The organism is Corynebacterium sp., from assembly GCF_030532965.1.
Classification (GTDB): domain Bacteria; phylum Actinomycetota; class Actinomycetes; order Mycobacteriales; family Mycobacteriaceae; genus Corynebacterium.
This window is the reverse complement of record NZ_JAUNKC010000008.1, coordinates 1-108,157: the sequence shown is the minus strand read 5'-3', so window position 1 is coordinate 108,157 and position 108,157 is coordinate 1. Positions and strand designations below refer to the sequence as shown.

The following is a 108,157-nucleotide window of genomic DNA, read 5'->3' as shown; positions in this document are numbered from 1 at the left end:
GCGCTGATGGTACTGCAAACGGAAGTTTGTGGGAGAGTAAGACACCGCCGACCAAAAACTTAACAGTGAACGAGAAAGCGTGATGTATTGATAACCCTTATGAAGCAGGATACCAATACATCACGCTTTTTCTTTTTGTAGGAAACAGGAGATCATGGTAGATCACAACAAGAGTCGGACTTCCCACTCACGAAACAATCATGGTTCAGATCGCCATGGAGGGTCTTCTCGATCCGGTGATTTTAAGAAGCGAAACCAACAGCGTTCATTTAGTAATGATCGCGACCGACGGGAGGAAAGCTTCGGAGGGGATTCCCGGCATCGAAGCGAAAAGCCTCGGCCCCGTCGCCACGGTCAGGACGACCGTCGGCATTCTAATCGCGGAGGTTCAAAGCAGAATAAATCTGTGATCCATGCGCAACGCCCTGGCTACCGAGAAGAACGTATTAATAAGCGAGTCAACGAACCAGATTTGCCGTCAGACCTTGATATCCGCGATTTGGACCCGTTAGTCTTACAAGACTTGAAAGTGCTTTCCAAGGAGAATAGCACCGCTGTAGCAAAGCACATGCTCATGGCTGCTTTACTCATGGAAGATGATCCGCAATTAGCACTACGACATGCTCGTACTGCAAAGGACCGTGCTGGCCGAGTTTCTGTCGTGCGAGAAACTTGTGGTATCGCAGCCTACCATGCCGGTGAGTGGAAGGAAGCGTTGTCTGAACTACGTGCTGCTAGGCGAATGAGTGGCGGACCAGGTTTGGTCGCTGTCATGGCAGACTGTGAACGGGGATTAGGCCGACCAGAAAAAGCCATTGAACTTGCAAAGACAGAGGATTTGACCTCCCTCTCGGTTGCAGATCGCATTGAATTGGGCATCGTTGTGTCCGGAGCTCGGCAGGACTTAGGCCAGGTAGATTCTGCAGTGATGACTTTGGAAGACCTTCATCCTGATCCGTCAAAGATCGAGCATTCGTGGGCTCGGTTGTCCTACGCGTACGCAGATGCATTGCTCGCAGCAGGTCGGGTAGCGGAAGCACGCACATGGTTTGAACACGCAGCTTCCCAAGACCCTGATGAATATCTCGATGCCCGGGAACGAATTGCTGAGCTTTCTTAGTGGTTTGTTCTTGTAGGATGTTGGTTATGAATTCAACAGTGCTTGATCGCTATGACAGTTTGCTCTTCGATTTGGACGGTACGGTTTGGGAAGGTGGCAGACTATTACCGCACGCGGAATCTCTGTTGAATTCCTCGCCGGTCCCGGTGATGTATATAACCAATAATGCCTCCAGGGGGCCAGAAATCGTAGCTGAAATGCTGAATTCGATGGGTGTTGCAGCTACTGCTTCTCAAGTTCTAACCTCCGCTCAGGCTGCTATCGACTTGGCGCTTCAGCATCTTGAGCCCGGTGCCTCCGTTTATGTTCTAGGCGCGGAGTCATTTAAGGCATTGGCCGCAGAAGCAGGGTTTCGCGTTGTCGACACCGCTGACGAATATCCAGCGGCAGTCCTGCACGGACATAATCCGGAAACAGGTTGGCCCCAGCTTTCGGAAGCCGCACTAAGCATTCAGCGTGGCGCACTGTATTTTGCTTCAAACCTGGATACGACATTGCCGATGGAACGTGGGTTGATGGTCGGAAACGGTTCCATGGTCGCTGCGGTAGTCTCTGCGACTGGTGTTCATCCAACATCTGCCGGTAAACCGGAGCCTGCAATGTTTCATTCGGCAGCGCAGCGGCTTTCCTCAGAGAAACCCTTGGCCGTAGGGGATCGACTAAACACAGATATCGCAGGTGGGGTTGCCGCTGGAATGGATACGTTTCATGTGCTCACTGGCGTATCGAAGCACTGGTCATTGGTGTACGCGCCTGTCACGGAGCGTCCTACGTACGTAGCTAAGGACCTCTCAGAGTTGTCTTTGTCTCCGGAACTTCTGACGCCCGGCATCCAAGGTGATTATCGAGTAACACTCGAAGGTAAAGATATCCGAATCACCGACGGTAGCGGTAATCCAGAAGCCGCGCTTCGGAGTGCGCTAACGCTGGCGTGGCGTGACGGTTTTACGTTTGACGGAAAGATCATCGCCGATGGTGAAAAAGCTGAACAAGCTTTGCAACTTTGGGGGTCGTAGATGTCTGATTCAAAGCCTACGCCGTTAACGATGGCCCAGGGGTCCCCGTCGCCGACGGAGATCGTCGAAAAGCTACACGCGATCCTTGAGCAACCAGTCGATTCGTTGTCGGAAGAAGTACAGCAATTATCGACAGCCCATGACGTGCTCCAGCAAGCATTGCAATAAGAAGGAATTCGATTAATGGCCACACTTAAACGCTTAGATGCTGAATTGGTGCGTCGTAAAATCGTACGGTCGAGAGAGCACGCGCAGAATCTCATTAAAGAGAATCGTGTTTTTGTTCAGGGAATATTGGCGACCAAACCCGCAACCCAAGTTTCGATGGAAGCATCAATTCGGGTCGAGGGGGAAGTTAGTGAAGACTGGGCTTCACGGGGTGCACATAAGTTATTGGGCGCACTCAGTGATTTTGAGCCTTTGGGGCTTTCCATCGAAGGCAAAAAGGTCATTGACGCTGGTGCTTCTACGGGTGGTTTCACTGACGTTTTGCTACGGCGCGGAGCACAGGAAGTCGTGGCAGTTGACGTGGGATATGGTCAGTTAATTTGGCGGCTCGCTAACGATCCGAAGGTGACCGTAGTCGATCGTACAAATATCCGGAATCTGACCGAGGAAACATGCGGCGGGCTTTGTGACATGATGGTTGGTGACTTGTCTTTTATTTCTTTGAAGCTAGTGCTACCAGCAATCGCAAATTGCTTAAAAGACGGTGCCGATCTACTACCAATGGTTAAACCACAATTTGAGGTAGGTAAAGAACGGCTGGGAACCGGTGGCGTGGTTCGTAGCCCTGCCTTACGCGCAGAAGTAACCGCCGAAGTCGCTGCATTCGCACAAGATCTCGGGCTATCCTTAAAAGGCGTAGTTGCTTCGCCGCTACCTGGACCTAGCGGTAATGTGGAGTACTTTCTGTGGCTGGTCAAGGACGGCGGCGCTACCACTTTAGATCCCGGGCAAGTTCAAGAAATGGTTGCGGCGGCTGTGGCGGAAGGACCCCAATAATGGTCGAAGATTCGAGCACTCCTCGTAAAGTTTTGCTGGTTCCGCACTCAGGTCGCCGCTCTAACGTGGCTACTGCGGCGCTTGCGGCAGAATTGCTTTACGACGCCAACATTGCGGTTCGCATTTTGGTCCATGAAAAAGACGAAATCATTCCAACCCATCCGATTCTGAGCCTTTTCGAGAAAACCACACACTGCCCTGAAGCCGTTGATGGGGTCGACTTTGTTTTGGTCATGGGGGGTGACGGCACCTTCTTACGTGCCGCCGATTTAGCGCATCATGCCGATCTTCCAGTTTTGGGTATAAATTTGGGGCATATTGGTTTTCTGGCTGAGTGGGAGCGGGACTCCCTAGACGAAGCCGTCAAGCGGGTCATTAGTGGCGAATTTCGCATAGAAGAACGAATGACGATCGATGTTGAGGTTCACAATGCGGAAGGTGAATTAATCGGCACTGGCTGGGCACTTAATGAAATAAGCGTAGAAAACCAAAATCGTAGTGGCGTTTTGGACGCCATTCTGGAAATCGATGGCCGCCCAGTCAATGCATTCGGCTGTGATGGAATTCTGGTTTCGACGCCAACCGGTTCAACAGCCTATGCGTTTTCAGCTGGTGGCCCCGTCTTGTGGCCGGAATTAGATGCGATTTTAGTAGTGCCAAATAACGCGCATGCGCTATTTACTAAGCCGCTCGTGGTTAGTCCACAATCGGTTGTCGCCATCGAATCACGGTCTGAGTCTTTCCCCGCGGTCGTGGTCATGGATGGGTTCCGCAGAATTGATATGCCCGCTGGTTCTCGGGTGGAAGTTGTACGCGGTAAGCGGAGTATCAAATGGGTCAGATTAGACGATCGGCCGTTTACAGATCGCTTGGTTTCCAAACTTCGGTTACCAGTTGATGGTTGGCGTGGTCCTGCGAAGAAGCGAAACACGCGCTAAGACTTAGTACAAATGTTCGCAGTAGGTGTCAAGCTGCGGTACCATGTGGACATGCTCGCTGATATCGCGATTGAAAACCTAGGTGTTATTCCTAGCGAACGTGTAGAACTTAGTAGTGGCCTCACTGTCCTGACGGGTGAAACAGGTGCCGGTAAGACGATGTTTGTCACCGGACTCCGTCTCCTCATTGGAGGCAGGGCCGACGCGAGCCGGGTTCGCACGGGTGCTGAACATGCTGTCGTTGAGGGACGGTTTATGCTTTCAGGTACCCAAGACGCAACCGTGGAGAATGCGGCGGCAATTGTCGCCGAAGCAGGCGGGCAACCAGATGAAAATGGTGAATTTATCGCATCACGAATCGTGAGTTCCGCAGGTCGATCCCGCGCACATCTCGGTGGGCGGGCAGTACCTGCCTCGGTTCTTGGCGATTTTACTAGCGAACTGTTAACGATTCATGGTCAAAACGACCAATTGCGATTGCTTTCTCCCGATCGTCAGTTGGCCGCACTGGATCGGGTCGACCCAAAAATCCTTCCGATACTGGAGAAATACAAAAAGGCATTTCGGCTTTGGCGAAAACTCGATCGTGACTTGGCAAGTCGGTTGGAATCCCGGCGCGAATTGGCTCAAGAAGTGGATCGGTTGCAGTTCGCAATCACCGAAATTAGTGATATCAATCCACAACCTGGTGAAGACGAGCAGCTGGTTTCCGATATTCGGCGTCTGCAAGATGTCGACGAATTAAGGGAACAAGCCGTCAATGCATTAGGCGCGATCGACGGACCCGGAGGGCTTTCTGATTTCGGATTTTCCGGTGGTTCAGAAGCTGAAGGCGCATCTGACCTTCTCGGCCAAGCGAGCAGCTTTTTACGTAACAGTTCTGATCCTGCGTTAAAGGAGCTACAGCTGCGTCTCGATGCAATAACCGCTGAGTTGTCGCAGATAGCTGCAGAACTAGGCGGATTCTTATCCGAGTTGCCCGCCGATCCGGAAGCCTTGGAATCGCTGCTGTTTCGGCAACAAGAGCTGAAAAATTTAACCCGCAAATACGCTCCAAGCATTGATGAAGTCTTAGAATGGGCGGAAAAGGCTCAAGCGAAACTTCATTCGATAGATACGTCACCTGAAGCCTTGAACCAATTGACCCTCGAAGTGACAGCTGCCGAAGAAAATATGAAAAAAGCAGCAGCTACGTTAACAAAAGCACGCAAGAAGGCGGCCAAATTTCTAGAAACGAAAGTTACTGAAGAGCTCCGTGGGTTAGCCATGCCCAAAGCCGTTTTCTCAGTTGCGCTTCACAGCGTCGCTTTTGGCGACGATGGAGCTGATCACATCGAGTTTTTGTTGGCTCCGAATGCCAGTGCAGATCCTAAACCATTGGCTACGTCCGCCTCTGGTGGTGAGCTGTCGCGCGTCATGTTAGCCCTTGAAGTGATCTTGTCGGCTGGTAATCACGGATCGACCTTGGTGTTCGATGAAGTTGACGCTGGCGTCGGCGGACGTGCGGCGGTTGAAATTGGTCGTCGGCTAGCGCGGCTTGCTCAAAATAATCAGGTGATAGTGGTGACCCATTTACCGCAAGTTGCTGCCTACGCGGATAGTCATCTCCATGTCTCTAAAGATGTCAGCGAAGAATCCGTCAGTTCTGGCATTGAACTTCTAACTGAAAACCGGCGAGTAGAGGAACTGGCGCGGATGTTGGCTGGGCTGGACGATACGGATACCGGTCGGGCTCATGCGCGGGAGTTGCTAGATAAAGCCCAGCAAGAGGTTGCGGAATTCCGTACTCGCGGGTGATTTTAGATCGTTTTCTGCGTGGCTACCACATTTTTGGTGGCTAAGCCGCAACAATAGTGCCCATGAGTCTGTTCTCCCGTTCTTCTGATCTACCTGGCGTACAAGGCGCGACTCGTGATCTTTCCGCGAATGGAAAAGGGTTTAAACGTTTAGCTCCAGGTGATTTTGCCATTATTGACGCACCAGATATTTCCCGAGCAATGGCGCAACGCCTAATCGATGCTCGTCCTGCCGCGGTGATTAACGCCGCGAAGTTTAGCACCGGTTCCTTGCCTAATTTTGGTCCACAGATGCTGCTAGAAGCAGGAATTACGTTGGTTGAAGCGGTTGGTGCTGAAGTTTGGCTACCGCTTAAAGATGGTAAAAAAGCCCGGCTGACTGACGATGGCCAATTGTTTTACGGTGAGAAGCTGATAGCGACTGGGCATGTAGTTTCCCAGGGAGAAGCAGAATCAACATTTGTGGAAGCCCAGCAACATTTGGTCGACTACATGGAGGCTTTCTTCGGAAACACCATCCAATTCATCCACTCTGAGGCGCCATTGCTTATCGACGGTTTAGGAGTGCCGGAAGTAGGGGAGGCATTACGCGAACGGAAAGTGGTGGTTGTTAGTCCCGGCGCAGGTTATCAGAACCAGTTAAAAGAGCTGCGCAATTTTATTCGGGAATTTGAGCCTGCAATCATTGGCGTTGATAGCGCGGCCGACACGTTGGTGGAAATGGGGTACAAGCCCGACTTCATTGTCGGCGATCCGTCGAATATTGGCGCAGAAGCTTTGCGAAGTGGTGCCAGGGTCGTCCTACCCGCAGATCCAGACGGTCATGCTCCTGGTTTGGAGCGCATTCAAGACTTAGGTATTGGTGCAATGACGTTTCCGTCTGCTGTTGAGAACTCAACAGATCTGGCATTACTGCTTGCGGATTATCACGAGGCACAGATCGTCGTGAATATCGGTGCTCCGATCACGCTCGACCAGTTATTCGCGCAGGCAGAAAACGCAAGTCCGTCGGCGCTTTTGTCTAGGACTAAGCTCGGACCACGTCTTGTTGATGCTTCTGCTATTTCCAATCTGTATATGATTCGTAGCTCTGGAAACATCGGTTGGCTGTGGGCGCTGTTAGGGATTTTGGTTGCAGTCGCCACGATTGTTGCTATTGCTGGCAGCTCTGGTGATGGGTCATTTAGCGAGAATTTGGTTGATACGTGGAATAACATCGCAGTCTGGTTCCAAGGGCTTTTTAGTTCTGGAAAGGCAGAATAGATCATGAAAAAAGGAAGAGGCAGTATTCTTGTTACGGGTCTTGCGCTTGGTATCGCGGGCGGAGTGGCATTCAGCACGTTTGTTTTATCTCCGAACCTTGCCGGTGGCTTTAACCAATCATTGAATTTCCTTTCGACGGAGCGTGACCTAGCTCAGGAGTCTGCACGTGTCGCGGAAGCACAAGCCAATAGCGCAGATTCTTTTATCCACGCGGTTGCTGAACCTGCTGTTAAAGACAGCCTTGCGGGCAAAACAATAGTGGTTCTTCGTGCAGCGGATGCCGATGATGAGGACGTGAAAAAGCTTGAAGGATTGCTTAAATCGGCGGGAGTGGACAACGTTAGCACCATCACGTTGAAAGAGACCTTTTTCAGCCAGCAGGGTGCTGATGGGATAAAAAACGTTGTGTCGAATACTCTCCCAGCGGGAGCGAAATTGTCTGAGGATAAACTCGATCCAGGCACACATTCAGGTGAGTCTTTAGGCTCAACTTTGATGCTTAATCCAGAAACCGGACAGGCTCAAGCGACCGCAGAGGAACGGGAACTTGGTCTGACCGCACTGCAAGATGCTGGATTTATCGAATACGAAAAAGGATCAGTGCAACCAGCCGACGCCGCAATTTTGGTTATCGGTGATGGTAGTGGTTCTTCTGGTGATGGTTTCACAGAAACCAGTCAAGCGGCGTTTGCGGAAGCATTCGATCAACGCGGTGGGGGCATGGTTGTTGCGGGCCGGATCCATAGCGCTCGCGATACCGGCACAATAGGCAAGATTCGTGCCAATCAACCCGTCCGCGACAACGTATCGACTGTCGATTCTATAAACCGCAGTCTAGGACACATAGCTGCCGTGCTTGCGACAGCAGAACAACTTGGCGGAACTGCAGGCGCCTACGGCTCCGCAGCGAGTGCAGACGCAGCTGCCCCCGCACCGAAGATCCTCGCAGAATAAATAAGGAAGGTTGAACCGCATCATGGCATTCGAATATGAGGTAATCGATTCAAAGATCATTGCCGAGAATTCAATTCTGGCACTTCGAAGTGATGAGGTCACGATGCCAGATGGGTCAACGAGTCATCGAGAAATAGTGGAACACTTTGGAGCCGTTGCGATCGTTGCCTTCGATGGATCAAAGATTGCGATGGTACGGCAGTATCGGCATGCTGTCAATGCTCGGTTGTGGGAACTGCCAGCAGGTCTACTCGACATTGCCAACGAAGACCCGTTGGTGTGCGCACAGCGAGAATTACAAGAAGAGGCAGGCATTGGTGCACGAAACTGGGCCGTTTTGGTTGATGGTATAACAAGCCCTGGTTTTTGTGATGAAGCGGTTCGGATCTATTTAGCGACGGATCTATTTGATGTTAAGCGGCCGAACCGCCAGCACGAAGAGCTGGATATGGAAAACGAATGGGTACCACTTGCGACAGCGGTCGACATGGTGATGAGCGGGCAGATTCATAACCTTATCGCTGTTGCAGGAATAATGTGTGCAGATAACGTAATCAGCCGCGATGCTAAGCCCCAAGAATATGACTCTGATTTCGTGTTGCGGCCAACCGCCCTAGCTGCTCGTCGACAAGCACAAGGACTTTTAGGCGATATGAAACAGGTCGTTCGTGACTAATCCGAATGACCTTGCCACAGAATGGCTCATGCACCTAAACGTCGAAAAAGGGGCGAGTGTAAATACTTTAAGCAATTATCGACGTGATCTCGATCGATACACGAAATGGCTAGACTCCATTGGTATAAATGACCTGAAGTCTGTGACCTCTAGCCATATCGAAAGCTATGTTGCGGATCTTCGCAGAGGTGACGAATCCGAGGGCAGAAAACCGTTGGCAGCAAGTTCGGTTGCTCGGGCATTGATAGTAGTGCGGGGTTTGCATAAGTTCGGGCTAACTGAGGGGAAGTTATCCATCGATGTGGCTTCAGAAGTTTCGCCACCAAGTACTGGGCGTCATTTGCCAGACACGCTGAGTATTGATGAAGTAACCAAACTCATTGAGACTATCCCGCAGGGAGAGCATGCCAGCGCCACTGACTTACGTGACAGAGCATTGGTTGAATTGCTCTATGGAAGCGGGGCCCGTATCGGCGAGGTGATGGGGCTTTCGGTTGACGACTTCAATTTTGCCGAAGAGTTTCTTCGCATAACAGGTAAAGGCAATAAACAACGGTTGGTTCCGGTTGGTTCGTTAGCGCGTGCCGCAATCGACCAGTATCTAGTACGTGGTCGTCCCGCCCTTGCGACAGGCTCGTCGCATGGCTTATTCCTCAATAAACGCGGTGGGGCATTGTCCCGCCAAAGTGCATGGGCAATCATTAAAACCGCTGCGGAACGTGCAGGAATAACGAAGGACATATCACCACACACCCTTCGACACAGCTTTGCGACGCACATGTTGGAAGGTGGTGCAGATGTCCGTGTAGTACAGGAACTGTTGGGGCATTCATCGGTGACAACCACCCAAATCTACACGCATGTGACGGCTGAAAACTTACGGTCAGTGTGGGCAACTGCGCATCCGCGCGCGTGAAATGTTAAAGAAATATTTTAATTGATTAAATTTAAAATAGGTTTTCCTGCACGGTTTTAGCGGGTTTGCAAGAAGGGGTTCGCGCGAAGTTGAGAAGTGCCCGATTGTTGAAAGTAACATGATTACTGCATGTATATGGGGGTAATTCCGTCCGGTTGAATATATAGACGGCTCTTGTGCGGGCGCAGGTTATGTGCTAGTTGGCGGGTGCGGTGTACTTTTTATCGGCACCCCCGGAGGCGAAAAAGCTGCGAAGCTTAATGAACTATATAAAAATACTGTGTCGTAACCTTGGGATCGTCCTGAGGGTTCTTTAAGGAGATTCGTATGTCCACCAAGCGTCGCCAACTTATGGCTATTGCACTTTCCGCTGCTGTCGCAACGTCGTCAAGCGTCGTAGTTGTACAAGCCCAAGAAGCTGTAGCACCTGGTGCTCAGGTTCAGTGCCTTCCAAATCGCCAGCCTGCCGAGCCAATCGACAACACCAACGCAACGTTCTTCGTTGTTGGAAAAGATCGGGTTCAGGCTACCGATACTGGTGTAACCATCAACCTCGGTGTTCGGGACCTTGCTTCCTTGGTCACCGGACTTGGCGTGAAGTCGGTCGACGGAATCGCCCGAATTCTCGATGGTCTTGAGTTCCGTGTCATTGACGTTGATGGCAACTTGATTGAAAACGCGGAATTTAAGCTGAATGAGTCCGAGCGTAAAATCTCGGTGGATTTCAAAGCTAAGCCAGACAACCCGTTCTACATTGAAATCATCGGTACCGAAGATGCGCCGGAAGTACAGCCAGACGCACCGAAAGCGCCTGCCGAAGAGGCTGGTGACAAGGCTGGTAGCGAAGCTGAAGGTTCCCAGAAGGATGGCGAAGCCGCTGGTGCCGATGGCGCAGCATCTGCAGCAACGCATTCCGATGCAGCACCTGCTGCAGCTGGATCGGATGTAGCTGCAGCTCCTGCAACTGATTCCGACTCCGGTAAGCAGGATGCAGCTGCTAAGGCGAAGAAGGTTGTCAAGGTATTCATTCGGGTAACCCACTCCGATTCCTTCACTGGCTGCAAGAACAAGGAAGGTCGCGACCCAGAGCGGGAAAAGGGCCACACTGCAGTTGGCCTGGGCAACCTGTCGTCCATTGCGAAGAACGGATCTTCGACCCTTGCCGGAATTGGCAAAGAGCAGCTTTCCTCCGACAACAGTAAACTGCCTAAGCAAGCACGCACTGGCATTATTGCAGGTATTGCTGCTATCGCGGTGATCGTTGTTGGCGCATTGCTTGCAACCATTGGCGGTTTCGCTCACTTTGTTAACAAGTTCATTCGTCGCTAAAACTTCCGCGACAGTACTCTGTAAACCAGGCCCCCAGCGTATTTGACTTGATAGTTAAAGGCTGGGGGCTTGACCATATGGCGACTGCCATTTCTCCGACGTATTCGCGCTAAACTTTCACACGAGTTGACCTGAAGAATTACAACCGTGTCATTCAATCCACTAGACGTCGGTATGTCAACATGGTTGTAGGAACGTCGAAAAGCTACAATAACCAACAAGCAGCGATCTTAGTCAAGGAAGAGGGATTGTCATGAAAAACTCGGGCAAAAAGGAAACCCCCGAGCAGGAGATCGGCTTAACCGGTCGCCCGTTACGTGAATTCCCAGAGCCACGACCTCTCGACCACCATGGCCCAGCGAAGATAATCAGCATGTGTAACCAAAAGGGCGGCGTTGGCAAAACCACTTCGACGATTAACCTTGGTGCCTGTTTGGCGGAAGCAGGCCGTAAAGTCCTATTGGTGGATTTAGATCCACAAGGCGCGCTCTCGGCTGGTTTGGGGGTTGCTTACAACGAATTGGACTTGACTGTCTATAACTTGCTGGTAGATCCGAGTACATCGATCCATAACGCGATTCACAAAACCGGTGTACCTGGTCTCGATTTGGTACCCGCAAATATTGATCTGTCTGCCGCGGAAATCCAATTGGTTAACGAGGTTGGGCGCGAGCAGACCCTTGCCCGGGCGTTGCGGCCAGTCATGAAAGACTACGACTTCATTATCTTGGACTGTCAGCCATCCTTAGGTCTATTGACAGTCAATGCGCTGGCCTGCTCCCATGGCGTGCTCATTCCTATGGAATGTGAATACTTCTCTCTCCGGGGATTGGCGCTACTAACAGACACAGTCGAAAAAGTACGTGATCGACTCAACTTCAATCTCGAAATTGTCGGTATCTTGGTGACGATGTTTGATCGCCGAACCTCTCATGCCCGTGAGGTTATGTCCCGCGTTGTCGAAGTCTTCAATGAATTGGTTTTTGACACGGTTATCACTCGTACCGTTCGTTTTCCGGAAACATCGGTGGCTGGCGAACCCATCATTATGTGGGCGCCTTCATCACCTGGCGCGCAACAGTATCGCCAACTTGCTCGGGAAGTATTAGAACGGACGGACGGATAGGGGATCCGAAAGCCACATAGGATTATGGATTTAGGTGCAGGAAATTTTTCCGATGAAGGTATCGATGTTACTGATTCGGTTTTTCGTGATACGTCGGATTCTGCCCCTGAACAGCCGGAAATAACAGGCTTTCGGATAGTTCTCAATAACTTCGAAGGGCCATTTGACCTGTTGCTGCAACTGATTTCTGCCAAAAAGTTGGACATTACTGACGTGGCGTTGGCTCAGGTTACTGACGATTTTGTGGCCTACACTAAGGCGCTTGGCGAATCTGCTGATTTAGATGAAGTAACGGAATTCCTTGTTGTTGCGGCGACGCTATTAGATTTGAAAGCTGCTCGGTTGGTTCCGCGGGGCGAAGTAGACAGTGAAGAGGATTTAGCGCTGTTGGAAACGCGTGATCTTCTCTTTGCTCGCTTGCTCCAATACAAAGCGTATAAACAGGTCGCGGATCTGTTTGCTAGGTGGCAGACTCAGGCTCAGGCTCGGTATCCGCGGGCAGTTGGTATGGAAGAGCAATTTGTTGATTTGCTTCCGCCTATCACTATCGGCCATAACCCGGCTAGTTTTGCGCATGTAGCGGCTGGGGTTTTTCGACCGAAGCCGCCCGAGGTTGTCGGGGTTGACCATATCCACAACGTCCCAGTTTCGGTGCCGGAACAGGCGGGTAAAATCCTTGATCTGTTGCGGCTGATGGGGCCGCATAACTGGTTAAATTTCAACGCATTAACGAGGGACTGCACGGCCTCGATGCAGGTTGTCGGGCGGTTTCTTGCTCTGCTGGAGTTATACAAGGCACAAGCTATCGGCATTGAACAGGAAGAGTCCTTGGGGGAGCTTCGGGTGAAATGGACGGGGCTTGAAGTCGATCCAGCAGTTGTTGCGGCTAGCAATTGGGAATAGGTTGGGTGCGATTCTCGTATTCGCCTGCGGTAATTATAAGATTGAAAGTGACAATAGCCCGGTTCAAGCTGATGAATGTCAATGGTGTGGCTTGGTTGATAGTGCGGAGCGATTCATGGGGATAATTGTGGTGTCTGGTTTGGCATCAGGGGTTGGAAAGACTACCGCAGCTGCAGCAATCGTTCGGGTTTTGCAGGATCGGGGTCGAAATGTCATTCCAGTCAAGGTAGCGCGCTTGCAGAAACCGCATGCGCAACTGGATATCGGAACGATCAGAAAACTGACGGGTATTTCTGGTGCAGATTTTTCGGATGACCCAGATCCGCTTGGACGTGTCAATGAGCTAGTTCAAGCAGGGCGAACTGTTGTCGTTGAAGGCTCTGGAGGGTTAAGCGTGCCGCTACGCGGCGCGGATACGATAGCCCATATTGCGCATCATCTGGATGCACCTCTCGTGGTGGTATCTGGCATGGATCCAGGGGCGGTGGATCTCGCTGTCGCTGCTGTGGAGTTCGCACATTCATGCGGTGCACGAGTGGAAGGATTATTGGGTGGCAAATTACCAGCGGGCGCTGATCTGCGCACTCGATTGACCCTGATGGAGGTGTCAAAAGCAACTGGAGTACCATTTTTGGGAAGTCTCAACGATGGGGTTGGTTCGCTCGGTGCGGAAGCGTTTGCGCAGGCTACTCGGACGATTTTTCTCCCTGAGCATTGGTAGTGCTCGTCTCACGACGGTTTACGGATGCAAAACCGCGCTACATGAACTTTCGTAGCTACACTTAAAACCGCTTATATAACGTGATGTATTTTTAGCCGATGGCATTAAGGAACTAACACGATGGAAATAATGGTAGGTCTGATTGGGCTGCTATTTGCCACAGTAATAATGGTTGCTATTGGTGACCGGTGGGGACTTCCTTGGCCCGTTTTGCTGACTATCCTCGCAGCAGGTGCCATTTTTATTCCGGGTATACCGCAGGTCCACATAGATAGTGAGTTGATGCTGCCGGTGTTTATTCCTCCGTTGTTGTGGGCGCTGGCGCGCCGAACGTCGTGGGCTCAAATTCGGCACCATTGGCGCTCGATAATGTTGTTGTCGGTGTTGTTGGTGCTGGTGACGGCATTCGCAGTAGGCGTCACTGCATATCTTTTGGTTCCGGCGTTGTCGTTGGCTGGAGCAATTGTTATCGGGGCTGCGGTTTCCCCACCTGACCCAGTTGCGGTGGATGCCGTTGCCGAGCCAGCAGGTGTTCCCCGTCGGTTGACAAATACATTACAAACTGAGGGTCTGTTCAATGACGCGGCGTCAATTCTTGTATTTAACCTGGGCCTGAGTGTATTGGTTCAAGGGAATTCGGTGACGTGGTGGCAGGCGATTTTGACCTTCATATACTCCACAGGGGTTGCGATCTTGATCGGCTGGCTGATTGGCATTTCGGCGGCATGGCTTACCGGCTGGATGACGTCTTCGGTTGCACGTAATGCATTCACGTGGGTTATTCCGTTTGCGACTTTTCTTGCCGCTGAGGCATTCCATGCATCTGGTGTGGTAGCTATCGTCATCGCTGCGATTGAGTTTAATTCCCGGGTGGATGTTGAGGCTGAGGACCGGTTGTCTGGTACGGCCTTTTGGGAAATAGTCGAAATGCTGTTCACCGGTGTGGCCTTTGGCTTGATTGGGATCATGGTGCGAGATGCCATTGTCGAAGTGGGTTCCGATTTGTGGAATGCCGTGTGGCTTGGTCTCGTACTTTCGTTGGTAGCGATTGCGGTTCGTGGCTTGTGGTTCTTGGCGATTTACCGCGTAAATAAACATTTCAATCGCCGGTGCGGTGCTCCACTCCGATTGCAGGAAGTGTTGTTACTAACATGGGCTGGCATGCGGGGGTTGGTGACCTTAGCGTTGGTTTTATCTATCCCGGTTACCTCGGGTTTCGGTCTGTATCACGAACTACCAGTCATCGCTTTAGTCGTCGTTTTTATCACCATGGTCCTTCCTGGGCTAACGCTGCCGTGGTTGATGAAACGTCTGTCGTTGGATGCCGGGCCAGATGCGTTTGGCGATCTTGCGCGGGAAGAACTGGTAAATCGCGCCCGCCGGGTTGCGTATGAGCATATCCTTTCCCGCGCGGATGAAATCGGGCAAGGTCGTGCCCAGGCGATGATGACTCGCTTTGATGAGCTTTCTCACCTTGAGGATTTCGAGGATGAACGGCTATCACCAGAAAAGCGGCGTGAGCGCCTACTGCAGATCCGATCGATCATGCAGGAAACGCAGTTGGAAGCCTTGGAAGCTGCCCAAAAGGAACTACTCTCGGCTCGCCGTGAGCGTAACGTTGATCCGGCGATCTTAGATGAGGTGCTTTTCGACGTCGACAGGCAGATCATTGGTGCTAAGGCGAAGCGAGCTCACTACCAAAATATTGATGTCAATCGTAGTAGCTAATCTGTTGGCGATAAGCTGACGGTTGAAGTAAACCCGAAGAAACGTGTTTTTATGTCTACAGAATCAGTAAAGCCGATGATTTCTCCCTTACGCTCTCAACTCGAGTCCATCCTGTTAGTAATCGATAATCCGGCAACGGTTTCAGCGCTGGCAACTGCTACGGAAAGCCAGCCGGAAACTGTACTGAACCAACTTCGCAGCATTCAGAAGGAACTCGATGATCGGGGGAGCGGGATGGATCTGCGGGAAACCTCCGAAGGGTGGCGTCTTTATACCCGGCAATCAAATGCGCCAGTAGTTGAGAAGTTTTTACTTGATGGCACTCAATCGAAACTTTCCCGTGCGGCATTAGAAACTCTCGCAGTCGTTGCCTATCGCCAACCTGCAACACGGGCTCAAGTATCTGCTGTTCGAGGCGTCAACGTTGACGGAGTGATGCGGACGCTTGCGTTACGAGGGTTAATCCGTGAGGTCGATACGGAACCGATTTCAGGTGCGCACCGATACGAAACGACAGAGCTATTTTTAGAACTACTAGGCATAGATTCGCTTGAGCGGCTGCCGGATCTGGCACCTCTGCTTCCAGAAATCGATTCCATAGACGAGTTTGAGCTGCCGTAGTTGTTACTGGCATCGTCTATAACTCCAACAACTGCGGCTCGGGTCCGCTAGTGGCTTTAGCTTTTCTGCGTCACGTAGACTAAAGTAATCGTGTTTATAACCGCATATTTCATTTGATAGGAAGCATAGTGACTCCACCCGCTCGCCGTGATGGCACACCGGAAGGCAACCGTAGCCGCAAAACTCAAGGCAAAAACGCCCGAAAAAAGCAAGGGGCTAGTAAGCCCGCCAAGCAGAAAAAACAACGTTCGACGGACATCCTCATTTCAAACGCTCGTCCGGCACGAAAACAGTATGTTTCTGAGCGCCGCGCGCCTGAATCCGACAGTTTTCCTGGGCATTCCGAGAAATCCGAGGGGATTCGGCTGCAGAAGGTATTAGCGCAAGCCGGTGTCGCATCTCGTCGTCACGCGGAAATCCTCATCGATGCCGGTCGCGTGGAAGTAAATGGGAAAAAGATCCGGCAGCAGGGAGTACGGGTTGATCCAAGTACCGATGTCATTCGTGTCGATGGTGTGCGGGTCAATGTCAACGAAAACTTCCAGTATTTCGTGTTGAATAAGCCACGCGGAATTCATTCGACGATGAACGATGAGCTGGGGCGGCCATGTATCGGCGATTTGGTCTCCGAACGAGTAATCGCAGGACAACGGTTGTTCCATGTGGGACGATTGGATGCTGACACCGAAGGCTTAATTCTTCTGACCAATGACGGCGAATTAGCAAACAGATTGATGCATCCTAAATACGAGGTTTCCAAGACATACTTGGCTACCGTATTGGGCGAAGTTGATAAAAACATCGTTCGCCAATTGCGGGACGGCATTGAATTGGACGACGGAATTGCCAAGGCTGATTACGTCCAGCTTATTGACATTCATCAGGGAAAGTCCTTAGTTCGGGTTGAACTGCATGAGGGCCGCAAGCATATTGTGCGGCGGATGCTCAAGGCAGCTGGTTATCCCGTTCAGCGTTTGGTTCGTACGAAACTACACACGGTCCAACTTGGGGAGCAGAAACCCGGCACCATTCGAGCGCTCAACGACAGCGAATTAACAAGCCTGTATAAGGTGGTGGAGATGTAATGACAACAATCACAAACTCTTCTGCAAGGGCCTTGGAAAACACCGATGGTGGCCTCATCGTTGCTGTAGACGGCCCATCCGGTGCTGGAAAATCGACTGTTTGCCGTGCCGTTGCCAAGCACTTCGGCGCTAAGTACCTCGACACGGGAGCGATGTATCGAGTTGCCACTCTCCATGTACTGGATTCCGACATCAATCCGCATGACGCAGCGGCGGTCGCTGAAGCAACGAAAAACCTTCCGGTTTCTGTAGCGGATGATCCTGATTCCAAGGCGGTGTTGCTAGGTGGGGCGGATGTGTCGGTGGAGATACGAGATGAAGACGTGACTCGCTTCGTTTCCGCCGTGTCAGCTGTGCCTGAGGTTCGGGAAAACCTCGTAGCATTACAGCGTTCACTTGTTGCCGATGCTGGTCGGTGCATCGTCGACGGGCGGGATATCGGAACGAACGTGCTTGTCGACGCGCCCCTGAAGATCTACCTCACCGCATCCGCAGAAGTTCGAGCACGGCGCCGGTTCGAACAGGATCGTGCGGCTGGCCGCGATGTAATCTATGAATCTGTCCTTGCTGATGTGGTTCGGCGCGACGCCTTGGATTCCTCCCGGCCATTGAACCCGCTACGGCCCGCGGAAGACGCCGTTGTAATCGATACATCGGATTTAAGTCTTGAAGAGGTATTGGACGTACTTATCGAGTTAGTAGAACAATCGGCGGAAGGGAAAACAGATAAATGAGCGATGACATACACTCAGCTGCATCTTCGCACGATGAATCTGACTATTCAATGGATGAAAACCACTCCAACATCATTGATGATGGCAACATGGAAGATGACTATGATGTTGAGGTTTTCGACGATGGTTCGTTTGACAAATCGGAGTTTTCCGACCCCGATTTCGGCGAAGATTACTCCGAGGAAGACTGGAAACAGCTTGAAGAAGCATTCGGAATAGGCCCCGATACGCACGTTGAGGAAAATCTGTGCACCGTGGCCATTGTGGGTCGGCCGAACGTCGGAAAATCCACTTTGGTCAACCGCTTTATCGGTCGCCGCGAAGCGGTTGTAGAGGATTTTCCAGGGGTTACCCGAGATCGCATTTCCTATATTGCTGACTGGGGTGGTCAACGTTTCTGGGTTCAAGACACCGGCGGTTGGGATCCCAACGTAAAAGGCATTCACGCCGCGATTGCGAGGCAAGCGGAAAACGCAATGGAGTCTGCCGACGTCATTGTCATGGTTGTTGACACCAAAGTTGGTATTACCGAAACTGACTCGGTCATGGCTAAGAAACTGCAACGGTCAGATGTTCCAGTGATTTTGGTGGCAAACAAGTTCGATTCGGATAGCCAGTATGCGGACATGGCGGAGTTTTATGCCCTAGGCTTAGGCGATCCATGGCCAGTGTCTGCCCAACACGGGCGCGGCGGTGCGGATGTACTGGACGAAATTCTCCGCCTGTTCCCGGAAGAACCTCGATCCGCATCGATTACGGAGGGGCCGCGTCGCGTTGCTTTAGTGGGCAAACCGAATGTCGGAAAATCTTCGTTGCTGAATAAGATCGCGGGCGAGGAACGATCGGTTGTCGACAACGTTGCAGGGACGACCGTTGATCCAGTTGACTCCATAGTTAAACTGGATAAGCACTTATGGAAGTTTGTTGATACTGCTGGCCTGCGTAAAAAGGTAAAGAATGCCCAAGGACACGAATACTACGCGTCCCTACGGACCCGAAATGCCATTGATGCGGCCGAGATTTGCATCTTTATGATCGATTGCTCTGATCCGGTTTCGGAGCAGGATCAGCGCGTCTTGAATATGATCCTTGAATCCGGCAAGGCGTTGGTCTTGGTCTTTAATAAATGGGATCTTATGGATGACGACCGGCGTTGGGAGCTTGAGCGAGAAATTGAGCAGCAATTAGCCCACATCCCGTGGGTCAAACGGATCAATATCTCCGCCAAAACCGGTCGAGCGTTACAGCGGCTTGAACCTTACATGCTGGAGGCATTGGAGAGTTGGGATAAGCGTATAAGCACCGGTCAGCTCAATAACTGGCTGCGCGCAACGGTTGCGCAAAATCCACCTCCGATGAAGGGCGGCCGGGTTCCGCGCGTATTGTTTGCTACCCAGGCTTCGACCAGGCCACCAGTTGTAGTGTTATTCACCACTGGATTCCTGGACGCCGGGTATCGGCGTTATCTGGAACGTAAGTTCCGGGAATCATTCGGCTTTGAAGGCTCTCCGGTTCGGATCGCAGTCCGAGTACGCGAGCGCCGGTCAAAGAAGTAGGGAAGTAGGGTCAGGGACTTTCAATTTCCTAGAACAGTTTATACTTCCTGACAAGGTTGAGCTCGCCTGCTATGCAGTAGCGGTGGGCTCAACCTTTTCCAAATTTAGATTCACTTTCAGTTATTTTCGATAATTTCTATAGAAAGTGACGAATCTAGCGTTTCTATCTTTTTCGTCTATTTCTGTTTTCTGTAGAGGAACGCATCGCATCGGTAGGGAAGCAATATCTCTTGATCTGGGTGAAAACCGAGGTGCTCGTCCAAATACCAGTGCAAGTTAGCGGTCATCTTATCCCGCACTGACTCGGTTGATCGCAGCCAATACGACCGAGTATGCATTAATCGATGCAATAATTGCGTGGTGACTGGTTGTTCCCACCGCAACCGCAGTTCATCGCAAAGCTGCCACGGCGCATACACTGTTGGCAGGAACCCTTCGGCCAATGTGTCTCCCGAATGCATGATCCTACTTAGTCTATGCACCCACGGAATGTTTACATCCAGCGTGTTCCATACGAGCAGCAATTGGGCCTCGGCGGTGCTGATGCGATCGCATTCAACGCTCGCTGCACGGGAATCCACCCAGTGCCATGTCTGCGCGCAAGTAACCACGTCGAAAACCTCGTTTCGGGCAGCTGACACTTCAGCGGTTGCCTGCCATGCGGAAATGCCGTGGTTCTTTAAGGTTTTTAGCATTTCCAGACTGGGGTCTAACGCAAAAACTTCAGCTCGTTCACCAAAAGCAGCGCCTAAAACCGACGTCAGCTTTCCGGTGCCAGCACCCACATCCAGGATTCGATAGCTGTGATTATGTTCGATTGCTAGCAAACCCATTACCTCGGTTGGGTAGCTTGGCCGCACATCTTGATAAAGCTCGGCTCCACTCCGGAAAGCGCGGGCTTGCTCATTGCGATGCGTATCAGAAACGAATTTCGGCATGTTTTTACGGGAAATCGGAGGTACAGGGCGAATCGGTTGCGACGCATCTTTGGCTGGATCGGAGCTCATAATGTCAAGAATTGTACTGTGGTTTCACGGTGATAGGGGTGAACGAGTAATGGAAGTTTTATTCATTATTAACTGATATAGTGGGCACTGATCGTAACGGCAACGTGTATTTGTAAAGTTCGCTCTAAAGGAAGGAATATGACATGGGCTTCATGGACAAAGCAAAGGACATGCTGAACACCGATAAGGCAGAAGAAGTTTCTGACCAGATTTTGGATAAGGCCTCAGAAATGGCGAAAGGCGCACTTGGCGAGGACAAGGCCGCAAAAATCGACGAAGTTCGCGACACCATTGATAAAAAGATCGGTACGGACGGCGTTTAGTCGACAAAAGTGCTAACTTTTCGACGCCCCAACGGCTTTGAACGAATACGTTGTTCGTATTCTTCGGTGCTTTTTGCGGGCGTCGAAAAGCGTTAGTGCGAATGGCCCGAATGATCGTGGATGTCGTTGAGAAAACTGTGTTCATGATCGTGCTCAGTTTCCGCTGAACTGCTGTGATGTGCGTGAGGATGTGAATGGCTGTGCGTATGTTCATGACAATGAACCACATCTCCATGCGAATGCACATGAGTATGCGTGTGCGAATGCAGATGTTCGTGCTGCAACTGGACTGAATCTTTGACCATCAGATATGTAGCGCACACCATGATCAATAGTGCCACCCAAAACTGCAATTTGGGGAGTTCCCCTAAGAAGATCATGCTGAAAGCCACACCTAGGAATGGCGCAATGGCATAGTACGCCGAAGTTTTTGCGGCCCCTAGGTTACGTTGCGCAAAAATATAAAACGTAATGCTTAAGCCGTAACCAATAAAACCAACGATCATTGCGGCGGCACTGATCCCGATTGTCGGGATTTCTTCCGCCAGCATTCGCGCCACGATGAAGCAACCGAGTCCAGAAAACACTCCTTTAATAACCACGATCTGCTGCGGTGATTTGGTCGCCAACCGTGTTGTGCAGTTGTTTTCTATTCCCCAACACACGCACGCTGCCAAGACAAAGGCAGCACCGTAATTCAGACTAAAGCTAGCGTCTCCTTCGACGCTTAAGATGATGCTCGAAACGGTGACTAACGCGATGGCTATCCACAACTGTCGAGAAACCGTTTCTTTGAAGGCTGCGAACGCCACTACAGACGTTGCGACGATTTCGAAATTATTAAGAAGCGAAACCGTTGCGGAAGTGGTGAGTGAGATACCAAACATGAGCAAGATCGGTGCCACGATATCAAGCCCGATCATCGCAAGGACATAGGGTAGATCTTGTCTGTTCAGGGGACTATGCTCGGCTGCGGTATCCGCTTTGGCGTGAGTTTTTTCGCTGGAATCTTTTCCCATTACGTGAGGTAAAAGGATCGTGAGAAGCATCCCCACGCCCGCTCCAAGGTAAAGAAAAGCTGCCAACATCGCTGGCTGGATATTCACGATGAGCAACTTTGACATCGGTACTGAAATCGCATAAAACGCTGCAGCAAACACCGCGCATACTGTTGCTTTAGTTTTCGTGCTGCTCAAGGCGTAGCTCTTCATAGCGCCTAAGGATAAATCAATATCTGGAAGATTGGAATAGCAACTGGGAGTTTTTCTTGTGTAACCCGGTGTATCAAATGTTCCGGTTAGTGGTCTTTCTACATCGTGAGGTCAAAACGTTTTCTATAGCCTAAGTATTGGGGTAAGTCTTACAATGGGATGTGTTTGGTTATAACCTTTCAACCACCCTGGTATGGATTTTCCAGGAGAAGGAGCAATACAGTGGCTACCTCCACATCATCGGCATTCAATGCGGAGTCTTTTCAGTCTGCGTGGAATCAGTTTGAGACCGAGCACTTTGACCTAGTTATTATCGGTGGTGGTTCTGTCGGTGCTGGTGCAGCTTTAGACGCAGCTACCAGGGGGTTGAAAGTAGCGGTCATTGAGGCTCGAGATTTTGCAGCAGGCACCTCTTCTCGATCATCAAAGATGTTCCACGGCGGGTTGCGGTACCTGGCTATGCTCGATTTTCGGCTGGTTGCGGAGTCGCTGCGGGAACGCGAACTTTCGATGTCCACTTTGGCGCCGCACCTTGTTAAACCATTGCGATTCATTTTCCCGCTTACCCACAGGGTTTGGGAACGCCCTTACATGGCATCCGGGTTCATGCTGTATGACCTCATGGGTGGGGCAAAGAGTGTTCCGATGCAGAAACACTTAAGCCACAAGGCAACGATGAAGATGGCTCCCGGGCTAAAAGACGACGCGTTAGTCGGCGGCGTGCGATATTACGACACGCTTGTCGACGACGCCCGGCACACCATGACGGTACTGCGCACCGCGGCAGAATTCGGTGCAATCGTACGCCCATCGACACAGGTCGTAGGGTTTGAAAAGTCTGGTGAGACAATAACGGGTGTTGTGGTTCGGGATACCGACAGTGGTGCTGAGACAACGATACATTGTGATGTGTGTATCAATGCCACTGGTGTATGGAATGACGAGCTGCAAAAACTTGCTGGCGTTCCCGGCAAGTTTAGCGTCCACACGTCAAAAGGCGTCCACATTGTCGTGCCGAAATCTTGCCTTGATGCCGATGCCGCTTTATGCTTCGTTACCGAAAAGTCTGTTTTGTTTGTTATCCCATGGGGCGAATACTGGATCATTGGAACGACCGATACCGATTGGGATAAAAACCTAGCCAATCCAGCGGCTACCAGGGCCGATATTGACTATATTCTTGATCACGTCAACGCGAAGGTTCGACGGCAAATCCGACATGAAGACATCGTTGGAGTTTATTCAGGTTTGCGCCCGCTGTTGAGTGGTAAGTCGGACTCGACCACCAATTTATCCCGCAATCACGCTGTGGCTCGGGTCGCCCCCGGAATGGTTTCTGTCGCTGGTGGGAAATACACAACATATCGCGTCATCGGAAAAGACGCCGTGGATAAGGCGGCCGAAGATATTTCCAAGAACGTGCCTCGTTCTGTCACGGAAAACACCCCGCTCCTAGGCGCAGACGGATACCACGCGTTAGCAAACCAAGCTCCGTCTCTAGCGCTGAGGTTGGGTATCTCAGAAACTCAAGTTGAACATCTCCTGGGAAGGTATGGCTCGTTGATTTTCGAGGTGCTTTCACCAGCACAAGAGGATCCAACGTTAGTGGAACCGATTCCAGGTGCAGAGCAGTATCTTAAGGCTGAAGCGGTCTATGCAGTGACGCACGAGGGCGCAATGCACCTAGAAGATATTCTTCATCGTCGGTTGCGGGTATCCATGGAGTACGCGGATCGAGGCGTTGCATCAGCAGAAACCGTGGCGCGCATTGTCAGCTCTTACCTCGATTGGGATGAGAAGCGCATCGTAGCTGAAGTCGAACAGTTCAAAGCTGCTACCGAGGCAACCCTAGCCGCAGAAAAGGAGCTGACCGATGATGCTGCGAATAAGGTAGCTACCCAAGCGAACGACGCACGCCCGCTAATCGATACAGTGCAGGATCATTAAATGAGTGACCACCGGTATGTAGCTGCAATTGACCAGGGAACAACTTCCACCCGGTGCGTTGTTTTTGACGAAGACGCCAACATGGTTGGCGTCGGGCAATTTGAACACAGGCAGATCTTCCCGCAAAAGGGCTGGGTGGAACATGATCCATTGGAGATTTGGGATAACACCCGCCGGGCAGTGGCCGCTGCACTGGCTGAAGCGAATGTTCCGCGAGAAGATATTGCTGCCGTAGGGATAACTAATCAGCGGGAAACGACCGTCGTGTGGAATAAACACACAGGTCTGCCTGTCTACAACGCTATAGTGTGGCAAGACACTCGTACGAGTGCGTTATGCGAAGAATTAGCTGCTGAAGAAGGTGTTGATCGATGGCGGGATACCACCGGTTTGCGGCTAAACTCCTACCCGGCGGGCCCGAAGATTCGGTGGATCTTGGATAACGTAGCCGGTGCGCGGGAGCAAGCCGAGAACGGTGACCTGCTTTTTGGCACGATAGACACCTGGTTGTTGTGGAACTTAACCGGTGGTCCCGAAGGCGACAATGGAGCTGAAGCGGTACACGCAACCGATGTGACAAATGCCTCGCGGACTCTCCTGATGGATTTGGCAACGCTTCAATGGGATGAGTCGATCTGTGCCGAGATGAAAATTCCGATGGCGATGCTGCCGGAGATCAAGCCAAGTGTTACCACATTCGGGCATGTGCGCGGGCGGGGGACATTGGCTGGCGTGGCAATCACCGGAATCTTGGGTGATCAACAATCGGCGATGTTCGGTCAAGCCTGTTTTGAACCTGGTGATGCTAAGAATACTTATGGAACCGGCCTATTCTTGCTTCTAAATACCGGTCAGACGCCGAAAAAGAGCGAACACGGGCTCATTACTACTGTGTGTTACCAAATAGACAATGAAAAGCCGGTTTACGCACTCGAGGGGTCAGTGGCCATGGGTGGTGCCCTCGTACAGTGGTTGCGTGATAATTTAGGGCTGGTAGCTAATGCGCAAGAGATTGAGGAATCTGCAGCTCAAGTGCCGGATAACGGTGGTGTTTATATTGTTCCCGCCTTTTCTGGGTTGTTTGCGCCTAGGTGGCGTCCAGATGCACGTGGCGTGATCGTGGGGTTGACACGATTCGCCAATAAGCACCATTTGGCTCGCGCAGTGATTGAGGCTACCGCTTATCAAACCCGTGAAGTAGTCGACGCGATGGCTGCGGATTCCGGCGTTGAGATTTCCCAGCTCAAGGTTGACGGGGGAATGGTGCGAAACGAGCTGCTTATGCAATTCCAATCCGATATTTTGCGGAAGGAAGTATTACGGCCACGAATCATCGAGACAACTGCGTTGGGCGCTGCCTTCGCCGCTGGTTTGGGTGTCGGATTTTTTGAGGATCTAGACCAGCTCAAAGAGCAGTGCGCAGTGGAACAAACCTGGACTCCGTCGATGCCAGAAGACGCTGCGGAACAGCTTTTCAAGGAATGGAATAGGGCAGTGGAAAGAACGTTTGATTGGGAAGAATAACGTTAAAGGGCCAAGAGCGATCTTGGCCCTTTAACAAATTTGTCGGACTGACAGGATTTGAACCTGCGACCCCTTAACCCCCAGTCAAGTGCGCTACCAAACTGCGCCACAGTCCGTTTGTTGCTTGGGTAAGCAGCTCCCACAGATTACAGCATTGTGATCCCAAAGCGCCAATTTTGCCCATGAGCTGGGGATTATGCAGTTACTATGCCTGATTCATAAACCCACCGGCGTTCCCAACGCGAAAACTGAGATATTTCGGTGTGGGTTCCGGCAACACCGTTGCATTGAAAGTGCGCGGTGAATGTTACGGAGCCAACGCTATCGAAAGGACCGCCACCGCTTGTGTGGGAAATGGACAGCCCGACCCACGTCAGATTGCGGTCCAAATCCAGCGATGTTGGCGCTGTGGTCGGATGCCAGGAGTAGCGCAAGTAGTCGGCGTCGAAAAGCACAAAGGCGCTGTAGCGAGACCGCATGAGGGCCTCAGCTGTCGGGGCGGGACGCGTTTTGTTGTGCAACGGAAAGCAACAATCGCCGTAACACAATCCCGATTGACACGGACAGGCGCTTAATGGCGGAAAACTACTCACTGAAAAATATCCTCAATAACGACTGCGTCATTGAGCAACGCCGATATCTCGGAATTCTGGGCAGCAGACATCAAGACCTTGCGGTCGTCGTCGGTGAGGCTGTCGCCGGTAATGAGTATCGATCGTTGCAGGTGAAGGGCTCCCGCATCCGAAGGGTTCGGGGTGATCGTAACTTCGACGTTTGCTAGCGGCTTCATACGTGCGGACTGCGCCGCTGTTTGGATAGCCTGCTTGGTTGAAGAAGCCAGCGCAGCGATCAATAACGAAGTCGGCGTCACACCAAGGTTCTTGCCGCCGTGAGCTTTGTCTTTGTCTGTCGCAATCGGCTGTGAACCAATGTGGACCAAGCCCGAGAATTTTCCGGCCTTTGTGGAATGAGACAGAACTGTATTGGCAGCAATATCAGGTGAAGCGGAAGCCTCAGGAACAAGGTGCTGTTCGACCCAGCTACGGATAATGTGGGCTGCGAGCTGTGCGGCACCTGTTTTAGTGCATAGATGATCGACTTTATGCAGAGACACCAAAGACTTGGGATACCGGGTTTTCAGGAAAATATTTTGAGCGTTGTCGATACCAACGGTTTGATCAATGGGCGAATGCAAAATAAGCAGTGGTTTACGAAGCGTGGGCAGATATGCTTCAGGATTGGTCTCAGCAAGATCTTCCAAAAACTCACGGGAAATCGTGATGTCTCTACCTCCCAACGTGAGCGTGACAGCACCAGTTTCGTCTACTTCGCCAATACGGTCAGCGAAGTGCAGCACTGCGTGCGCTGGGTCAAATGGCGCACCGATGGTCGCCACGGCCTTGAGAGTGGAAATCATAGTCGCGGCTTTCAGCGCGGCAGCGCCACCCAAGGAATGCCCAATTAGTAGTTGGGGAGCAGTGTAATTGTCCGCTAGCCATTGGTTGGCGGCGATGATGTCATTGACATTTTCGGAGAAACTGGTTTTGTGGAAATCTCCCTCAGACTGACCGAGCCCTGGGAAGTCGAAGCGCAGACATGCGATTCCCATTTCGGCGAGAGTTTTACAGACCCGGGCGGCGGCTGGGGTGAATCGCGATCCAGTAAAACAATGCGCGAACATGGCATACGCAAGCGATGGGGTATCAGGCATGTCAAGGGTTCCGGCCATCATGTAACCGTTGGAACTTGGTAATTTAACGCTAATGGAATGCACAAAAGTCTCCCGGCGGGTCAGCGGATCTAACTAAGGCACGGCACCGGAAAACACCTGGAAACAAGCCAGATGACGATGCCCGTATCATTTCTTAAAAGCTTAAGACACCTTGCCTAAAACTACTGCACGCAATCGATGTCATATTGGTTAACCAGGTACTGAAATGCAATCTAAGTCACGTTGAGGATTAATGGTGATTGACCCCAAAACTAGCCTTGCGGCTAACTAGGGGAATGCATGCGGAGCCTGTAGCGTTAAGATTTAAAACGTTAGATTAAAACTTACAAACAACAACGGAGGCTCACGTGGCTGGTTTCGATTGGTTTTGGAAAGCAATGGGCGGCAAACAGGGCCGTAATCAAAAACGTAGCCTTGCTATCGTAGACCAAGCGGAAACGAAGAAGCTTGAGTTTGAAACGTTAACGGATTCTGAACTCGTCGAACGTGCAGTTGCAGCTACCAAAAATGGGGACCTTAATGATCCGGCAGAATTCCTTGCCGTGTTGGCGATCGCCTCCGAACGGACACTTGGATTAACACCGTTTCCGGTGCAATCTCAGGCGGTGTTGCGGCTTTTGGAAGGTGACGTTATCCAAATGGCTACTGGCGAGGGTAAGACGTTGGTGGGCGCTATGGCGAGCACCGGCTTCGGTCTGATGGGCAAACGGGTACACACTATTACGGTGAATGATTATCTAGCAGCTCGTGATGCTGAATGGATGGGGCCATTGGTTCGGTTCTTCGGACTGACTGTAGCTGCGATAACTGAAGAAATGACCAGCGATGAACGTCGAAAAGCGTATACCGCGAATATTGTTTATACACCAGTCAATGAATTGGGCTTCGATGTCTTACGCGATCAATTGATAACGGCACGCGCACAAGCTGTACAACACGGCGCGGATGTTGCGATCGTCGACGAAGCTGATTCCGTTCTGGTGGATGAGGCGTTGGTGCCATTAGTTCTGGCAGGCAACGAACCCGGCCGTGCCCCAGGAGGCCGAATCACGGAAATCGTGCGTCGGCTGCGCGAAGCCGAGGACTACACCGTTGATGATGACCGGCGTAATGTTTTTCTCACGGAATCGGGTGCCCGAAAGCTTGAATCCGCACTCGGCATTGAATCGCTTTACGACGATGACAATGTCGGCACCACACTGGTTCAGGTTAACCTTGCACTCCACGCACAGGCATTATTGATCCGCGATGTTCACTACATAGTTCGGGATGGGAAAGTTGCTCTTATCGACGCATCCAAGGGTCGGGTGGCAGATTTGCAGCGATGGCCTGATGGTGTACAAGCAGCAGTGGAAGCAAAAGAAGGATTAGCGGTTACCGAAGGTGGTCGGATTCTCGACACGATCACATTGCAAGCGCTCATGCGGCGGTATCCCATGGTTTGCGGCATGACCGGCACAGCAGTGGAAGCAACTGACCAACTGCGAAGCTTCTATGACCTGCGGGTGAGCGTTATCGAGCGGAATAAGCCGTTGGCGCGGTTCGATGAACAGGATCGCGTTTATGCGACTATCGCGGACAAGAATGCTGCGATTATTGAGGAAATTCGACGGATTCATTCCACTGGCCAACCGGTTTTGGTTGGTACTCAAGACGTGGCCGAATCTGAAGCTTTGGCGGAAGCCCTCCGGGAATTCGATATTGAAGTCAACGTGCTCAACGCGAAAAATGACGCTGAGGAAGCACGGATTATCGCCGAGGCTGGAGATATCGGTCGAGTGACGGTTTCCACACAAATGGCAGGGCGCGGAACCGATATCAAATTGGGTGGCGCCGATGAAAAAGATCATAGCCAAGTTGTTTCTCTTGGGGGATTGGCGGTTATTGGAACGGCACGGCATCGTACTGCGCGCCTTGATAATCAATTGCGAGGCAGGGCAGGGCGTCAAGGTGATCCCGGGTTATCCCTATTTTTCGTATCGCTGGAAGATGATATGGTCGCGGTAGGCGGAGCGGGCGAAAATGTAACCGTGCGGCCCGAAGCTGACGGAAGCATCGAATCGAAGCGCGTGCGGGATTGGATCGAGCATTGTCAACGGGTAACGGAAGGCCAACTGCTCGAAATCCATTCGCAGACCTGGAAATACAATAAATTGCTAGCCGACCAGCGCGACATTATTGACGAACGACGCGCAACATTGCTTGATACTGATCAAGCATGGACCGAGATCGAAGCTCGATCTGAAAAGGCGAAGGATTTGGCCCAAACCTTGGAGCGTCAGGTTCTCGTTCAAGCTGCCCGTGAAATCATGTTGTACCACCTGGATTTTGGGTGGAGTAATCACTTAGCACACATGGACGACGTACGTGAATCAATTCACCTGCGAGCGATCGCTAGAGAGACACCAATCGATGAATTCCACCGAATTGCAGTTCGTGAATTCAAAACTCTAGCGCAAAAGGCCGTTGACGATGCGGTTGCGACATTCAATTCTGTCCGCATTGATTCCACAGGTGCGCATTTAGAGGATCATGGCTTGGCTCGACCGTCGGCAACATGGACGTATATGGTTTCTGATAACCCATTGGCGGGATCAGGCAATTCCGTTATCCAGGGGATAGGAAATATCTTCCGTTAAGCTGGCATCGATGATTTTCGTTAAGCGGAATATAAAGAAATTACAGTAATGTGATTTGCTTGAACCCTGGTAAATCAAGGCTATAGGCTGGATCTTTGGGAGAAAGACGCCTTGGGCGTAACAAACCGCTATCATGAAAGCATTGGCTGGAACACGGGGGCAATTGCTCTTTGGTGTGTTTCAGTGACCACATTAGCGGCTATTGCAAGCCAGATCTTCTTACATGGAGGGTTTCACGATGAGTGAGAACAACGGTACTCAAGACGTTCAGGTCGAGACCACTTCGGTGTTTCGTGCTGACCTACTGAAGGAAATGGAAAATGGTGCGGGAGCTAGTTCCAGCACAAGTGCCGATGTTGCTCCTCCTGCTGGAGCTGGAATGCTCATTGTAAAACGCGGACCGAATGCCGGTGCTCGATTCTTGCTGGATCAGGCCACGACAACCGCTGGTCGCCATCCGGACTCCGATATTTTCCTTGATGACGTCACGGTTTCGCGGCGGCACGCCGAATTTCGGTTAACCGATGGCTCTTTCGAAGTTGTTGATGTGGGTTCCTTAAATGGCACCTACGTCAACCGTGAACCACGGAATTCCGAAGTCTTGTCTTCCGGTGACGAGATTCAGATCGGTAAATTCCGGTTGGTTTTTCTTGCGGGATCGGCCAACTAAAGAACGTTCGGTATAAAATCGCAATCCTTTATTTGTTAACCCCAGGTTTCAACGGCAAAAGTCAAGGAAATATTACTGACAAAAGGTGCTATCCTGGGATAAACAAGTCCCGTCGTTGGCTTAAATGACGGGAATTAACAATGTCAGTCTTGTAACGAAGAAACGGAAAGCTTAATCCATGGGCGCCCTATCGCATTCGGCATCTCCAATGTCTAGTCGTTCGCAATCGGCAACCAAGCCAACCAAAACGATGGGTATTGGTGTTGTGCTTAAGCAGCTTCAGGCCGAATTTCCCGATGTTACGCTTTCTAAAATTCGCTTCTTAGAATCCGAAGGGCTCATTTCGCCGCAACGGGCAAGTTCTGGCTACCGCAAATACGTTCAGGCTGACATCGACCGACTACGCTATATCCTCACCACACAACGCGATAATTATCTTCCGCTAAAGGTTATCCGTGAGCAATTGGACGCAATGGATTCCGGCGCGATCACGCCCATTATGAAAACCGTTGACGCGCAGCCGATGATTAGCCCTGAGCAATTCCGCAAGCCGGTGGTTACGCGGTTGACTGATACCGATGTGGCGGAGCAGGCTCAAGTTGACGTTGAATTTGTTGCTGAACTTGCAGGTGTCGGCATTATCAAACCAGATCCTGCGGGATTCTTCACTATGGATGACGTTCGAATCGTTTCAACGGCTGATGCGCTCGGCGAATTTGGATTTGATGTGCGTCATCTGAAGTCGCTGAAGAACACCGCTAGCCGCCAAGCCTCCCTTATCTCTCAGGCCGCGACCCCAGTTGCGAGGTCTAGGGGAGAGGGCGCAAAAGAGCGTGCAGAGGAGATGAGCCAGCAAATGACCGCTTTGGTTGTTTCGTTGCATGCGTCTTTGGTGAAAAACGAGCTTCATAGTCAACTGGGTTACTAGATTGGTATCGGAAGTCTGCATTTTATGGCGTTTCAGGTCGTTGAATATCTCCAAGTTTCTGTTTTTCCGGAGAACCATAGTTGCTTGGTCTTTCGATGGAACGAGAAGAAGCGAATTCTTCCGATATGGATTAGTCCCGTGGACGCCGTAGCGCAGCAACGGCGGGAAGCTGATGTACCCCCGCGTCGCCCCCGGTTTGAAGATCTGTTTTTGTCAGTAAGCTCAATGGGGTCGATCGGATTTAAGGAGCTGCGCATCACTTCCTTTTACGAAGGCGAGTTTATTGCCGCGCTGGTCACTGAGTCTGATTTTGAAATCGATTGTCGGCCGAGTGACGGCATCGCGGTTGCCTACTCCTTGGATCTTCCAATACTTGTTGATGAAGATGTGTTAATGCAGGCCAGTGTGTATGTTTCCGAATCGGATATGCGGCAATGGTTTGGATTGGATTTCGGGGAAGACATCACCGAGACTGGATGGGAAGTGTCAGCCTCCGGTGATGCCGCGGCCGATGCAGACTTTTCCGCTCTGATGGAAAGCATGGGTGTGAGCGAATCTGATTTGCTCGGAAAGAAAGGTGATGTTGGTCCCAATCGGGACGATGAAACTGAAGGTTTCCGGCCTGAAACGGATGATAACTAAAGTTATCTATGTGAATAAAGATGACAGCGGTGCAATTTAAGTTTAAACTTCAAGTTGAGGTTTAAGTTAACGGCGTGTCGCAAGTTAATTTCTTGACGCTTCGCTAACCTTGCCTAAGAATAGTAAACAGCACTGCTTGTAGCATGCTGTTTCGCGATACCAGAGAATGCAAGGAGCGCACTCATGAGTGACCGACCAATACAAGAGTCGTTATTTGATATGGGCCCCGACGAGGAGGTCGGTTACCGCGTGCCCATCGCCTGCCAGGTAGCCGGCATAACGTACCGTCAGCTGGATTATTGGGCACGCACTAAGTTGGTGGAACCAAGTATCCGCACGGCCCGTGGTTCCGGTTCGCAACGGCTCTATTCCTTCAAAGACATACTGGTATTAAAGATCGTTAAACGCCTTCTTGATACCGGTATTTCCTTGCAGAACATTCGTCAAGCTGTAGAGAAACTTCGGGATCGGGGAGTTGACGATCTGGCAAAAATCACCTTGGTTTCCGATGGCTCAACCGTTTACGAATGCCGCAGCGCCGAGGAAGTGATTGATCTTCTTGGTGGCGGTCAGGGCGTTTTCGGCATTGCGGTGCCGGGAATTATGAAGGAACTGACCGGTACGATTTCCGCGTTCCCATTCGAGAAGGTTGCGACGAATCTTGAAGAAACAGAGTCGACGAGCATGGCCGTGGACGAGCTTGCCGATCGGCGCCGTCGTCGTAGCTCTTAAACATATTTTCTCTGTGATCGATAAAAGGCTAGCTGCCGTGGTAATCTCTGGGCCACGACAGCTAGCCTCTTGTGATTAAGTGCCTTTCTCCGTTCCTTTTACCAGTGACGCCAAGTTGCTCCAGCCAAGGAAAAGGCGAACAGCGATCGCTTTTCGACGCTGCCAGTTCGCTAAACTCCAGATGCCTTATCGAGCGCGGCGGGTAAATCAGCGGGGGAAGAAACTGTAGTGGAATTGTTGGCGAGATCCGCCAGCTCTTTGTCCACGTTTCCGGATCCCACATGAATCACGCTGAGATCAGTGTTAGCCGCTTGTGCATCAGCCATTAGGGATTTTAGAGCCTCTAGGTCCCCTTGATCAGCCGTACCCGTGGTGATAACAACGATACGCACCGGCTCTTTAGCCTCTTTTGCGTATTCGACGCCATAACGCACAGCGGCAAGTGTTGCAGAGCGAGTTTGCGGAACTCCGCCCGTTCCGAAGGCGATTGCTGTTTGCCCGATCTTCGGCGCAGAAGCCTGATTACTGAACATGATATTTGTTCGCCAACCACGAGTAACTCCCTGGTTCAGTGGGGAAGAGTAGTTCCATAATGCCAATGAGCGGTTTTTCTGCGCGATTTTTTCGGAGGTTTTCGCTATCGCATTCGAAGTTGCTTGGAACCATGTTGTACCGTTGCCCGCGTCGTAAGACATTTGATCTGAGGTGTCGAACAAGAACAAAGTATCGGCTGCAGTGACCGCATTGGCAGGTTGGGCTGGAACTGACTCCGCTGTTGCTGGCGGAGACGTGTGTGCAGCATCGAAAGAGTGAAGAGCCTCCACAGCAGCTAATGCTGCGACAGTCGTGGCTGACTTTGCTGCATCAGCGTTGGTGATTGCTGCACCAAAATCCGCACCGGCACGAACAACTTCTTCGTTGACTGAGTTGGTGGCATTAAGCGCGACTACTCTTACGGGTTGCCGCAAATCGGCGATATCGGTAAAGCTATATCCGGTCGGAACGGATTTTTCATTGGTTGCGATGATCTCCGCACCCGATTCCGCGGCGCTAGCTAAGGTAACGTCTTTGTTTTTCTCCAGAATTTCGGTCACTTTGTCTTTGGCGTTTTTATTTACCGCTGCGGCCACCAACGCCGATGCCACAGAGTTGTCGGCGACTGGGTAAGAAACGTCCGTGAGCGTATCCGCTGCTACTTTTTTCGTGCTGGCTACCCCAACTTTAAGGGCTGAGGCCGTTGGCCACTCTAAAGTGGCTGGCGACCTGCCATGTTCAGCAAGCGCAGCAGTAATCGCTCCATCAGATTGACTCGAGATAAAAACACCGGCCTCGGCTACGGAAGGGGTCAGCATGGCTCGGACGCAATGGTCACGCACGATGGGCGACGTGGCGTTGTAATCGTCGATAAGCGTCTGGGCGATATCGTGGACGGAACTCTGAGCCGCTACTGGAAGGGTGAGGTTCCCGGCCATGCATTCTGCAGAATTTATCGTTTCAGAATCGTCTTTGATTGCTCGAAACCATAAGGACACGGCGATTACCGCGATGAGTAGGCACGCAAGAATTGCGTAAACTCCGCCAGAAATCTTGTAATTGCTTTGCCCATCAGAATGGCGACCCATAGCACTAAGGTCCTCTCGTTCAGTGTCTTGGCATTACATGCGCAGGTAATTGACGTTTCTTTAAAGTTCTAGTGTAGTGCGAAAACCTGGTCGATGGCTGAGACTAGCCGGTGACGAAGCCTTGTTGCATCGTGAGATAATGCTCGCTGTCGTTCAACATATTCTTGCTTTCCGGCTGTAGTTTCAATAGGCACGACACCTAAACCAAATTCGCGACAATCATATGGCGATGCTTCCATGTCCAAAATTCGCGCACGTTGCGCAAGGTCGAAAGTATCGAGCCATAGCTCACCAGGCACGATGGGGCCAAGTTTTGCCGCCCACTTATACAGGTCCATCGTGGCATGGACGCAACCACGCTGCTCAGTGTCAGGTTGGGTCTCCCGGCTGAGCACAGTTATATTGAGCGGCCGGGCGGCCGGGGTGAAAAACCGAAATGCATCAAAGTGCGTGCATCGTAATGAGTTTTCCTCCACTACACGCTGCGTTTCCGCAGCCCCTAGCCGTAGTGGTAGTGAATGTCGAGGAGTCTCCGTTTGGTACACCATCGCCCATTCGTGTAGCCCAAAACAATCAAAACGAGTTGGATTCTGCTCGGTTTTGTTGAGTAGATCTCGGATAAATGTGAGCGTTTGCCGACGAGAGTCGAGATAATGGGCGACATCTATGCAGGTATAGTGATCGAGGTTGTGATAATACTTCCATCCTGATTGTTGGCTGGCGGCGGTCGGATCGAAAATCGCGATGCCTATACCGGGATGCCACCGTTCTAAATGCGCAGCACGAATAGGGTAGTACTCGAAAAGAAAGTCAAAAACTGGATGCTTTTTGCCTGCTTTTCGACGCTCGAGGTGTGCGGCGGTAAAGGTTCTGGCCCGTGCAATATGCTCCGATTGCTGCCTTGTCCATTCTTGGGTATCGAGATAAATCATGATTGTGGTGGCTGATTTTGCTGATGGGTCCAGTCACTAAAAGTGCCTACGTATTCTTCAATGAGATCTTCAAGTGTGATAACACCAATTAACGTACCCCGGTCGCGCACCTGGGCCATGTGAGCAGAGCGTTTGTGCAGTGTGTGCAATGCTTCATCAATTGTCCCCGCGGCATCAACATTGGTCAGTGGCCTGATTTCGGCGCGATGAACAATCGAGTCTGGTTCGCTGTCCGAATTGCCATCGAACCGATCAAGTACGTCTTTGATATGAACGTATCCGATATATGATCCATTTGATGCTGTGACTGGGAAACGGGAAAAACCAGTTTCCGCGACAGCCTCTTCTAATTCAGAAAGCAGCGGCCCGCGTGATCCGAATTGCACGGTTCTCACCTTTTCTAGCGGGATCATCACTTCGGTGAGACTGCGATCGACCCGCAGCGCCTTATTCAACCGTGCGTGTTCCTCTGCATCCAGTAAGCCCTCGGATCGTGATTCTGAAATCATGGTCTTTAACTGATCCTCGTCGACCGTAGAATCCAGCTCGTCGCGCTGTTCAATACCGAAAAGCCGTAGCGTGACGCGGGCGATCATATTCATAAACGAAATCAGTGGGCGGGTAATCGTGGCAAACCCCAATAGCGCTGGAGTTAGCCACAGTGCCAAAGTTTCCGGGCCTGCCAAGGCAATGTTCTTAGGAACCATTTCGCCGAAAAGAATATGGAGAAATGTTATCAACGCCAAGGCAATAACGAACGAAACTGGGTGCAAAAACTGTTCTGGCAACCCCAGTTTGAGAAACGGATCTTCGATGAAATGTGCGATCGCAGGCTCGGCGACTTTACCTAGGATCAAGGAACAAATGGTTATGCCGAACTGGCAAGCAGCCAACATGATAGAAAGATGCTCTATTGCATACAACACCCGCTTGGCACCAGGGCGACCCTGCAAAATGAGATTATCTATCCGATCCCGGCGCGATGAGATGAGGGCGAATTCAGCTGCCACGAAAAACGCATTTGCTGCCAGTAGGGCAATGATCATCAATACCGTGGTTATGATTCCCATCAGTTGCCCTCCGCTTTCGAGGATTTAGCGATGAATTCTTTGTATTCTTCTTCGGATATTGGCGTAATGATTACTTTGTCTACCCGACGGTCTTCCATGGCGGATACTTTGGCCAACCACCGACCGCTGAAGCCTGAGGTAAATTCAGCCAGGGTTGGGTGGTCGGATTCAGGTAGAACTACCTCGTCGTCCATCGCCGGGATCCTGCCTAATTGGGTCATGACGAGGCCACCCAACGTTTCATATGGACCATCAGGAGCGATATATCCGACTTTTTCTGCTAGTTCGTCCATTCGCACAAGACCAGATACTGCCCAGGATGTGCCGAAGGATTCGAAGTCTTTGTCTGCTTCCACGTTGTCGTGTTCGTCGTAGACCTCGCCCAAAATTTCTTCAATTACATCTTCAATCGTGATGATTCCTGCGGTTCCACCGTATTCATCAGCAACAAGAATGACTTGGGATCCGGCAGAACGTACCGCGTTGAGTACGGCGTCGCCGTCTAAGGATTCGGGAACGACTGGAACGCTGCGGGCTATTTCCGAGAGTAGGGTGGTACTACGTTTTTCTGGCGGTAATTCGAATGCGTCTTTGTAGTGAACCACGCCGATGGTTTCGTCAAGGTCTCCTCGGACAACCGGAAAGCGCGAGTGTCCGGTTTCGATTGCTAATGCAATGAGGTCTAGGACGGTGTCGTCGTGGGAGAGGGTTTCGATTGTTGACCGAGGGGTCATAAGTTCTTCAGCGGTGGTTTCGCCGAATCGAAGTGAGCGGTCCAAGAATCGGGCGGTGGTGGCGTCAATGTCACCAGATTCGGCGGAATTACGCACAAGGGCGGTCAGTTCTTGGGTGCTGCGGGCAGTGGCGAGTTCGTCGGCTGGTTCGATTCCTAATTTGCGTACTAGCGCGTTCGCGGAGCGATTAAGGAGATTAATGAACCCTTTGAACACGGAATTGAAAGCGTGTACTGGGCCTACTACAAACCGGGCGGTCTTCAAGGGGTCGGTGATGGCGATGTTTTTGGGAACGAGTTCGCCGAATACCATGGACAAAAATGTCGCGATGATAAGTGCGAGGATTAATGCGATGGTCGTTGTCCACGTTGTTGAAAGACCTACGTATGTGAGAACGGGGACTAAGAACTTTGCCAAAATGGGTTCTGCTAGGAACCCGGTTGCAAGTGTTGTGATGGTGATGCCCAGTTGAGCGCCAGATAAAACGAATGAAAGATTCTGGTAATCGCGTTTCACTGCGTGGGCTGATTTATCGTCGCGTTCGGCCACATCCTGGTCGATAGTGGCGCGTTCTAATCCGGTTAATGCGAACTCGACGGCAACAAATAAGCCAGTGCTTGCGGTGAGCAATATGAAGCCAAAAAGTGAAGCAACTGAAATAACTATGTCCATTAGGTTTAACCGACAGCCGATTGAGCTGGTATTTTAAGCCTTTCCTTCGTTTCTAAAGATTCTAGCTGATGACTTCCACAAGAGGTTCATCGACTACGCTTTTTCCGGGCACCGTGCTTTGAAACGGCGACGGCACCGCCCCATGTCTTTTTCTTCTTCTGTTGTTTCTTTCGTGGCGGTCTTGTGGTGGTCTGCGCGGATTGGTGCTGCGGTTTGGATGGTCCTTCCGAAGTGGTGGTGTGCGCTGCGGGCTGAAAATCACCCAGGGTTTTACCTGACGGGGTGCGAGCACCAGTGATTCGTTTTAATTCTGCTGAATTGGCGTGGACGTGAATCATGTTTTGTTTGACGCCCGCTTTGGTTAATACTGATGTAACGGCGTCGAGTTGTTCCGGCAATACTAGCGTGACGACGCTTCCCGTGTTGCCTGCGCGGGCGGTGCGCCCGGCGCGGTGAACGTAGGATTTTGGTTCGACGGGAGGATCAATGTGTACGACGAGATCCACCGTTGAGATATCGATTCCCCGTGCTGCGATGTCAGTTGCTACCAGGACCCGGACTTGTCCGCTGGTGAAGGCTTCAATTGCTGCCGTCCTGCTGGTTTGGCCTTTGTTTCCATGTAAACCAGCTGCATTGATCCCAGCCCGGCGAAGCTTCCGGACCCACTTATCCACCGCGTACTTTGTGCGCGTGAACATGATAGTTTGTCCGTTTCGGGCGCCGATGTGAAGCACCACTTGGGTGCGTTCGTCTTTGTTTGCGATGGTGAACTGATAGTGCTTCATTGTGTCGACTGTTGCTTCTGCCGTACTGGTCGAATGAGTCACAGGATCAGTTAGGAATTCGTCGATAAGCGAGGATACGTCGCCGTCGAGTGTTGCGGAGAACAGTAATCGCTGGCTGGCGGGTGGGGTTTGGCGAAGAATTTTTTGCACCTGCGGAAGGAACCCCATGTCGGCCATTTGGTCGGCTTCATCGATGGCAGTTATGGAAATACTGCTGAGGTCAAGATGGTTGTTGTGAATTAGGTCGAGTGCTCGACCTGGCGTAGCAACGAGAATGTCTATTGGTGCCGCGAATTGGCGAATGTGCTTGGAAATTGCCACTCCACCAACGACCTCGATAATCCGAAGGCCTTCTGCGTGTGCGATGGGGGATAGCCGCTGTTGAACCTGACTTGCTAACTCCCGCGTTGGTACGAGCACCAGGGCGCGGGGCTGGCCTGGGGTGGAGTGCCCGTGCTGTGCTAATCGTGCAATTATTGGCAGCCCGAAACCCAGGGTTTTTCCGGAACCAGTGGGTCCACGGCCCAGGATGTCTTTTCCGGAAAGGGCATCGGGGATTGCAGCGGCCTGGATGGGAAAGGCTTCGTGGATTCCTTGGCTGTTGAGGCTGTAGATAATGGAATGGGGCAAGCCGAGTTCGGCGAATGTAGTCATCACGTCTATGCTACACAGCCAATTCAGCCGCGCCATAGTTCCATGTGCTTCAAGGTTGGTATCCTCAGGCGGTGCTGTCGGGCATTGCTGAAGCAGTGACACTATTTGCCGGTGAATTGGACGGTTTTTGACTTACCGTTGTCGGGCTACCGTTAGCTTAAACCGAATAAAGTTTTCCTTATGAATGCGACTAAATGCAGTTACACAAAGACAGGCTGTGGGAAGACTACTTGTGATAGTGATTCCCACAGCCTGTCTTTTATGTGGCTCTTCACCCATGCAAGGCGAAAGCAGCAGCAAATGTCTTTTACGCCTCGATTTCGGTGCGGTCACCGGACCAGAGAGTATGGAAAGTCCCCTCTTTATCAACGCGCTGATAGGTGTGTGCACCAAAATAATCGCGCTGGGCCTGGATTAAGGCTGCAGGAAGACGAGGGACTCGTAGGCTGTCGTAATAGGACAGGGAAGAGGCGAACACTGGGATCGGTTGGCCAATACGGGTTGCGATAATCACGATTTGGCGCCAGGAATCGATAAGGTCGGTCAACTCGGACTTGAAGTACGGATCGAGTAAGAGCGTTGGAAGTTCTGGGTCGGCATCATATGCCTCCCGGATCCGGTTGAGGAATTTGGCGCGAATGATGCAACCGCCGCGCCAAATTGTTGCGAGATCTCGCGGGTCGATATTCCAATTGTGTTCCTCAGAACCAGCCTTGATTTCATCAAAACCTTGAGCGTACGCCACAAGCTTTGACGCATATAGAGCACGTCGTACGTCTTCTATGAAAGTTTCGCGCGAAATTCCGAGTTCCTCGAGAGTTTGAAGGTTCCCAGATGGCAGATTGCCGATTGTTGCAGCTCGCTGTGCGGTAGATCCAGAAAGGGCACGGGCGAACACGGCTTCAGCGATGCCGGTAACGGGGATTCCCAGGTCAAGGGCCGATTTCACGGTCCAACGTCCGGTACCTTTTTGCCCAGCGGAGTCTACGATCAGATCAATGAGTGGGGTGCCAGTTTCTGCGTCAACTTGCGCGAGAACTTCGGCAGTGATTTCGATGAGATACGAATCAAGATCGCCGGCGTTCCATGCACGGAATACATCCGATATTTCCGCGGGAGTCATGTTAGCGCCATATCGAAGTAGCTGATATGCCTCGCCAATTACCTGCATGTCGGCATATTCAATGCCGTTGTGCACCATCTTGACAAAATGCCCAGCTCCGTCGGGACCAATGTGCGTAACGCACGGGACTCCATCAACAACCGCTGCGATGGATTCCAATAGCGGGCCCAGTGCTTCCCAAGATTCGGCTGGGCCGCCCGGCATGATTGATGGGCCGTTAAGAGCCCCTTCTTCGCCGCCTGAGATGCCCGCTCCAACGAAATTCAGTCCGCGAGCAGAAATCTCCTTTTCGCGGCGAATGGTATCGGTGTACAGGGCATTTCCGCCATCAATGATGATATCGCCCTCATCCATGGCGTCGGCAAGCTGGGAAATGACCGCGTCCGTAGCTGCGCCAGCTTGAACCATGATGATCGCACGGCGAGGTTTCTCGAGACTGGCAACGAATTCTTCGACCGTTTTTGCCGGAATGAAGTTACCCTCATCGCCATGGTCTGCGATGAGGTCTTCAGTTTTTTCGAAACTACGGTTATACACCGCAACTGTGTGTCCGTTACGAGCGAAGTTCCGCGCCAGATTTGATCCCATTACAGCAAGACCAACGACGCCGATCTGTGCCAGGTTGCCTTGTTCAGTCATGGTTTCATAGTCTACCCACCCCGCCGGGTGGGTGGTATTCCCGCCGTGAAATCCCAGCTAAAAAGGGGCAAATGTGGTGTTTGTTTAACTATGCGGTACTTGTCTGTTGGTTTGTTTGTATAAGGGCAGTAGTGTGGGGCTTATGGCTTCTCATACTGAAATTCCCGATACAACAAAACCATTATTCGAGCTCCTTGCGGGGATGGGCGAGAACGGGTTGCACATGCGGGAATTGGCGCAATTAAACGAACTCAACGGCGGTTTCAGCTCTCGGCTAGGCATGCGGTTTACTGAGGTAACTAAAGACCTCGTAGCTGCAGAAATGCACGTGACTCAAGATCACCTCCAAGTCTCTGGGATCGTTAATGGAGGTGTATTCTGTGCAATCGCAGAATCAGTCGGCTCGGTGATGGGTATCGTTGCTGCAAAGGGCAAACTGGTGGTTGGCGTAAATAACGATACAAATTTCATTGCTTCGGTTGCCGCTGGCGTGATTTCCGCCGAGGCGCGGATCGTTCATGATGGGCGACGCACCCAGTTGATTGAGATTGAGATGTTCCACCGGGATCACCTTTGTGCTAAATCTGCCTTGCGAACAATGGTTATCGAACCGCCACAAGAACGGTAACAATCGACAAGAGTAAACGTTAGCTTTTCGACGTCCCCGCGGTGCACGTTTCAACGGTGGGGCGTCGAAAAGCTTTACATTTTTACAACCAATTCCACTTTTTGAAAAACCACCACATACCAGCAACAATAAGAATCATTATTCCCAACACAACGAAATACCCGTATTGGGTCTGTAGCTCCGGCATGTGTTGGAAGTTCATTCCGTAAATCCCCGCGATTAATGTTGGTACAGCGGCCATACCCACAAACGCGGAAATCGCGCGCATATCCTCGTTTTGCTGCAGTGTTACTTTCGCAACGGCTGCGCTGATCAAGTCGGTGAGTCGCTCGTCGAACCCCCGGATCGTATCCTTGGCGATGATTTCATGATCGAGAACATCGCGAAAATAGCGGCGGATGTGTTTGTTTAATAACTGTGAATCGTTGGACAGGATCAAACGCAACGCTGGGTCTAAAGGATCAATCGCATGTCGCATTTCCAGGATTTCCCGCTTGAGCAAATAAATCTGCTCTACATTAAATCGAGAATTTGGTGTGAACACCTCTTCTTCCAGTGCGTCAACATCGTCGGATAATTCTGCCGCAATTTTGATGTAATCGTCGACAATACAGTCTGCTATCGCCCACGCTACGGACATCGGTCCACCTTGATTCACCAACGTCGATTGTCCCGCGCGTAACGCTAAGCGATCTGAAATATCGGGCAGAGTAGTGCCGTGCCGGATGGTTATGACAAAGTTCTTCCCGACAACCATCTGCACCTCGCCAGTTTCGATCACCTGACGAGATTGCTGAACGGAATTCTGGCGCCTATCAAAATCCAAATAACGCACGCTTCGTGCCACCAGAAACAGTTGGTCGTCGTATTGTTCAACTTTGGGCCGCTGTCGCGCAACGACGGCATCCTCAATAATCAACGGGTGAACACCAAATGCCTGCGCCGCATCCTGCATCTGTTGCGCGCTAGGTTCATTCAGACTTAACCACACGAAACCTCGAGACGAATCCGTCTCGTGGCTTTCTTGCAGTTCACGCAATCTGCTGTGCAATAATCCTAGCGCCGAGTCGACTTTAATCTCACCTGGTATGCGGACACCATCGATATATAACCGGCAGTGATCGACGACGCCGCCTGTTTGGTGTGTCGCTGGGAAAGCTGATTTTTCGGAGTGATTTGCGTGGTCTGTTTTGTTAAATGTCATAGTAAATACACAATTTCTCGATCGTAGTATGTGGTTTAAACTAAAAGACATGCCTACGTGGAACGAACTCATCGCAGCCAATCCTGCACACTCTATCAATTACGCAAACCGGTGGCGACACTTCGAAGAAAATGGGGAAGACATATACGGGGAAGCCCGCCTCATCGATGCAATCGCTGCACGCGGATCAGTCATCATCGACGCAGGATGCGGTCAAGGACGGTTGACCGGATACCTCGGGAAACAAGGACACAAGGTAATCGGCTCCGACCTCGATCCAATTTTGATTGATATTGCGCGGGAACAACATCCCGACCTGGAATTTCACGTGGGCGACCTGTGCGTGGACCCACTCCCAATTTCCGATGCAGATATCGTGTTCAGCGCTGGAAACGTCATGGGTTTCCTTCCCGTTGAGGGAAGAAAAGGCGCCCTTAGCCACATTTTTGCGGCACTTAAACCCGGTGGTCTGGCAGTAATTGGATTTGGCGCTGGCCGCGGCTGGGATTTTGACGACTTCCTAGCCCTTGCTACCGAAGTCGGTTTTACAATTGAACAAAAGTTTTCGTCGTGGGAACTCGCCCCGTTTGCGAAGGAATCAGATTTCCTGGTCGCGTTCTTCAGGAAGTAGTCGTTTCGGTGATAAGCCGATCGATATGGGCAAAATGATCAATAGGGCCTGCACCTTTGCCGATATCTAACAGGTCAGCTGCAGCGATCGCCTCAGTAATCCAGTCGGTGCACAGCCGCAACGATTCTGCGACGCTAATCCCAGCCCCTATACAGGTGGCAAGCGACGCAGAAAGTGCGCAACCGGTACCGTGAGTATTGCTAGTCGATATTCGCGCCGCTGGCACAACCGTGACCTCGCCCGCCGGTGACACTGCGGCGTTGTGAGGCTCTGAGCATCTCAAATGGCCAGATTTAACAATCACATAGCAGTCGTAGCGTTGTGCAAGTTCTGTTGCTTGAATGATCGCCGTCTGAAACGAATCAGCCGGAGCCGTGCCTACCAACCACGCCAATTCCGGCGTGTTAGGAGTGATGACAGTTGCGCAATCCAGAATCGTCGACAGAGTATCTTCCGCAGGTTTGTCTAGAAGCCGCGCACCTGTGCTCGTGAAAATCACCGGATCAATCACCACCGGGAGCGAATACGGGCGTGAACGGTGTGCCTGTAATTCGGCCAACCACGAAACAACCGTCCCGATGATCTCGGAATTGCCCAACATCCCGATTTTAATGGCATCAATCTCGACGTCACTGCTGACTGCGGTTAACTGAGCTACGAGAAAATCACGTGGTGGAATGTGCGACGCGTAAACTCCCTGGGAATTTTGTGCAAGGAGGCCGGTGATGACGCTGTAACCGAAGCCGCCTGCCGCCGCGATTGCCTTCATATCCGCTTGGGTACCAGCGCCACCGGTGGGGTCGGTGCCAGCGATGGAAAGCACGCGCGGGCGGGAAGGGGAGTCCGGCCTTTGTCGTAGAGGCAAACCTGCTGTGGGATCGACAGGCATATCAGGTTCCTTAAGGGATGGTAATGCGCGTTAACAAGGTGTAGCTAAAGCGAATGCCGTGTGTATGCACCTAACTGTAACGAGCTCAGGGGCAAAACACACGGCAGCCTCACCAACGAATTATTTACTTCTTTGGCTTGCTGTTTCCAAACCGTTCGGTATCGAGAAGTTCGATCGGCTTTTCTTCGTCGTGCGTGATCCGATCCGACAATTTTTCGATAGCGGTACGTGCATGCAGTTGCTGGCGGGTAACAGCCAAATGCCAACGCTTACGAGAAATTGCGTTAATTCCCCACGAAATGAGTGCCGTGAACCGGTTGCGGAAACCAACCAGGAACATGACGTGAACGACAAGCCACAAAAGCCAACCGATGAATCCGGTGATCTCCACATTTCCCATCTTTACCACAGCGTTGAAGCGGGAAATCGTTGCCATTGAGCCCTTGTCGTAGTACTCGAAAGGCTCGCGTTCGTCGGCGGAACGGCCAGCAGCTTCGGCAGCGATCTGCTCAGCGACGTATTCGCCACCTTGAATCGCAACCTGTGCTACGCCAGGAAGGTTTTGGTAGTTCATCATGTCACCGATGACAAACAGGTTTTTATCGTCACCGACACTGAGATCGGAATTCACGTGAACTCGGCCAGCTCGGTCGAGTTCTACGCCAGTTTGATCTGCAATCAACTTGCCCAGTGGGGAAGCAGCCACACCTGCCGACCAGATCTTGCAGAACGACTCAATAGTGTGCTCTGAATTGTCGACGGTGGATTTGTAGGAAACGGAGTTCTCAGTCACATCGGTCACGATGGAATTGAGTTTTACTGTCACGCCAATTTTTTCCAAGGAACGCTGCGCATTGCGTCCCAGTCGCTTTCCGAATGGGGGCAAAACCTGAGGGGCACCGTCAAGCAGGATGATTTTTGCATTAGCCGGGTTACAACGGCGGAAGGAGCCCGCTAGCGTGCGGTGTGCCATTTCTGCCACCTGGCCGGCGAGCTCGACGCCGGTGGGTCCTGCGCCGACGATCACGAATGTAAGGAGTCGTTCCCGTTCGATTGGGTCATCACAAAGCTCAGCCCGTTCAAAGGCACCCAAGATTCGTGCCCGCAATTCCAAAGCATCGTCGATAGTCTTCATGCCAGGTGCATACTTAGCAAAGTGATCATTGCCGAAATACGATTGCCCAGCACCGGCGGCAACAATCAAGGAATCGTAGGAAATTAGCTTCGTTAGATGCCCTAATTGAACAGAAACTGTTCGTTCCTTGGTGTCGATATCGACAACCTCGGCCTTCATTACCTCGACGTTGTCCTGTTGGCTTAGAATCTGGCGGGTGGAAGGGGCGATTTCACCAGAGGCGAGAATGCCGGTGGCCACCTGGTAAAGCAAAGGCTGGAACAGGTGGTGGTTAGTGCGATCGATCAACGTAATATCGACATCTGCAACTTTAAGGTTGTGGACGGCGAAAAGTCCACCGAAACCTGATCCAATAACAACCACGTGGTGCCGACCGCCTTCAGGGCGGAATGGGGTTTCAGACATGAAAGTGTTTTCTCCTACTGCTTGAGTACCGTCGCTCAAGAACTAATTATTGGCTACCCACCCTATCAAGAGTGTGATTTTTAACATGGTAGCGCCAAACCGGTGGTTCCACATAGTCCCGCAATGTATGAGGGAAAATTTTGGGTAAATCAGCGTAGGGTTCCCCTTGGGAATTTGCTGAGCTCAAACTTAAAATAGCGCGGTGTTCAGGGTGTTTGATCCCGTCGAATCTAAGGCGTGCTGAAAGCATGGGGGTAATTCGGTGTGGCAGTTAAAACTGAAAGCGAGGCGACCATACACTGTGAAGTGGCAAAAACCAGAGTTTAATGAGTGAAAATAAGGAGCGTTTGTGTCGTCATTTCCGTCACACACACCTGATCACCTCAGCAGCGTCGATCCGCAGCAATGGCCAGGTGTGGTCACTATCCCGGGCGGAATTTTAAATGCGGCAAAAGCGCGACGCTCCGAAGCAGAATTCGCGCTTGTCTGCGAGAAAACCAATATTCGATTGGGCGGTGACGAACCTGATCTTCGAATCATTCGGGAAGAGCTATTTAAGCGGATAGCTAAATCAGGCTGGTTGGGGCTAGCTGAGGGCTACATGGCGGGAGAGTGGGAAAGTAAGCAATTGGTCGATGTGCTGACTAAGTTGCTGGAAGTTGGTTATTGCCCCCGAACCTCCCGTACCCATATTCGTGAGCTGGCAGGCCAATATAGTGGTCTCGAATTGCCGCAAGATTTGATCCAGCTATTCAGTGGGGATGGCATGAGTTATCACGGGCCGGTTTTTTCCTCAGGCGTACCAACAACACAACGAAACCAATATAAAAGCTACGTGCCGGGTGCCGGGAAGGGGAGGGAACCGGCAAGCCACTTCGTGGATGTAACTGAACTTCAGGAGCCAGCGCTCGTGGAACGCGTTGACTTTTCCGACGCGCAGTTACGTGCCGCCACGCAGCTACTGGAATCGGCCCGGGTTTCGGCGGGTACCCACATTGCTGATTTTCCGAGTTCCGGTCCGCTGGTTCCAATTATCGCGGCACATAACGCGGCAGTAGCTGATGTCTATACAGCCGATGTTGATCATGCGAACTGGCTGCAAGAGGTTTTTCAAGAAGTAAAAGTTAATTTGGACATCCATATCAACGTCACCGATGGGGTATTTCCAGAACTACGGCGGTTGTCAAGGACATATGACGCGATTACCAGCGTCGAAAAGCTCGAAACGATGCCGTTGGAAACACAGCGTCATTATGTGTCGGCTTTAGATAGGATGCTTGCGCCATACGGCTTCGTTTCGATGCAAACGGTGGTGAAAACACCTAACTATACCGAGACCAGTGAACGTGCGCTTGATGTGCTACGGGCATACGTGTGGCCAGGATTAACCATGTCGTCGCCGGAAGACGTGCACCGGCTTTTCGACACCCATAGCAATCTGCGGATCGTCGCCCAGAAGTGTTTTGGAAAGCATTATAATCATGGGCTACAGATGCAGCGTGAGCTGTTCGAGGGGAATATGCGGGAAGCGGCGGCTGATGGCTTCGACGTTACTTTTCGACGGTTATGGGTGTTCCAACTGGCACTGCGGGAAGCGTTGTTCCGGCTGGAGATGATCGACGCAGTACAGTTAACGATAACGACCAGGCAACGTCGATAAACGTGGATAGGATGCAATGAAAAAGCCAGCATTAACTCCTGTGAATAGTCAGTTTCTTAAGCGGTGTCGGGAATACGTAGCGGTAACTCGGCCCGAAGATGTTGCTGACTATGATTACATCGCGAATATCGATCTCAGCATGGCGGCCGACATTGATTGGGATAGGCTTTCTTATGCGGTAATCGAGCTCAATGAGCCAGGGTTGGTTCACTTTTGGAATGTAGCGAAATGGCATTACCGTAATCAGCCGACGGAGCAAGAAGACATTGCGTATTTTCTTAGCAGCGCAATCGAATCCATAACGTTGACGGCTATCGACCCGGAAGAATTGGATCGGGAGTTTCTTTTTCAGCTCCGCAACGATTGGTCGGCGGGGGATGTACGCGAGCGTTATGTTCGAGAAGTTGGAGTCTTAAATAGGTGGCTGGGGAATTAACCCAATAAATCTTACTTGACATAATGTACATTATCGGATGTTTTTAACGAGGGCTTTGCCGCGGCATCTCACGGCCGTAATTGACTCCTGGCCAGCTATAGGTCTCGGGATTTTTCAGATGTCGACGGGTCTAGGCTAAGTGCTGCCGAATGCTTCGGTTGAATTATGGATGCACGAAACGGATTTATGACGTCTCGCGGCTGCGGTCGCGCGATCTGTGTAAGAAGGCTTTGGGTCTTGGTTTATCCGGTATCGACAATCACCGCCTAACGCGCAGCGTTTGTTGCTCTGTATCAAACGTATGCGAATGTAGCGCTATGCCCGGCCGGTTACCCATTCCGGTCCAATGATGTGAAGCGATGTTGTGATTGGGTTTTTGGGACTTGTCGCGGCACTAGGTGACTAATAACCCCCATCGGTTTTGAATTGCCGTCAATCGCTCATTAATGCAAGCTGGATATAGTCGTAATATTTACGTCACCGTGACTAAAAGAAGGTGAGTGACACAGGTGGTCATTCCCGCGTGAAAAACCCGTCTACCTTAACTTTTATCCAAATCATCGGATAGCCGGTTACGGTACGCTGAGAAGATTTGGAAACCAGTTAATACGGCCAGCCCGATCCCAACAATGGCCAAAATGGTAATCGATTGGTAAAACGCGAATATGGTGAATCCCAACACCACGACAAGTCGAATCCACAAAAACGGTAGCATTCGTTCTGCTAGCATACGGCATTATTCCTTCGTCATAGTGATCAGAACGTTTAATTCGCCCTCTTCGGCAATCTTGGCTGCGACGAATTCCGGAGTCTCTACACCGTAATCAAGCCGGTTGATCGGGATCGTTGTGCTCAGCGTGAGTTTATCCCCGTCGCGCAGTACTTTGTATTGCGAGGTGACACTGTTTGTCTTGCCTTTAATCGTGAGATCGCCAGTAACCGTGATCTCTGCGACGGTGGCGTTGTCTGGCACCGATGACAAGTCGACATCCTTGGTAACCTCAAAGCTTGCTGTCGGATAGGAATCGGTCTCAAATATCTTTTGGCGGACATTGATATCTCGCCGCTCCGTATCCGTACTCAGTGAGGTCATGTCAACCTCAATGCGACCGGACGTCAATGTGGAATTCGATATCGTGGCATTTCCACGAATGCCACGAGTGGACCCCGACGTTGTTCGCGCATCAGAGGGCAATAACTCATTGAAGGTAAAACCGACTGAGGAGATGTTTGGCGCATCTCCGTACACGACTTTCCACGCACCATCAATGTCAGTCGTGGCGGCTGTGGCATTACGTGGGTCAAGCTCACTGGTTTTAACGCCAGGACCTTGGAAAACCGGTATCAATACGGTTGCAACCGCAAAAGTAGCTAATAAGATCACTGCGGCTACGGTGCCGATGATTAATGGTTTACGTTTTTTGTCCATCTGATGCACACTCACCTTATTCTGAGCTTTTCAATACTACGTGCCAATTCCACCAGCTCTTCGCACAGTGGAATCAGTTCGTCCGCGGATGCCCCGTCGGTGACTGCTGTTTTAATGTCTTCAGCTGCGCACCTTAGCTCAAATAACGAATCTTGGAGGCGATCCACCTTTTCGGGCTGGATTATGACAGCAGATGCAGGAATGGCGGTGCCGTGTACAGCATTCCGTTGTTCATATGCACGTTGGCGGCAGGACTGGCTGCAAAACTTTCGTGGCCGCCCCCGTCCAACATCGCCGAGCTCTGAACCGCACCACTGGCACGTGGGTTGGCGTTTAACTGTCATTGGCATTAGTTTAGTCTTTTTTCGGTCAGACCCAAGTTTTACTTAAGTCGCTTAGGGCGTATAAACCATATAGTTACCCCATTTGTGGTGGTTATAACCTTAAAGAAACTCCGGCGTCGATGGCTGGTATGCCCATTAAGACGTCGGTCGGGAACCAAATCTATCGGTTATACGTTATAATCTATGACTTTATGGCAGTTGTGTGCTTGCACCTAAGTGAAACGGTGTACTGGTACAACTACCTTCGGCAACTTAAGCAATGAAAGGACTGGTCAGCACATGGCAGATCGCGTTCTCCGTGGTTCCCGCATGGGTGCCGTCAGCTACGAAACCGACCGTGACCACGACCTCGCACCGCGGCAGATGGTGCGATATAGGACCGAAACAGGCGAAATCTACGAGGTTCCATTCGCTGAAGATGCTGAAATTCCTGGTGAATGGCTGTGCAAAAACGGCCAGATTGGCATCCTGGTGGAAGGCGAAGGCATTGAGGCTAAACCAGCGAAGCCACCTCGCACCCACTGGGATATGCTGCGGGAACGTCGCAGCATAGAAGAGCTAGACATTCTTTTGGAAGAGCGTATTGAACAATTGCGCAAGCGGCGTCGTAATGCAGCCCGGCTGTTGAAACAACAACAGGAAGAAGAGGCTGCTGCGGCAGCAGCTGCTGCTGAAAAGCAGTAATAAAACTGCACGTAAATGAGCAAAGGGTGTTAAGGAATTTCGTTCGGAATTCCTTAACACCCTTTTCTTTTATCCTGTTTGCCATCCTGGTTTAGGAGAACCGCAACGGATGGCGAATCATAGGTAGTGCTTTTTCCGCCATTTTTTAATCGCGTGTTTGGCCATACCACCGAATTCGGTTGTAACGTTTTTTATTTGTTCAGTGCGGTGCTTAATGCCCCACTTGGTTACTTCCAGCAACGAGTCTTTAACGAAAGAACCATCTAGTTTAGATTCACCAATTTCACGTTCGGTAAACGTGATCGGAACTTCGCGCACATCGAAACCGGCTTTGACCACGCGGAACGCCATGTCCACTTGGAAAATGTAGCCAGCATTAGAAAGCTCATCAAGGTCAATGGACTCTAGCACTTCGCGGCGAAACGCCCGATAACCTGCGGTCATATCGGATAGTCCGGCACCTAGTGCGAGCGAGATATAGATGTTTCCGCCTTTGGATAAGATCCAACGATTCTTTGGCCAATTGACAACCGTGCCGCCCGGGACGTATCGAGAACCAATTACCAAGTCCGCTCCCCGACCAATTTCATCAAGCAGCAGGTGTAGTTGTTCAGGTGCATGGGAGCCATCCGCATCCATCTCGCACAGAACATCGTAATCGCGCTCTAACCCCCACCGGAAACCCGCCACATAGGCGCCGCAAAGGCCGCCTTTACCCTCGCGGTGCAGGACATGGATGTTCGCATCATTCGCCGCCATTTCATCGGCAGTCTTGCCCGTTCCGTCTGGGCTGTTATCGTCAACGATGAGAATATCGACCTCGGGGGCGGCTGACCGAACCCGACCGGTTATGAGCGGAAGATTCTCCAGTTCGTTGTATGTCGGGATGATGACCAGTGTTTTCATAAGGCGGTAGACTCCTAGCGGTTTTTCTTCTTCGCAGCGGCCGACTTTGATCGTGAAGGTGATTTCCGGTTTGGCTTCGGTGCAGAAGCCGATCCAGCAGATGTGTTATAAAAACGCCACAGTGCAAAGATCATTGCCAACCACCCAATGATAACTAACGTGTATTCAATTGTAGAACCGTGCCGTACTGCAAACGTCGAACTGTTACGCAACGGCAACGTTTCGATAAGGGTTTTTGCCTCAAAAATTCCGGAATGTTGGGTAACCGTTCCATCGGGTTGCACTATTGCAGACACCCCCGACGTTGCCGCAACCACCACTGCCCTATCGACTTCAATCGCACGCATGCGACTCATCGCCAGTTGCTGGTACGTCATGTCGGAAAAATTGAAGGTTGCATTGTTTGTAGGCGTGGTGAGAATCTGCGCACCGCCTGCAACCGCATCACGTGCTGCAGCGTCAAAGGCAACCTCGTAGCAAGTAGCAATGCCCACGGTAACTGGCGTACCAGACGTTGCGGCACGCATCTGCACGACCCCGGTGCCGTTACCAGGCTGAAAATTGCCTGCTAAATCTACTTTTTCGGAAAATAGCCGGAAAAACTTTCGCATCGGCATGTATTCCCCAAACGGCTGGAGGAATTTTTTGTGATGGAACTCCCCTGGCCCAGATTCTGGATCGAATACAACCATCGTATTGCGCGGTCCTACTTCGTCACGAGTTATAGTTCCTACCAAAATGGGTGCCTGAGCGGCAGCTACAGCTTGATTTATGAGGTTTCTCGCCGCCATATCGGCAAACGGATTCACGTCAGAGGAGTTTTCCGGCCAAATAACCAAGTCGACAGGATCACGGTCTTTGAGTTTGGTGGTTTCTGTAACGTGATTCGCTAAAACAGCGCGCCGCTGGGCATTAAATTCCAGACCGAGCCGGGGCACATTGCCTTGGATCGCTGCAACGGTGACGTTTCCAACGCTTTGCGACGATCCCAACGTGGCGGTTGCCCAGGTTGTACCGACCGCAATCACCATAAAAGACACAACGATTGGCACCACATGGCGTCGAAAAGCAATCGTATACAACCCGGTGGCAAGTGCCACCGTTACGAAAGTGACCAACGCCGGTCCGCCAATACTTGCCAAATTAGCTAATGGGCTACCAACCTGCCCCCACGCTAAGCGCACCCATGCAAATCCGCCAAACGGATAGTGCGAACGCAGCCATTCGACTGCCAGATATAAGAACGCAAACCATAACCACGAATGTGGTAGTCGTTGTATGGCTGCGGCTCCTATTCCGAGGATGATCCCATAAAGGGAAAGGAAAACGGCGAGCGAAATGTATGGAAAATTACCGACGAATTCCCCGATCCACGGCAATAACAACAGATACAGCACAACGCAATGGGTAAATGCTACCCCTGCACCTAACCGCATTGATATATGGTTACCGCGAAATGGCGATAACGCGGCGTAAAATAGCGCAATTCCTACGATCCCAGCAACGCTGATCCCCTGCGGCTGGTAGGAAGCATAAACCAGCACGCCAGATAACGCTGCTAGACATATTCGTAGAATCGCATACATTTGGGATGTGTGAGTATTCAACATTGATGACCGCACTTCCATCAGCAGGATCGCTGTTGGCTACTTGGAGAAATCTTCCGGCTTAACGTCCTTGGTCCAATCCCGAATCTCCTGTTCGTCAATGATGATGGGATCCGGCTGGCTGGCTGTGGCTCCAGTACCAAAGCTGCCGTAAGAAGTACGCTGGCGATACGTATTGGTCATCTCAAAACTGCGAACACCGAGGTTCTCAATACTGTGTCGCATCTTACGAGCCAGTACTTTGCGCACGAGAGCGCGCGTTGGCGGCAGGATAAACAGTAAACCCATGATGCTGGATGCAAAGCCAGGCAATGCCAATAAGACCGCGCCTGCGGCGACGAGTCCGAAGTTGCCCGCGATCTTTGCTGGATCCGTCGGAGTCTTGGCCAGTTGAACCGAAATTCGACGCATTTCCCACGCAGCAACGACGATACCCACGAAGAAGACCACGAATAGCGCAAGAAGAGCTTTCCCGACGCCTAACCACGAAGCCACGGCATAAAAGCTTAACGCCTCGATAAAAAAATATGGGATCGCAAAGAGTAACGGCATGCCCCAACGATACCGCCCCAGCAGTAAAAATACATTATCGCTGGGGCGGGTGATCGCTCATGGCGTAAAAGCTTTCTTAGTTCTCCGAGCGGCTTTCCAAGTTACCTTCCATCTCTAAGAACGTTGAACGCAGAGTTTCCAAAGCCTCTGGGGATGGATTTTCCCACAGCTTACGTTCTGCCGCCTCCAATAGCCGTTCGGAAATATCGCGCAATGCCCAAGGATTAGATTGCTCGAAGAACTGGCGGTTGACGTCGTCCTTGACGTAGGTTTCCGTCAGTGTTTCGTACATCCAGTCCTCCATGAGCCCTGTTGTGGCGTCATATCCGAAGAGATAGTCCACCGTGGCAGACATCTCGAATGCACCTTTATAGCCGTGGTTGCGCATCGCTTCGATCCACCGCGGGTTCACGACACGGGCCCGGAACACGCGGCGGGATTCTTCGTGCAGGGTCCGGGTTTTGACTGTTTCCTGACGGGTGGAATCGCCGATGTAGGCTTCGGGGTCGTTACCGGTGAGCGCACGAACCGTTGCGACCATGCCGCCGTGGAACTGGAAGTAGTCGTCGGAATCCGCAATGTCGTGCTCTTTGGAGTCGACGTTTTTCGCTGCCACCTGGATTCGCTTATACGCGGTGCGCATATCATCTGCTGCTTCGACACCGTTGAGGTCCCGTCCGTACGCATAGCCGCCCCAAGTTGTGTAAACCTCGGCAAGGTCTTTATCGTCGCGCCAGTTGCCAGATTCGATCAATTGCAACAAGCCCGCACCGTAGGTACCTGGTTTAGATCCGAAGATTCGGCGCACGTGGGCTTTGGGGTTTTCTTGCTTATCGACGCGGGCATGTGCAGCCACATAGTTCATGTCGTCCGGCTCATCGAGGCTGGCGACGAGTTGGACGGCGTCGTCAAGCAGTGCGAGAACGTGCGGGAAAGCATCGCGGAAGAACCCAGAAATTCGGACAGTGGTATCAATACGTGGTCGCCGAAGTTCTTCCAACGAAATAACTTCAAGGTCAATAACGCGCCGCGAAGCCTCGTCCCACACCGGCCGCACACCGAGTAGCGCAAAGACTTCTGCGATGTCATCGCCTGAGGTGCGCATGGCGGAGGTTCCCCACACGGAAAGACCCACGGACTTCGGATAATCGCCGTGCTCCTCACGGTAGCGGGTGATGAGAGATTCGGCGAGCAGCTGACCCGTTTCCCACGCAAGACGCGATGGCAGGGACTTTGGGTCGACTGAGTAGAAATTTCTGCCGGTGGGTAATACATTGACCAGTCCGCGCATCGGGGAGCCAGACGGACCTGCTTCAATGAAACGGCCCGATAAAGCCCGTAGGATTTGGTCGATTTCCCGGGAAGTTTCCGCCAACCGCGGAATGATTTCGCCACAAGCAAATGAAAGAAGCTTGATCAGCTCATCTTTATTCGTGTTCGCCGGTAAGTAGTCGGCTGCCGCGACAATTTCGGAAACAGTTCCGGCGTCCCAGTCGCAGTTTTCCAGGCTGGTTAACAGCTGTTGGGCGATTCCTTCCACCTCGTCAACACGGTTGCGAGTTTCATCGCCGGATTCCGAAAGCCCTAAGGTCTCCCTGAGGCCAGGAACTGCGGTTTCGCCGCCCCAGAGCTGGCGGGCCCGCAACATTGCCAAGACGAGCTCCACCCGGACGTCACCACTGACGGTTTCGCCTAGGATATGGAGGCCGCCTCGGATGGCAACATCTTTGATCTCGCATAGCCAGCCGTCGATTTCCATCATTTTGTCATCGAAGGCATCTTCATCGGGGCGCTCGGCCCAACCGAGATCCCGATCCATTTTCGCGGCCTGAAGCAGCGTCCAAATTTCTTGACGAATAGCAGGCAGCTTCGCTGGATCCATCGCGGAAATCGTGGCGTGCTCGTCAAGAAGTTGTTCCAGACGCGTGATATCTCCATAGGATTCGGCACGCGCCATTGGGGGAATCATGTGGTCGATAAGTGTCGCGTGGGCGCGTCGCTTCGCCTGAGTGCCCTCACCTGGGTCGTTCACCAGAAACGGGTAGATTAGGGGTAACTCATTGATGGCTTGGTCCGGGTAACACTCGGCGGATAGCCCGGCGTTTTTGCCCGGCAGCCATTCCATATTTCCGTGTTTGCCCATGTGGACGATCGCGTCCGCTCCGAAAACCTCTCTGAGCCAGAAATACGTGCCCAGGTAGTGGTGGTTCGCGGGCAAATCGGGATCGTGATAGATACCGACTGGGTTTTCACCGAAACCACGTGGCGGTTGCACCATGACCACAACATTGCCGAAGCTAAGTCCCGCAATATAAAGCTCGTTGGTCTCTGGGTTCACGTAATGGGTCCCTGGTGCCCCGCCCCAGTGTTCTTCCATTTCAGCTTGCATTTCTTCCGGCAATGATTCGAAGAAACGCTGATATGTTGCAGCTGGTAGTTTGAGGGGGTTGTTGGAAAGAACCTCTTCAGTTAGCCAGTCAGGGTCGTGACCACCAGCGGCGATGATCGCGTGCATGAGAGCATCGCCATCAAGCTCGCCCTCAACGCTGAACCCGGGGATCTGATCAATGTCGCCAAGGTCGTAGCCTGCGTTATGCAGAGCGCGCAGAACCCGCAGAGTCGATAACGGGGTGTCCAAACCAACCGCGTTACCGATGCGAGCGTGTTTCGTCGGATATGCAGAAAGCATAAGGACAATCTTTTTCTCGGCTGGCGAAATATGCCGCAGCCGAGCGTGCCGGTAGGCGATTCCCGCTAAGCGTTGGCAGCGGTCGTGGTCGGGCACGTAGCAAATGAGGCCGTCGGCGTCGTATTCCTTAAACGAAAACGGTACGGTGATAAGCCGACCATCGAATTCCGGAACCGCGATTTGGGAAGCGACATCGATTGGGCTGAGCCCCTCGTCTGATTCTTCCCATTCCTTCCGAGAATTGGTTAGAGCCAAGCCTTGAATGATCGGGATATCCAACGCCGCCAATTGCGCGACGTCCCAGGCTTCATCATCCCCACCAGCTTGGGCGGTGGCCGGTTTAGAGCCACCGGCTGCCAACACAGTTGTGATCAATACGTCGCAGGTGGCAATTTCGGCCAGCAATTCTGGCGGAGCCTGCCGCAACGACGCTGCGAAAATAGGCACAGCGGTGGCGCCTCGTTCTACGATTGCATCGGCGAGGGCGTGGATATAGTGGGTATTTCCGGCTAAGTGCTGCGCGCGGTAGTAAATGATACCAATGCGTGGCGCATCCGGAGCTACCTGCCACGAAGGATCCTCGCCCTCACGGTGCAGATGACCCCAGATGGGCATATGCGCTGGTTCATTAAAGCCCAGTCCGGTGAGAAGCAGCGTGTCGGACAGGAAGTTGTGGAGATTAACAAGATTGTCTTTGCCACCCTCAGCAAGGTAGGTATGGGCGGTGGTTACCACACCGGCTGGCGGGGTAGACAGTTCGGTTAATTCTGCGTCCACAGCCAATTCGCCGGATACCACGACGACCTGTTTCCCGGAGGCCACAAGCGCCTCTATCCCCCATTCCCATGCGCGTTTTCCACCGAGAAGGCGAACGACAAAGATATCTGTCGTAGCTATAAGTTCGTTGAGCGAATCGTTATTAAGGAAATTTGGATTCGCGTATTGGTAGTGTACATCTGCCGATTCCCCTGCTTTTTGGGCCGAAAGCAGATCGGTGTCTGAGGTGGACAGCAAAGTAATCATTGATGTTGGTTCCTTTCCAAGCCTAAAGTGACGCGCCTTAGTGCAAGGGCCAAGACAAGTGTGCACACCCACGATGCGGAAAAATTCGCATCAGGTGTTGAATTTTAAAGCGGTTGCATTATATGCAGTGGTCTGACTGTGACAGTGGCGCGACCGCCCGGAATTACACCGGATTCACTGCGAACAATGCAATAGACTTACCTTAGCCCATAGGCATGGGAAGTGAAGCGTTTCCTACCCCAATCTCTCGGGGCGGATTGCTAAAGCCACGTGAGCCCACGGCAAAAGGCAAAGTTGACGCGTTCCGCTCTTGGTTGTAGCTTTTCGACGTTTGATGTCTGCTCCGACACATTCTTTTTCACCAGTTCGGTAGTTACTGGCTCACCGATTAGGATGAGATCCTATGACCATCCTTAATGAAAACGCTGATGTCAGTGTTTTGATTACTTCGCCAGATCGTTCCCGAAGCGACATGTGTCCAGGTGCGATCAAACTCCATAACGCACAAGATGGTGCGATCGGTCGTGTTCGGTTTCCCGGTGGGAAAATTCTCGCGGAACAATGGCAAGACATTGCCCGAATTTCAACCGATATCGGCGATGGAACAATCCACATCACCACCCGCGGCAATCTTCAGTTCCGGGGTGTTAGCAATGATGCAGAATTTTTGGCTGCGGTTGAGGACGCTGGGTTTCTCCCCTCCCGCCCCCATGACAAAATCCGAAACATCCTAGCCTCCCCGCTGGACAAAGACCTATGGCCGCTGGTTGAAGCGCTCGATACCGCACTCCTATCAAATGGCACCGTCACCGGATTATCTGGGCGCACACTATTTGGTATTGATGGTGGTTCCGGCGACGTGCTGAGTAGGCGTCCGGATTTTGGTGTTCGTCGCTGTGACCGTGGATTTCAATTAATACTTGCCGGCCAGCTGCAGCCCTATGTCATCACGGCAGAAGAGCAGGTCGCACCTTTGCTCACGGCGGCTGCAGAAGCGTGGCAAAACACTAGAGGGGAACATTGGCGGTTGCGTGAGAACCCAACCGCAATCGCATCGATCCTTGCAGTTTTAGCAGACTCGCCGGTCGTCGAAAAGCACGACGCTGTGGATTCCCGACCTACACAAGCTTTTAATTTTCGTCCCATCGGGTGGCTCGAAAACGAAGCCCCAAACTCACACACCGTATCGTTGGGAGCTGGTCTGAGGTTCGGGTTTTTGTCGGCAAAAGTCGCCCAGATTCTAGCGGCCATCGGTGCCACCACCACCATCACCCCGTGGGCATCTCTAGTTATTCACGACATACCTGAACACGACGCCGACGCAGTGCTTCGCGTACTAGCCCCAATGGGCCTGATATTCGACGAACGTTCACCCTGGTTGCGAATAACAGCCTGCACCGGGCTTCCCGGCTGCAATAAGTCGCTGTCACATACTCAACAAGATGCAGCTAACCTGGCGCAATCAGACACGATTCCGGCAGGCCTTATCCACTTTTCCGGCTGCGAACGACGCTGCGGACACCCGCTATCATCACACACTGAATACCTCGCCACTGGTGACGGCGAATACGAGGTTACATCACGATGAATTCATTCGAATCCGAATTCCCGTTTTCCTACATCACCGATGGCAATGAAATCTACCGGCAATCATTCGCCATGATCCGTGCCGAATCGGATCTCGCTCGCTTTGACGACCAGCAGGCACAAGTTGCGGTGCGAATGATCCATGCCGCGGGCCAAACGGACCTAGCAAGCGACATCGAATTTTCACCACAGCTAGTCCCCGCAGCCCGGGCGGCATTTGACGCAGGTAAACCAATTCTCACCGATGTCCACATGGTTCATTCCGGAATTACCCGCGCCCGGCTGCCACAGAATAATGAAGCATTATGTTTTCTTAGGGATCCACGTACCCCAGATCTAGCGGCACAATTAAATACCACCCGCACCGCAGCCGCAGTCGAATTATGGCAACCCTATTTGAACGGCGCAATCGTCGCCATCGGCAACGCGCCGACAGCGTTGTTCCACCTGCTTAATTGGCTGCACGAAGACCCATCACGCCCTCGACCAGCCGCGATTCTTGGCATTCCGGTCGGGTTTATCGGCGCAGCTGAATCAAAATTGGCTTTAGCAAACGTAGCAGAATCCCTGGGAACTGAATTCCTCACCGTCCACGGGCGACGCGGTGGCTCAGCGATCACCTGCGCCGCACTCAATGCGTTAGCCACCCGCCAGGAAATCCTCGAAACCACATAATTCATTCACAGCTACCAGGTAGTTCCCCACTTAACACTTATGCATACACCTGAATCTCTCCCCCAGTCGCAAACCGTAACCAAACCAACTGGAAAACTCATAGGCGTTGGCGTGGGGCCCGGTGACCCCGAATTACTCACGCTCAAAGCCGTCGCCGCCATCGACCAAGCCGATGTCATAGCGTTCCATGCACGCAAAGGCGGCGATTCGACGGCTCGAAAAATCGCGCAAACGCACATCCGGGCTGATCATCTCATCGAATTACTGGAATACCCCGTAACCACCGGAATTACCGACCATCCAGGCGGCTATGTCGGCGCCATGGCCGAGTTTTATGCCACCGCTGCAAACCGCCTAAGCGTACACCTTAAGGCTGGAAAAACCGTTGCGGTACTAGCCCTAGGTGACCCGATGCTCTACAGCTCCTACCAGCACTTGCATCGCATGTTGGCCGAAGACTTCCCCGCTGAAATAATTCCCGGCATACCCTCTATTACCGCAGCCGCTGATGTATTAGGCATACCCTTATGCGAAGACGAAGAAATACTGACTGTCCTGCCCGGCACCCTAGACGAAGCAACGCTAACCGAAAAGCTACGTGACACAGACTGCGCAGTAGTGATGAAACTCGGACGGACGTTTTCCAAAGTAAAACAGGCAATGACAACCGCAGGCGTCGCCGATCGAGCATTCGTTGTCACCCGAGTCGGTATGGAAGGCCAAAACCATACTCCGCTTCTAGAGGCCGACCCAGCCGAAATCCCGTATTTCGCTGTCGCAGTCGTACCGTCAAATAAGCAATCACCTGAATCAACGCGCACCGAAGATCCGGCAGCCATCGGAGAAGTCGTCGTAGTCGGACTGGGGCCCGGTGCACCACGATGGACCACCCCAGAAGTACAGGCAGAGCTCAAAAAAGCAACAGACATTGTCGGCTACTCGACATACATTAATCGGGTACCGGAACGCGCCGGGCAGCGCCGTCACCTCTCCGATAACAAGGTGGAAGCAGAACGCGCCGCGATGGCCCTAGACATGGCGAAAGCTGGACGACGGGTCGCCGTTGTTTCCTCCGGTGACCCCGGCGTTTTCGCAATGGCTGCGGCGGTATTAGAGACCGCAGATGATGATCTATGGCGCGATATTCCTATCCGGGTGATCCCAGGAATGACTGCCGCGCAAGCTGTTGCTTCCTGCGTCGGTGCACCGTTGGGTCACGATTTTGGCATGATTTCGCTATCAGATCGGCTAAAACCGTTTGATGTCGTCGAAAAGCGAATCCGTGCTCTTGCTGGCGCTGACATGGCTTTTGCTGTTTATAACCCAGCCTCTCAAGAACGCAGATGGCAAGTATCCCGAATGCGGGATATTGTGGCCGAGTATCAATCCCCTACTACGCCGGTTATCGTGGCACGTGCGGTGGGAAGTGAGCAACAAGAAGTCACGATCACAACCATCGCAGACTTCGATCCAACGGTCGTCGACATGCGCACGATGGTGATCATCGGGGCTTCAACCACCAAGGTGTATGAAACCACTCGGGGGGAGAAACGAGTTTTTACCTCCCGCCGATATGACTAATGAAACTAAGATGTATTAGTCTCAGTTCAATAACAAATCACATCCAATTAATTGAGGAAGGCCTCTGTTTTGTCTCGCATGACTATCAAACGCGCTCTTGCCACCCTGACCACAACCGCTGTCTTGGCAAGTGGCATCGGAATGAATAACATCGCAGCTGCTGAAGAGTCCAGCTCGCAGGGTTCCTCCGAAACCACCAATTCCGCTGATATCAACCTCACCGCGAATAACAACTCCTCAAATAATTCTTCTAATTCGAAGAACTCCTCCGAAAGCTCTTCAAAGTCGAAGATTTCTTCAGACATGAAAGACCGTGCTTCGAAGGTCAAAGTCAGCGAAGGTAGCTCCAAAGCAGAACGGTGGTTTGACGGGCAGAGCGCAACTGTTCAAGCCATCTTGATCGCGGTCAGCATCCTCAGCGTAATCGGCGTCCTGCTTGGTCCACTGCGTGTGGCGATCTTCAACTTCTTCAAGATCTAACCAGTTCTACATTCACTAACACCCAATCGAGCGATCATTGCCGATACTTACGGCGGTAGCTTTCGATTGGGTGTTGTTTTTCGTAGGACGGCTTCAAAGCCGAATATGATTGCATCATTGGTGCAATGCAGAGATTACTTCTTCCGGGCTATAAACGATAGTGGCGACAGTGGGCAGCGCGGGTCGCTGCACCATAATCACCGGAATGCCCAACTCCCGGGCCGCGATCAGCTTAGCTTCGGTCATGGAGCCGCCAGAATTTTTGGTTACCACACAATCGATTTGGTTTCCTCGCATCAATTTTTTCTCATCGGCAACAGTAAATGGGCCCCGCGACTGGATCAACCGATGGCGAGGCGGCAACGGAACGTGAGGTGGTTCAACAGTACGAATGACGTACAAATTATGCGGGTCTTCAGCAAACGGTGCGAGCTGTTGCCGGCCGATGGTTAAGAAAATGTGGTGAAAGTCCCGGGCTGCAACTTTTGCTGCCTCCGCCATTGAGGCAACTGGAATCCACTTATCCCGTGCCTGTGGCTTCCATTCCGGGCGGTGCAACGCCAATAACGGGATTCCGGTAGCGCGCGCCGCCTCTGCAGCCGATAGTGAGATGCGCTCAGCGAACGGATGGGTCGCATCAATGACGACCTCAATCCCGTTGTCGATTAACCAGGTTGTAAGTCCCGCGGGACCACCAAAGCCACCGATTCGAACCTCACCTACCGGTAATCGTGGGTTGTCGACTCGCCCTGCCAACGAGCTGGTGACATGCCAGCCGCGCATAACCAATTGTTTAGCTACTTCCCTGCCCTCGGCGGTACCGCCCAGAATTAATGCGCGCATGGAATGGTTCTTCCCTCGTCATCTCGTGGCCGATCATCTGAATACAAGAACGAATCTGGGAATCCATCCGCTGCCAAAACATCACCGACGATAATGACAGCGGTACGGGTAATGCCCTGATCCTGGACTTTTTGCGCAATATCGCGCAGGGTTCCTCGAACAATGACTTGTTCCGGGCGCGAGGCAAACGCCACAACAGCCACTGGAGATTCTGCGCCGTAATTCGGCACGAGTTCGGAAACCACCCGAACTATGTCGTGCGCCGCCAAATGAATGCATAGCGTTGCCCTACTTGCCCCTAGCGTCGCAAGATCCTCCCCCGCTGGCATCGCTGACGCCCGACCGGAAACCCGGGTAAGGATAACAGTCTGGCCCACAGTTGGGACGGTCAATTCGTGACCAAGCGCCGCGGCTGCTGCCGAAAAAGAAGCCACACCTGGGACAATCTCATAATCAATACCTAATTCGGTGAGTCTTCGGGCTTGTTCAGCGACAGCCGAATAGATAGCCGGATCGCCTGAATGCAGACGAGCCACATCCATTCCGGCGTGGTGGGCCCGACTGATTGTTTCAGTAATCGCATCCAGCGGCATCCGGGCGGTATTTATCAATTCCGCTTCCGGCGGGACATTGGCTAAAACTTCCTCCGGGACTATAGAGCCAGCGTACAAGCACATTCCACAGCTACGGATTAATCGATCGGCGCGCAGCGTCAGTAGATCCGGGGCGCCAGGGCCAGCGCCGATAAAGTAGACGGTCATTCGTTAAATTCTTCCAGATAGTCAGAGTCGGTTTTGGTTACGACCCACTGCGTCACGGGCAAGGCAGGTTTGAACGTGCTGAAACCACCGACGGAGTGCTCTTTGGCTATATCAAATCGAGCCAGCGTGCCGCCGTGTCGGCCTTTTAACTTCCACAGCATCTGTTCGGATTCAATGGTTACCGCATTCGCAACAAGCCTGCCACCTGGTTTGAGTCGGTCCCATGCGCCAGAAAAAACGCCAGGGGTGGTGATGCCGCCGCCAATGAACACGACATCGGGATTATCCGGGACGGATGTGTAGTTAGTTGGGGCCTCCCCTTGGACGGCGAGTCTATGCGCTACGCCTAGGGTGCGGGCATTTTTTAAAATCCGACCCCGGCGAATTTCGTCGATCTCGAAACACACCGCACGAGTGGTGTTGGTGGCGCGCAGACATTCAATGGCGACGCTACCTGCTCCGCCGCCGATATCCCACAGAACGTCGCCCTCGGAAGGTGCAAGCGCAGAAACGGTCAACGCCCGAATATGCGATTTGGTCAATTGGCCATCGTTTTCGAATTTGGAGTCAGGCAGCCCCGGAGTTCGGGGGTTGCCGCTTTTCGACGGCACAACAGCGATGACATTCAGCGCGCTGACGACAGACGGCGGATGAAACGCACAACCAACAGAATGGGCCTCATCCGCTGAACCTAGATCACTGAGAACTTCAACCTGGGCGTCACCCTGATGCATATCAACCAGTAGTTGACACACTTCACCTGGTGTTTTTTCGTCTCGCCCTAGGATTAGAAATGGTCGGCCAGATTCGATTGGCAGCACCAGCGACTCCACAACCTGGGTAACGAGTGAATACACTGGCGTCCGGTCCACCGCCCACCCTAGACGAGCGCACGCCAGCGACGCCGAAGACACGTGAGAGTACACGGTTATACGCATGTCCGGGAATTTACGTCGCAACGTAGAGCCAATTCCGTGAAACATCGGGTCACCGCTAGCAAGGACAGCTACCCTCTTGCCACGCAATTCGGCAAAAATGCCAGGCAAAGCCGGAATCATCGGAGACGGCCAGGGACGCCGATCGCCAGAAATATCGTCCGCGAGTAAATTCAACTGTCGCCATGACCCGAGCACCACATCCGCTTCGTACAAGGCTTTTGTCGCAGCAGCGCCTAATTCACTCATGCCAATTGCGGGCAATCCAATAACCGATACCGTTGTCTCCAGGGCTCGTGCGTCTCCAGCATCGCTAGGAATACTTTGCGGAAGTCGGGCTTTTGCTTCGGTCATAGCACTTTAGTGTAGTCGGTAATTTACCGAGGCATACGACGCCAGACTGGGCGTGGCACTAACTTCATAATCCACGCCAGTATCCGCAACCTACCTGGAATCCAGATAGTCATACCGCCACCATTTTGTGGAGGTTCAACGAGTATCTTGGCCACCGAATCTGCCACCTGATCTGCGGTAACAGACATCGGCGCAGGCGTCATGCCCCGGGTCATCGTCCCAATGACGAACCCAGGTCGGGCGATGACGATGCGGGCATTAGTGCCGTGCAATCGATCGGCGAGACCTTGGCAAAACGCATCCAGCCCAGCTTTTGTCGATCCATAGACGTAATTTGCTCGCCGTGCCCGCCACCCAGCAATGGAAGAAAACACGGTTATCGTAGCCACTGGGCCGGTTCCCGATTGCTTGAGAAGTATGTCACTGGCAACACTCACGCTCACCAATTGTGCGGTGTAATCGACGGTTGCGATTTCAGCGGCATGCTGCCAATTCGTCTCTGCCTGCCTTTGGTCGCCTAAGATGCCAAAACACACGATCACGTGATTAATATGAAACTTTTCCGCCACTGATGCGATGATAACCTCATGACTCGGCAGATCTGCAGCATCGAAAAATACCGATTCAACCGAAACTGCCCCCGCTGCCATCAGCGCAGCGGTGAGCTCAGCTTCAACATCATGAGGTCGACGACTCGCCAACACGACGTGGTGTCCGGAAGCTATTCGAAGCACCAATTTCGCGCCAATGTCGCTGGTTGCTCCCAACACAATGATCGCAGGTGGCATCGAAACGTTCTCTTGTGATACTGGTGGTTTCATCGCAATTCCCGGGGCTGGTTATTGAGCAGTTCGCAGCCAGTGTCGGTAACGACGACAATATCCTCGATACGTGCGCCGAATTTTCCAGGCAAATAAATGCCCGGTTCGACGGAAAACGCCATGCCCGGTTCTAAAACCAAATCGTTTCCTGCCATGATAAATGGCTCTTCGTGCGTCGATAAGCCAATGCCGTGTCCGGTGCGATGAATAAAAAACTCGCCATAGCCTGCCGCGGAGATAATATCGCGTGCGACGTTGTCGATGTCAGCCGCCGTAACATTGGGGCGAATCGCTGCAACGGCGGCCTGTTGGGCGTCGAAAAGCACACTGTACATGGCAGACATTTCTGGCGTGATCTCCCCATCACGACCACCGACGATGTAGGTGCGAGTGCAATCGGAATGATATCCAGGACCGAAAGTGCCACCGATATCAACTACCACCATATCGCCTGCTTCGAGGTGACGATCCGAGAAGTCATGATGCGGATTCGCGCCGTTTTCCATGCTGCCAACAATGACAAAGTCAACTGCAGAATGGTCCCGCAGAATGAGCCTCTCAAGTTCTTGCGCGACTTCCCGCTCAGTCTTGCCGGGCTGCAACAGCGCAGGCACCTGGGAATGGACCGCATCGATTGCGGCACCAGCGCGGCGAAGCGCATCAATCTCCTCATCGTCTTTGCGGGTGAATAACTCCGCCAGCACGTCTGTTGCCAGAACCGTCGCTACTTGCGGACCCAATAACCGCTGAATAGTCAGTAAATGATCTGCTGTAATACTTGCGCCAATCCCGACCTTTTGGTGTTGTCCCCCAGTCAATTGCAATGCTTCCACGGCGATTGCATGCGGGTCCTCGCCATCGACCCAGCCGATGACCGTTACATCCATTTCGTCAAGTACCGAACGGCTGATATCTCCTCGATCGACCGCCGGAGCGATAACAAACACTCGACCAACCGCCGGGATGAGTACAGCTGTGAAGCGTTCATAGGTATCGATCCACGAACCTGTTAAATAAGCAAACTGCGGCCCAGTTCCGACAATAAGACCTGCGATATTATGCTCAACGCACAGCTGCTGCGCTTTCATAAGCCGACGCGAATATACTTCGGGAGAAAAGGAAGAAACCATAACAGACATCTTAAACCTAGATTTCACCTCGTAGATTTCGATTAAAATCAACCCCATTATGCCTTACGGATTAGTGAAGCTACGTTCAGGTCATGGATTCTGCTCCGGGGTGCGGATTGCCCCTAATTTTGTCTTAAGCGCAAAACATTTCCTGCGGCACGCGCTGCCGCGGGATATTCAGATCTCCGCGCCATGCGACACTGGCCATTCGGCATGCGAGATTGCCGGATGGATCGGAATCCCGCACACAGATATTGCAGTTGTGAAAGCCCCGCTTGCAGGCACTCCGGGCTTTGCCGACGTCGCGGTGGTGCCGCTTAGCTCAAGGAGTCTGAGGCTGGCTGATCGCGTGATCAGCGTTGGGCTGGGCAGCGGTACCCCAGATATAAAACCAGGTCGAGTACTAGGAATCCTTCCCTTCGCCCTCGGAAAGAACATACACACACGGGTACGCCATGCCGCACTTCTTGCTCAGCGACATCCAGCAATCCGCGGCGATTCCGGCGGACCGATTCTTATCGACGGCGCGGTTTACGCATTACAATCGATGATTCTTGAACCATTCGGCCGAAATATTGGTTGCGCTACCGTTGCCCAGGTAGCGCCGGTAGCGCAGAAAATCCATTCCGCTATGAACCAATTGCAACGACGCCACGCCTAATCGCGGTTATCGCCTGGCGCGCCGCATACGCGGTGTCCTCGTTATATGCGGTGTCGCGTACCTGTTCCAGCAAATCAATTACCTGCCGAGCCTGGCGGACAAAATCGCCCGGCGTCAATTCAGCACCTGATTCCGCAGCGGCAGCCATGCAATAACCAAGCGGCGCACCGGCCGTCCACTGATGGATAGCCAATGCAAAACCGCCTTCGGGGTATCTGGTAATCGGTAGCCGGTGCCGACGTTCATCGAAACTTAACTCATCCCAGATTCGTACCGTGGCATTCATGGCGTCAACCATCGGGTCGGTTGCCCCTTCCGGTTCACCACGAGTTTCACGCCGGTTTTCGAAAGTGCACATGCTGACAACTCCGGCGAGTTCCGCTGGATCCAAGCCATCCCAAATTCTGCGTTTCAGACACTGGGCGACCAATAGGTCGCTTTCATTGTGAATCAACGCCAGCCGCTCACCCTCATCTGTGATCTGGGGATTACCGTCTACAAATTCGACGTAATCTAATTCGGCTAGCAATTCGAGAATGCGATCGAATTGCTTGCCCAACGTGTCAGTAGCGGCGCTGACGCGTTGTTTCAGCCTTGCGACTTCTTCGCGAGCTCGGATTAATTGCTCACCAACCCGCGCGAGATCCTCGGTTTCCGGCCAATAATGAGCCGGATGATCACGCAGTGCCGCCCGCAATGCGTTGATCTCTTTCGTCGGCCGATTCCTGGGCTTTTCCCTCAGCTTCTTCGGGCGGCGGTAGTGAGTTTTCGCAAAAAGACTCACCACCCGACCGCTGTTTCGATGGGGTTGTGCGACGACGCTGCGGGGTAGTTTCATATTCCCGATGACCATCGGCGGTACGGCAAAAGCTTGAGTATCAACGCGCCCGCACCAACCACTTTCCATCACGATCAACGGCCGGGGATCGCGCGCGTCGCTTGCGGGTTGGACGACCACCGCTAATACTGGTTGACGTTTAGTCGGCATGGCAATGACATCGCCAAGCTGCAGCTTTTTTAGGATCGTCGTTACCTCTTTTTCACGTTCTTCAATGGCAAAGCGTTTCGCACGCCGCTCCTCGGTGCTTAAATCTCGTCGAAGCTGCATGTATTCGGCAAATTCTTCAAGCGGATTTTCGCTTGGGATACTCCGGTTGGCCAACTCCCCGACAAGTTGTTGCTCTGTCGCCTGAACATGGCGTTCTGCTTTTTCAATTTCCCGAACTTCGTCAACGACGCTGCCATCGGCTTGGAACTGCGCGAAAGATTTTTCCAACAGGCGGTGTGCTGGCTCAAAACCTATGGTTTTGAGCAGATTCACGCTCATGTTATAGCCAGGGGTGAACGTGGAAATCAGCGGATACGTGCGCGTGGACGCAAGCCCTGCTACGCGCACTGGATCCATGGCTGGGGACCACTGCACCACAGCATTGCCGATAACATCGATGCCGCGTCGGCCAGCCCTGCCGGTTAATTGCGTGTATTGACCTGGCGTAAGCTCAACGTGCCCTTCCCCGTCATACTTCACCAATTTCTCTAAAACCACGGTCCGGGCTGGCATATTGATGCCGAGGGCGAGAGTTTCCGTGGCAAAAACCGCACGTAACAGCCCATTAACGAAGAGCTTTTCGACGACATGGCGAAATGCAGGCAACATGCCAGCGTGATGCGCAGCGAACCCCCGCATCAACGCCGCGCGCCACTGACGAAAACCCAATACTTTCAAGTCTTCATCGGGAATACCCGCTACTCCTTCGTCGATGATCCGCGAAATCTCTTTAGATTCTTCCTCGGTGGTCAACACCAGTCGGGATCGTAGGCACTGCGCAACGGCGGCATCGCAGCCGGTGCGGGAAAAAATAAATGTAATAGCTGGCAGCATCTCTTGACCCGCCAAGATGTCGAGAACTTCGGGGCGCCCGAGTGGCCGGTATTTATCCTGTGGGCGTGGTTTACCGTAGCGGGACTCTCCCCTGGCGCGAGACCGAAATCCTTTACCAGCAATAAAGTCGGCGCGTCCACGTTCTAGGTTGTCATGGTCGATTTTCTCAATGCGAGCAACCAGTTCCTGATTGACTTCACCGGTAGTACCAGGTTCGAACAAACTGTACATTCGTCTGCCAACCAGCATCCACTGGTCTAGCGGTACGGGGCGGTGTTCGGAGACGATCACTTCGGTGTCCCCTCGCACTGTTCCTAACCACTGACCAAACTCTTCCGAATTGCTTACCGTGGCGGAAAGCCCAATGATGTTTACTGAATCATCAAGCCCAAGAATCACTTCTTCCCATACCCCACCGCGGCTTTTATCAGAAAGGAAGTGAATCTCATCCATCACCACATGGCTGAGCCGATCGAGGGTGGGTGATTGTGCATAAATCATGTTCCGTAGAACTTCAGTGGTCATGACTATAACGTCGGCGTTATGGTTTATCGACACATCACCGGTTAATAAACCCACCGTATCTTCGCCATGTTTCGCCACGAGATCGTGGTATTTTTGGTTGCTCAAAGCCTTGATGGGGGTTGTATAGAAACATTTTGTCCCCCGGGACAGGGCGAGACTAACGGCAAATTCGCCAACGATGGTCTTACCGGCACCTGTAGGGGCGCATACTAAAACCCCTCGATCGTGTTCAACTGCGGTGCATCCTGCCAATTGAAAATCGTCGAGGGGGAATTTTAGTGTGGAGACGAACTCATCAAGGTGCATGCCTTAAGGCTACTAGATGATGTCGTCGTAGTTGCTTCCTTCGATCGTTGTCGGCGATGCTGATGGCGTAATCGGCCCGGAAGGCGCGATGGGAGCAGCCTGTGTAGCAAGCGGCGAGGCTTGCTCATCGTCAGTATCCAACCAGTCGGGGCGTTCCACTTTTCGGCGTTTGTCATTCAACCGAGTGAACTGAATGGAGATTTCCACGAGGATGGTCAGCGCCAGGGCAAGGACCAGCATGGAAAATGGGTCTTGGCCTGGTGTCATAACAGCCGCGAAGATGAACAACAACATGATAATAATGCTGCGTTTGTCTTTGATTGCTTCGTAGCTAAGTACCCCAGCAACGTTAAGCATGGCTATGATGAGCGGCACTTCAAAGCTGACTCCGAATATGGCTAACAACGCGAGTAAGAAATCAAAATACCTGCCACCTGATAACGCAGTGACCTGGAACTCCGCGCCGATTCCTAGCAGGAATTCCAATCCGAATTCCACGACGAAATACGCAAGCACCGCGCCGGAGACAAACAGCAGCACCGCCACCGATACGAATGTGAAGGTCCATTTACGCTCGTTTTTCATTAACCCAGGGGTAATGAACGCCCAGATTTGGTATAACCAGACCGGGGACGCAAACACCGCGCCAGCTAAGGCACCGACTTTAAGTCTAAGCAACAATGCCTCGAATGGGGCGGTTGCGATCAATCGACATTCCCCATCGAGGGTGAAGGTTGCTCGTTTTTCTGGCGGAAGAGAACAATATGGTCCTCTAAGGATATCGCCCAATGACGAGACCCCAAACGCACTGTGTTGGTACCAAATAAATCCGATCACGGTGCCGACCGCCAGAGCAATCATTGAGATGATCAAGCGTCGCCGTAGCTCTTGCAGGTGCTCCACTAAGGACATCTGCCCTTCCGGATTAGCTTTCTTACGGCGAAGAAGCTTTTTGGGAGATGAACTCATAACAGATTTTTAGGGCTGTTGCTGTGGCTTAACCTGCTCGGGCTGCGCAATTGGTTGGGGCTGGACAGCTTGTGCCTGTTGCGCTTCCAACGCGCGTTGTTCTTCAAAACGCTTATCGTCGTTGCTCATCTCTTTTACTTCGGATTTGAAAATCCGCATGGAACGACCCAAAGAACGTGCCGCGTCAGGGAGTTTCTTTGCGCCAAAAAGCAGAATTAATACGACAATAAGAATGCCGATCTCTAAAGGCCCAACGCTCATGAGATTCCTTTCAGGAGGTTATGTGTAAGCATTTAGCTAAGATCATACGCGGTAAGTGCCAGTTTAGCCCTTTCGCGCACGCTACCAGCTATATCTTCCGGCGAATGAACTTCTACCCGATCTGCGTTGCTAAGCGCGAAGGTGAGCAACCATTCCCGGGACACCAACGGCACCGTAACGATGACGGAATCGTCCTCGGTAACAGTCGTAACTTCGCACGGGATGGTGTCAGCTAGCCACGCTGAATCGGATGCAATCTTGAGTTCTGCGTGTTCGGTGGCGTGGTTGAGTTTAAACGGGTCTGTCGGGTCGAAATCAAGTTTCGATAATTGGGGTTGGGCTGACTCCGACGTGATGGTTAATTCCCGGATCCGATCGATGCGAAAAACCCGATGTTCGTTTGTTAAATGATCGAAAGCGTTGAGATAGGTGTGCCCTTGGTTGGAAAACAACCGGGCTGGCGACACGATCCGATCCTTGCTGTGTTTTACGCCGTGTGAAAGATAAGCAAAGGATACTTTTTTATTCTCAATCATGGCTTGTCGGAGCTTTTCGACGACCCGCTCGCCCTCCGATTCCGCGTCACTGCCGGAAACTGCCTGAGAGTCGAAGACACCGTGTGCTTCATCAGCCATCAACCCTCGTAACTTCGCAGCGGTCGATCGGACTGCCGTTTTATCGACAAGACCTGGGACAGCGTCGAGAGATTCCAAGGCGAGAAGTAACGCGCCTGCCTCGGTGCGAGTGAGACGTAATGGTTTATCCATTCCTTGGCTGTCGAGAACCTGCACGCTTGCGAATCCGTGTTCCAAATCAACCAATTCATCCGGCATGACCCCAGGACCACAGCAAAATAGCCGATTGAGATCCTCCATAATGGTTCCAGGATCTAAGCCGAGGTCTTGGGCGGCAGCCATGATAGAACGACCAGGATGCCGCTCGAAATACGGAAGCAGGTTGAGCATTCGCACCATATCAGCGATGCGTTCGTTTTTAATCGGAGCCATCAGCTGCCTTTCGCAATAATTTCACCACGCTGTCGACAATTTCCTGTGGTTCAACCACAACCACCTCCGGCGCGAGAGCTGCTGCCTGCCGCACCAACCAACCGGCTTCTATATCGACAAGCTTGTAAAGGCCACGCTCGGAATCTATTTCTATTGCACCAGGTTGGATAGCCACAGCTTGTGCCTTAGAGGCGCGGATTGTGGCGTCGACAAGCGTCCTGCCGTGTCGCAACTGCGTCAACACCAGTTCGTGGAGGTCAACGGAAGGATCCATTTCGTGAAAGCCGCCGTATGTTTCTTCGTCGTTTTGTTTCGGGGACAAAAACGCGAGATCGGAAATACGCGTGATGCGAAAACATCGGGGTGCTCCCCGGTCGAGGTCGAATCCCACCAAGTACAATCGGTCGCGATTGCTGACAATCCCCCACGGGTCCATCCACCGCTCGACATAGTCGCTGGTGGAAGTGCGTTGGTAGTAGAAGCTCAGTCGTTTGCGGTGTGCACAGGCTTCGGTTATAAGATCCAAGTCCTGTGCCTGAAGTGAACTCCAGTCGTTTATCGGTGTAAAAGGCACCGACGGGCTAAGCGAGGATTCGACGCCACTAGCTGCGATCTTGGTCCATCCCGACCGGGAGAAAGCTGCGAGCTGGTCCCCAGTTCCCATTTTTCCGGCTAGCCCTAACACTGTCACTTCGTCGGGGGTGAACTCAATCGCGGGCAGCTCATAATTTTCTGGCTGCAACCGCCACACGATCTGGCTGCCGAGTTTGAATGACTCTAACGGAACCCCAGCACGGATAAGATTGCGGCAATCGCGCTGAAACATCACGTGCGCCGCATCGATTTTTCGGAGGTTCTTTTTATCATCGAACTTGTAGCCCGGAACATTTTTATAGACATAGTCGAATGTCACATGTTCAGTCCCGGACTTGGCGGCCGAGAGAAAGGCAAACGTGAGATTGGTGACACGTTCTAACTGCGCATCATTACGATTAGCCATCAGCCCTCCTGCTGTACATACGTTTCTTGATGCAAGCGCATGTAATCAATTAGATCATCCACCCGACAATCCTCTGCCTGAAATGGATTATTCAGCTCGACGATTTGTGGATCTGGCCGGTTAACCTTCAACCGCATCCAATCGACCGAAAACGGTGCCCCCACCACATCCGCCGCGGCAAGAAACTTCCCGCGGAGTGCCGCACGGGTGGTCGCAGGCGGGTTATCCACTGCATCGTTGATAGCGTCGTCGGTGATCCACCTATTGACTACTCCCCTGGTTTCCAATTGTGGAAATAGACCCCTACCGGCACGGATATCATGATATTTAAGATCAATATATTGCAGCTTGGGGTGGGAAAAATCATCAGGGTCGATCCCGAGTTTCTCTTGGAATTGGCGCATCAACGTTAGCTTGATCGCCCAATCAATGTCACGAGAAATCAACGAATAATCCCCGGTCCGAATCGCCTCAAGTGTGCGTCGCCATAGCTCGACAACGCGGGTGAACTCTGCTGTGGAGGTTCCAGTCACAGCCGTTTCGCTTTCGGTATAGCTGTCCCGCACCTCTAACCACCGGTGTGCAGCGTCGCAATATTCCTGTTGGATTTCCAAGGCAGTTGGGTGCGCCGCCGCGCCGCTTGCCGGATGCGCCGAAGAATTACGATCTGATTGCGGCTTCACCAGCGGCACTTCGGTGGCACCGCTGAGGTCTGCCGAGATGTCTTTAATGGCGGCAATTTCGTTTGCTAGCTCGAAACTTGGCAGATCGAAACCCGCTTCGATCATCTCTAAAACCAGAAGAGTTGCCCCTATTTTCACCGCAGTGGTCGGTTCCGCGAGGTTGGAATCTCCAACAATGACGTGGAGCCTGCGGAACCGATGAGAATCTGCGTGCGGTTCATCTCGTGTATTAATGATCGGTCGCGAGCGGGTGGTCGCACTAGAAACCCCTTCCCACACATGATCCGCACGCTGGGACAGATGATACGCGCCATCTTTGATGGTGCCCGCCCCGCAAATAAGCTGCCGGGTAATCAGGAATGGCAGCAATTGCTTCCCTAACGCCCGCAGAACGACCTCCCGGGCTACCAGGTAATTTTCGTGGCAGCCATACGAATTGCCCGCCGAATCAAGGTTATTTTTAAACAGGTACACGTCCCCGGAAATCCCATCGGCCGCCAATTGCTGTTCCGCCTGGCGTGCCAACCGGTCGACAATAATGTCCCCGGCGCGGTCGTATGCCACGAGCTGGGCTATGCTGTCGCATTCTGCGGTGGCGATTTCTGGGTGCGATCCGACGTCGAGGTATAGGCGAGAAGCGTTGGGGATGAAGATGTTGGAGCTTGACCACTTTTCGACTACTGGTCGGAACATGAATCTGGCGATTTCGTCGGCGCTGAGTTTTCGGCTTCCGTCGTCGGTGACGCAGGTGATGCCGTATTCGGTCTCAATGCCCATGATTCGGCGGGTAAATACTTCCACGGAAGTTACTGGCCGCCTTTCTGTACGTAGGAGCGAACGAATTCTTCGGCGTTTGTTTCTAGTAGGCTGTCGATTTCGTCGAGGAGGTCGTCGACTCCTTGGGTGTTGAAGTGCACTTGGCCTGATGCGGTGGTGTCTGTGTCTGTGTCGTCGTCGGGTTTTCCGCTGCTGGTCGTGAATTTTTGGGACATTTATTCCATGAGTCCTTTCGCGCGCATGTCGGCTAGAAATTCGGTTATGTTAGGCAGGATACTCAATGAAGCTTCGGTGTGCTCCTTGGTGTGGGTTGTGACTTCTGGCATGAAGATTCGTTGGCCGAAGATTGACATTACTTCCCAGCTTGCGGAGTCGATTAGGTGGGACACGCGTTTAATTAGTTCGCCGCGGAGGTAGGCGCGGGTGTCTGTTGGTGGATGCCATGCTGCGTGTTCGATCATGTCTGTGGTTACGAGTGTTTGCATTGCTGAGTTTCGTACTAATGCATGGTACAGGCTTTTCGACGGGTCGATGTCTGCGTATTGCAGGTCGATGAGTTTGAGTTTGGCGTCTGTGATGTCGATGCCTCGGTTGGTGTATGAGGAGATCAGTGCCCATTTGGCGCACCAGTCTAGGGTGTCTGCGCAGGCTTGTGGTCCGCCGGTGTGGAGTTTTTCTATGGTTTCTACCCATAGTGGGTGGACGGTTTCGTCGGCTTCGACTCGGTTGTGGTATTCGCGTAGTAGTTCGAGTGCGGTGAGTTGGCGCCCGTCGACGAGTGTGAGTTTGTGGGTTAGTGATGTGTCTCGGGATACGCGTTTTAGTTCGGCTACTGGTTCGAGGAGTTTGAGGTCACTGAAGTCGACGCCGGCTTCGATAGCGTCCATGACGAGTGATGTTGTTCCGAGTTTGAGTAGCGTCGAGATGTGTGACATGTTGGCGTCACCGATGATGACGTGGAGTCTGCCGAAGCGTTCTGCGTCTGCGTGGGGTTCGTCGCGGGTGTTGATGATTCCGCGGTTGAGGGTCGTTTCTAGTGAGATTTCTTGTTCGATGTAGTCTGCACGTTGGGAGATTTGGAATCCGGGTTTTTCGCCGAACATTCCTAGTCCTACGCGCCCTGCTCCGGTTAGTACTTGGCGGGCGACAAAGAATGGGATGAGTCCTTGTGCGAGGCGGTCGAATTCGGTGTCGCGGGAATAGAGGTAGTTTTCGTGGCTGCCGTAGCTTGCGCCTTTACCGTCGACGTTGTTTTTGTAGATTTTCAGCGGTGGGCACGGCTGATGGTGTTCCAAGATGGAGTGGTTGCGTGCGCTGAAGGCGGCTACTCGTGCGACGGCGGTGTTCATGATGACGTCGCCTGCGAGGTCGTAGAGCATGGCTTCCCAGGGGGTGGTGGTTTCTGGGGCTGAGTATTCGGGGTGTGCATGGTCGACGTAGAATCGGCCGCCGTTTTCTAGAACGACGTTGGCGATTCCGAGTGCATTGGGGTCTACGACGGGAATGGTTTGGTGGCGTTTGAGGTCGAATCCTCGGCTGTCGCGCAGTGGGTGTTCGGAGGAGAAGTCCCACCGTGCGCCTTGTCCTTGGCTGAAAGCGACGACTGCGTGTGTTGAGGTGATTATGGGTGAGAGTGTGGGGTCGGTTGGGGTTGCGATTCCGTATTCTGTTTCGGTGCCGATGATGCGTGCCATGGTGGTTAACTCCCGGTTGCGATGACGCGGGCGACTGCTACGCGAACGCCGGTGCGGCCTAAGATGCGGGACCACTCGTCGGGGTTTGCGGTGTTGGGCATGTCTTCGCTTTCGCAGTTTTCGGCGTCGATTGCGGTGATGAGGTGTTGTGCGGTTATTCCTTGTGTGTCGCCTTGGAGGTGGGCTTTGATGGCGTATTTTTTGGCGCGGTCGACGACGTTTGCGATCATTGCGCCGGAGACGAAGTCGCGATAGTGGATGATTTCGGTTTCTCCGGTGACTAGTCCTAGTTCTACGTAGGGGCGGGGTGCGAACATGTGGTCAACGGCTGCGGTTATGAGGGTATCGACGTCTTCGGCTAGTGGGACGTTTGCGGTGAGATGTCGGGTGAAGATGTCGCGTGCGTTTTCTTTGGTTGGTCGTTCTACCCGGATTTTTACGTCTAGTCTGCCAGGGCGCAGGATGGCTGGATCGATGAGCTCTTCCCGGTTTGTTGCACCGATGACGATGACGTTGCTTAGGGATTCTACGCCGTCGAGTTCGGTAAGTAACTGTGGCACTACGGTGGTTTCCATGTCGGAGGAGACGCCTGATCCCCTGGTTCTGAAGATGGATTCCATTTCGTCGAAGAACACGATGACGGGGCGGCCGTCTTCGGCTAGTTCTCGTGCTCGTTCGAAGATGAGGCGAATGCGGCGTTCGGTTTCCCCTACGAACTTATTTAACAGTTCTGGGCCCTTGACATTGATGAAATAGCTGGCTGAGCCGTCGCCGATTCTGCGTGACAAGGAGTTTGCTACTGCCTTGGCGATCAGTGTTTTTCCGCAGCCGGGTGGGCCATAGAGCAGAACTCCTTTGGGCGGATGGAGGTCATAGCTGCGGTATAGATCTGGGTAGGCGAACGGAAGTTCTACCGCGTCCTGAATTTGTTCGATCTGGCTATCGAGTCCGCCGATATCTGCGTAGGTGACGTGTGGAATCTCTTCTAATGCTAGTCGGGATACTTCGGTTTTAGGTATTACCTCAAATACATAGCCAGCTTTGGCGTCGATCAATACTGTGTCGCCGGCGCGAGGGATTTTACGGTGGCCGGTTATCAGTGGTGCCGCGAGTTTGGCGATTCGTTCCTCGCCATTATGGTCGGCCACCAAGGCCCGGTCTGTGCCGATCATTTCCACCAGTACGGCTAATTCGCCGGTTGTGCTGAAGCCACATGCTTCGACGATATGGTTGGCTTCGCCAAGTCGAACTTGAACCCCGGGTACAAGCGATGCTGGGTCTACGAGCGGTGAGATCATTAACCGCATGCGTCGATTAGCGGTAAACACTTCTGCGCTTTTGATGGATTCCCCCGGCGCGTCGGGGTTGGTGGTTGGCGAGAATTCTAGGAAGGTGCCGTATGTTGATGGCGGGGCTGCCATTTCTTCTAATTGCTGGTGCAAAACCTGAAGCTTTGTTCGGGAGGATTGCAGTAACTCCACCAGTTTGGCGTTGCGCTCAATCAATTCCGAATGTGCTTGAGATGGTTGCGCAGTATCAGAAGGATGCATGCCCACAACATTACTAATGAACACCTAAAAAGTGTTCAATTTGCCGGTAGTTCCTTATGAAACTGTGCAACCATTGTCGCAAACGCTATTTGCGTGCGCGGCGTTGTGGTCTTGGTGGGGTTACTCCGTCTGCTAGTCGGCGGGTCCATACCAGAAATGCGGTGTGGGCGTTCATGCGGTGTTCTGGTCGGGTGGCTAGTCCTTCAACTCGCCAGTCTCGAACCAGGGATTCCCAGGCGCGGGGTTCGGTAAAGCATTGTTGTTCTCGAATGCCTTCCATGACTTTCATTAGTTGCGGCACGGTGGCCACGTAGGTCATGAAGACGCCACCTGGTAGTAGGAGGTTTTTTGCGACTTCCAGGCATTCCCAGGGTTCTAGCATGTCCAGGATGATTCGGTCGACGGGGCCGCCGATATCGTCGAGGGTGACTTCTTTGAGGTCGCCGAGGCGGGGGTTCCAATTGTGCGGGCGGCCACCGAAGTATTCGTCAACGTTGTTTTCGGCGTATTCCAGGTGGTCTTGTCTAATTTCGTAGGATATGACTTCGCCTTTGTCGCCGACTGCTCGCAGTAGCGCCATAGACAGTGCGCCGGATCCGGCGCCTGCTTCGAGGACGCGTGCGCCGGGAAAGATATCGCCTTCGACGAGTATTTGGGCGGAGTCTTTCGGGTAGATGACGGCTGCGCCGCGCGGCATGGAGAGTACATGGTCGACCATGAGGTGGCGGAAGCAGAGGTATTCAGTTCCTTGTTCGCTTTTGACGACGCTTCCTTCATCGGAGCCGATGATGTCGTTGTGTTTGATCACGCCTTTGTGGGTGAAGAACTGGCCGTCTTTTTCCAAGATGATGGTGGAATGCCGTCGTTTTGGGTCGGTTAGTTGTACCCGGTCACCGGGTTGAAAAGGTCCTGAATATGCCATGAGCGTTTAACCTACCAGAAAGGTTTTTAAAGTGGTGCTTTTGGTTGAGTTGGTTCGTTTTGGGGTGAGCTGTTGCGTGACGCCCACCCATTTGGGCGATCTGATTAGTTGACGAGGAATGTTGTTAATGCACTGGTGAATTGCTCGAGGTCTGTTGCGTGGCATAGTTCCCGGGCAGAGTGCATGCTGAGTAGAGGGATACCGACGTCGACGGTGGGGATGCCGAGGCGGGTTGCGGTTATCGGCCCGATGGTTGATCCGCATGGCACTGTGTTGTTGCCGACGAATACTTGGGATGTGATTCCGGCATTGTGGCAGGCAGATAACCAGATTCCTTGGGTAACTGCGGTGGAGGCGTACCTTTGATTGGCGTTGATTTTGAGTACGGGGCCGTTACCTAAGACTGGGAAATTATCGTGGTCGTGTTGGGACGGATAATTAGGGTGGATGGAGTGTGCGGCATCAGCTGATACGCAGCTTGAGCGCCGGAGCATTTGTTTGTACTCTTCAGGGGAAGCACCCAGCTGGATGGCTGTTCGTTGGAGTACGTCTTCTAGTATCGGGCCCCCTGCGCCGGTTACTGATTGTGATCCGACTTCTTCGTGGTCGAAGCAGGCCAACACGAGCACATCCTCGCTGCCACCACCGTCTACGATGATGTTCTGTGCGGCATTGATAAGTGCCGTGATTCCTGCGAAAACTGAGCTGAGGTTATCTAAGCGCCCCGCAGCGACTAGTTGTGACTCGACACCAAAACATTCCCCGGGTTGGGCATCTGCGGTGATGAGATCGTGGCTGAGGATCTGATCTGGTGCGACCCCCGCGGCGTCGGCAATGATGTCCATGAGGTTGATCGTTGGGTCGACGCCGAAGATTGGCATGAGGTGGCGTTGTCGGTCGGGGCTAAACGAATCATTGGCGCTGCGATCGAGGTGGATGGCAAGATGCGGGATACGCAACAGCGGTGGTGTTGCGACCAGTTTGGTCGACCCATCAGCCATATACACCTGCCCGGCGAGTACTAGTTCCCGGTCGAACCAGCTTGGGATGATCGGCCCACCGTATACTTCGACGTTTGCTTGGTTGAAGCCGAAGGATGTGGAATTACCGTTGAATTTCAGTTTGAAGCCAGGTGAATCGGTATGAGCACCAATGATCCGAAACCCGGATTTCGGGCCAGCTGTTTCGGGAACGAACCACGCCATGAGCGCCCCGTCTCGGACCATGTAATGGCCGCCTGGTTCGGCATTCCATTTGGCGGTTTCTGTCACTGGGCTAAACCCAGCGGCGCTGAGAAGTGCGGCACCCTGGTCAGCGGCGTGAAAGGAACTGGGGCTTGCTGCAATGTAACTGATGAAATCCCAAATCATGATTCATAAGTGTATTCCGATAAGGTGGGTTGATGTGAAACTAGCTTTATCTCCGTCCCGCGCCAGTGATTATCAACAATGCCCACTTTTGTATCGGTTTCGGGCAATTGACAAATTGCCGGAACCTAAAACGGTTGCGCAGGTGAAAGGAACCTTGGTTCATGCCTGTTTAGAGGACATGCATGGGTGGTCACGTGGAGATCGAACCTATCCAGCTGCCGTTAAACGTCTGAAACCCAATTGGGCGCTGATGTGCGAGAAGGATCCAGAATTAACTGAATTAGTTCCGGACGTGTTGGAGTTTTTGGTGGAATGCCGCACACTGTTACGTGGATATTTTGAGATGGAAAACCCGCAAGGTTTCGATGCCCACGCATGTGAAATGTTCATTGACACTACCTTGCCGAATGGTGTGCCGGTGCGAGGGTTTATCGACCGGGTGGACATCGCCCCTACCGGTGAAATTAGGGTTGTAGATTATAAAACCGGGAAGAAACCACTTCCCCAGTACAGCGCCCAGGCGCAGTTTCAGATGCGATTTTATGCGTTGGCATGGTGGCGTATTCATGGGGTGATACCGCACCAATTACGTTTGATGTATTTAAAGGTGGCCGATTCCCTCTTCCTGACCCCGAGCAAAGAGGAACTGGAGTTCTTTGAACGCGATTTGGCTGAATTGTGGTCGAAAATTCTCATGGACATCGATAGTGGACATTTCAGAACGAAAAAGTCGAAGCTGTGTGGTTGGTGTCCGCACCAGAGTCTTTGCCCGGAGTTTGGTGGTACTCCCCCAGCCTTGCCTTACTTAGCACAGGCACTGGAGTAAAGCCTAACCTTGCTGGTATGGCATAGTTTTTCCGCTTAGTATGGTCCCTAGGTTTAGGTAATTAGAAAAAGTGTTACCTTAATAAGGGAGGATTTCACTTTCATGTCAGCTCCGCGCCATCCCGGCATCGTTTTAAAAGAAGACTACCTCGATCCACAGGGCATTTCATTTTATGATGCTGCAAAAAAGCTATATGTAGCGGAGGCGACTTTAGCGCAGTTTGTTGCCGGTAAACAATCGGTGACATGGAATTTATCCAAAAGATTAGCTGCTGTTTTCGATCAGAATCAGAGCTTTTGGTTAGAGGCTCAACGAAACTGGGATAAACATAACGCCGACTCGTAAAACGACAGGCTAGAAAACCTCCGTCGAATAGCCCCGCCTCCCCCGACATGAACCGAGACTAAACTTACCCCTCTAAAACCAGTAAAACACGCGGTTGACTTCCACAACCAATATGTATGAAAGTCAACCGCGTGCAGAGTCAACATCTGGGGCTAGAATAAACCAGTAATTTTACCGCCAGTAACGGCGATGTTTTCCGCAGCCGGCTTTTTCGGCAACCCAGGCATCGTCATGACGTCACCAGTCAACGCAACGATAAACCCTGCGCCAATGCGTGGAAGCAGCTGGCGGACGTGAAGAGTATGCCCAGTCGCTGACCCTAATCGCGTCGGATCATCGCTGAACGAATACTGGGTTTTAGAGATACATACCGGAAGGGTATCCCAGCCGTTTTCTTTCAAAAACGCTAAGTCTTTGCGGGCGCGGCTCGACCATACAACGTCGCTGGCACCATAGATTTCCGTGGCAATGGTATCGATCGATTGCTCAATCCCCTTTTCTGGGTCGTAGAGCGGATGTGCGGTTGTGTCCCCGAGCCCGTCCATGACCGCCGTGGCTAGTTCGGCCGCTCCTGCACCGCCATTTTGCCACACGGACACGGGCACTAATCGGACACCGAAATCTTGTGCCCACCTGGTCATCCACGCAATATCGTCGCTACTATCGCCAACGAATTCGTTGAGGGCTACGATCGGTTCTATCCCAAACTTCCGAATATTAGTCACATGCCGTTCCAGGTTGCAGACGCCGCGTGCTAAGAGATTATCGCCGTCTGTGGCATCAACCGCATTGTGTTTTAACGAGCGGATTGTCGCCACAATCACGCAGCTGTCAACTTCCAAGCCACCAACCCGGGCTTTAATATCGAAGAATTTTTCCGCACCCAAATCCGAACCAAATCCCGCTTCAGTCAGGACAATATCGGCATAAGCTAACGCTGTTTCAGTCGCGATTAGCGAATTACACCCGTGCGCAATATTTGCGAACGGGCCGCCATGCACAAACGCTGGTGTTCCACCTAGAGTTTGAACCAAGTTAGGGTTGATCGCGTCTTTCAGCAGCGCACTCAACGCACCCTGTGCATTGACGTCACGAGCTGTTACTGGCTTTTTCTCATATGTCTGCGCCACGACGATATTGCCGATTCGAGTTTCCAAATCCTCTAAGGAGGTCGCCAGACACAATACCGCCATGATTTCACTGGCTGCGGTGATGGTAAAACCGGTCTCGGTCGGCACTCCGTGCGCGGTCCCGCCTAATCCCGTGACGACATGCCGAAGACTGCGGTCGTTGACATCCACGCACCGCTGCCAGGTGATGGTGCGGGGATCAATGCCGAGAGGATTTCCGTGATGAATGTGGTTGTCGATCATCGCGGCGAGGGTGTTATTCGCCGAGGTAATCGCGTGGAAATCACCTGTGAAATGAAGATTGATGTCTTCCATCGGAACGATTTGGGAATAACCGCCGCCTGCGGCTCCACCTTTGATTCCCATGACTGGCCCCAGGGAGGGTTCGCGGATTGCAACTGCGGCTTTCATGCCAGCCAGTTGAATGGCGTCCGCAAGTCCGATCAAAACGGTGGATTTTCCTTCACCCGCCGGTGTGGGCGAAATGCCGGTGACAAGCACAAGTTTTCCGCGCGGCGTGGCCGGTGCGGTTGTGATATCAACCTTTGCTTTTGTCGTGCCATACGGGATGAGCGCAGTGTTTGGGATTCCAATTTTCCCGGCTATGTCGCTGATAGGTTGGAGGACATGTGCCTGAGCAATTTCGACGTCGGTGGCCATAAGTGGTAGTGACCTTTCGATTGAGATTCGATGACAGTTCAAATCTACCGCTTCGCGGGTGGTTTCCACGCGAAAAACCGGCCCAACCAGTTATATTCACCAATCGGACCGGCTGCTGAGGTTTTAGTGCACTAATCCTCCGGATATAAGGTGCCGTGGAACGTCGGACGCATTAAGTTCTCTGGCGAAAGCACTTGGTTGAGGGTGTCTTCTTCCATCAACCCTTTTTCAAGAACAAGCTCACGTACCGACTTTCCGGTACGAGCCGCCTCTTTACCGATGAGGTCGCCATTGTGGTGCCCAATGAAGGGGTTGAGATACGTGATAATTCCGATGGAATTTTCGACGTATGCTCGACAAACCTCCGGATTCGCGGTGATACCGGTGACACACTTTTCGCGCAGCGTGTCCACCGCTGCACCAAGGATAAAAATCGACTCGAACAATGCCTGCCCGATCGCAGGCTCCATGACGTTGAGCTGCAGCTGTCCCGCCTCAGCTGCCATGGTCACCGTGACGTCGTTTCCAAAGACCTTAAAACATACCTGATTCACAACTTCTGGAATCACAGGGTTAACCTTGGCTGGCATGATGGACGAGCCAGCTTGCCGCTCCGGCAGATTGATTTCATTAAGGCCAGCCCGGGGGCCAGAGGACAGTAACCGGAGATCATTACAGATCTTCGACAGCTTCATCGCAGCTCGCTTTACAGCTGAATGAGCTAACACGTAGTCACCGGTATCGCTGGTTGCTTCGATGAGATCCGGAGCCGGTTGAATGTCGAGACCTGTGACTTCGGATAAAGCATCAATGACAGCATCGCGGTAGCCAGTTGGGGTATTTAACCCGGTGCCGATTGCGGTGGCCCCCAGGTTGACTTCCAGCAATCGGGTGGCTGCGGTGTCGAGGACTTTGCGTTCCTCACCGAGATTGAGGGCAAAGGCTTTGAACTCGCCGCCTAAGGTCATTGGAACCGCGTCTTGCAGCTGGGTGCGTCCCATCTTGAGAATGTCTGCAAATTCCTCCGCTTTTGCCATGAACGCAGCCTCAAGCGCATCAATCTTGTCCATGAGCTGCGCCATGCATGCGTAAAGTCCGAGTCGGAAGCCAGTTGGATAGGCGTCGTTAGTTGATTGCGACATATTGACATCGTCGTTGGGGTTAATGATGTCGTATTCGCCCTTGTCCTTCCCCAAATGCTCTAGAGCCAAGTTTGCCACCACTTCGTTGGTGTTCATGTTTAACGAAGTGCCAGCGCCGCCTTGGAACACATCGATTGGGAACTGATCCATGCAACGCCCATCATTCAAAATTTGATCACATGCCCAGATGATGGCGTCACGCTTAGTTTTCGGCAATGCCCGCAATTTGTGGTTAGCTATCGCAGTTGCCTTTTTGACTTGAACCATTCCACGTATGAACTCAGGAATATCGTTGATCGTGGTTCCAGAAATTGGGAAGTTATCAATCGCGCGGAGGGTGTGGATGCCGTAATAATTCGAATTGGCAACTTCCATTTCGCCGAGCAGGTCAACTTCGGTACGGAATTCCGGTGACTGTGACATTTTCAGTGGTGTCTTTCTACTTCGGTAGGGTGGGATGTTGTGTGGTGCACACGACCTAAGAATACGTGAGTTTGATCAAAAAGTTTTGAGTTATCAGCAAGGATGCTTTTCGACGTTTCCAGGTCGTGCGGCTAGCAAACATGCTGGTTATAAACCAGCGAGTTTTCCAAAAATGAAACCAAATATGACTGCGAGGGAAATGCACACTGTTCCGGGAACTATGAACGAGTGATTAAAGACGTACTTACCGATCTTCGTCGAGCCGGTATCGTCCATTTCCACCGCAGCAAGCAATGTCGGATACGTAGGTAACACGAATAGGGAGGACACTGCAGCAAAGGAAGCGATCGCCGTCAACGGATTCACGCCAACAGCAAGCGCGGCGGGCATTAAAGCCTTCGTGGTTGCCGCTTGCGAGTACAGCAGCGCAGCAGCGAAGAACAACACGACTGCAAGAAGCCATGGGTACTGGTTAAGAATGTCACCAGATAACTCCTGAATTTCCTCAATATGAGCATTGACGAGCGTGGTGCCCAACCAAGCCACACCCATGACGCAAACACAGGCGGACATGCCGGACTTAAACACCTGGGTGCCCAAAATCTCATCGGGCGGCAATTTGCACACCATGGTGATGACAACCGCAGTGCCGAGCATGAGCGACATAATGGCTTCATTGCGCGGTAACGTCGGATCGGTGATTAACCCGACTTGATCAGAAATCAACGTGGCGTAACACATCACCAACACGATGGCGATCAAGAAAAGCGCGACAGAAAGCTTCGCCTGCTTCGTCGGGGTGTACGTCGAGATCTTCGGCGTAGACACCAGGCCCTTGTCCAGCCGGGAAAGATATACCGGATCTTCCTCAAGATCCTTGCCTAGCCGGTTAGTGATAAAAGCGGTCGGAAAAATCGCGAGCAACGTCGACGGGATGACAATACCTAGCAATTGGAGATAACCAACCCCCATTGGCTCCATAATCGAGGCCATGAACACCACCGCCGCCGAAATCGGTGAGGCTGTAATCGCCAATTGAGAAGCGACCACCGCAATCGACAATGGTCGGGATGGCCGCACCCGCCCTTCTTTCGCAACTTCCGCGATCACCGGAAGCGTCGAAAAAGCGGTATGCCCGGTGCCTGCGAAAAGCGTCATGAAATAGGTAACCAATGGGGCAAGGTATGTGACATATCGAGGATTCTTCCGCAATAAGCGTTCTGCCAGGTACACCAAATAATCCATGCCACCAGCCCGCTGCATGGCGGCAATAGCTGCGATGACAGCCATGATGATTCCAATAACATCAAATGGAATGTCGTCTCGGGTTACGGCAACACCAGTAAGCCCAAGCAACAACACCCCCAAACCACCAGCAAAACCAATGGCAATGGACCCTAAACGTGCGCCAAGAACAATTGCGGCTAAAACAATAAGGATATGTAGCACAATCATGAGCAGTGTCCTTCACGGTTAATGCCGCACCCCACACGACCCGTTCCACTACACGGCCAAACACCCAGCAACGGGAATTTTCGTCATGCAAGTTACAGCTTTTATGTGATAACTAAATTCATTATTTAAATATGTTGCAGACCGTAAAAAACCGATTTTTTATATATTTCAAGATTCAACATCTACTATAATGAATTCCCATAAATTCGGCATGTGATCTTCGCCAAATTCGCGACACTCCCCCGTGTTTAGCCCAGACCAAAAGGTTTCTTTTATCAATCACCGCTAAACCAGTTTTAAATAGGTGAAATTACAAGCAGTGTTTTAATCTGACACCATGGAAAAATTAAAGAACCGGTATTGTGAAAATAAAAATGATTTGTCTCCAGCCCGTAAAACGTCGAAAAGCGGCAAGCGCGTTCAGAATTCATATCCGGCTACACGCTGCCGCTAATGACAACTAAGGTACAAGGCGCTAAATTCGCGCGATTCGTATCTCGGAAGCAAGAATAGCTTGCGCACCAATATCCGCTAACTGATCCATAATCGCATTGGCACGCTTCTTCGGCACCATCGCCCGCACAGCAACCCACTGGTCGTTAGCCAACGGAGACACCGTCGGCCCAGAAATCCCCGGGGTAATATTCGTCGCATCATCGAGGAGGCGACGCTCAACGTTGTAGTCAATCATTAGGAAATTCTGTGCGTGCAAGATTCCTTCAATCCGACGAAGCAGCACCTGCATATCGGGAGAAATCACCGCATCGCGCCGGGCAACCACGACCGCCTCCGAATCCACTAATGGTTCACCAAACGGCGCCAACCCCTGCTTACGCAAGGTACGGCCAGTAGAAACCACATCGGCGATGACATCAGCCACACCAAGTTTGATGGAAATCTCAACCGCGCCATCAAGGCGAATTACTTCGGCGCTAATCCCCCGCTGCGCCAAATCGGTACGAACCAGGTTGGGATACGACGTGGCGATGCGCTTGCCATGAAGCTTGTCGACGTCCCAGTCTTCATCTTCCGGCGCGGCATACCTAAACGTGGAGGAACCGAACCCAAGAGTAAGAACTTCTTGCACCTCGGCTAACGAGTCAGCCGCTAGATCCCGGCCGGTAATACCAAGATCCAATTGACCATTGGCAACATAAATAGCGATGTCTTTAGGTCGAAGAAAAAAGAACTCAACGTTATTGGTCTTATCTTCGACCGTCAGTGCTTTGGAATCCCCCCGAGTGGAATAACCTGCCTCTTTGAGGATCTCTACGGCGGCTTCAGACAGGGATCCTTTATTTGGTACTGCGACCTTAAGCATGGAACTTCCTTGACTAGAGGTATTTATAAACATCTTCTGGGCGAATACCGCGGGAAATCATGACCGTTTGAGTCCAATACAACAATTGGGAGATCTCTTCGGCTAATTGCTCATCCGATTGGTATTCGGCGGCGATCCAGACTTCACCCGCCTCTTCGATCACTTTTTTCCCTAAGTGGTGCACACCTTTATCGATGGCGGCGACCGTACCCGACCCTTCCGGCCGATCAGTTACTCGTTGCTGAAGTTCGGTATAGAGGGCATCAAAGTTCTTCATTCGGGTTATTCTTCCATAGCTTCGAACCATTGACGCAGTTTGGCCGCCGTCACCCCCACAAACGTGGGCGATGGCATAACCAGAGTGCCGGGCGGCATGTCCGCAGCAGCACCGGGCACGGCAATTACCTTACAACCCGCCCGATTTGCGGCAGTCATGCCGGTCTCGGAATCTTCGAAGACCAAACATCGGGAGGTAGGCACGCCAAGTGCAGCCGCCGCAGTGCGGTAAATCAACGGATCTGGCTTCCCCAGAGCCACATCATCACCGCAAATCACTGCGGCAAAGAACTCCGCCCCAATCCCCGATATCGCCGGTTCGGCGAGTTCACGCGGGGTGTTCGTCACCACCGCCATAGGAATGCCGTCCGCAGTCACATCGGCCAATATCTCGCAAATGCCGGGATTGATTTGGGCATCGACGAGAAGTTCAGCCATCCGATCGAACATCGTGCGTTGCAAAACCTCGTAATCGGATTCAGCTAACGTAACCCCGGCGTGCCGGGCACAAATATCCGCAGTATTTCGGAAGGTACCGCCCACCGTCGATGCGCGCAGCGTCGGACTAAGCCTCCGCCCGAGCGACTCGCTCATTTCATACGTTGCGATTTCCCACAACGGTTCTGAATCGATAAGAGTCCCATCCATATCCCATAAAACGGCATCCATAGAACCTAATCATTCAGCGGAAACCCGCCCCGGGCAAATTAGTGAAAAACTTATCGATTAAGAGAAGAAATGGCTTAACGCCCCGAGCCCCTCAAACGCCCCAGCTTGTTGCCCGCCACCAATGATAACTGCGGCCACAGCAATCGACACGATACGTTTAATCACGCTACTGATTACCTTAATGATGACCACCACTGCGATGATTCCCACAACCAGTGGCACGAGGTTTTCTGCCATAAATAGCTGTTCTAAGCCCACAATAAGCTGCGCTTCCTTTTTGGTTCTTCCGTTGAAAGTTCCTTCGAAACTATCACAGAAATCTTATACTTTGGCTACACTACTCATGGGACTTTAGCTCAGTTGGTAGAGCCACTCCACCAAAGGAGAAGGACAGGGGTTCGATTCCCTTAAGTCCCATACTTAACACCTTAAATCCCGCACATTGGTCACAAATACGTCAGGGCACGTGTGACTGATCGGGCGAAAGCAACAGCCACTTTCGGTGGAATGGATTCCCCAATCATTTTCTCGTTGTACTTCGCACTTCCCATAAACGTAAACCCTGGCGGGAACGTAAGAACGCTTGCACGTTCTGGAGTGGTTAACGAACGCGCAAGAAACCCTGGCGCCGCATCGTCTGCGTTTCCGGGATAGTTCATGGGCAGCATGTGGTTCCAGCCGAGTTGGCGGGGTGCAGGGGTAGTGGTTGAAAATATTGCTTTTCGACGATAATTCCGCGCATGCCGGTATATAAAATCTGTGCCTAATTCCGGCCCGAACCAATCATCTACGCTCACCCGCTGTGGACTGCGTAACTGATGAAAATACTGACCCACCGCTGACGGAAATTCCTCATGCGGTGCCGCGATGTACGCGACGCGTTCGTCGTATTCGGCGACTCCGTAGTCGGCCACGATGTACCTGATGATGTCACTCGACATCGTGGTATTGCAGTACTGTTCAAAGCTCAATAGCGCTTCGACCGTCTGGTACGTAAACATGCGCGACTCGATGAGCACAAACGAGGCCTTCGTCTGGTTTGCCACCGCCGCAATCGTGCGCAAAATCTCTTCAAGCATCGGCAACACGGAGGTATTTTTCTGGTGTGGTAACTGCGCGATAATCCCAGCCCCTTTGGGGCACAACGGTGCAATCGCGTCCAGGATTTCGCCCCGACTCATTGCACCGCAGGCTAGAGCGGGGCTGAAAACATTAAGCGCAAACGTCCGCGCCGCCGGTTCGGTATCAGCAATTCCTACCACAACGGGAACCCCAACCAATCGGAACCCCAGCGAAAACGCCCCGCAACCGGAAAACACGTCAATAACCGGAACTAGCCCAGCGCTTTGAAATCCTGTCCTGCGATTTTTACTCTCCTCACACAGGTCGGCTACTTCCTTAAGCCAACGCTGCTGATGCGTTTTCATTGCTACATCGGGGATAAGACCGCCAACATGTTGAGAAGCTCCGACAAGCCGGTCACATTCAAGTGGTGCCGCCTCCCCATACACAGTAACCATTGCGCAATCCTTATCCCCGCATCGATAAATGTATCCCACAATCTTAAGCGAGCCCGCGCCTACACAACGGACGATTCACAAGGGTGTTTTCCACATGCTCACGGCCCACTTAGTTTTCGCCCGACATGGACAAAGACAACCAGAAGCCAACGACGCGTCGCACAACGCGATCGAGAAAGCCAAGAAACGGTAGCGTGCCTACAGTTTTGGTCACCACAGAAAAACCCCTGTCGCTTATCCTATCCAGGTCAGATTTCGATGGCGTTTCTCCTAGGTGACAAACCATACCGCTTAGTTCCTACCAATCAACTTCTGTAGTTTAGTAAGACTTGGACGTAACCGAACAGTAACGCCCCCGCTAACCGTGAATAACAGCCAGCTGGGGGCGTCGAAAAGCGAATGCCGCTTAGACGTTAAAGTACTTAGCCTCCGGATGATACAGCACGAAAGCATCCGTTGATTGTTCCGGATGCAACTGCAATTCCTCCGAAAGGGTGACACCAATCCGCTCGGGGTTGAGCAACCGCATCATCCCAATCCGGGACTCCAAATCAGGGCACGAGCCGTATCCGAAAGAATAACGCGCCCCCAAATATTCTAAATCGAAGAACCTCCGGGTATCCGCTGCATCAGCATCACCCGCGTGAGTACCATCCGACAACGCCAGTTCCGAACGCACCCGGGCGTGCCAATACTCCGCCAACGCCTCGGTGAGCTGCACACCAATGCCATGGACTTCCAAATAATCCCGATAGTCATTGGCTGCAAAAAGCTCATTGGCGAAATCCGCAATCGGCTGCCCCATCGTCACCAATTGGAACGGCAAAACGTCAACCTGGCCAGTGGCTTCGGCCAACTCACGGCTCCGGATGAAATCCGAAATACACAAGAACCGACCACGCTGCTGCCGCGGGAACCTAAAAGTTTCAACCACGTCCGCATCAGGGGTAGGCTCCGCCAAGATCTCTACAACATCACCATTACTGACTGCCGGGAAATAACCATAGACCACAGCTGAATGGTCCAGGATACCTGCGGACTTCAGCCGGTCTAACCACGCCCGCAACCGAGGCCGACCCTCTTGTTCCACCAAAGCCTCGTAGTCAGGCCCACTACCGCGACTGGACTTAAGCCCCCACTGCCCCATGAACAACGCCCGCTCATCAAGCATCGGCAAATACTCTGCCACTGATAACCCCTTGACAATCCGCGTGCCCCAAAACGGCGGAGTCGCAACCGGAACATCAACCGCAACGTCAGAACGTGCCGGAACAACCACCGGTTCCGCCTGCGCCTTGCGCTCCGCCGCGATACGCAACGACCGTTCCCGGCGCGCCTTGCGCTCCGCCTTTTTCTCTTTCGCAGCAATAGCTTCAGGGCTCTCGGGATCCGGGCCTTCACCCCGTTTCGCCGCCATGATTTCATCCATCAATCGCAAGCCCTCAAACGCATCCCGGGCATAATGGACATCACCGTGGTAAATGTCATCCAGATCATGTTCCACATAGGTACGTGTCAACGCCGCACCGCCAAGAATGACCGGAATATCGTGCGCCTTTTGGGAATTCATCTCTTCGAGGTTTTCTTTCATCACCACCGTGGACTTCACCAACAGCCCAGACATTCCAATGACGTCCGCGCCGTGCTCCCGGGCCGCGGACATAATTGTCGCAATCGGCTGTTTAATCCCGATATTGACGACGTTATAGCCGTTGTTGCTCAAAATGATGTCGACCAAATTCTTGCCGATATCATGGACATCGCCTTTAACTGTGGCAATAACCATTGTTCCCTTGGAGCCGGAATCATCTGATGCCTCCATGAAGCTCTCCAAATACGCAACCGCATGCTTCATGGTTTCCGCAGACTGCAACACAAACGGCAACTGCATTTGCCCCGAACCAAAAAGCTCGCCGACGGTCTTCATCCCGCCCAACAGGTCTTGATTAATGATCTCAATAGGCGATTTTTCGGTCATCGCGGCATCTAGATCCTGCTCAATGCCCTGCTTCTCGCCATCGATAATCCGCTGGGCTAACCGTTCAAAAAGTGGCAGCGCCGCCAACGCCTCCGCCCGGGCATCCTTTGCATCCGCCGCCGAAACCCCTTCAAACAGCTCCATGAAAACCTGAAGCGGATCGTACCCCTCGCGGCGCCGATCATAAACCATATCCAGAGCGACTTCGCGCTGTCGTTCGTCAATCCGATTCATCGGCAGAATCTTCGAACTATGAGCAATCGCCGAATCAAGGCCGGCCGCGATGCACTCATGCAAAAACACCGAATTAAGTACCTGACGTGCAGCCGGATTCAGACCGAAGGAAATATTAGACAACCCAAGTGTCGTGTGAATCTCAGGATGCCTGGTTTTTAGTTCCCGAATGGCATTGATGGTTTCGATGCCGTCGCGCCGGGTTTCTTCTTGGCCGGTAGAGATAGGGAAAGTCAGGGTGTCGACAATGATGTCTTTTTCCGCCAGGCCCCACGTTCCTGTGATGTCGGCGATTAGTCGTTCGGCAATCTCTACTTTCTTTTCGGCTGTACGCGCTTGGCCTTCTTCATCGATGGTGAGTGCTACTACGGCCGCCCCGTGTTGTTTGACCAGCGCCATGATTCGTTGGTATCGCGAATCGGGGCCGTCGCCGTCTTCAAAATTAACGGAGTTGACCGCACACCGGCCCCCCAAATGTTCCAAACCAACTCGAATGACATCAGGCTCTGTAGAGTCGATCATTATTGGCAGCGTCGAACTGGTTGCGAGCAAGGATGCCAACTGGGCCATGTCTTCCCGGCCGTCTCGGCCGACGTAATCGACACACAAATCGAGCATGTGCGCGCCATCGCGGGTTTGTTGTTTCGCGATATCAACGCAGGTTTCCCAATCTCCAGCCAGCATCGCTTCTCGAAACGCCTTGGACCCATTGGCGTTGGTGCGCTCGCCTATCATGGTTATCCCGGTATCTTGGGTCAGATTCACCGTGTTGTATAGCGATGAAACGGCATCAGATGGAGCAATGACCCGATGCGCAGGCACTGCACCGGCTGTATCTTTGGTGCCTATGACCGCATCGCGTACGGCTGTGATGTGTTCGGGTGTGGTACCGCAACAACCGCCAACCATCGCCAAGCCGTAGTCTTCAACGAAGGTTTTTAAGGCGGCGGCTAACCCAGCCGGTTCCAGTGGATACACTGCACCGTCTTTGCCAAGCACTGGCAGCCCAGCATTTGGCATGACGGAGACCGGTATCGCGGAGTTTTTTGATAGATACCTTAAGTGTTCGCTCATTTCGTCTGGGCCGGTGGCGCAGTTTAGACCAATCATGTCGATTCCCAGCGGCTCCAGCGCGGTTAGCGCTGCAGAAATCTCCGATCCGAGCAGCATCGTCCCGGTCTGTTCCACTGTGACGTGGCAAACGATGGGAATCCGATAACCGAATTCGGCGAAAGCCTCATAGCAGCCGTGAACGGCGGCTTTGACTTGGAGGAGATCCTGGGCGGTTTCTATTAAAATGCCGTCCGCATCGGCGGTTATCATTCCGCGTGCGGCCAGACGGTAGTATTCCTTGAGATCTGTGTAAGGCGCGTGTCCCAGCGATGGCAGTTTGGTGCCAGGCCCCAGTGAACCCAATACGAAGCGAGGCATTCCGTCGCGGCCAGGTCCTAATTCCGTAGCTACGCTTTTGGCAATGGCTACGCCTTTATGGGCAAGTTCTTCGCATTTATCGGCGATGCCGTAATCCGCTAAGTTGGGCAGATTGCAACCAAAGGTATTGGTTTCCACCAGGTCTGCGCCCGCAAGGAAATACGAACGGTGAATACTTTCGACCACATCGGGTCGGGTTTCATTAAGAATTTCATTGCAGCCCTCGAGGCCAAGAAAGTCGGCGTCGATGTCGAGATCGAATCCTTGCAGCTGGGTACCCATGGCGCCGTCTCCGATAAGGACGGTTGACTGCAAGGCGTCAAGGAATGTGGTGGATTTTAGTGGGAGGGTTTCACACGGCGTAGTCATCGGGTAGACAGCTTAGTCCGGAAACCGGTGGTTTAAGCAATTAAGCTTCGGTTACTGCCAGGTGTTGGCCTTGCTTTTCGACGCTTCAAGGCACCGAAATCAAAGGTCAAACACCACTCCCCTTGCACTGATCGGATATGGAATAATATTCACCTTTGAGAGGTAATCAATTTCGCAAGCTCATCCGCAGCCAAATCCTCTTCCGGTGTTTTGGTTTCTTCTTGGAAGTAGCTGTTGTGAATACCGCCGCGGCTACGAGCAGAGGTCGACAATGAATGAATGGTGGTATCGCAAGCGAAATCAGCACGCTGGCAGACGTTTATTCGTGGAACATCGGCGTAATTAACGTCTTTGGCGAAACTTAATTTGCCTCGGATGCGCTCGCCCACGACTCCTAATAACCCGGTGCCGGATTCTGGGCCACCAATCACCAAACCATGGTGGTGGTTCTTTTCTAATAGCGGATTTCCGATATACACCACGCCTGCTAGTCGACCTGTCGCGGCGAAGAACTTTTCTAAGTTCGATAACAGCAATGCGCCTTGGCTAAAGCCCACCAAGATATATGACGGGCGGCAATTGGTGTGCTGTTCGTAGTCGGAAATGTACCGCGGAACAGCCGTTTTTGCGTGTTTCATGCCTTCAACCAGGCCGGTGACCGCGGTGTAAATAATGCGGTCTGGTGCCTGTTTGCTCACAATGCCGATGAGGCGCTGTGCAGCTTCGGCAAAACTAACCTCTTCCCCTTTTTCTGCAATCGCAGGTAAATAGAGTTCCGCCGGGTAAATATCGTCGTTGAGGTCAATCACGTCTACGTTTTTCAATAACGACGCCATGGGGTGTGCTTGGGAATACCGCGATTCGGCATGTTGCAGCAATCCTCGAATATTTGGTCCTTCAAAACCGGTGGACGAAAACTCTTGGGGTGCAGCTTCGGAATAGGTTGTTGGCTGGATTTCTTCGTTTTGTTCGCTCCCCCGAGCAGCAACAATTGCCACCTTTGGGCACACCGGAGTGGCTTCGTGAGCGTGAACCACCGGGACTGGAAGTAATGCCAATAACACCGCTGCAGCGGTTATCTTTCCAAACAATCGCACCTTAATACCTCGCTAAAAATGACTTAACGAAGTATAAGTTACTACAAAATGTTTGCCGGGTCGTTGTCGTCGTCGAAAAGGTGCGGTACGGATTCCAGCATTGTCGGAATTACGCCGTAATGTCGCCATATGCATCGCAGAATATCGTTGATTTCCGCGTCTTCTTCGGGCTCTATGACTGCGTATGCATGGGTGGCATTAAACGCCGAAATTCGATGATATAACTCACGGATTGATGCCAAGACAGTCTGGGCGCCGGCCTCGTCGGCATTTAATGAACTAGCGATCGTCGGAACCTCCGAAAGGTAATCGCGGAAGATCTCGTCGAGCTCGTTCAATACGTCTGGATTATACGGTTGGTCCCAGAACTCACGATCTTCATCGCGCAGGTAATCACCACTGGCAAACGTTCGCAACGTGGCTATGAAATCATTCACCATTGCGGTGAAGTTCTCCGGAATCATGGTTAAATCCTCACGCCGAGTAACCCGTCAACCAAGTTCGTTACTATAGCCCCAGCATCGTTATTACCGTGGTGCGTACCTCGTTCGCGTACCGTGTGCGCCCAGGCATCTATCGCCGCCAACGCAGCCGGGGTATCAAGGTCATTCGCTAAGTGTGCACGCACCGTAGCCACCAATTCCGCGGCCGCATGAACTGGGCTGTCGATCGTTACTGCGTCTCGCCACAACTGTAGCCGGGCTTCCGCATCAGCTAATACCTGCTCAGACCAATCGCGGTCACTGCGGTAATGTCCCGAATAAACACCCAACCGAATTGCAGAGGGCTCATGGCCTGCCGCACGTAGCTTTGACACGAAAACCAGGTTTCCCAGCGATTTACTCATCTTGACGCCATCCAATCCGATCATCCCGGTATGGACATAATGCTGTGCCATCCGACCACAACCGGTGACTGCTTCGGAGTGTGCGGCGGAAAATTCGTGGTGTGGGAAGATCAAATCCTTGCCACCCCCCTGAATAGCGAAGGAATCGCCTAACCGATTGCGTGCGATGGCGGAGCACTCCACGTGCCAACCTGGACGACCAGCACCAAACGGCGCCTCCCAGGCTGGTTCTCCGGGACGCTCAGCCCGCCAAACTAAAGCATCTAGTGGGTCACGTTTACCGGCGCGATCGGGATCGCCGCCACGTTCGGCAAAGTACTCCAGCATCTGTGGTCGGTCGTAATTCGACTCGTAACCGAACTGTTCAGTCGCGGAAATGGATGCATAGACATCGGGAAATTCACTGTCTGCAACGATATACGCCGCACCGGTATCTAACAGCTGTTGCACCATGTCAATAACTTCCGGAACAGATTCCATAGCGCCCACATAATGCTTGGGTGGAAACACCGACAAAGCCGTCATGTCCGCGCGAAACAAGTCTATTTGGCTGGTGCCTAACTCTCGCCAATCAACGCCATCACGTTCAGCGCGTTCGAATAGTGGGTCATCAACGTCAGTCACATTTTGGACGTAGGTGACCGCAATGCCAGCGTCGACAAGCATTCGGTACACCAAATCAAACGTTAGATACGTTGCTGCATGCCCTAAGTGTGTGGAGTCATAGGGAGTGATTCCACACACGTACATACCAACATGATTGTCCACCACCGATACGGGTTTGATTACCTCGTCGGCGGTATCGAAAAGTTTCAACGTGGCAGGAGTGCCGCCAATTACTGGCGGGTTAGAAGGTTGTGGCCATGCATGCATGGCTTCCAGCTTAAGGCGTGAGGATTCCTGCCGCCAAAAGTGCCATAACGAACAGACCAACTGGGATGCGATAGGCGGCGAACCAGCTGAACGAATGGTGCGAAACGAACTTCAATAACCAGGCAATGGAGGCATAACCGAGCGCAAAAGCGATCATGGTACCGACCAGAAGCTGGGCACCGCTAGCTGCTAGTCCGGCTTGAGGTGCAAAGGCGTCAGGCAAACTGAACAACCCAGAGGCCAGCACTGCAGGGATTGCAAGTAAAAAGCTAAATCGCGCCGCGACCTCGCGGTTTAAGCCAACGAATAAGCCGGCAGAGATCGTGCCGCCGGAGCGAGACACACCAGGGATAAGCGCCAAGCATTGCGCAAGTCCCATTACGATCGCGTCTTTCATGGTCAGCTGATCGTAGTCGCGCTCCTTCTTTCCCCACTTTTCCGCTGCGATAAACACGAAAGAGAAAAGGACCAAAACTGTTGCGGTGATCCACATATTCCGCAGAACTTCACGGATATAATCCTTGGCCAAGAAACCAATGATGGCCACCGGAAGTGTGCCGACGATAACCATCCAGCCCATGCGGTAATCAAAACCACGTTGTTCCTTGTCAAAGAGACCACGAACCCAACCGATAATGATGCGGTAAATATCTTTCGCGAAAAACACTAACACCGCCGCTTCGGTTCCAAGCTGGACCACAGCCGTAAACGACGCGCCAGCATCTTGCCCGAAAAATAGCGACGAAACAATCCGCAAATGTCCGGAAGAGCTGATGGGGAGAAATTCGGTCAATCCCTGAACGATCGACAACACGATGACTTGTAACCACGACATTTGGTCCGAAACTTCTGGCGTGGCCATGCCTTGGGCGACATAACTGATATTCAACACAAGCGTTAACCGTACACCAGGTAATGGGCCCTAAGTGTGCAGCTGCTAGTCTGGAAGATTGTGAAAGCTAAAATCCTCCTCACATGCAGCCTCGGAATATTACTAACTGCATGTAATCCGCCATCTGTGGAAGAAAAACTTCCCGAAGCTATGGGCAACGCCACCCCTGCGGTCTCCCCCGCCGACTCGGATCCGGAGGGAACTGTAATTCCGCTGGCCGAGAAGTACTCGAAAGTCGAGGATCTAGAACGCATCGGTGATGTTATTGCTATTCGGGCAACCGATACTGTAGCCCTAGGAACCTTAGATGCATTTAAAAAATCCGAACCGCAGATAGTCACCATTGACCCTGCCTGTGGCGATATGACCGGCGGCAATGCCACCGATGACTTTATTTTTGCCTGCCCAGACGGAGTCTATGCCCTTTCTCCGTCGACGAAATCCGGGGAAAAACTCACACAGCTATTCGCAGCAGATTTCCCATTAAGCACCGCGGTCAAAACCCGTTCAGGTGACATCGTGGCAGGGGCGTCCGATCGCACCGAGTTACTTGTTATAGACCCATCAGGTACGACCACGTCGTTAACCGTCGACGATCCGACAGATCAGTTGCTGGCAGTGGCAAACGGCGACAAACCCGACGCGGTTTACCGGATTAATCGAACCGCAACCGTGATTCAAAACATCAACGTTGATCAACGAACCTTGGGGGCAAAGCTACGGGTAGGTCTCGGAGTCGGCACGATTGCTGGCGGCGAAAACGGCATGGCGATCGCTGCCGATGCGATTGGCAACCAATTCGGAATCTACCTTGCCGACGATGTCATTCGCTTGCAGCAAACCACACCCACCCACGGTCAGTCCCCCTGGACAGCCGCGTGGGATCAGAAAAATCAGTTAGTCTGGGTTGCTACTACCAGTGATAATCAAATACGTAGTTATTCCATTTCGGCCGGGACTGGCGAAGAAACTGCAACCTTCGCATCCGTTTCCAATGTTCACGCGCTCACCGTCATGCCAGATGGCGTCGTGGTGGCAGCTTCGGAATCCGGCGATGGGCTTCAGGTCATTTCGCCGTAACTAGTTGTTTTCGGGTTACATAACGTACCAATTTTGTTTCGATCAAAGGTTGATTATGACTTTCACTAACCAGCACCCATTACGCACCAAGGCATATAGTGCTGCGCTCAAAGCAATGTTTAAACTGCCGCCAGAGCGAATCCACGGTTTCATCGCAACCGGAATGAGCGGCCTGCAAAAGACCCCTATTGTTGCTTCCAGCCTGCGGAAGCTCCTGGTTGTCGATGACCCGATTCTTTCCCAGGAAGTTTTCGGAGTTCACTTTCCCCGGCCACTCGGGCTGGCCGCTGGTTTCGATAAAAATGGGCACTCCCCTGACGCGTGGGGCGCCGTTGGCTTTGGCTTCGCTGAGCTTGGGACGGTCACGGCACAACCACAGCCGGGAAATCCTACGCCACGACTATTCCGCTTGCCTGCGGACAAGGCGATTATCAATCGGATGGGGTTTAACAACGCCGGTGCGTTAGCGGTGGCACACAATCTGCGGCGGCGTACCACTACCGACGTAGTTGGAATCAATATCGGTAAAACAAAGGTCGTTCCAGCAGAAGAGGCGGTGGCTGACTACCGCCGTTCAGCTTCACTGTTGGGTGATTTGGCTGATTACCTGGTGGTTAATGTGTCCTCGCCTAATACCCCTGGGTTGCGTGATCTCCAGGCGGTGGAATCACTTCGTCCGATCTTGGCCGCGGTCCAGGAATCGACCGAAGTTCCCGTATTGGTCAAAATCGCACCGGACTTAAGCGACGAGGACGTCGATGCGGTAGCAGATCTTGCTGAAGAACTGTCCCTTGACGGGATTGTCGCCACCAACACCACGATCTCCCGCGATGGATTGGCTACTCCTGCAACGGAAATAGCGGCCATAGGTGCAGGCGGATTATCCGGTCCGCCTGTTGCCGATCGTGCGTTGGAAGTGTTACGGCGGCTATACGCCAGGGTTGGCGGAAAACTTGTGCTCATTGGCGTCGGCGGAATCTCAACGCCACAGCAAGCGTGGGAACGAATCGCAGCGGGTGCAACATTATTGCAGGGATATACCGGGTTGATTTACGGTGGCCCAGATTGGATTAGAGATATTCACCTCGGCATAGCGGCACAGCTGCGTGCCCACGGCCTATCCAGCATCGCGGAGGCAATCGGCAGCGAACTTCCGTGGACGCTGGATTAGTAGATATGCAAAAAGCCTGACCAAAACTCAGCATTTCGTTGAGTGTTTGGTCAGGCTTTCTTGTTGCAGTGGAGTATTGATTGTGATCCCAAACGTCTTATTTTGGAGTTACTGCCCGGCGGATGGCAAGGGAACAAGCAAAAGCCAACAGTGCGTAGGCAGGAAGCCAAAACTGATCCCATACCATAAGCACCGTGTGCGGTAAGAACCGGCCACCAACCACCAGAATCAGAGCCGTCGTGAGCGCAACCACCTGAACAATGCTTGCTTTTTGATTCCGGTTGATGGTCGCAAACGCCCCAAGAACCGCACCAGCAATAACGATTGCTAAAAACCGAGGAGTTACCTCAAACGGTGTCATCCAACCGTTGGTTATTACCTCCACCGCAGTGAAAATGGCAAGCACAATAGCGACTGCCATGAACGCACCACCGACACGAATGGGTACGGGAATAGTGACGGTGGCGTCTTTAGTCATTCTGGTACCAGCCCCAAATGATCGAGCGAGCAAGTGAGTGGAAATACAGATTGAACCCGAGAACCGTCGCCGTAGCGGTTTCCGGAATATCGAGCTTTTCGACGTCCACTGCGTGTACCGCAAACAGGTAGCGGTGCGGACCATGGCCCGCTGGTGGCTGTGGACCGTAATAACCCTTTAGCTGCGCATCACAGCCCAGAGTCACAACCTCATCAAGTCCCAGGAGCTTCTCATCGGCTTTGCCTGCACCAGTTGGTAACTCCGTAACCGATACCGGAATATTAAAGGCTGCCCAGTGCCAAAAGCCAGAGGCCGTTGGTGCATCTGGATCGAAACACGTGATTGCGATGGATTTGGTTCCTTCAGGAAGTGCAGACCACGCAAGATGTGGCGAAATATTGGAGGGCGCGGCGTGCTTTTCGTCGAGTTTATCGCCGCTTTCAAAATCGTCGGAATGCAAGGGAAATGTTGGCAAGTTTTTCAAGGCCGCATAGGGATCTGGCCCGGGAAATCGAGGATCATTAGCGTAAGTCGTCATGAATTCATTCTTACCTTAGTTCTTGTGACTATGGCCACTCCAACGCGCGAAAAGTTGCGCATATCTCCCCTCCTGGGCAAGCAATTCCTCGTGTGTGCCGTCCTCTAAAATGACACCCTGGTCCATCAGAATAATCCGGTCGGCGACTACGGCTTGGTCTAGCCGGTGCGCCACAACCAAGGCCGTCCGTGATTCGGTGACTTTCTGTGCCGCAGCTTCAATTAATTCCGCGTACTCGCTACCTGCTTCAGACGTAGGTTCGTCAAGAATCAGCACGTGCGGTTGGCGTAACGCTACCCGTGCCAATGCTATTTGTTGTTGCACCTCCGGATTCAGCGGTTCTGCACCCGCACCAACTTCGGTGTCTAGTCCAAGGGGAAAAGACCTATTGAAGCTCACAGAGTCTTTAGCAAGCCCCACCATTTCTAGTGCGGCATGAAGCTCATCGTCTGTTGCTTGAGTATTCGCCATGAGAAGATCATCCCGCAGTGTTCCAGAGAACACGTGCACTTCCTGGCTAATGAGCGTTACGTTTCGCGCCGTCCACACATCAGAAACCGTTTGAAGATCCACATCACCGACCGCTATGGTTCCGCCGGTTGGGTGCAGCAGTCCCGTGATCAGCGAAGCTAAGGTCGACTTACCCGCTCCTGATGCTCCAACCAATGCTGTCGTGGTTCCTGCTTGCAGCGTGAGCGAGAGATCAGGAATGACCGGCGTTACGGTATCGGGATAGCTATAGCTTAAATTCTTAATCGTCACATCTACCGGTGCTATCAAGTCAGGTACAAGAGAATCATTTTTCGCTTCCGCCATCGTGGCCAATGCCACGGCACGCCCGAGTCGGGTTAACCCTTCTTGGATATCACCGGCAAAGAACATCGCGTTAAATACTTGGACTTCGGCACGCACCACGAGAAAAACAGCTGCTGACGCCGCTCCAGGCGATATTTCGCCCGATGAAACCAACCAAATGCCAAGTCCCAGAGTTCCCAATAACCATAGACCGAAGGCTGTCTGAGCAAGAAACAGCAATCTGGTGATGTGCGGTAACCTATCAGCTTCGGCTTGCAACGCCCGCCAACTGGTTGCGTTCATTCGATCAAGTGCCCACTGCCCAACAGAGAAAGCTCGGATGGTTTCCAGGCCCCGGAGAGTATCTAGTACCAGCGAATTTCGACGTGCTTCATTGGCCGATACGGTATTGGTAACCTCTGGCAATGCTAAGATCCACCGGCGAGCGATAGGAGTAATCACCGCGAGAACAGCGATCAAGACCAAGCTAAACCGGAAATCGATGAGGATGACTGATATAGCGGTGAACGGAAAGATAAACGCCGTGACTAACACCCGCATGCCAATATGGCTAAAGGTAGTAATAGGTTTATCAATATCCTTGGTCATGCGGGAGATGACGTTGCCGGTGCCTAGCTTCATTATGTCCGGAATTGGTGACTGCAACGTCGAATTCAAGCAGGCACGTTTGAGGTCAATGCTGGCAAACCGAAGTTTTAAATCAATGCGGTAGTTAATTAGTGATTTCAATACGGAATTGAAAACCGTGCATGCGGCGACGATCCCAACCAAAGCAATAATCGCCGATTTTCCAACACCCACCACTGGTAATGACGTGCCGGAGAGTGCGTCAACGAAGTAGCCGAGGACCGTTGACTCCAAGATGTAAAACACCAGATAGATGCTCACCAGGGCAAAAATCGACAACCACCACCGACGGTTCATAGCATTCGGAAGCTGCGCAAAATACCGAAGGGTCTCTTTAACCCCCGCCGGAGAAACAGCATCTGCTGAAAACGATTTCATCTGCGATTTCCTTCCTGTGCTGCTCGGTGCCACGTCTTACGTCCGCTCATGATGACCGTCACCTGATCTGAGCGTTGTTCTTTAATTGCCTGAACCACCGCGTCCAATGTCACTGCGTCCAAACCGGTCGCGGGTTCGTCGAAAAGCAAAATACGTGGGTTTCGCGCCAATGCCCGCGCGAGCGCAACGCGTTGGCGTTGCCCACCAGACAGATTCAATCCAGCTTCGCCGAGTGGAGTTGTGGGCAAGCTGCCGTCTTCTTGGATGCCACCAAGGCGGGAAATGATATCCCCGCAAGCTGCTGCGTCCAATGCGGTTAATACGTCCTTAAGTGGAATATCGCCCAACGGATTAACATTTTCTGCTAGCGTTCCTTCAAAAATACTCACGACGTGTGGGGCGGCCAAGACACCATCAGCGGCCGCGAGCAAATGATAGTTTTTATAGTTTTCCGGGGTCAGCGCCCACACATGTAAGCCGGGTGATTGTTCTAATTCCCGTACTAAATCCGCAGCTTTTTCGCTATCCGATTCTGATAGTTGTTCCTGAGTGCTGGAGTTTAATTCCGCCAGAAGTGTACTAATCCTATCCCCTGCCGCAACCGCGCGGGCCCAGGTACTAGTCATCATGCTGAGCGAATAACCTAAATGCTGCAACGCGGGCGGCGCAAGCAACGCGATGGACAGAAACTCGCCAGGTGCTAGCGTCCCGTTATAGGCAAGCATTGCCGCATATCCGATCGTGAGTAAACCCAAGATCGCTGGGACGAATTGGCGCACGAAATCCAAGGAAACTGATACCCGAACATCTGTCACCATTTTTGCTAAAACGGTGTCGCTCGAGGCATTGAATCGGTCTTGAGTCGTAGCCACTGCTCCAAGCCCTTTGACCACGCGTGATCCCTGAGCCACGTCCGTCGCCAGTCCCGTTAACGCAGCTTCTGCTTGTCGACGCGCAGCCGATACCCGGGTTACTGGTTTCGCGGTAAGCGCAGCGACCGCAGCCACCAATAAGGCGCCTATTGGTAGAAACAAGCCAATCACCAGTGACATCGGTGCCAATGCCACCGCGGCACCAATGACGTAAGAGATCATTATTACCGGGAACGATAAGATCTGTCGGACTTCTGCACAAGTTGAAACGTCAGTGTCTACGGTACTGAGAATCATTCCAGGACTCTGGTTCAACCCAGGTGATCGCAGCAACCGTTCGGTAAGGAATAGCCTCACCTCGTGGATTACGCGGGCGACACCCACATCCACAAAACCATCGGAGGTAGTTTCACCAATAATCTGGGTAGCCATAATCACGATCAACCCGATTAACGGAAACGCAATTTGGGCCGCGGAACCGGTTTCGAATGCTGAATCGACAATCTTTCCAATAACCACGGCGCTAAAAGCGCCAATGCCTGAACTTATGCAGACCACAAGAACCTGCAGCAACGTAACCTTGGGGTATGCAAACAGCAAGCTCAAGGCCACGCGTTTTCCAGACGTCCATTTCTCGACTCGGTCCGCCTGAGTTGTTGCTGAGTTACGTGGTGGAGTCGCCGGTGCAAACCACGACCAGGTTGGGAGACGCCGCAAGCTAAAAGGAGTTTTCGAGGCCATAATTCTTCACACAATAGCAATTCCAATGATAAATCGCCACAGGCAAAAATTCGCTTACACTGGGGATTTGCGTAAAACAAGGCGGTGTCCTAAAGTGTAGCGAGTGCCCAGCTGACACAGCTGAAAACAAAACCCAAAGCCCGGGTGGCGGAATGGCAGACGCGCTAGCTTGAGGTGCTAGTGTCCTACTAACGGACGTGGGGGTTCAAGTCCCCCCTCGGGCACACTGTGTTGAGACAGTAATGAAGGACCCAGACCATATTGGTTGGGTCCTTTTTTAATGAGTGTTTCAATCGGTCACCATGTATGTTGCGGGGACAAAGGGGTCAAGGTAATCCCCCTGACTTTGGTAGCCCCTACATTTCTCATGATGATTGTGCAGTCTGACGCTGATCATTCATAACACCGGGAGGAATATTTCCTGTTGGCGGTTCCATCATCGGTTGCCCCATGGGCGGCTGACCGCTGCCCTGTGGTCCCATCCCCATACCGGTTGCCTCACCTGCGGTTGTTGAGTATGTTTCGCCATCAGCCTCGATCTCGTAGGTTTTGCCAGTCTCAATTGTTGGTGCTGAAACAAATAGTGAGGTCGCATCGGTTTCTGCGGTGAAGTTGACGATTGGTGCTTGTTCGGAATCTCGGACGATGACTGTTCCATCTTTCGCGACGGAAATCGACTGTTGAATCCATCCTTGTCCATCATCTGGGGTCCGAGGCATTCCGCCGTTTCCAATTCCGATTAAGGTTCCACCGGTGACTGAAAATGCTCCATCGACATCAAACGCACCGTTGTCGTGGGTTTGCGGTCCGATGACAGTCGTGTTACCACCGGTGATTGTAAACTCGCCATTCGAGTCAATACCGTCAGCGTCGGCAAAGACCGTGAGGTTTCCATCGGAAATAGAGATTGCAGGACGTGGATTTTCTGAAGCGATCGAATCATCAATGGAGGCATTTATGCCATCATCGCTGGAATGAAGCGTGATGTCACCGCCATTAATCGTGACTGTGAGAGCTTCGATTGCTTCGACGGAATCTGTCACGGTAACGGTTCCGCCCAAAATCTTAAGATCGCGCACTGCATTAAGCCCATCGTCTAACGCCGTGACCGTAATGTTTCCATCAACCATGTAGATGTTTCCATCGGAGTTGATACCGTCAGCTGCTGATTCTGCTGTTACCTGTGCCCCATCGATAACAACGACAGTTCCTGCTTTCAACGCGTGCGGGCTCGAATCTGTCCCGGTGGTCTTTAATTCTAAGGTACCGCCACTGAGAATGATGTCTGTGGCCGCGTCGATAGCATCCGCAACACTAGTGATGGATATATCGCCACCGCTAATATCGACGACTCCCCGTGCCTCATTTTCTTCGTTGTCCGACTTAATTCCATCGCCACCCGAAGTTATGGCGACGGTACCGCCGGTGATTTGAGCAAAATCCTTAGCCCGTATTCCGTCGTCGCCAGCTTGGATTTCAAGATTTCCATCAAAGAAAGTAAACCCGCCAGAGGTGTTGATACCGTCTGCCTTTTCCGATGTGACCTTCAATGTCCCGGTACCGTCGATGGCGATATCTGCTGCTGAATGGATCGCGGCGTTTACGTCATCGTCAGTCGTCATCGTTGATGCACCGGTCACCGAGTTTTCACCGGTGAGGTCCAGCAAAACGGTTTTCGCCTGTGTCACAGTTAAACCTGCGGACTCTTCCGATGACAAGCTCGCGTTGTTGAGCTCCAACACAATGACGGCATCTTCAGGAGCAGAAATGGTCAAGCCCGATTTAAGCTCGCCCGATAGTTGGTAAATACCGGCTTCTGTGATGACATTGTTTGCAGGTAGATCCTTATTTGTTAACCCTGCGCGCAGCTCGTCACTATTGCTTGGTGCGCTCAGATTGTTCTCCGAACGAGAATCGGACGTTATTGAACGTAGAGTTGCTGTGTCTGCCACGCCAGCTATCTGGCTCGCGGATTGCTGTGTTGAATTGGTAGAGACCAGATCTGGCGTTGCGGGGGCTGAACAGGCGCTGAGTAGCGTAACAGCACAAGCTGTGGCGAATGTTCGTTTTAATGCATTCATGGTGAACTCCATTAGTTTTTACGGTTGGTACTGGTTAAGTGCGGGAAATGTTGTCGGATACTGCGATGGAACCGATTTCGTGGCAGCTGTGGGTCTAATGCGGATATTCCCGCACCGAATTTCGAAACCCCGTCAGGTCGGTAGCCGCACATGCGTAGAACCCGATTGATCTCCGACCTACCATCGGTTGTTTTTGTTTCAATAATTGCTTGGTCTATCAGTTGCAATTCCGATTCCTGCCTGTCATGCCAGGTAACATCGAGATCTATCGTGGCACGACCCTGACCATTGGGAAGCAAAAGCGTGATTCGGTTGTAGTTGTTCCACAATTGAGCGGTCAAACCCCGTATCCCAGTGTTTTCCGTTATCCACCATTGGCTTTCGTCGGAAAGCGTACCGGCAATAACGTCATCGACTGCACAAGAAATTCGGATCTTTTCGGTGCTGTGGCGTGGCCCCGATTTTTTGATTTCACAAAATGCAGTATCCGTGTCGACATACCACCGGTGCCGAATCTTTACACCGCGCCGCCGACGTCGCAATGAATTTAGGTAGTTATCGTGATCCGGCGTGTCGTAGTACACGGAATGGTATCGGTGTCGGCGTTGTGAATTGATCTCCAAGACCCGGGTGCGTGGATCCAGCTGTTCCAAAATAGAAGGTAGATCCGCGATTGCGATGCAATATTTGCTGTCAACCCGGTTGAGTAGTTCTGCAGTTTCGAGAATTTCCGCCAAACTGACAGCCTCGAACGAATCAAGCTGGTCGTGTAGGGCTAAAGATGACATCAGATCCCCACTTCAACCGGCTGGTTGTTTACTGTGCTTTTCGACGTAACGCCGTCGCGAAAGCTATTGGTTTTGGGCAACCGTATAGCTGGTGTTTCGCGATAGGTAAGTTGAGCGATCGTCAGGTCATCAACCTCGTCTACTTTACTGATAGAAACTGCGACTGGATCGACACCAAATTTGGTTTTTGCAGCGTCTTTGATGTCATCAACGCGAGGCATCGCAGTGTCAAACCGAACTTCCACCACGTGAACTGGTTGTAGCAGAGGTAGGTATTCTGCGATTGCGATACCGCCAAGAACAACTGCTACCAGAATGGCTGCTGTCGCCTCGGTTGTTGCACCACCAGTGATGAGGGCAATAGCTAGAGCCGCAACATAATACGCAACTTCACGTTGGGAAATTTGTGCGCTGCGGAGTCGAATGATTGAAAGGACACCGAAAAGACCAAGCCCGAAACCAAGACTTGATGCAGCATCCGTATTGAGCAACGCAGTGCAAACAACATGGACGCCTACATTCAAGCCGATTAAGGCGAACGCCAAATCGTGTTGTTTATGGCGGGGCAAGTAAATTGCAAAAACCAACGAGACGATACCTGCGGCGTTTAGTGCAATAAGTAGCATTGACATGCGAGAAAACTCCTTTGTGCGCTTTTTACGCAAGCGCATATCGAAACTCTGGTTAAGCTGTTGAGCTTGATTACATACTCGAATATCAATCTGGAAGGACTTCATAAACCAACCTGTAGAACCGAAGAAAAACGATAGCGGTCTCGTGATAAAACGCTGGTATAACCCCGGAAGAACCTTTGATAACCACCCAAGAATATTGGGCAAAAGAAAAAATATTCTGAAAAACGATAGGAACAAAACCGATATCTACTGGTGAAGGTGAATTTTAAAGGCGCGAATATTGGCGGCTTTTAGCGAAGGAGAATTCAGGTGGGGAATTTTTCTTTATAACCGGGCATAGTGAGGTTTTCTCACCAGGTTTTGTGGTGGTTGAGGTGTAGAACGGTTAAAGCGGT

At 52.3% G+C, this 108,157-nt stretch carries 96 protein-coding genes, 3 tRNA genes and 1 pseudogene; 43 read left to right on the top strand and 57 right to left on the bottom strand.

Translation table 11 applies throughout. The annotated features are described in order from the left end of the window. The first annotated feature begins 154 nt into the window (after nucleotides 1–154). From Q4D85_RS05915 to der, 19 genes and pseudogenes are all read left to right on the top strand, one after another. Complete coding sequence (locus tag Q4D85_RS05915; protein WP_303198904.1) at nucleotides 155–1,120, top strand: tetratricopeptide repeat protein; 966 nt, start codon at nucleotides 155–157, stop codon at nucleotides 1,118–1,120. 26 nt (nucleotides 1,121–1,146) lie between these two features. Further along, complete coding sequence (locus Q4D85_RS05910; protein ID WP_303198902.1) at nucleotides 1,147–2,136, top strand: HAD-IIA family hydrolase; 990 nt, start codon at nucleotides 1,147–1,149, stop codon at nucleotides 2,134–2,136. After that, nucleotides 2,137–2,304 (top strand): hypothetical protein, encoded by a 168-nt coding sequence (locus Q4D85_RS05905; protein ID WP_303198900.1) that lies wholly within the window; start codon nucleotides 2,137–2,139, stop codon nucleotides 2,302–2,304. Between the two features lie 15 nt (nucleotides 2,305–2,319). After that, nucleotides 2,320–3,141, top strand: coding sequence for a TlyA family RNA methyltransferase (locus Q4D85_RS05900; protein WP_303198899.1), 822 nt, complete (start codon nucleotides 2,320–2,322; stop codon nucleotides 3,139–3,141). Beyond that, complete coding sequence (locus Q4D85_RS05895) at nucleotides 3,141–4,079, top strand: NAD kinase (RefSeq protein ID WP_303198898.1); 939 nt, start codon at nucleotides 3,141–3,143, stop codon at nucleotides 4,077–4,079. The genes Q4D85_RS05900 and Q4D85_RS05895 overlap by 1 nt, the downstream gene beginning before the upstream one ends. Before the next feature lie 51 nt (nucleotides 4,080–4,130). After that, nucleotides 4,131–5,876 (top strand): DNA repair protein RecN, encoded by a 1,746-nt coding sequence (gene recN, locus Q4D85_RS05890; protein ID WP_303198913.1) that lies wholly within the window; start codon nucleotides 4,131–4,133, stop codon nucleotides 5,874–5,876. Between the two features lie 53 nt (nucleotides 5,877–5,929). After that, nucleotides 5,930–7,138, top strand: coding sequence for a putative cytokinetic ring protein SteA (steA, locus tag Q4D85_RS05885; protein ID WP_303198912.1), 1,209 nt, complete (start codon nucleotides 5,930–5,932; stop codon nucleotides 7,136–7,138). Nucleotides 7,139–7,141: 3 nt separating this feature from the next. Next, nucleotides 7,142–8,092 (top strand): copper transporter, encoded by a 951-nt coding sequence (locus tag Q4D85_RS05880; protein ID WP_303198897.1) that lies wholly within the window; start codon nucleotides 7,142–7,144, stop codon nucleotides 8,090–8,092. Nucleotides 8,093–8,114: 22 nt separating this feature from the next. After that, complete coding sequence (locus tag Q4D85_RS05875; RefSeq protein WP_303198896.1) at nucleotides 8,115–8,768, top strand: NUDIX hydrolase; 654 nt, start codon at nucleotides 8,115–8,117, stop codon at nucleotides 8,766–8,768. After that, nucleotides 8,761–9,684 carry a site-specific tyrosine recombinase XerD gene (gene xerD, locus Q4D85_RS05870; RefSeq protein ID WP_303198895.1) on the top strand — a complete coding sequence of 308 codons (924 nt, stop codon included), beginning with the start codon at nucleotides 8,761–8,763 and terminating at the stop codon, nucleotides 9,682–9,684. The genes Q4D85_RS05875 and xerD overlap by 8 nt, the downstream gene beginning before the upstream one ends. 327 nt (nucleotides 9,685–10,011) lie before the next feature. Beyond that, nucleotides 10,012–11,013, top strand: a complete 1,002-nt coding sequence (locus tag Q4D85_RS05865; RefSeq protein ID WP_303198894.1) for a hypothetical protein — start codon at nucleotides 10,012–10,014, stop codon at nucleotides 11,011–11,013. Between the two features lie 253 nt (nucleotides 11,014–11,266). After that, on the top strand, nucleotides 11,267–12,139 hold the full coding sequence (locus tag Q4D85_RS05860; protein WP_303198892.1) for a ParA family protein: 873 nt from the start codon (nucleotides 11,267–11,269) through the stop codon (nucleotides 12,137–12,139). Between the two features lie 24 nt (nucleotides 12,140–12,163). Beyond that, nucleotides 12,164–13,042 (top strand): ScpA family protein, encoded by an 879-nt coding sequence (locus Q4D85_RS05855; protein ID WP_303198891.1) that lies wholly within the window; start codon nucleotides 12,164–12,166, stop codon nucleotides 13,040–13,042. Nucleotides 13,043–13,157: 115 nt separating this feature from the next. Continuing rightward, complete coding sequence (bioD, locus tag Q4D85_RS05850; protein WP_303198890.1) at nucleotides 13,158–13,763, top strand: ATP-dependent dethiobiotin synthetase BioD; 606 nt, start codon at nucleotides 13,158–13,160, stop codon at nucleotides 13,761–13,763. 120 nt (nucleotides 13,764–13,883) lie between these two features. Further along, entirely contained in the window at nucleotides 13,884–15,491 is a 1,608-nt protein-coding gene (locus Q4D85_RS05845; RefSeq protein ID WP_303198888.1) for a sodium:proton antiporter, read from the top strand. Nucleotides 15,492–15,566: 75 nt separating this feature from the next. Beyond that, nucleotides 15,567–16,112 carry an SMC-Scp complex subunit ScpB gene (gene scpB, locus Q4D85_RS05840; protein ID WP_303198911.1) on the top strand — a complete coding sequence of 182 codons (546 nt, stop codon included), beginning with the start codon at nucleotides 15,567–15,569 and terminating at the stop codon, nucleotides 16,110–16,112. A 128-nt stretch (nucleotides 16,113–16,240) separates the two neighbouring features. Beyond that, nucleotides 16,241–17,197 carry a pseudouridine synthase gene (locus Q4D85_RS05835; protein ID WP_303198887.1) on the top strand — a complete coding sequence of 319 codons (957 nt, stop codon included), beginning with the start codon at nucleotides 16,241–16,243 and terminating at the stop codon, nucleotides 17,195–17,197. After that, complete coding sequence (gene cmk / locus Q4D85_RS05830) at nucleotides 17,197–17,931, top strand: (d)CMP kinase (protein WP_303198886.1); 735 nt, start codon at nucleotides 17,197–17,199, stop codon at nucleotides 17,929–17,931. The genes Q4D85_RS05835 and cmk overlap by 1 nt, the downstream gene beginning before the upstream one ends. A 131-nt stretch (nucleotides 17,932–18,062) precedes the next feature. Continuing rightward, nucleotides 18,063–19,487: pseudogene (gene der / locus Q4D85_RS05825) on the top strand (ribosome biogenesis GTPase Der); the annotation flags it as partial. 176 nt (nucleotides 19,488–19,663) lie between these two features. Here der and Q4D85_RS05820 read toward each other — a convergent pair. After that, nucleotides 19,664–20,494, bottom strand: coding sequence for a class I SAM-dependent methyltransferase (locus tag Q4D85_RS05820; protein WP_303198885.1), 831 nt, complete (start codon nucleotides 20,492–20,494; stop codon nucleotides 19,664–19,666). Nucleotides 20,495–20,637: 143 nt separating this feature from the next. On the opposite strand from Q4D85_RS05820, the gene Q4D85_RS05815 reads away from it, so the two are divergent. Continuing rightward, on the top strand, nucleotides 20,638–20,817 hold the full coding sequence (locus Q4D85_RS05815; RefSeq protein WP_303198884.1) for an antitoxin: 180 nt from the start codon (nucleotides 20,638–20,640) through the stop codon (nucleotides 20,815–20,817). A gap of 92 nt (nucleotides 20,818–20,909) precedes the next feature. Here the strand turns inward: Q4D85_RS05815 and Q4D85_RS05810 are convergent, their stop codons facing one another. Continuing rightward, nucleotides 20,910–22,028, bottom strand: coding sequence for a DMT family transporter (locus tag Q4D85_RS05810; RefSeq protein ID WP_303198883.1), 1,119 nt, complete (start codon nucleotides 22,026–22,028; stop codon nucleotides 20,910–20,912). Nucleotides 22,029–22,250: 222 nt separating this feature from the next. Here Q4D85_RS05810 and Q4D85_RS05805 point away from each other — a divergent pair, with 222 nt between their 5' ends. Both Q4D85_RS05805 and glpK read left to right on the top strand, forming a co-directional pair. Then, a complete protein-coding gene (locus Q4D85_RS05805; protein WP_303198882.1) occupies nucleotides 22,251–23,975 on the top strand; it encodes a glycerol-3-phosphate dehydrogenase/oxidase in 1,725 nt (574 codons plus the stop codon). Next, nucleotides 23,976–25,499 carry a glycerol kinase GlpK gene (gene glpK, locus Q4D85_RS05800; RefSeq protein WP_303198881.1) on the top strand — a complete coding sequence of 508 codons (1,524 nt, stop codon included), beginning with the start codon at nucleotides 23,976–23,978 and terminating at the stop codon, nucleotides 25,497–25,499. It abuts the gene before it with no gap. 42 nt (nucleotides 25,500–25,541) lie between these two features. Here glpK and Q4D85_RS05795 read toward each other — a convergent pair. The 3 genes from Q4D85_RS05795 to Q4D85_RS05785 form a co-directional block, all read right to left on the bottom strand. After that, nucleotides 25,542–25,615, bottom strand: a tRNA-Pro gene (locus Q4D85_RS05795). Nucleotides 25,616–25,693: 78 nt separating this feature from the next. Continuing rightward, entirely contained in the window at nucleotides 25,694–26,092 is a 399-nt protein-coding gene (locus Q4D85_RS05790) for a YchJ family protein (protein ID WP_303198880.1), read from the bottom strand. Continuing rightward, nucleotides 26,089–27,273 (bottom strand): alpha/beta fold hydrolase, encoded by a 1,185-nt coding sequence (locus Q4D85_RS05785; RefSeq protein ID WP_303198879.1) that lies wholly within the window; start codon nucleotides 27,271–27,273, stop codon nucleotides 26,089–26,091. Before Q4D85_RS05785 ends, Q4D85_RS05790 begins: the two co-directional genes overlap by 4 nt. A 305-nt stretch (nucleotides 27,274–27,578) precedes the next feature. Here Q4D85_RS05785 and secA2 point away from each other — a divergent pair, with 305 nt between their 5' ends. From secA2 to Q4D85_RS05760, 5 genes are all read left to right on the top strand, one after another. Continuing rightward, on the top strand, nucleotides 27,579–29,870 hold the full coding sequence (secA2, locus tag Q4D85_RS05780) for an accessory Sec system translocase SecA2 (RefSeq protein ID WP_303198878.1): 2,292 nt from the start codon (nucleotides 27,579–27,581) through the stop codon (nucleotides 29,868–29,870). 238 nt (nucleotides 29,871–30,108) lie between these two features. Beyond that, entirely contained in the window at nucleotides 30,109–30,540 is a 432-nt protein-coding gene (gene odhI, locus Q4D85_RS05775) for an oxoglutarate dehydrogenase inhibitor Odhl (protein WP_303198877.1), read from the top strand. A gap of 208 nt (nucleotides 30,541–30,748) precedes the next feature. Further along, on the top strand, nucleotides 30,749–31,468 hold the full coding sequence (locus Q4D85_RS05770; RefSeq protein ID WP_303198876.1) for a MerR family transcriptional regulator: 720 nt from the start codon (nucleotides 30,749–30,751) through the stop codon (nucleotides 31,466–31,468). Nucleotides 31,469–31,492: 24 nt separating this feature from the next. Further along, entirely contained in the window at nucleotides 31,493–32,110 is a 618-nt protein-coding gene (locus tag Q4D85_RS05765) for a bifunctional nuclease family protein (RefSeq protein WP_303198874.1), read from the top strand. Nucleotides 32,111–32,293: 183 nt separating this feature from the next. Next, nucleotides 32,294–32,842: a MerR family transcriptional regulator gene (locus Q4D85_RS05760; protein ID WP_303198871.1), complete on the top strand. Its 549-nt coding sequence runs from the start codon at nucleotides 32,294–32,296 to the stop codon at nucleotides 32,840–32,842. A 170-nt stretch (nucleotides 32,843–33,012) separates the two neighbouring features. On the opposite strand, the gene Q4D85_RS05755 is transcribed toward Q4D85_RS05760, so the two are convergent. The 6 genes from Q4D85_RS05755 to gndA all read right to left on the bottom strand — a co-directional run bounded on the left by Q4D85_RS05755 (nucleotide 33,013) and on the right by gndA (nucleotide 41,073). Then, nucleotides 33,013–34,464, bottom strand: coding sequence for a vWA domain-containing protein (locus Q4D85_RS05755; protein ID WP_303198868.1), 1,452 nt, complete (start codon nucleotides 34,462–34,464; stop codon nucleotides 33,013–33,015). A 68-nt stretch (nucleotides 34,465–34,532) separates the two neighbouring features. Next, a complete protein-coding gene (locus tag Q4D85_RS05750) occupies nucleotides 34,533–35,396 on the bottom strand; it encodes a 3-methyladenine DNA glycosylase (RefSeq protein WP_303198866.1) in 864 nt (287 codons plus the stop codon). Then, on the bottom strand, nucleotides 35,393–36,466 hold the full coding sequence (locus tag Q4D85_RS05745; RefSeq protein WP_303198865.1) for a hemolysin family protein: 1,074 nt from the start codon (nucleotides 36,464–36,466) through the stop codon (nucleotides 35,393–35,395). Before Q4D85_RS05745 ends, Q4D85_RS05750 begins: the two co-directional genes overlap by 4 nt. Continuing rightward, a complete protein-coding gene (locus Q4D85_RS05740) occupies nucleotides 36,466–37,872 on the bottom strand; it encodes a hemolysin family protein (RefSeq protein WP_303198863.1) in 1,407 nt (468 codons plus the stop codon). Before Q4D85_RS05740 ends, Q4D85_RS05745 begins: the two co-directional genes overlap by 1 nt. Before the next feature lie 86 nt (nucleotides 37,873–37,958). Further along, nucleotides 37,959–39,311: a DEAD/DEAH box helicase gene (locus Q4D85_RS05735; protein WP_303198862.1), complete on the bottom strand. Its 1,353-nt coding sequence runs from the start codon at nucleotides 39,309–39,311 to the stop codon at nucleotides 37,959–37,961. Nucleotides 39,312–39,618: 307 nt separating this feature from the next. Beyond that, nucleotides 39,619–41,073 (bottom strand): NADP-dependent phosphogluconate dehydrogenase, encoded by a 1,455-nt coding sequence (gene gndA, locus Q4D85_RS05730; RefSeq protein WP_303198861.1) that lies wholly within the window; start codon nucleotides 41,071–41,073, stop codon nucleotides 39,619–39,621. A 142-nt stretch (nucleotides 41,074–41,215) separates the two neighbouring features. Between gndA and Q4D85_RS05725 the strand changes: the two genes are divergently transcribed. After that, nucleotides 41,216–41,701 (top strand): PaaI family thioesterase, encoded by a 486-nt coding sequence (locus Q4D85_RS05725; protein ID WP_303198858.1) that lies wholly within the window; start codon nucleotides 41,216–41,218, stop codon nucleotides 41,699–41,701. Between the two features lie 82 nt (nucleotides 41,702–41,783). Here Q4D85_RS05725 and Q4D85_RS05720 read toward each other — a convergent pair whose 3' ends face one another. After that, on the bottom strand, nucleotides 41,784–42,905 hold the full coding sequence (locus Q4D85_RS05720) for a magnesium and cobalt transport protein CorA (protein WP_303198856.1): 1,122 nt from the start codon (nucleotides 42,903–42,905) through the stop codon (nucleotides 41,784–41,786). 49 nt (nucleotides 42,906–42,954) lie between these two features. Here Q4D85_RS05720 and Q4D85_RS05715 point away from each other — a divergent pair, with 49 nt between their 5' ends. Next, nucleotides 42,955–43,536: a trans-aconitate 2-methyltransferase gene (locus Q4D85_RS05715; RefSeq protein ID WP_303198854.1), complete on the top strand. Its 582-nt coding sequence runs from the start codon at nucleotides 42,955–42,957 to the stop codon at nucleotides 43,534–43,536. On the opposite strand, the gene thiD is transcribed toward Q4D85_RS05715, so the two are convergent. Both thiD and Q4D85_RS05705 read right to left on the bottom strand, forming a co-directional pair. Further along, a complete protein-coding gene (gene thiD, locus Q4D85_RS05710; protein WP_303198853.1) occupies nucleotides 43,526–44,425 on the bottom strand; it encodes a bifunctional hydroxymethylpyrimidine kinase/phosphomethylpyrimidine kinase in 900 nt (299 codons plus the stop codon). The two genes, Q4D85_RS05715 and thiD, sit on opposite strands and share 11 nt — an antisense overlap. Nucleotides 44,426–44,549: 124 nt before the next feature. Next, nucleotides 44,550–45,965 (bottom strand): NAD(P)/FAD-dependent oxidoreductase, encoded by a 1,416-nt coding sequence (locus tag Q4D85_RS05705; protein WP_303198852.1) that lies wholly within the window; start codon nucleotides 45,963–45,965, stop codon nucleotides 44,550–44,552. 349 nt (nucleotides 45,966–46,314) lie between these two features. Between Q4D85_RS05705 and Q4D85_RS05700 the strand changes: the two genes are divergently transcribed. After that, a complete protein-coding gene (locus Q4D85_RS05700) occupies nucleotides 46,315–47,625 on the top strand; it encodes a class I SAM-dependent methyltransferase (RefSeq protein ID WP_303198850.1) in 1,311 nt (436 codons plus the stop codon). 40 nt (nucleotides 47,626–47,665) lie between these two features. Further along, complete coding sequence (locus Q4D85_RS05695) at nucleotides 47,666–48,061, top strand: hypothetical protein (RefSeq protein ID WP_303198849.1); 396 nt, start codon at nucleotides 47,666–47,668, stop codon at nucleotides 48,059–48,061. 541 nt (nucleotides 48,062–48,602) lie between these two features. Here the strand turns inward: Q4D85_RS05695 and Q4D85_RS05690 are convergent. From Q4D85_RS05690 to Q4D85_RS05680, 3 genes are read right to left on the bottom strand one after another with little or no spacing between them, the layout of a single operon-like run. Further along, nucleotides 48,603–48,791 carry a hypothetical protein gene (locus Q4D85_RS05690; RefSeq protein ID WP_303198848.1) on the bottom strand — a complete coding sequence of 63 codons (189 nt, stop codon included), beginning with the start codon at nucleotides 48,789–48,791 and terminating at the stop codon, nucleotides 48,603–48,605. 6 nt (nucleotides 48,792–48,797) lie between these two features. Then, nucleotides 48,798–49,490, bottom strand: coding sequence for a YceI family protein (locus Q4D85_RS05685; protein WP_303198847.1), 693 nt, complete (start codon nucleotides 49,488–49,490; stop codon nucleotides 48,798–48,800). An 11-nt stretch (nucleotides 49,491–49,501) separates the two neighbouring features. Beyond that, a complete protein-coding gene (locus Q4D85_RS05680; RefSeq protein WP_303198846.1) occupies nucleotides 49,502–49,834 on the bottom strand; it encodes a hypothetical protein in 333 nt (110 codons plus the stop codon). Nucleotides 49,835–50,113: 279 nt separating this feature from the next. Here Q4D85_RS05680 and Q4D85_RS05675 point away from each other — a divergent pair, with 279 nt between their 5' ends. After that, complete coding sequence (locus tag Q4D85_RS05675) at nucleotides 50,114–50,518, top strand: RNA polymerase-binding protein RbpA (RefSeq protein WP_303198844.1); 405 nt, start codon at nucleotides 50,114–50,116, stop codon at nucleotides 50,516–50,518. Between the two features lie 117 nt (nucleotides 50,519–50,635). Here the strand turns inward: Q4D85_RS05675 and Q4D85_RS05670 are convergent, their stop codons facing one another. The 4 genes from Q4D85_RS05670 to cobN all read right to left on the bottom strand — a co-directional run bounded on the left by Q4D85_RS05670 (nucleotide 50,636) and on the right by cobN (nucleotide 57,295). After that, a complete protein-coding gene (locus Q4D85_RS05670; RefSeq protein WP_303198842.1) occupies nucleotides 50,636–51,424 on the bottom strand; it encodes a polyprenol monophosphomannose synthase in 789 nt (262 codons plus the stop codon). Nucleotides 51,425–51,438: 14 nt separating this feature from the next. After that, a complete protein-coding gene (gene lnt, locus Q4D85_RS05665) occupies nucleotides 51,439–53,010 on the bottom strand; it encodes an apolipoprotein N-acyltransferase (RefSeq protein ID WP_303198840.1) in 1,572 nt (523 codons plus the stop codon). 60 nt (nucleotides 53,011–53,070) lie between these two features. Beyond that, nucleotides 53,071–53,583, bottom strand: coding sequence for an FxsA family protein (locus tag Q4D85_RS05660; protein ID WP_303198838.1), 513 nt, complete (start codon nucleotides 53,581–53,583; stop codon nucleotides 53,071–53,073). Between the two features lie 76 nt (nucleotides 53,584–53,659). Further along, the gene (gene cobN, locus Q4D85_RS05655; RefSeq protein ID WP_303198837.1) at nucleotides 53,660–57,295 is read right to left on the bottom strand and encodes a cobaltochelatase subunit CobN; all 3,636 of its coding nucleotides are present in this window, start codon (nucleotides 57,293–57,295) and stop codon (nucleotides 53,660–53,662) included. Nucleotides 57,296–57,698: 403 nt separating this feature from the next. On the opposite strand from cobN, the gene Q4D85_RS05650 reads away from it, so the two are divergent. The 4 genes from Q4D85_RS05650 (at nucleotide 57,699) to Q4D85_RS05635 (ending at nucleotide 61,618) form a co-directional block, all read left to right on the top strand. Further along, on the top strand, nucleotides 57,699–58,883 hold the full coding sequence (locus Q4D85_RS05650; RefSeq protein ID WP_303198836.1) for a precorrin-3B synthase: 1,185 nt from the start codon (nucleotides 57,699–57,701) through the stop codon (nucleotides 58,881–58,883). Continuing rightward, nucleotides 58,880–59,557, top strand: coding sequence for a precorrin-8X methylmutase (locus tag Q4D85_RS05645; protein ID WP_303198834.1), 678 nt, complete (start codon nucleotides 58,880–58,882; stop codon nucleotides 59,555–59,557). The genes Q4D85_RS05650 and Q4D85_RS05645 overlap by 4 nt, the downstream gene beginning before the upstream one ends. A 39-nt stretch (nucleotides 59,558–59,596) precedes the next feature. Beyond that, nucleotides 59,597–61,138, top strand: coding sequence for a precorrin-3B C(17)-methyltransferase (cobJ, locus tag Q4D85_RS05640; protein WP_303198832.1), 1,542 nt, complete (start codon nucleotides 59,597–59,599; stop codon nucleotides 61,136–61,138). Between the two features lie 78 nt (nucleotides 61,139–61,216). Then, nucleotides 61,217–61,618 carry a hypothetical protein gene (locus Q4D85_RS05635; protein ID WP_303198831.1) on the top strand — a complete coding sequence of 134 codons (402 nt, stop codon included), beginning with the start codon at nucleotides 61,217–61,219 and terminating at the stop codon, nucleotides 61,616–61,618. A 114-nt stretch (nucleotides 61,619–61,732) separates the two neighbouring features. Here Q4D85_RS05635 and Q4D85_RS05630 read toward each other — a convergent pair whose 3' ends face one another. The 5 genes from Q4D85_RS05630 to Q4D85_RS05610 are packed head-to-tail and all read right to left on the bottom strand — an operon-like array spanning nucleotide 61,733 to nucleotide 66,462. Continuing rightward, nucleotides 61,733–62,461 (bottom strand): cobalt-precorrin-6A reductase, encoded by a 729-nt coding sequence (locus Q4D85_RS05630; RefSeq protein WP_303198830.1) that lies wholly within the window; start codon nucleotides 62,459–62,461, stop codon nucleotides 61,733–61,735. Then, nucleotides 62,449–63,222, bottom strand: a complete 774-nt coding sequence (gene cobM / locus Q4D85_RS05625) for a precorrin-4 C(11)-methyltransferase (RefSeq protein ID WP_303198828.1) — start codon at nucleotides 63,220–63,222, stop codon at nucleotides 62,449–62,451. Before cobM ends, Q4D85_RS05630 begins: the two co-directional genes overlap by 13 nt. Further along, entirely contained in the window at nucleotides 63,219–64,511 is a 1,293-nt protein-coding gene (cbiE, locus tag Q4D85_RS05620) for a precorrin-6y C5,15-methyltransferase (decarboxylating) subunit CbiE (protein WP_303198827.1), read from the bottom strand. The genes cobM and cbiE overlap by 4 nt, the downstream gene beginning before the upstream one ends. A 23-nt stretch (nucleotides 64,512–64,534) precedes the next feature. After that, nucleotides 64,535–65,299 (bottom strand): SDR family NAD(P)-dependent oxidoreductase, encoded by a 765-nt coding sequence (locus Q4D85_RS05615; RefSeq protein WP_303198826.1) that lies wholly within the window; start codon nucleotides 65,297–65,299, stop codon nucleotides 64,535–64,537. 29 nt (nucleotides 65,300–65,328) lie between these two features. Continuing rightward, nucleotides 65,329–66,462, bottom strand: coding sequence for a Xaa-Pro peptidase family protein (locus tag Q4D85_RS05610; RefSeq protein WP_303198909.1), 1,134 nt, complete (start codon nucleotides 66,460–66,462; stop codon nucleotides 65,329–65,331). A gap of 73 nt (nucleotides 66,463–66,535) precedes the next feature. Here Q4D85_RS05610 and Q4D85_RS05605 point away from each other — a divergent pair, with 73 nt between their 5' ends. After that, nucleotides 66,536–67,123, top strand: coding sequence for a serine protease (locus tag Q4D85_RS05605; RefSeq protein ID WP_303198824.1), 588 nt, complete (start codon nucleotides 66,536–66,538; stop codon nucleotides 67,121–67,123). Here Q4D85_RS05605 and Q4D85_RS05600 read toward each other — a convergent pair. The 11 genes from Q4D85_RS05600 to Q4D85_RS05550 all read right to left on the bottom strand — a co-directional run bounded on the left by Q4D85_RS05600 (nucleotide 67,092) and on the right by Q4D85_RS05550 (nucleotide 80,069). Further along, the gene (locus Q4D85_RS05600; protein ID WP_303198822.1) at nucleotides 67,092–69,836 is read right to left on the bottom strand and encodes an RNA helicase; all 2,745 of its coding nucleotides are present in this window, start codon (nucleotides 69,834–69,836) and stop codon (nucleotides 67,092–67,094) included. The genes Q4D85_RS05605 and Q4D85_RS05600 overlap by 32 nt on opposite strands. Nucleotides 69,837–69,848: 12 nt before the next feature. Beyond that, the gene (gene tatC / locus Q4D85_RS05595; RefSeq protein ID WP_303198820.1) at nucleotides 69,849–70,805 is read right to left on the bottom strand and encodes a twin-arginine translocase subunit TatC; all 957 of its coding nucleotides are present in this window, start codon (nucleotides 70,803–70,805) and stop codon (nucleotides 69,849–69,851) included. Nucleotides 70,806–70,814: 9 nt separating this feature from the next. After that, on the bottom strand, nucleotides 70,815–71,066 hold the full coding sequence (gene tatA, locus Q4D85_RS05590; RefSeq protein ID WP_303198818.1) for a Sec-independent protein translocase subunit TatA: 252 nt from the start codon (nucleotides 71,064–71,066) through the stop codon (nucleotides 70,815–70,817). A gap of 32 nt (nucleotides 71,067–71,098) precedes the next feature. After that, on the bottom strand, nucleotides 71,099–72,073 hold the full coding sequence (locus Q4D85_RS05585; RefSeq protein WP_303198817.1) for a YafY family protein: 975 nt from the start codon (nucleotides 72,071–72,073) through the stop codon (nucleotides 71,099–71,101). Beyond that, a complete protein-coding gene (locus Q4D85_RS05580) occupies nucleotides 72,060–73,073 on the bottom strand; it encodes a YafY family protein (protein WP_303198816.1) in 1,014 nt (337 codons plus the stop codon). The genes Q4D85_RS05585 and Q4D85_RS05580 overlap by 14 nt, the downstream gene beginning before the upstream one ends. Continuing rightward, nucleotides 73,073–74,533 (bottom strand): Pup--protein ligase, encoded by a 1,461-nt coding sequence (gene pafA / locus Q4D85_RS05575; RefSeq protein WP_303198908.1) that lies wholly within the window; start codon nucleotides 74,531–74,533, stop codon nucleotides 73,073–73,075. The genes Q4D85_RS05580 and pafA overlap by 1 nt, the downstream gene beginning before the upstream one ends. A 29-nt stretch (nucleotides 74,534–74,562) precedes the next feature. Continuing rightward, nucleotides 74,563–74,748 (bottom strand): ubiquitin-like protein Pup, encoded by a 186-nt coding sequence (locus Q4D85_RS05570; RefSeq protein ID WP_303198814.1) that lies wholly within the window; start codon nucleotides 74,746–74,748, stop codon nucleotides 74,563–74,565. Continuing rightward, nucleotides 74,749–76,227 (bottom strand): depupylase/deamidase Dop, encoded by a 1,479-nt coding sequence (gene dop / locus Q4D85_RS05565; protein WP_303198813.1) that lies wholly within the window; start codon nucleotides 76,225–76,227, stop codon nucleotides 74,749–74,751. 5 nt (nucleotides 76,228–76,232) lie between these two features. Then, a complete protein-coding gene (gene arc, locus Q4D85_RS05560; RefSeq protein ID WP_303198907.1) occupies nucleotides 76,233–77,777 on the bottom strand; it encodes a proteasome ATPase in 1,545 nt (514 codons plus the stop codon). 85 nt (nucleotides 77,778–77,862) lie between these two features. Further along, nucleotides 77,863–78,699, bottom strand: coding sequence for a tRNA (adenine-N1)-methyltransferase (locus tag Q4D85_RS05555; protein ID WP_303198812.1), 837 nt, complete (start codon nucleotides 78,697–78,699; stop codon nucleotides 77,863–77,865). A 104-nt stretch (nucleotides 78,700–78,803) separates the two neighbouring features. After that, the gene (locus Q4D85_RS05550) at nucleotides 78,804–80,069 is read right to left on the bottom strand and encodes a M18 family aminopeptidase (protein ID WP_303198811.1); all 1,266 of its coding nucleotides are present in this window, start codon (nucleotides 80,067–80,069) and stop codon (nucleotides 78,804–78,806) included. Nucleotides 80,070–80,103: 34 nt separating this feature from the next. Between Q4D85_RS05550 and Q4D85_RS05545 the strand changes: the two genes are divergently transcribed. Both Q4D85_RS05545 and Q4D85_RS05540 read left to right on the top strand, forming a co-directional pair. Next, nucleotides 80,104–80,895: a RecB family exonuclease gene (locus tag Q4D85_RS05545; protein WP_303198810.1), complete on the top strand. Its 792-nt coding sequence runs from the start codon at nucleotides 80,104–80,106 to the stop codon at nucleotides 80,893–80,895. 102 nt (nucleotides 80,896–80,997) lie between these two features. Further along, nucleotides 80,998–81,240 (top strand): HigA family addiction module antitoxin, encoded by a 243-nt coding sequence (locus Q4D85_RS05540; protein ID WP_303198809.1) that lies wholly within the window; start codon nucleotides 80,998–81,000, stop codon nucleotides 81,238–81,240. A 152-nt stretch (nucleotides 81,241–81,392) separates the two neighbouring features. Here the strand turns inward: Q4D85_RS05540 and Q4D85_RS05535 are convergent, their stop codons facing one another. From Q4D85_RS05535 to Q4D85_RS05505, 7 genes are all read right to left on the bottom strand, one after another. After that, nucleotides 81,393–83,030 carry a formate--tetrahydrofolate ligase gene (locus Q4D85_RS05535; RefSeq protein ID WP_303198808.1) on the bottom strand — a complete coding sequence of 546 codons (1,638 nt, stop codon included), beginning with the start codon at nucleotides 83,028–83,030 and terminating at the stop codon, nucleotides 81,393–81,395. A 131-nt stretch (nucleotides 83,031–83,161) separates the two neighbouring features. Beyond that, nucleotides 83,162–84,595, bottom strand: a complete 1,434-nt coding sequence (gene aspA, locus Q4D85_RS05530; RefSeq protein WP_303198807.1) for an aspartate ammonia-lyase — start codon at nucleotides 84,593–84,595, stop codon at nucleotides 83,162–83,164. Between the two features lie 147 nt (nucleotides 84,596–84,742). Continuing rightward, the gene (locus Q4D85_RS05525) at nucleotides 84,743–86,050 is read right to left on the bottom strand and encodes an anaerobic C4-dicarboxylate transporter (protein WP_303198806.1); all 1,308 of its coding nucleotides are present in this window, start codon (nucleotides 86,048–86,050) and stop codon (nucleotides 84,743–84,745) included. Nucleotides 86,051–86,525: 475 nt separating this feature from the next. Further along, nucleotides 86,526–87,371, bottom strand: coding sequence for an ATP phosphoribosyltransferase (gene hisG / locus Q4D85_RS05520; RefSeq protein ID WP_303198804.1), 846 nt, complete (start codon nucleotides 87,369–87,371; stop codon nucleotides 86,526–86,528). A 13-nt stretch (nucleotides 87,372–87,384) separates the two neighbouring features. Then, on the bottom strand, nucleotides 87,385–87,648 hold the full coding sequence (locus Q4D85_RS05515; RefSeq protein ID WP_303198802.1) for a phosphoribosyl-ATP diphosphatase: 264 nt from the start codon (nucleotides 87,646–87,648) through the stop codon (nucleotides 87,385–87,387). Between the two features lie 5 nt (nucleotides 87,649–87,653). Next, entirely contained in the window at nucleotides 87,654–88,316 is a 663-nt protein-coding gene (locus Q4D85_RS05510) for an HAD family phosphatase (RefSeq protein WP_303198800.1), read from the bottom strand. Nucleotides 88,317–88,373: 57 nt separating this feature from the next. After that, the gene (locus tag Q4D85_RS05505; RefSeq protein WP_303198798.1) at nucleotides 88,374–88,553 is read right to left on the bottom strand and encodes a hypothetical protein; all 180 of its coding nucleotides are present in this window, start codon (nucleotides 88,551–88,553) and stop codon (nucleotides 88,374–88,376) included. A 108-nt stretch (nucleotides 88,554–88,661) separates the two neighbouring features. On the opposite strand from Q4D85_RS05505, the gene Q4D85_RS05500 reads away from it, so the two are divergent. Beyond that, nucleotides 88,662–88,733 (top strand) — tRNA-Trp (locus Q4D85_RS05500). 29 nt (nucleotides 88,734–88,762) lie between these two features. On the opposite strand, the gene Q4D85_RS05495 is transcribed toward Q4D85_RS05500, so the two are convergent. The 6 genes from Q4D85_RS05495 to Q4D85_RS05470 form a co-directional block, all read right to left on the bottom strand. Then, nucleotides 88,763–89,836, bottom strand: a complete 1,074-nt coding sequence (locus Q4D85_RS05495) for a DNA cytosine methyltransferase (protein ID WP_303198796.1) — start codon at nucleotides 89,834–89,836, stop codon at nucleotides 88,763–88,765. 406 nt (nucleotides 89,837–90,242) lie between these two features. Then, nucleotides 90,243–93,848: a methionine synthase gene (metH, locus tag Q4D85_RS05490; protein ID WP_303198793.1), complete on the bottom strand. Its 3,606-nt coding sequence runs from the start codon at nucleotides 93,846–93,848 to the stop codon at nucleotides 90,243–90,245. Nucleotides 93,849–93,997: 149 nt separating this feature from the next. Further along, nucleotides 93,998–94,945: a hypothetical protein gene (locus Q4D85_RS05485; RefSeq protein WP_303198791.1), complete on the bottom strand. Its 948-nt coding sequence runs from the start codon at nucleotides 94,943–94,945 to the stop codon at nucleotides 93,998–94,000. Between the two features lie 41 nt (nucleotides 94,946–94,986). Continuing rightward, nucleotides 94,987–95,409, bottom strand: coding sequence for a hypothetical protein (locus Q4D85_RS05480; protein WP_303198789.1), 423 nt, complete (start codon nucleotides 95,407–95,409; stop codon nucleotides 94,987–94,989). Nucleotides 95,410–95,411: 2 nt separating this feature from the next. Beyond that, nucleotides 95,412–96,665, bottom strand: a complete 1,254-nt coding sequence (gene mshC / locus Q4D85_RS05475; RefSeq protein WP_303198787.1) for a cysteine--1-D-myo-inosityl 2-amino-2-deoxy-alpha-D-glucopyranoside ligase — start codon at nucleotides 96,663–96,665, stop codon at nucleotides 95,412–95,414. Nucleotides 96,666–96,675: 10 nt separating this feature from the next. After that, nucleotides 96,676–97,527, bottom strand: a complete 852-nt coding sequence (locus tag Q4D85_RS05470; RefSeq protein WP_303198906.1) for an undecaprenyl-diphosphate phosphatase — start codon at nucleotides 97,525–97,527, stop codon at nucleotides 96,676–96,678. 156 nt (nucleotides 97,528–97,683) lie between these two features. Between Q4D85_RS05470 and Q4D85_RS05465 the strand changes: the two genes are divergently transcribed. Further along, entirely contained in the window at nucleotides 97,684–98,637 is a 954-nt protein-coding gene (locus tag Q4D85_RS05465; protein WP_303198786.1) for a WD40 repeat domain-containing protein, read from the top strand. Between the two features lie 55 nt (nucleotides 98,638–98,692). Then, nucleotides 98,693–99,808, top strand: coding sequence for a quinone-dependent dihydroorotate dehydrogenase (locus Q4D85_RS05460; RefSeq protein ID WP_303198785.1), 1,116 nt, complete (start codon nucleotides 98,693–98,695; stop codon nucleotides 99,806–99,808). Between the two features lie 97 nt (nucleotides 99,809–99,905). Here Q4D85_RS05460 and Q4D85_RS05455 read toward each other — a convergent pair whose 3' ends face one another. The 4 genes from Q4D85_RS05455 to Q4D85_RS05440 are packed head-to-tail and all read right to left on the bottom strand — an operon-like array spanning nucleotide 99,906 to nucleotide 104,258. Continuing rightward, nucleotides 99,906–100,286 carry a hypothetical protein gene (locus Q4D85_RS05455; RefSeq protein WP_303198784.1) on the bottom strand — a complete coding sequence of 127 codons (381 nt, stop codon included), beginning with the start codon at nucleotides 100,284–100,286 and terminating at the stop codon, nucleotides 99,906–99,908. Next, entirely contained in the window at nucleotides 100,279–100,824 is a 546-nt protein-coding gene (locus Q4D85_RS05450; protein WP_047262072.1) for a YbhB/YbcL family Raf kinase inhibitor-like protein, read from the bottom strand. Before Q4D85_RS05450 ends, Q4D85_RS05455 begins: the two co-directional genes overlap by 8 nt. Nucleotides 100,825–100,839: 15 nt before the next feature. Further along, complete coding sequence (locus Q4D85_RS05445) at nucleotides 100,840–102,645, bottom strand: ABC transporter ATP-binding protein (protein WP_303198783.1); 1,806 nt, start codon at nucleotides 102,643–102,645, stop codon at nucleotides 100,840–100,842. Then, complete coding sequence (locus Q4D85_RS05440) at nucleotides 102,642–104,258, bottom strand: ABC transporter ATP-binding protein (RefSeq protein ID WP_303198782.1); 1,617 nt, start codon at nucleotides 104,256–104,258, stop codon at nucleotides 102,642–102,644. Before Q4D85_RS05440 ends, Q4D85_RS05445 begins: the two co-directional genes overlap by 4 nt. Nucleotides 104,259–104,396: 138 nt before the next feature. On the opposite strand from Q4D85_RS05440, the gene Q4D85_RS05435 reads away from it, so the two are divergent. After that, a tRNA-Leu gene (locus Q4D85_RS05435) sits at nucleotides 104,397–104,482 on the top strand. A 141-nt stretch (nucleotides 104,483–104,623) separates the two neighbouring features. On the opposite strand, the gene Q4D85_RS05430 is transcribed toward Q4D85_RS05435, so the two are convergent. The 3 genes from Q4D85_RS05430 to Q4D85_RS05420 are packed head-to-tail and all read right to left on the bottom strand — an operon-like array spanning nucleotide 104,624 to nucleotide 107,966. Continuing rightward, on the bottom strand, nucleotides 104,624–106,339 hold the full coding sequence (locus Q4D85_RS05430) for a carbohydrate-binding domain-containing protein (RefSeq protein WP_303198781.1): 1,716 nt from the start codon (nucleotides 106,337–106,339) through the stop codon (nucleotides 104,624–104,626). 11 nt (nucleotides 106,340–106,350) lie between these two features. Further along, nucleotides 106,351–107,127 carry a polyphosphate polymerase domain-containing protein gene (locus tag Q4D85_RS05425; RefSeq protein ID WP_303198780.1) on the bottom strand — a complete coding sequence of 259 codons (777 nt, stop codon included), beginning with the start codon at nucleotides 107,125–107,127 and terminating at the stop codon, nucleotides 106,351–106,353. Beyond that, complete coding sequence (locus tag Q4D85_RS05420; protein ID WP_303198779.1) at nucleotides 107,127–107,966, bottom strand: DUF4956 domain-containing protein; 840 nt, start codon at nucleotides 107,964–107,966, stop codon at nucleotides 107,127–107,129. The genes Q4D85_RS05425 and Q4D85_RS05420 overlap by 1 nt, the downstream gene beginning before the upstream one ends. Nucleotides 107,967–108,157: the final 191 nt, after the last annotated feature.

Bases quoted from the DNA above. Each gene is read 5' to 3' on its own strand.
- Q4D85_RS05915 (WP_303198904.1), top strand. From the start codon at position 155: ATGGTAGATCACAACAAGAGTCGGACTTCCCACTCACGAAACAATCAT.
- Q4D85_RS05910 (WP_303198902.1), top strand. From the start codon at position 1,147: ATGAATTCAACAGTGCTTGATCGCTATGACAGTTTGCTCTTCGATTTG.
- Q4D85_RS05905 (WP_303198900.1), top strand. From the start codon at position 2,137: ATGTCTGATTCAAAGCCTACGCCGTTAACGATGGCCCAGGGGTCCCCG.
- Q4D85_RS05900 (WP_303198899.1), top strand. From the start codon at position 2,320: ATGGCCACACTTAAACGCTTAGATGCTGAATTGGTGCGTCGTAAAATC.
- Q4D85_RS05895 (WP_303198898.1), top strand. From the start codon at position 3,141: ATGGTCGAAGATTCGAGCACTCCTCGTAAAGTTTTGCTGGTTCCGCAC.
- recN (WP_303198913.1), top strand. From the start codon at position 4,131: ATGCTCGCTGATATCGCGATTGAAAACCTAGGTGTTATTCCTAGCGAA.
- Q4D85_RS05880 (WP_303198897.1), top strand. From the start codon at position 7,142: ATGAAAAAAGGAAGAGGCAGTATTCTTGTTACGGGTCTTGCGCTTGGT.
- Q4D85_RS05875 (WP_303198896.1), top strand. From the start codon at position 8,115: ATGGCATTCGAATATGAGGTAATCGATTCAAAGATCATTGCCGAGAAT.
- Q4D85_RS05865 (WP_303198894.1), top strand. From the start codon at position 10,012: ATGTCCACCAAGCGTCGCCAACTTATGGCTATTGCACTTTCCGCTGCT.
- Q4D85_RS05860 (WP_303198892.1), top strand. From the start codon at position 11,267: ATGAAAAACTCGGGCAAAAAGGAAACCCCCGAGCAGGAGATCGGCTTA.
- Q4D85_RS05855 (WP_303198891.1), top strand. From the start codon at position 12,164: ATGGATTTAGGTGCAGGAAATTTTTCCGATGAAGGTATCGATGTTACT.
- bioD (WP_303198890.1), top strand. From the start codon at position 13,158: ATGGGGATAATTGTGGTGTCTGGTTTGGCATCAGGGGTTGGAAAGACT.
- Q4D85_RS05845 (WP_303198888.1), top strand. From the start codon at position 13,884: ATGGAAATAATGGTAGGTCTGATTGGGCTGCTATTTGCCACAGTAATA.
- scpB (WP_303198911.1), top strand. From the start codon at position 15,567: ATGATTTCTCCCTTACGCTCTCAACTCGAGTCCATCCTGTTAGTAATC.
- cmk (WP_303198886.1), top strand. From the start codon at position 17,197: ATGACAACAATCACAAACTCTTCTGCAAGGGCCTTGGAAAACACCGAT.
- Q4D85_RS05820 (WP_303198885.1), bottom strand. From the start codon at position 20,494: ATGAGCTCCGATCCAGCCAAAGATGCGTCGCAACCGATTCGCCCTGTA.
- Q4D85_RS05815 (WP_303198884.1), top strand. From the start codon at position 20,638: ATGGGCTTCATGGACAAAGCAAAGGACATGCTGAACACCGATAAGGCA.
- Q4D85_RS05810 (WP_303198883.1), bottom strand. From the start codon at position 22,028: ATGAAGAGCTACGCCTTGAGCAGCACGAAAACTAAAGCAACAGTATGC.
- glpK (WP_303198881.1), top strand. From the start codon at position 23,976: ATGAGTGACCACCGGTATGTAGCTGCAATTGACCAGGGAACAACTTCC.
- odhI (WP_303198877.1), top strand. From the start codon at position 30,109: ATGAGTGAGAACAACGGTACTCAAGACGTTCAGGTCGAGACCACTTCG.
- Q4D85_RS05770 (WP_303198876.1), top strand. From the start codon at position 30,749: ATGTCTAGTCGTTCGCAATCGGCAACCAAGCCAACCAAAACGATGGGT.
- Q4D85_RS05765 (WP_303198874.1), top strand. From the start codon at position 31,493: ATGGCGTTTCAGGTCGTTGAATATCTCCAAGTTTCTGTTTTTCCGGAG.
- Q4D85_RS05760 (WP_303198871.1), top strand. From the start codon at position 32,294: ATGAGTGACCGACCAATACAAGAGTCGTTATTTGATATGGGCCCCGAC.
- Q4D85_RS05755 (WP_303198868.1), bottom strand. From the start codon at position 34,464: ATGGGTCGCCATTCTGATGGGCAAAGCAATTACAAGATTTCTGGCGGA.
- Q4D85_RS05750 (WP_303198866.1), bottom strand. From the start codon at position 35,396: ATGATTTATCTCGATACCCAAGAATGGACAAGGCAGCAATCGGAGCAT.
- Q4D85_RS05745 (WP_303198865.1), bottom strand. From the start codon at position 36,466: ATGGGAATCATAACCACGGTATTGATGATCATTGCCCTACTGGCAGCA.
- Q4D85_RS05740 (WP_303198863.1), bottom strand. From the start codon at position 37,872: ATGGACATAGTTATTTCAGTTGCTTCACTTTTTGGCTTCATATTGCTC.
- Q4D85_RS05735 (WP_303198862.1), bottom strand. From the start codon at position 39,311: ATGACTACATTCGCCGAACTCGGCTTGCCCCATTCCATTATCTACAGC.
- gndA (WP_303198861.1), bottom strand. From the start codon at position 41,073: ATGACTGAACAAGGCAACCTGGCACAGATCGGCGTCGTTGGTCTTGCT.
- Q4D85_RS05725 (WP_303198858.1), top strand. From the start codon at position 41,216: ATGGCTTCTCATACTGAAATTCCCGATACAACAAAACCATTATTCGAG.
- Q4D85_RS05720 (WP_303198856.1), bottom strand. From the start codon at position 42,905: ATGACATTTAACAAAACAGACCACGCAAATCACTCCGAAAAATCAGCT.
- Q4D85_RS05715 (WP_303198854.1), top strand. From the start codon at position 42,955: ATGCCTACGTGGAACGAACTCATCGCAGCCAATCCTGCACACTCTATC.
- thiD (WP_303198853.1), bottom strand. From the start codon at position 44,425: ATGCCTGTCGATCCCACAGCAGGTTTGCCTCTACGACAAAGGCCGGAC.
- Q4D85_RS05705 (WP_303198852.1), bottom strand. From the start codon at position 45,965: ATGTCTGAAACCCCATTCCGCCCTGAAGGCGGTCGGCACCACGTGGTT.
- Q4D85_RS05690 (WP_303198848.1), bottom strand. From the start codon at position 48,791: ATGCTAGCAGAACGAATGCTACCGTTTTTGTGGATTCGACTTGTCGTG.
- Q4D85_RS05685 (WP_303198847.1), bottom strand. From the start codon at position 49,490: ATGGACAAAAAACGTAAACCATTAATCATCGGCACCGTAGCCGCAGTG.
- Q4D85_RS05680 (WP_303198846.1), bottom strand. From the start codon at position 49,834: ATGACAGTTAAACGCCAACCCACGTGCCAGTGGTGCGGTTCAGAGCTC.
- Q4D85_RS05675 (WP_303198844.1), top strand. From the start codon at position 50,114: ATGGCAGATCGCGTTCTCCGTGGTTCCCGCATGGGTGCCGTCAGCTAC.
- Q4D85_RS05670 (WP_303198842.1), bottom strand. From the start codon at position 51,424: ATGAAAACACTGGTCATCATCCCGACATACAACGAACTGGAGAATCTT.
- lnt (WP_303198840.1), bottom strand. From the start codon at position 53,010: ATGTATGCGATTCTACGAATATGTCTAGCAGCGTTATCTGGCGTGCTG.
- Q4D85_RS05660 (WP_303198838.1), bottom strand. From the start codon at position 53,583: ATGCCGTTACTCTTTGCGATCCCATATTTTTTTATCGAGGCGTTAAGC.
- cobN (WP_303198837.1), bottom strand. From the start codon at position 57,295: ATGATTACTTTGCTGTCCACCTCAGACACCGATCTGCTTTCGGCCCAA.
- Q4D85_RS05650 (WP_303198836.1), top strand. From the start codon at position 57,699: ATGACCATCCTTAATGAAAACGCTGATGTCAGTGTTTTGATTACTTCG.
- Q4D85_RS05645 (WP_303198834.1), top strand. From the start codon at position 58,880: ATGAATTCATTCGAATCCGAATTCCCGTTTTCCTACATCACCGATGGC.
- cobJ (WP_303198832.1), top strand. From the start codon at position 59,597: ATGCATACACCTGAATCTCTCCCCCAGTCGCAAACCGTAACCAAACCA.
- Q4D85_RS05635 (WP_303198831.1), top strand. From the start codon at position 61,217: ATGACTATCAAACGCGCTCTTGCCACCCTGACCACAACCGCTGTCTTG.
- Q4D85_RS05630 (WP_303198830.1), bottom strand. From the start codon at position 62,461: ATGCGCGCATTAATTCTGGGCGGTACCGCCGAGGGCAGGGAAGTAGCT.
- cobM (WP_303198828.1), bottom strand. From the start codon at position 63,222: ATGACCGTCTACTTTATCGGCGCTGGCCCTGGCGCCCCGGATCTACTG.
- cbiE (WP_303198827.1), bottom strand. From the start codon at position 64,511: ATGACCGAAGCAAAAGCCCGACTTCCGCAAAGTATTCCTAGCGATGCT.
- Q4D85_RS05615 (WP_303198826.1), bottom strand. From the start codon at position 65,299: ATGCCACCTGCGATCATTGTGTTGGGAGCAACCAGCGACATTGGCGCG.
- Q4D85_RS05610 (WP_303198909.1), bottom strand. From the start codon at position 66,462: ATGGTTTCTTCCTTTTCTCCCGAAGTATATTCGCGTCGGCTTATGAAA.
- Q4D85_RS05600 (WP_303198822.1), bottom strand. From the start codon at position 69,836: ATGCACCTTGATGAGTTCGTCTCCACACTAAAATTCCCCCTCGACGAT.
- tatC (WP_303198820.1), bottom strand. From the start codon at position 70,805: ATGAGTTCATCTCCCAAAAAGCTTCTTCGCCGTAAGAAAGCTAATCCG.
- tatA (WP_303198818.1), bottom strand. From the start codon at position 71,066: ATGAGCGTTGGGCCTTTAGAGATCGGCATTCTTATTGTCGTATTAATT.
- Q4D85_RS05585 (WP_303198817.1), bottom strand. From the start codon at position 72,073: ATGGCTCCGATTAAAAACGAACGCATCGCTGATATGGTGCGAATGCTC.
- Q4D85_RS05580 (WP_303198816.1), bottom strand. From the start codon at position 73,073: ATGGCTAATCGTAATGATGCGCAGTTAGAACGTGTCACCAATCTCACG.
- pafA (WP_303198908.1), bottom strand. From the start codon at position 74,533: ATGGGCATTGAGACCGAATACGGCATCACCTGCGTCACCGACGACGGA.
- Q4D85_RS05570 (WP_303198814.1), bottom strand. From the start codon at position 74,748: ATGTCCCAAAAATTCACGACCAGCAGCGGAAAACCCGACGACGACACA.
- dop (WP_303198813.1), bottom strand. From the start codon at position 76,227: ATGGCACGCATCATCGGCACCGAAACAGAATACGGAATCGCAACCCCA.
- arc (WP_303198907.1), bottom strand. From the start codon at position 77,777: ATGCATCCTTCTGATACTGCGCAACCATCTCAAGCACATTCGGAATTG.
- Q4D85_RS05555 (WP_303198812.1), bottom strand. From the start codon at position 78,699: ATGGCATATTCAGGACCTTTTCAACCCGGTGACCGGGTACAACTAACC.
- Q4D85_RS05550 (WP_303198811.1), bottom strand. From the start codon at position 80,069: ATGATTTGGGATTTCATCAGTTACATTGCAGCAAGCCCCAGTTCCTTT.
- Q4D85_RS05540 (WP_303198809.1), top strand. From the start codon at position 80,998: ATGTCAGCTCCGCGCCATCCCGGCATCGTTTTAAAAGAAGACTACCTC.
- Q4D85_RS05535 (WP_303198808.1), bottom strand. From the start codon at position 83,030: ATGGCCACCGACGTCGAAATTGCTCAGGCACATGTCCTCCAACCTATC.
- aspA (WP_303198807.1), bottom strand. From the start codon at position 84,595: ATGTCACAGTCACCGGAATTCCGTACCGAAGTTGACCTGCTCGGCGAA.
- Q4D85_RS05525 (WP_303198806.1), bottom strand. From the start codon at position 86,050: ATGATTGTGCTACATATCCTTATTGTTTTAGCCGCAATTGTTCTTGGC.
- hisG (WP_303198804.1), bottom strand. From the start codon at position 87,371: ATGCTTAAGGTCGCAGTACCAAATAAAGGATCCCTGTCTGAAGCCGCC.
- Q4D85_RS05515 (WP_303198802.1), bottom strand. From the start codon at position 87,648: ATGAAGAACTTTGATGCCCTCTATACCGAACTTCAGCAACGAGTAACT.
- Q4D85_RS05510 (WP_303198800.1), bottom strand. From the start codon at position 88,316: ATGGATGCCGTTTTATGGGATATGGATGGGACTCTTATCGATTCAGAA.
- Q4D85_RS05505 (WP_303198798.1), bottom strand. From the start codon at position 88,553: ATGGCAGAAAACCTCGTGCCACTGGTTGTGGGAATCATCGCAGTGGTG.
- Q4D85_RS05495 (WP_303198796.1), bottom strand. From the start codon at position 89,836: ATGGTTACTGTGTATGGGGAGGCGGCACCACTTGAATGTGACCGGCTT.
- metH (WP_303198793.1), bottom strand. From the start codon at position 93,848: ATGACTACGCCGTGTGAAACCCTCCCACTAAAATCCACCACATTCCTT.
- Q4D85_RS05480 (WP_303198789.1), bottom strand. From the start codon at position 95,409: ATGATTCCGGAGAACTTCACCGCAATGGTGAATGATTTCATAGCCACG.
- mshC (WP_303198787.1), bottom strand. From the start codon at position 96,665: ATGCATGCATGGCCACAACCTTCTAACCCGCCAGTAATTGGCGGCACT.
- Q4D85_RS05470 (WP_303198906.1), bottom strand. From the start codon at position 97,527: ATGGCCACGCCAGAAGTTTCGGACCAAATGTCGTGGTTACAAGTCATC.
- Q4D85_RS05460 (WP_303198785.1), top strand. From the start codon at position 98,693: ATGACTTTCACTAACCAGCACCCATTACGCACCAAGGCATATAGTGCT.
- Q4D85_RS05455 (WP_303198784.1), bottom strand. From the start codon at position 100,286: ATGACTAAAGACGCCACCGTCACTATTCCCGTACCCATTCGTGTCGGT.
- Q4D85_RS05450 (WP_047262072.1), bottom strand. From the start codon at position 100,824: ATGACGACTTACGCTAATGATCCTCGATTTCCCGGGCCAGATCCCTAT.
- Q4D85_RS05445 (WP_303198783.1), bottom strand. From the start codon at position 102,645: ATGAAATCGTTTTCAGCAGATGCTGTTTCTCCGGCGGGGGTTAAAGAG.
- Q4D85_RS05440 (WP_303198782.1), bottom strand. From the start codon at position 104,258: ATGGCCTCGAAAACTCCTTTTAGCTTGCGGCGTCTCCCAACCTGGTCG.
- Q4D85_RS05430 (WP_303198781.1), bottom strand. From the start codon at position 106,339: ATGAATGCATTAAAACGAACATTCGCCACAGCTTGTGCTGTTACGCTA.
- Q4D85_RS05425 (WP_303198780.1), bottom strand. From the start codon at position 107,127: ATGTCATCTTTAGCCCTACACGACCAGCTTGATTCGTTCGAGGCTGTC.